Origin of the sequence: Bradyrhizobium sp. HKCCYLS3013 (assembly GCF_051167615.1) — a bacterium.
Taxonomy (GTDB): Bacteria; Pseudomonadota; Alphaproteobacteria; order Rhizobiales; family Xanthobacteraceae; genus Bradyrhizobium.
The window spans coordinates 1-109,810 of record NZ_JBNPTK010000015.1; the positions used below are offsets into that span (position 1 = coordinate 1).

108 protein-coding genes and 2 tRNA genes (1 of these 110 cut by a window edge) are annotated in these 109,810 nt (G+C 65.2%); 62 read left to right on the plus strand and 48 right to left on the minus strand.

Going from position 1 to position 109,810, the window contains the following annotated elements; translation table 11 throughout:
* Window positions 1–621 precede the first annotated feature (621 nt).
* Window positions 622–1,818 carry a hypothetical protein gene (locus ACQR1F_RS24120; RefSeq protein WP_315802575.1) on the plus strand — a complete coding sequence of 399 codons (1,197 nt, stop codon included), beginning with the start codon at window positions 622–624 and terminating at the stop codon, window positions 1,816–1,818.
* Between the two features lie 77 nt (window positions 1,819–1,895).
* Here ACQR1F_RS24120 and ACQR1F_RS24125 read toward each other — a convergent pair whose 3' ends face one another.
* Window positions 1,896–2,414, minus strand: coding sequence for a winged helix-turn-helix transcriptional regulator (locus ACQR1F_RS24125; protein WP_315802576.1), 519 nt, complete (start codon window positions 2,412–2,414; stop codon window positions 1,896–1,898).
* 105 nt (window positions 2,415–2,519) lie between these two features.
* On the opposite strand from ACQR1F_RS24125, the gene ACQR1F_RS24130 reads away from it, so the two are divergent.
* The 5 genes from ACQR1F_RS24130 (at window position 2,520) to ACQR1F_RS24150 (ending at window position 5,280) form a co-directional block, all read left to right on the plus strand.
* On the plus strand, window positions 2,520–3,071 hold the full coding sequence (locus ACQR1F_RS24130) for a dihydrofolate reductase family protein (RefSeq protein ID WP_315802577.1): 552 nt from the start codon (window positions 2,520–2,522) through the stop codon (window positions 3,069–3,071).
* A gap of 180 nt (window positions 3,072–3,251) precedes the next feature.
* Window positions 3,252–3,902, plus strand: a complete 651-nt coding sequence (locus ACQR1F_RS24135; protein WP_315802578.1) for a glutathione S-transferase family protein — start codon at window positions 3,252–3,254, stop codon at window positions 3,900–3,902.
* 110 nt (window positions 3,903–4,012) lie between these two features.
* The gene (locus ACQR1F_RS24140) at window positions 4,013–4,426 is read left to right on the plus strand and encodes a YciI family protein (RefSeq protein WP_315802579.1); all 414 of its coding nucleotides are present in this window, start codon (window positions 4,013–4,015) and stop codon (window positions 4,424–4,426) included.
* Between the two features lie 32 nt (window positions 4,427–4,458).
* A complete protein-coding gene (locus tag ACQR1F_RS24145) occupies window positions 4,459–4,875 on the plus strand; it encodes a YciI family protein (protein ID WP_316236995.1) in 417 nt (138 codons plus the stop codon).
* 33 nt (window positions 4,876–4,908) lie between these two features.
* On the plus strand, window positions 4,909–5,280 hold the full coding sequence (locus tag ACQR1F_RS24150; protein WP_315802581.1) for a hypothetical protein: 372 nt from the start codon (window positions 4,909–4,911) through the stop codon (window positions 5,278–5,280).
* Window positions 5,281–5,323: 43 nt separating this feature from the next.
* On the opposite strand, the gene ACQR1F_RS24155 is transcribed toward ACQR1F_RS24150, so the two are convergent.
* Entirely contained in the window at window positions 5,324–5,725 is a 402-nt protein-coding gene (locus ACQR1F_RS24155; protein ID WP_434913998.1) for a DUF1398 domain-containing protein, read from the minus strand.
* A gap of 29 nt (window positions 5,726–5,754) precedes the next feature.
* Window positions 5,755–6,207 (minus strand): MarR family winged helix-turn-helix transcriptional regulator, encoded by a 453-nt coding sequence (locus ACQR1F_RS24160; RefSeq protein WP_315802583.1) that lies wholly within the window; start codon window positions 6,205–6,207, stop codon window positions 5,755–5,757.
* Between the two features lie 256 nt (window positions 6,208–6,463).
* Between ACQR1F_RS24160 and ACQR1F_RS24165 the strand changes: the two genes are divergently transcribed.
* The 12 genes from ACQR1F_RS24165 to ftsH all read left to right on the plus strand — a co-directional run bounded on the left by ACQR1F_RS24165 (window position 6,464) and on the right by ftsH (window position 20,822).
* Window positions 6,464–7,189 carry a TetR/AcrR family transcriptional regulator gene (locus tag ACQR1F_RS24165; protein WP_315802584.1) on the plus strand — a complete coding sequence of 242 codons (726 nt, stop codon included), beginning with the start codon at window positions 6,464–6,466 and terminating at the stop codon, window positions 7,187–7,189.
* 129 nt (window positions 7,190–7,318) lie between these two features.
* On the plus strand, window positions 7,319–7,807 hold the full coding sequence (locus ACQR1F_RS24170; RefSeq protein WP_315802585.1) for a DUF2852 domain-containing protein: 489 nt from the start codon (window positions 7,319–7,321) through the stop codon (window positions 7,805–7,807).
* A 456-nt stretch (window positions 7,808–8,263) separates the two neighbouring features.
* Complete coding sequence (tolQ, locus tag ACQR1F_RS24175; RefSeq protein ID WP_315717584.1) at window positions 8,264–8,947, plus strand: protein TolQ; 684 nt, start codon at window positions 8,264–8,266, stop codon at window positions 8,945–8,947.
* A gap of 39 nt (window positions 8,948–8,986) precedes the next feature.
* Window positions 8,987–9,466, plus strand: coding sequence for a biopolymer transporter ExbD (locus ACQR1F_RS24180; RefSeq protein WP_315802586.1), 480 nt, complete (start codon window positions 8,987–8,989; stop codon window positions 9,464–9,466).
* Complete coding sequence (locus ACQR1F_RS24185; RefSeq protein WP_434913999.1) at window positions 9,463–10,497, plus strand: cell envelope integrity protein TolA; 1,035 nt, start codon at window positions 9,463–9,465, stop codon at window positions 10,495–10,497. Before ACQR1F_RS24180 ends, ACQR1F_RS24185 begins: the two co-directional genes overlap by 4 nt.
* 68 nt (window positions 10,498–10,565) lie before the next feature.
* The gene (gene tolB / locus ACQR1F_RS24190; protein WP_315802857.1) at window positions 10,566–11,840 is read left to right on the plus strand and encodes a Tol-Pal system beta propeller repeat protein TolB; all 1,275 of its coding nucleotides are present in this window, start codon (window positions 10,566–10,568) and stop codon (window positions 11,838–11,840) included.
* 247 nt (window positions 11,841–12,087) lie between these two features.
* A complete protein-coding gene (locus tag ACQR1F_RS24195) occupies window positions 12,088–14,427 on the plus strand; it encodes a putative bifunctional diguanylate cyclase/phosphodiesterase (RefSeq protein ID WP_315802588.1) in 2,340 nt (779 codons plus the stop codon).
* Between the two features lie 352 nt (window positions 14,428–14,779).
* Window positions 14,780–15,502 (plus strand): N-acyl amino acid synthase FeeM domain-containing protein, encoded by a 723-nt coding sequence (locus ACQR1F_RS24200; protein WP_315802589.1) that lies wholly within the window; start codon window positions 14,780–14,782, stop codon window positions 15,500–15,502.
* 279 nt (window positions 15,503–15,781) lie between these two features.
* Window positions 15,782–16,276 carry a peptidoglycan-associated lipoprotein Pal gene (gene pal, locus ACQR1F_RS24205; protein ID WP_172133860.1) on the plus strand — a complete coding sequence of 165 codons (495 nt, stop codon included), beginning with the start codon at window positions 15,782–15,784 and terminating at the stop codon, window positions 16,274–16,276.
* 202 nt (window positions 16,277–16,478) lie between these two features.
* A complete protein-coding gene (gene ybgF / locus ACQR1F_RS24210; protein WP_316217941.1) occupies window positions 16,479–17,534 on the plus strand; it encodes a tol-pal system protein YbgF in 1,056 nt (351 codons plus the stop codon).
* Between the two features lie 62 nt (window positions 17,535–17,596).
* Window positions 17,597–18,670, plus strand: a complete 1,074-nt coding sequence (gene tilS, locus ACQR1F_RS24215; RefSeq protein ID WP_434889607.1) for a tRNA lysidine(34) synthetase TilS — start codon at window positions 17,597–17,599, stop codon at window positions 18,668–18,670.
* A gap of 235 nt (window positions 18,671–18,905) precedes the next feature.
* Window positions 18,906–20,822 carry an ATP-dependent zinc metalloprotease FtsH gene (ftsH, locus tag ACQR1F_RS24220; protein WP_315802592.1) on the plus strand — a complete coding sequence of 639 codons (1,917 nt, stop codon included), beginning with the start codon at window positions 18,906–18,908 and terminating at the stop codon, window positions 20,820–20,822.
* A gap of 206 nt (window positions 20,823–21,028) precedes the next feature.
* Here the strand turns inward: ftsH and ACQR1F_RS24225 are convergent, their stop codons facing one another.
* Complete coding sequence (locus tag ACQR1F_RS24225; RefSeq protein WP_434907208.1) at window positions 21,029–22,234, minus strand: alpha/beta hydrolase family protein; 1,206 nt, start codon at window positions 22,232–22,234, stop codon at window positions 21,029–21,031.
* Between the two features lie 178 nt (window positions 22,235–22,412).
* On the opposite strand from ACQR1F_RS24225, the gene ACQR1F_RS24230 reads away from it, so the two are divergent.
* The 3 genes from ACQR1F_RS24230 (at window position 22,413) to ACQR1F_RS24240 (ending at window position 26,175) form a co-directional block, all read left to right on the plus strand.
* On the plus strand, window positions 22,413–23,639 hold the full coding sequence (locus tag ACQR1F_RS24230) for a glycosyltransferase family 87 protein (RefSeq protein WP_316217937.1): 1,227 nt from the start codon (window positions 22,413–22,415) through the stop codon (window positions 23,637–23,639).
* A 157-nt stretch (window positions 23,640–23,796) separates the two neighbouring features.
* A complete protein-coding gene (locus ACQR1F_RS24235; protein ID WP_315802595.1) occupies window positions 23,797–24,471 on the plus strand; it encodes a TetR/AcrR family transcriptional regulator in 675 nt (224 codons plus the stop codon).
* 96 nt (window positions 24,472–24,567) lie between these two features.
* The gene (locus ACQR1F_RS24240; RefSeq protein WP_434914000.1) at window positions 24,568–26,175 is read left to right on the plus strand and encodes a glycosyltransferase family 87 protein; all 1,608 of its coding nucleotides are present in this window, start codon (window positions 24,568–24,570) and stop codon (window positions 26,173–26,175) included.
* A gap of 8 nt (window positions 26,176–26,183) precedes the next feature.
* Here ACQR1F_RS24240 and pyk read toward each other — a convergent pair whose 3' ends face one another.
* Complete coding sequence (gene pyk / locus ACQR1F_RS24245) at window positions 26,184–27,620, minus strand: pyruvate kinase (protein WP_315802597.1); 1,437 nt, start codon at window positions 27,618–27,620, stop codon at window positions 26,184–26,186.
* Window positions 27,617–28,213 carry a DUF1036 domain-containing protein gene (locus tag ACQR1F_RS24250; protein WP_434914001.1) on the minus strand — a complete coding sequence of 199 codons (597 nt, stop codon included), beginning with the start codon at window positions 28,211–28,213 and terminating at the stop codon, window positions 27,617–27,619. Before ACQR1F_RS24250 ends, pyk begins: the two co-directional genes overlap by 4 nt.
* Before the next feature lie 200 nt (window positions 28,214–28,413).
* Between ACQR1F_RS24250 and ACQR1F_RS24255 the strand changes: the two genes are divergently transcribed.
* Window positions 28,414–28,710 carry a DUF1244 domain-containing protein gene (locus tag ACQR1F_RS24255; protein ID WP_316179843.1) on the plus strand — a complete coding sequence of 99 codons (297 nt, stop codon included), beginning with the start codon at window positions 28,414–28,416 and terminating at the stop codon, window positions 28,708–28,710.
* A gap of 252 nt (window positions 28,711–28,962) precedes the next feature.
* Window positions 28,963–29,238, plus strand: a complete 276-nt coding sequence (locus ACQR1F_RS24260) for a DUF2312 domain-containing protein (RefSeq protein WP_008961835.1) — start codon at window positions 28,963–28,965, stop codon at window positions 29,236–29,238.
* A 166-nt stretch (window positions 29,239–29,404) separates the two neighbouring features.
* On the opposite strand, the gene ACQR1F_RS24265 is transcribed toward ACQR1F_RS24260, so the two are convergent.
* The 3 genes from ACQR1F_RS24265 to ACQR1F_RS24275 form a co-directional block, all read right to left on the minus strand.
* On the minus strand, window positions 29,405–31,045 hold the full coding sequence (locus tag ACQR1F_RS24265) for a DUF882 domain-containing protein (RefSeq protein ID WP_434914002.1): 1,641 nt from the start codon (window positions 31,043–31,045) through the stop codon (window positions 29,405–29,407).
* A 269-nt stretch (window positions 31,046–31,314) separates the two neighbouring features.
* Complete coding sequence (locus ACQR1F_RS24270) at window positions 31,315–33,387, minus strand: L,D-transpeptidase family protein (RefSeq protein WP_434914035.1); 2,073 nt, start codon at window positions 33,385–33,387, stop codon at window positions 31,315–31,317.
* 386 nt (window positions 33,388–33,773) lie between these two features.
* The gene (locus tag ACQR1F_RS24275; protein WP_434914003.1) at window positions 33,774–35,267 is read right to left on the minus strand and encodes a sigma-54-dependent transcriptional regulator; all 1,494 of its coding nucleotides are present in this window, start codon (window positions 35,265–35,267) and stop codon (window positions 33,774–33,776) included.
* A gap of 120 nt (window positions 35,268–35,387) precedes the next feature.
* On the opposite strand from ACQR1F_RS24275, the gene ACQR1F_RS24280 reads away from it, so the two are divergent.
* From ACQR1F_RS24280 to ACQR1F_RS24335, 12 genes are all read left to right on the plus strand, one after another.
* Window positions 35,388–37,364 (plus strand): M3 family oligoendopeptidase, encoded by a 1,977-nt coding sequence (locus ACQR1F_RS24280; protein WP_434914004.1) that lies wholly within the window; start codon window positions 35,388–35,390, stop codon window positions 37,362–37,364.
* An 84-nt stretch (window positions 37,365–37,448) separates the two neighbouring features.
* Window positions 37,449–37,673, plus strand: a complete 225-nt coding sequence (locus ACQR1F_RS24285) for an AbrB/MazE/SpoVT family DNA-binding domain-containing protein (RefSeq protein ID WP_315802603.1) — start codon at window positions 37,449–37,451, stop codon at window positions 37,671–37,673.
* Window positions 37,670–38,065 carry a type II toxin-antitoxin system death-on-curing family toxin gene (locus ACQR1F_RS24290; protein ID WP_434914005.1) on the plus strand — a complete coding sequence of 132 codons (396 nt, stop codon included), beginning with the start codon at window positions 37,670–37,672 and terminating at the stop codon, window positions 38,063–38,065. Before ACQR1F_RS24285 ends, ACQR1F_RS24290 begins: the two co-directional genes overlap by 4 nt.
* 106 nt (window positions 38,066–38,171) lie before the next feature.
* Window positions 38,172–38,324 (plus strand): aa3-type cytochrome c oxidase subunit IV, encoded by a 153-nt coding sequence (locus tag ACQR1F_RS24295; RefSeq protein ID WP_315736334.1) that lies wholly within the window; start codon window positions 38,172–38,174, stop codon window positions 38,322–38,324.
* A 131-nt stretch (window positions 38,325–38,455) separates the two neighbouring features.
* Window positions 38,456–39,583: a Re/Si-specific NAD(P)(+) transhydrogenase subunit alpha gene (locus tag ACQR1F_RS24300; protein ID WP_315753919.1), complete on the plus strand. Its 1,128-nt coding sequence runs from the start codon at window positions 38,456–38,458 to the stop codon at window positions 39,581–39,583.
* Window positions 39,584–39,594: 11 nt separating this feature from the next.
* The gene (locus ACQR1F_RS24305; protein ID WP_284420324.1) at window positions 39,595–39,912 is read left to right on the plus strand and encodes a proton-translocating transhydrogenase family protein; all 318 of its coding nucleotides are present in this window, start codon (window positions 39,595–39,597) and stop codon (window positions 39,910–39,912) included.
* Window positions 39,913–39,957: 45 nt separating this feature from the next.
* The gene (locus ACQR1F_RS24310; RefSeq protein ID WP_316236982.1) at window positions 39,958–41,355 is read left to right on the plus strand and encodes an NAD(P)(+) transhydrogenase (Re/Si-specific) subunit beta; all 1,398 of its coding nucleotides are present in this window, start codon (window positions 39,958–39,960) and stop codon (window positions 41,353–41,355) included.
* An 18-nt stretch (window positions 41,356–41,373) separates the two neighbouring features.
* Window positions 41,374–42,174: an alpha/beta hydrolase gene (locus ACQR1F_RS24315; RefSeq protein WP_315802605.1), complete on the plus strand. Its 801-nt coding sequence runs from the start codon at window positions 41,374–41,376 to the stop codon at window positions 42,172–42,174.
* A 97-nt stretch (window positions 42,175–42,271) separates the two neighbouring features.
* Window positions 42,272–43,606, plus strand: a complete 1,335-nt coding sequence (locus ACQR1F_RS24320) for a sodium:proton antiporter (protein WP_434914036.1) — start codon at window positions 42,272–42,274, stop codon at window positions 43,604–43,606.
* Between the two features lie 117 nt (window positions 43,607–43,723).
* The gene (locus ACQR1F_RS24325; protein ID WP_434914006.1) at window positions 43,724–44,821 is read left to right on the plus strand and encodes a calcium:proton antiporter; all 1,098 of its coding nucleotides are present in this window, start codon (window positions 43,724–43,726) and stop codon (window positions 44,819–44,821) included.
* Between the two features lie 15 nt (window positions 44,822–44,836).
* Window positions 44,837–45,121, plus strand: a complete 285-nt coding sequence (locus ACQR1F_RS24330) for a cupin domain-containing protein (protein ID WP_315717559.1) — start codon at window positions 44,837–44,839, stop codon at window positions 45,119–45,121.
* Between the two features lie 226 nt (window positions 45,122–45,347).
* Complete coding sequence (locus tag ACQR1F_RS24335) at window positions 45,348–46,256, plus strand: hypothetical protein (protein ID WP_434914007.1); 909 nt, start codon at window positions 45,348–45,350, stop codon at window positions 46,254–46,256.
* A 222-nt stretch (window positions 46,257–46,478) separates the two neighbouring features.
* On the opposite strand, the gene rpsU is transcribed toward ACQR1F_RS24335, so the two are convergent.
* The 3 genes from rpsU to purE all read right to left on the minus strand — a co-directional run bounded on the left by rpsU (window position 46,479) and on the right by purE (window position 48,541).
* On the minus strand, window positions 46,479–46,781 hold the full coding sequence (rpsU, locus tag ACQR1F_RS24340) for a 30S ribosomal protein S21 (RefSeq protein WP_011924350.1): 303 nt from the start codon (window positions 46,779–46,781) through the stop codon (window positions 46,479–46,481).
* Between the two features lie 165 nt (window positions 46,782–46,946).
* A complete protein-coding gene (locus ACQR1F_RS24345; RefSeq protein ID WP_315802608.1) occupies window positions 46,947–48,056 on the minus strand; it encodes a 5-(carboxyamino)imidazole ribonucleotide synthase in 1,110 nt (369 codons plus the stop codon).
* Entirely contained in the window at window positions 48,053–48,541 is a 489-nt protein-coding gene (gene purE / locus ACQR1F_RS24350) for a 5-(carboxyamino)imidazole ribonucleotide mutase (protein ID WP_315802609.1), read from the minus strand. The genes ACQR1F_RS24345 and purE overlap by 4 nt, the downstream gene beginning before the upstream one ends.
* Window positions 48,542–48,688: 147 nt before the next feature.
* Between purE and ACQR1F_RS24355 the strand changes: the two genes are divergently transcribed.
* Entirely contained in the window at window positions 48,689–49,390 is a 702-nt protein-coding gene (locus ACQR1F_RS24355; protein ID WP_434914037.1) for a GGDEF domain-containing protein, read from the plus strand.
* 48 nt (window positions 49,391–49,438) lie between these two features.
* Here ACQR1F_RS24355 and ACQR1F_RS24360 read toward each other — a convergent pair whose 3' ends face one another.
* The 3 genes from ACQR1F_RS24360 to ACQR1F_RS24370 all read right to left on the minus strand — a co-directional run bounded on the left by ACQR1F_RS24360 (window position 49,439) and on the right by ACQR1F_RS24370 (window position 50,357).
* The gene (locus tag ACQR1F_RS24360) at window positions 49,439–49,690 is read right to left on the minus strand and encodes a hypothetical protein (protein WP_315802610.1); all 252 of its coding nucleotides are present in this window, start codon (window positions 49,688–49,690) and stop codon (window positions 49,439–49,441) included.
* Window positions 49,691–49,792: 102 nt separating this feature from the next.
* Window positions 49,793–50,005 (minus strand): hypothetical protein, encoded by a 213-nt coding sequence (locus ACQR1F_RS24365; RefSeq protein WP_434893486.1) that lies wholly within the window; start codon window positions 50,003–50,005, stop codon window positions 49,793–49,795.
* A 145-nt stretch (window positions 50,006–50,150) separates the two neighbouring features.
* A complete protein-coding gene (locus tag ACQR1F_RS24370) occupies window positions 50,151–50,357 on the minus strand; it encodes a YdcH family protein (protein ID WP_009028242.1) in 207 nt (68 codons plus the stop codon).
* Window positions 50,358–50,647: 290 nt separating this feature from the next.
* Here ACQR1F_RS24370 and ACQR1F_RS24375 point away from each other — a divergent pair, with 290 nt between their 5' ends.
* Window positions 50,648–50,833 (plus strand): YdcH family protein, encoded by a 186-nt coding sequence (locus ACQR1F_RS24375; protein ID WP_315802612.1) that lies wholly within the window; start codon window positions 50,648–50,650, stop codon window positions 50,831–50,833.
* Window positions 50,834–51,023: 190 nt separating this feature from the next.
* On the opposite strand, the gene ACQR1F_RS24380 is transcribed toward ACQR1F_RS24375, so the two are convergent.
* The gene (locus ACQR1F_RS24380) at window positions 51,024–52,127 is read right to left on the minus strand and encodes an NAD(P)/FAD-dependent oxidoreductase (RefSeq protein WP_316179769.1); all 1,104 of its coding nucleotides are present in this window, start codon (window positions 52,125–52,127) and stop codon (window positions 51,024–51,026) included.
* 212 nt (window positions 52,128–52,339) lie between these two features.
* Between ACQR1F_RS24380 and ACQR1F_RS24385 the strand changes: the two genes are divergently transcribed.
* The 5 genes from ACQR1F_RS24385 (at window position 52,340) to ACQR1F_RS24405 (ending at window position 59,859) form a co-directional block, all read left to right on the plus strand.
* A complete protein-coding gene (locus ACQR1F_RS24385) occupies window positions 52,340–55,048 on the plus strand; it encodes a sensor domain-containing protein (protein WP_316236979.1) in 2,709 nt (902 codons plus the stop codon).
* A gap of 130 nt (window positions 55,049–55,178) precedes the next feature.
* Complete coding sequence (locus tag ACQR1F_RS24390) at window positions 55,179–56,741, plus strand: glycerol-3-phosphate dehydrogenase (protein WP_434914008.1); 1,563 nt, start codon at window positions 55,179–55,181, stop codon at window positions 56,739–56,741.
* Window positions 56,742–56,791: 50 nt separating this feature from the next.
* Window positions 56,792–57,964, plus strand: coding sequence for an ABC transporter ATP-binding protein (locus ACQR1F_RS24395; RefSeq protein ID WP_434914009.1), 1,173 nt, complete (start codon window positions 56,792–56,794; stop codon window positions 57,962–57,964).
* Window positions 57,961–58,875 (plus strand): ABC transporter permease, encoded by a 915-nt coding sequence (locus tag ACQR1F_RS24400; RefSeq protein WP_434893490.1) that lies wholly within the window; start codon window positions 57,961–57,963, stop codon window positions 58,873–58,875. Before ACQR1F_RS24395 ends, ACQR1F_RS24400 begins: the two co-directional genes overlap by 4 nt.
* Before the next feature lie 171 nt (window positions 58,876–59,046).
* The gene (locus ACQR1F_RS24405; protein WP_315802618.1) at window positions 59,047–59,859 is read left to right on the plus strand and encodes an ABC transporter permease; all 813 of its coding nucleotides are present in this window, start codon (window positions 59,047–59,049) and stop codon (window positions 59,857–59,859) included.
* Window positions 59,860–59,957: 98 nt separating this feature from the next.
* On the opposite strand, the gene ACQR1F_RS24410 is transcribed toward ACQR1F_RS24405, so the two are convergent.
* From ACQR1F_RS24410 to ACQR1F_RS24430, 5 genes are all read right to left on the minus strand, one after another.
* The gene (locus tag ACQR1F_RS24410; RefSeq protein WP_434899442.1) at window positions 59,958–60,950 is read right to left on the minus strand and encodes an alpha/beta hydrolase family protein; all 993 of its coding nucleotides are present in this window, start codon (window positions 60,948–60,950) and stop codon (window positions 59,958–59,960) included.
* Between the two features lie 7 nt (window positions 60,951–60,957).
* Entirely contained in the window at window positions 60,958–61,809 is an 852-nt protein-coding gene (locus tag ACQR1F_RS24415) for a carbohydrate ABC transporter permease (protein ID WP_315802620.1), read from the minus strand.
* Complete coding sequence (locus ACQR1F_RS24420) at window positions 61,806–62,681, minus strand: carbohydrate ABC transporter permease (protein ID WP_316179762.1); 876 nt, start codon at window positions 62,679–62,681, stop codon at window positions 61,806–61,808. Before ACQR1F_RS24420 ends, ACQR1F_RS24415 begins: the two co-directional genes overlap by 4 nt.
* Window positions 62,682–62,794: 113 nt before the next feature.
* Window positions 62,795–64,174, minus strand: a complete 1,380-nt coding sequence (locus ACQR1F_RS24425) for an ABC transporter substrate-binding protein (RefSeq protein ID WP_315802622.1) — start codon at window positions 64,172–64,174, stop codon at window positions 62,795–62,797.
* A 142-nt stretch (window positions 64,175–64,316) separates the two neighbouring features.
* The gene (locus ACQR1F_RS24430) at window positions 64,317–66,266 is read right to left on the minus strand and encodes an AsmA family protein (RefSeq protein ID WP_316179839.1); all 1,950 of its coding nucleotides are present in this window, start codon (window positions 66,264–66,266) and stop codon (window positions 64,317–64,319) included.
* A 310-nt stretch (window positions 66,267–66,576) separates the two neighbouring features.
* On the opposite strand from ACQR1F_RS24430, the gene ACQR1F_RS24435 reads away from it, so the two are divergent.
* The gene (locus tag ACQR1F_RS24435) at window positions 66,577–67,305 is read left to right on the plus strand and encodes a CoA transferase subunit A (protein ID WP_315802623.1); all 729 of its coding nucleotides are present in this window, start codon (window positions 66,577–66,579) and stop codon (window positions 67,303–67,305) included.
* Window positions 67,305–67,955 carry a 3-oxoacid CoA-transferase subunit B gene (locus tag ACQR1F_RS24440; protein ID WP_315717539.1) on the plus strand — a complete coding sequence of 217 codons (651 nt, stop codon included), beginning with the start codon at window positions 67,305–67,307 and terminating at the stop codon, window positions 67,953–67,955. The genes ACQR1F_RS24435 and ACQR1F_RS24440 overlap by 1 nt, the downstream gene beginning before the upstream one ends.
* Window positions 67,956–67,963: 8 nt before the next feature.
* On the opposite strand, the gene ACQR1F_RS24445 is transcribed toward ACQR1F_RS24440, so the two are convergent.
* From ACQR1F_RS24445 to ACQR1F_RS24460, 4 genes are all read right to left on the minus strand, one after another.
* Complete coding sequence (locus tag ACQR1F_RS24445; RefSeq protein WP_316179759.1) at window positions 67,964–69,685, minus strand: hypothetical protein; 1,722 nt, start codon at window positions 69,683–69,685, stop codon at window positions 67,964–67,966.
* A gap of 178 nt (window positions 69,686–69,863) precedes the next feature.
* Complete coding sequence (locus ACQR1F_RS24450; protein WP_316217925.1) at window positions 69,864–70,745, minus strand: formylglycine-generating enzyme family protein; 882 nt, start codon at window positions 70,743–70,745, stop codon at window positions 69,864–69,866.
* A 52-nt stretch (window positions 70,746–70,797) separates the two neighbouring features.
* Window positions 70,798–71,892 carry a copper-containing nitrite reductase gene (gene nirK, locus ACQR1F_RS24455; RefSeq protein WP_434894584.1) on the minus strand — a complete coding sequence of 365 codons (1,095 nt, stop codon included), beginning with the start codon at window positions 71,890–71,892 and terminating at the stop codon, window positions 70,798–70,800.
* A gap of 343 nt (window positions 71,893–72,235) precedes the next feature.
* Window positions 72,236–72,445, minus strand: coding sequence for a hypothetical protein (locus ACQR1F_RS24460; protein ID WP_434873592.1), 210 nt, complete (start codon window positions 72,443–72,445; stop codon window positions 72,236–72,238).
* A 211-nt stretch (window positions 72,446–72,656) separates the two neighbouring features.
* Here ACQR1F_RS24460 and hemN point away from each other — a divergent pair, with 211 nt between their 5' ends.
* Together hemN and ACQR1F_RS24470 are read left to right on the plus strand one after the other, a co-directional pair.
* Window positions 72,657–74,009 (plus strand): oxygen-independent coproporphyrinogen III oxidase, encoded by a 1,353-nt coding sequence (gene hemN / locus ACQR1F_RS24465; RefSeq protein WP_434873591.1) that lies wholly within the window; start codon window positions 72,657–72,659, stop codon window positions 74,007–74,009.
* A gap of 78 nt (window positions 74,010–74,087) precedes the next feature.
* The gene (locus ACQR1F_RS24470; RefSeq protein ID WP_434914010.1) at window positions 74,088–74,291 is read left to right on the plus strand and encodes a DUF1858 domain-containing protein; all 204 of its coding nucleotides are present in this window, start codon (window positions 74,088–74,090) and stop codon (window positions 74,289–74,291) included.
* Here the strand turns inward: ACQR1F_RS24470 and ACQR1F_RS24475 are convergent, their stop codons facing one another.
* Window positions 74,292–75,011, minus strand: coding sequence for a Crp/Fnr family transcriptional regulator (locus tag ACQR1F_RS24475; protein WP_434893493.1), 720 nt, complete (start codon window positions 75,009–75,011; stop codon window positions 74,292–74,294).
* Window positions 75,012–75,176: 165 nt separating this feature from the next.
* Between ACQR1F_RS24475 and ACQR1F_RS24480 the strand changes: the two genes are divergently transcribed.
* Window positions 75,177–76,388, plus strand: coding sequence for an NnrS family protein (locus ACQR1F_RS24480; protein WP_434839593.1), 1,212 nt, complete (start codon window positions 75,177–75,179; stop codon window positions 76,386–76,388).
* Here the strand turns inward: ACQR1F_RS24480 and ACQR1F_RS24485 are convergent.
* On the minus strand, window positions 76,373–79,702 hold the full coding sequence (locus tag ACQR1F_RS24485; protein ID WP_434914011.1) for a PAS domain-containing sensor histidine kinase: 3,330 nt from the start codon (window positions 79,700–79,702) through the stop codon (window positions 76,373–76,375). The genes ACQR1F_RS24480 and ACQR1F_RS24485 overlap by 16 nt on opposite strands.
* 332 nt (window positions 79,703–80,034) lie before the next feature.
* Between ACQR1F_RS24485 and ACQR1F_RS24490 the strand changes: the two genes are divergently transcribed.
* From ACQR1F_RS24490 to ACQR1F_RS24510, 5 genes are all read left to right on the plus strand, one after another.
* Window positions 80,035–80,415 (plus strand): phasin, encoded by a 381-nt coding sequence (locus ACQR1F_RS24490; protein WP_315802632.1) that lies wholly within the window; start codon window positions 80,035–80,037, stop codon window positions 80,413–80,415.
* A 204-nt stretch (window positions 80,416–80,619) separates the two neighbouring features.
* Window positions 80,620–81,054 (plus strand): phasin, encoded by a 435-nt coding sequence (locus ACQR1F_RS24495; protein ID WP_315802633.1) that lies wholly within the window; start codon window positions 80,620–80,622, stop codon window positions 81,052–81,054.
* 261 nt (window positions 81,055–81,315) lie between these two features.
* A tRNA-His gene (locus ACQR1F_RS24500) sits at window positions 81,316–81,392 on the plus strand.
* Between the two features lie 299 nt (window positions 81,393–81,691).
* Window positions 81,692–82,045: a hypothetical protein gene (locus ACQR1F_RS24505; protein ID WP_316179752.1), complete on the plus strand. Its 354-nt coding sequence runs from the start codon at window positions 81,692–81,694 to the stop codon at window positions 82,043–82,045.
* A 274-nt stretch (window positions 82,046–82,319) separates the two neighbouring features.
* Window positions 82,320–82,997 (plus strand): ParA family protein, encoded by a 678-nt coding sequence (locus ACQR1F_RS24510; RefSeq protein ID WP_231327589.1) that lies wholly within the window; start codon window positions 82,320–82,322, stop codon window positions 82,995–82,997.
* A gap of 111 nt (window positions 82,998–83,108) precedes the next feature.
* Here ACQR1F_RS24510 and ACQR1F_RS24515 read toward each other — a convergent pair whose 3' ends face one another.
* The 4 genes from ACQR1F_RS24515 to trxB all read right to left on the minus strand — a co-directional run bounded on the left by ACQR1F_RS24515 (window position 83,109) and on the right by trxB (window position 86,716).
* On the minus strand, window positions 83,109–83,279 hold the full coding sequence (locus ACQR1F_RS24515) for a hypothetical protein (RefSeq protein WP_315802635.1): 171 nt from the start codon (window positions 83,277–83,279) through the stop codon (window positions 83,109–83,111).
* Window positions 83,280–83,448: 169 nt separating this feature from the next.
* Window positions 83,449–84,372, minus strand: coding sequence for a 4-hydroxy-tetrahydrodipicolinate synthase (dapA, locus tag ACQR1F_RS24520; protein ID WP_315802636.1), 924 nt, complete (start codon window positions 84,370–84,372; stop codon window positions 83,449–83,451).
* A gap of 447 nt (window positions 84,373–84,819) precedes the next feature.
* Window positions 84,820–85,743 (minus strand): LysR family transcriptional regulator, encoded by a 924-nt coding sequence (locus ACQR1F_RS24525; RefSeq protein ID WP_315717522.1) that lies wholly within the window; start codon window positions 85,741–85,743, stop codon window positions 84,820–84,822.
* 7 nt (window positions 85,744–85,750) lie between these two features.
* Window positions 85,751–86,716, minus strand: coding sequence for a thioredoxin-disulfide reductase (trxB, locus tag ACQR1F_RS24530; RefSeq protein ID WP_315802637.1), 966 nt, complete (start codon window positions 86,714–86,716; stop codon window positions 85,751–85,753).
* 288 nt (window positions 86,717–87,004) lie between these two features.
* Here trxB and ACQR1F_RS24535 point away from each other — a divergent pair, with 288 nt between their 5' ends.
* Window positions 87,005–87,484, plus strand: coding sequence for an Lrp/AsnC family transcriptional regulator (locus tag ACQR1F_RS24535; RefSeq protein WP_015664493.1), 480 nt, complete (start codon window positions 87,005–87,007; stop codon window positions 87,482–87,484).
* A gap of 126 nt (window positions 87,485–87,610) precedes the next feature.
* Here ACQR1F_RS24535 and ACQR1F_RS24540 read toward each other — a convergent pair whose 3' ends face one another.
* The 5 genes from ACQR1F_RS24540 to ACQR1F_RS24560 all read right to left on the minus strand — a co-directional run bounded on the left by ACQR1F_RS24540 (window position 87,611) and on the right by ACQR1F_RS24560 (window position 93,535).
* Complete coding sequence (locus ACQR1F_RS24540; RefSeq protein ID WP_315802638.1) at window positions 87,611–88,015, minus strand: DoxX family protein; 405 nt, start codon at window positions 88,013–88,015, stop codon at window positions 87,611–87,613.
* A gap of 248 nt (window positions 88,016–88,263) precedes the next feature.
* Window positions 88,264–88,740 (minus strand): transcription elongation factor GreA, encoded by a 477-nt coding sequence (greA, locus tag ACQR1F_RS24545; protein ID WP_315717519.1) that lies wholly within the window; start codon window positions 88,738–88,740, stop codon window positions 88,264–88,266.
* A gap of 207 nt (window positions 88,741–88,947) precedes the next feature.
* Window positions 88,948–92,412 carry a carbamoyl-phosphate synthase large subunit gene (carB, locus tag ACQR1F_RS24550; RefSeq protein ID WP_315802639.1) on the minus strand — a complete coding sequence of 1,155 codons (3,465 nt, stop codon included), beginning with the start codon at window positions 92,410–92,412 and terminating at the stop codon, window positions 88,948–88,950.
* 234 nt (window positions 92,413–92,646) lie between these two features.
* A tRNA-OTHER gene (locus ACQR1F_RS24555) sits at window positions 92,647–92,723 on the minus strand.
* Window positions 92,724–92,830: 107 nt separating this feature from the next.
* The gene (locus ACQR1F_RS24560) at window positions 92,831–93,535 is read right to left on the minus strand and encodes a class I SAM-dependent methyltransferase (protein ID WP_434839597.1); all 705 of its coding nucleotides are present in this window, start codon (window positions 93,533–93,535) and stop codon (window positions 92,831–92,833) included.
* 108 nt (window positions 93,536–93,643) lie between these two features.
* On the opposite strand from ACQR1F_RS24560, the gene ACQR1F_RS24565 reads away from it, so the two are divergent.
* Window positions 93,644–94,171, plus strand: coding sequence for a Dps family protein (locus ACQR1F_RS24565; protein ID WP_315802641.1), 528 nt, complete (start codon window positions 93,644–93,646; stop codon window positions 94,169–94,171).
* 72 nt (window positions 94,172–94,243) lie between these two features.
* On the opposite strand, the gene ACQR1F_RS24570 is transcribed toward ACQR1F_RS24565, so the two are convergent.
* The 4 genes from ACQR1F_RS24570 to ACQR1F_RS24585 form a co-directional block, all read right to left on the minus strand.
* Window positions 94,244–95,038 carry a sulfite exporter TauE/SafE family protein gene (locus tag ACQR1F_RS24570; protein WP_316236732.1) on the minus strand — a complete coding sequence of 265 codons (795 nt, stop codon included), beginning with the start codon at window positions 95,036–95,038 and terminating at the stop codon, window positions 94,244–94,246.
* Between the two features lie 104 nt (window positions 95,039–95,142).
* On the minus strand, window positions 95,143–96,036 hold the full coding sequence (locus tag ACQR1F_RS24575) for an MBL fold metallo-hydrolase (protein ID WP_316236733.1): 894 nt from the start codon (window positions 96,034–96,036) through the stop codon (window positions 95,143–95,145).
* Window positions 96,037–96,047: 11 nt separating this feature from the next.
* Window positions 96,048–96,500, minus strand: coding sequence for a DUF6691 family protein (locus ACQR1F_RS24580; protein ID WP_434839598.1), 453 nt, complete (start codon window positions 96,498–96,500; stop codon window positions 96,048–96,050).
* 6 nt (window positions 96,501–96,506) lie between these two features.
* Complete coding sequence (locus tag ACQR1F_RS24585) at window positions 96,507–96,929, minus strand: YeeE/YedE family protein (protein WP_315802865.1); 423 nt, start codon at window positions 96,927–96,929, stop codon at window positions 96,507–96,509.
* Between the two features lie 91 nt (window positions 96,930–97,020).
* On the opposite strand from ACQR1F_RS24585, the gene ACQR1F_RS24590 reads away from it, so the two are divergent.
* Window positions 97,021–97,347 carry an ArsR/SmtB family transcription factor gene (locus ACQR1F_RS24590; RefSeq protein WP_315802866.1) on the plus strand — a complete coding sequence of 109 codons (327 nt, stop codon included), beginning with the start codon at window positions 97,021–97,023 and terminating at the stop codon, window positions 97,345–97,347.
* On the opposite strand, the gene ACQR1F_RS24595 is transcribed toward ACQR1F_RS24590, so the two are convergent.
* The 3 genes from ACQR1F_RS24595 to carA form a co-directional block, all read right to left on the minus strand.
* A complete protein-coding gene (locus ACQR1F_RS24595; protein ID WP_434839599.1) occupies window positions 97,348–97,890 on the minus strand; it encodes a cupin domain-containing protein in 543 nt (180 codons plus the stop codon). It abuts the gene before it with no gap.
* A 63-nt stretch (window positions 97,891–97,953) separates the two neighbouring features.
* Window positions 97,954–98,445 carry a PaaI family thioesterase gene (locus ACQR1F_RS24600; protein ID WP_434839600.1) on the minus strand — a complete coding sequence of 164 codons (492 nt, stop codon included), beginning with the start codon at window positions 98,443–98,445 and terminating at the stop codon, window positions 97,954–97,956.
* Between the two features lie 147 nt (window positions 98,446–98,592).
* On the minus strand, window positions 98,593–99,789 hold the full coding sequence (carA, locus tag ACQR1F_RS24605) for a glutamine-hydrolyzing carbamoyl-phosphate synthase small subunit (protein ID WP_316179737.1): 1,197 nt from the start codon (window positions 99,787–99,789) through the stop codon (window positions 98,593–98,595).
* Window positions 99,790–99,980: 191 nt separating this feature from the next.
* On the opposite strand from carA, the gene ACQR1F_RS24610 reads away from it, so the two are divergent.
* The 5 genes from ACQR1F_RS24610 to ACQR1F_RS24630 all read left to right on the plus strand — a co-directional run bounded on the left by ACQR1F_RS24610 (window position 99,981) and on the right by ACQR1F_RS24630 (window position 105,130).
* Window positions 99,981–100,436 carry a GatB/YqeY domain-containing protein gene (locus tag ACQR1F_RS24610; protein WP_434914012.1) on the plus strand — a complete coding sequence of 152 codons (456 nt, stop codon included), beginning with the start codon at window positions 99,981–99,983 and terminating at the stop codon, window positions 100,434–100,436.
* A 160-nt stretch (window positions 100,437–100,596) separates the two neighbouring features.
* Window positions 100,597–101,751 (plus strand): IS4 family transposase, encoded by a 1,155-nt coding sequence (locus ACQR1F_RS24615; RefSeq protein ID WP_315800429.1) that lies wholly within the window; start codon window positions 100,597–100,599, stop codon window positions 101,749–101,751.
* A 104-nt stretch (window positions 101,752–101,855) separates the two neighbouring features.
* Entirely contained in the window at window positions 101,856–103,463 is a 1,608-nt protein-coding gene (locus tag ACQR1F_RS24620) for an acyl-CoA synthetase (RefSeq protein ID WP_434914013.1), read from the plus strand.
* A gap of 355 nt (window positions 103,464–103,818) precedes the next feature.
* Window positions 103,819–104,595: a DUF2189 domain-containing protein gene (locus ACQR1F_RS24625; protein ID WP_316179733.1), complete on the plus strand. Its 777-nt coding sequence runs from the start codon at window positions 103,819–103,821 to the stop codon at window positions 104,593–104,595.
* A 112-nt stretch (window positions 104,596–104,707) separates the two neighbouring features.
* Window positions 104,708–105,130 carry a hypothetical protein gene (locus ACQR1F_RS24630; RefSeq protein WP_315802649.1) on the plus strand — a complete coding sequence of 141 codons (423 nt, stop codon included), beginning with the start codon at window positions 104,708–104,710 and terminating at the stop codon, window positions 105,128–105,130.
* Between the two features lie 13 nt (window positions 105,131–105,143).
* Here the strand turns inward: ACQR1F_RS24630 and ACQR1F_RS24635 are convergent, their stop codons facing one another.
* Window positions 105,144–105,683: an SRPBCC family protein gene (locus tag ACQR1F_RS24635; protein WP_315802650.1), complete on the minus strand. Its 540-nt coding sequence runs from the start codon at window positions 105,681–105,683 to the stop codon at window positions 105,144–105,146.
* On the minus strand, window positions 105,676–105,990 hold the full coding sequence (locus ACQR1F_RS24640; RefSeq protein WP_315802651.1) for an ArsR/SmtB family transcription factor: 315 nt from the start codon (window positions 105,988–105,990) through the stop codon (window positions 105,676–105,678). Before ACQR1F_RS24640 ends, ACQR1F_RS24635 begins: the two co-directional genes overlap by 8 nt.
* Window positions 105,991–106,132: 142 nt before the next feature.
* Here ACQR1F_RS24640 and ACQR1F_RS24645 point away from each other — a divergent pair, with 142 nt between their 5' ends.
* Entirely contained in the window at window positions 106,133–106,753 is a 621-nt protein-coding gene (locus tag ACQR1F_RS24645; protein WP_316236741.1) for a LysE family translocator, read from the plus strand.
* 65 nt (window positions 106,754–106,818) lie between these two features.
* Here ACQR1F_RS24645 and ACQR1F_RS24650 read toward each other — a convergent pair whose 3' ends face one another.
* The gene (locus ACQR1F_RS24650) at window positions 106,819–107,655 is read right to left on the minus strand and encodes a PhzF family phenazine biosynthesis protein (RefSeq protein ID WP_434914014.1); all 837 of its coding nucleotides are present in this window, start codon (window positions 107,653–107,655) and stop codon (window positions 106,819–106,821) included.
* 25 nt (window positions 107,656–107,680) lie between these two features.
* Window positions 107,681–107,884 carry a hypothetical protein gene (locus tag ACQR1F_RS24655; RefSeq protein ID WP_315802654.1) on the minus strand — a complete coding sequence of 68 codons (204 nt, stop codon included), beginning with the start codon at window positions 107,882–107,884 and terminating at the stop codon, window positions 107,681–107,683.
* 26 nt (window positions 107,885–107,910) lie between these two features.
* Between ACQR1F_RS24655 and ACQR1F_RS24660 the strand changes: the two genes are divergently transcribed.
* Window positions 107,911–109,320 (plus strand): PLP-dependent aminotransferase family protein, encoded by a 1,410-nt coding sequence (locus ACQR1F_RS24660; protein WP_316179726.1) that lies wholly within the window; start codon window positions 107,911–107,913, stop codon window positions 109,318–109,320.
* A gap of 4 nt (window positions 109,321–109,324) precedes the next feature.
* Here the strand turns inward: ACQR1F_RS24660 and ACQR1F_RS24665 are convergent, their stop codons facing one another.
* Window positions 109,325–109,810: the 3' portion of an N-formylglutamate amidohydrolase gene (locus ACQR1F_RS24665; RefSeq protein ID WP_316179724.1), read on the minus strand. It continues 318 nt past the right edge of the window; 486 of the gene's 804 nt are visible here — the last part of the coding sequence; its start codon lies off the right edge, out of view; its stop codon occupies window positions 109,325–109,327.

The window sequence follows — 109,810 nt, forward strand, 5'->3', positions numbered from 1 at the left end:
GGCGCGCCTTCGCGCCAGCCTTGAGGCCGGCCGATCACCGGTCTACAAAAAAGACAGTTGCTCCCCGGGGACCGGCTGTCTTGCCCCCGTTTCCGCCACAATGCGTTCATGCATCGGACACGGCATCAGCATCGGGATGACAGGACCACACGATTTCGCCGTACGCGCCGCGTTGTTCGTCTGCGTGTCCTCATATGAGCATGATCTTGTCGGAAAGCTGTGGCGCAATGCGTGTCAACGGCCTCCGGTTCCGAATCATGCTCCACGCTGCAACATCGACGCGTCCACCGCATCCTGCTCCCCACGTTCGTGACGATCGCGAAACGTCCCTCTCGATCGGGAACAGGACGTGGCTAAAAGAGCGTGAATTCTGGAAAGGCGAAATAGAACTATCTTTACGGGTAGGACTGGACAAGGGTAATCGACTTGAAAGTCTTCACGAAAAGAGCTCCGTGGCACGGGCGGTGTCGCGGCCGCGCCACAGCCTGCCAAGGCGCATTCCCCCGTGGAATTGGACAGTCCCGCCGTCGGCTGATTTGCCCGTCGTCGGGTCGCTCTCGGACGTGTCCGGGACGAATCTGAACCGGTAGCGTAGAGTTTTAGAGTCTCGGTAGAATCGACATGGGCGATCTATTCATCAGCCGGCGAATCACTCTCGTCAGAACCACGGAGCTGCACGCTTCGTCGCACGGGTCGAATGGTCTGAGGCGCGGGTGCGGCGCATTGCTGTTGTCGTGCATTGTCCTCGGGCTCGCGGCGTCCGGCGCCGCCGGAGCGGATGGCAGCGTTGCTGCGAAACCGGCAGAGACCGAGCAGGCCGCGCACGATGTCGCGCCGCCGCAGCAGCCGCAGACCGCGGAGCCCGAGACGGTGGGGCGGCCGTCGGACGTGCAGACGCCGGCTCCGAAGGTGGTCGTGCCATCGACCGAGCCTGCGAAGCCGGTCGCGGCCGAGCGCAAGGGCGACGCCAAGACCACGAAGAATCTGTCGGTGCCTCAGCGCGCGCTGCCGGCCGACGTCGCGCAGATGATCGGCCGCAAGATCTGGCTCAACGAGGCCGGGGGACGGCGCGACGCGATCACGTCGTGGAATGCGGGTGAAGAATTCGCCTCGCTGGGAATCGGGCATTTCATCTGGTACCCGGCCACCGCGAAGCCGCCGTATGAGGAGGGCTTTCCGGGGCTGATCGCATTTCTGCGCAAGGGCAAGACGCCGTTGCCTGCATGGCTCGACAAGACGCCGACTCCGGCATGCCCCTGGACCAGCCGGGCCGACTTCAAGCGCAATTTCAATTCGCCGCAAATGCGCCAATTGCGGCAGTTCCTGCTCGACACGATTGCGGAGCAGACGCAGTTCCTGGTGGCGCGTGCGCAAGGCGCGATGGACAAGATTCTCGCGAACACGCCCGACAGCGCCGAACGCGAGCACATCGTCGCGCAGTATTCGCGAGTCGTCCGTGCCTCGAACGATCTCTATCCGCTGATCGACTACATCAACTTCAAGGGCGAGGGCACCAACCCATCCGAGACCGCCGTGGACAAGGAGACGGGCCAGCGCCAGGGCTGGGGTCTCAAGCAGGTGCTGCTCAAGATGAACGGAACCACGACCGAGTCCAAGGCCGTGCTCGCCGAATATTCCGACGCGGTGCAGGTCGTGCTGCAGCAGCGGGTGCGCAATCTACCCTCGAACCGCGTGTGGGAGGCGGGCTGGCTGCGTCGCGCCGAGACCTATCGCCGTCCGATCGCGCAGCTCGAGCAGACCCCCGAGCGCGCGCCGCGCAGGTCGTCGCGTTACAGGGCCGACAACACGCGGTTCTGACGGGAGCATCGTTCCGGACGATCGAGGGGCGTGCGATCCGCGCGTCCCATGCGCGTGTCCGGCAAGCGAGCGTCTGATCACGACTTGCCCGAAGCGGCCTTCTTGTCGGCAACCACCTTCTCGTAAGCCGCCCTTAGCCGCTGACCGACGCTTGGCCCGGCCTTCCTGCGCCGTTTCGTGCCGAGATGAATCTCGCGCAGCTCATCCATGAACTCGGCCCACATCTTCGGCCCGCCTTCCATCAGCAGCCTGGCGCGGATGCCGAGCTCCTCTGAAACCGGCAGATATTTGTAACCCCAGCCCGCCATCTGCGCGAGGATCGGCAGCAGCTCGATGCCCTGCTCGGTCAGGGAATAGATGCCCTTCTGCTTGTGGCTCGGATCGTCCTCGCGGCTGATGATGCCGGCGGCGAGCAGCGTCTTCAGCCGGTCGGCGAGAATGTTCGAGGAGATGCCTTCCTCCGAGCCGCCGAGCAGCTCGCGATAATGCCGGCGATTTCCGAACATCATGTCACGGATGATCAAGAGGCTCCATTTGTCGCCCACCACTTCGAGCGAAAGGTTGATCGGGCAGCCGGAACGCTGAAGGTCGGACATCGACGTCTCATTGGGAGGGATCGCATATAAACCGCTTGCAATATTGCACCGGTCTGGGCATTCTCCAACTGCTTGCAAAATGAAAGCAGTCAGGGAGGAGCGTCGATGGCGAGACTGGTGATGTGGAACATGATGACGCTGGACGGCATGGTTGCGGGCCCGAACGGCGACATCTCCTGGCACGAGGATGTGTGGGGCCCGGAGCTAGAGCAGATCTCCGAGACGCAGCTGCAGGAGGCGGGCGGATTGCTGTTCGGCCGGGTGACCTACGATCTGATGGCCGGCTATTGGCCGACGGAGAAGGGCGTGACCGCCGACTTCATGAACAGCATCCCCAAATATGTTGCCTCCCGCACGCTGTCTCGCCTGCCATGGTCGAACGCGCATCTGCTGGGTCCGCAGCTCGCGGCTGAGGTCGACAAGCTCAAGCAGGAGAATGCCAAGGACCTGTTCCTGTTCGGCAGCGCGGACCTCGCCTCGACGCTTGTGGCGTCCGACCTGATCGATGAGTTTCGAATCGCGATCAATCCGCGCGTGCTCGGTGCCGGACGCCCGCTGTTCAAGCCGGGTCAGGCCTTGAAGCTCCGCCTGATCGACAGCCGGGCGCTGTCCAACGGCGTCGTCATCGCGCGCTACGCCCCCGTTCGGGACGTGTGAGCCCTATCTTGCGCCGCGTTCCGTGTCCCGGGCGAGCGCAGGTCTTTCAACTCACGCACCCGCCCGTCCAGCCCCTCACCTCAGCCCCCTCGAACAACGGGGCGCGGGAGCGCGCCGTCCTGCGGCCGCGCGTTCGGGACCAAACAACTTGTTCTCACCCCAACCTATCAGGAGCTTAAGATGTCCCTGACCCTTTACTATCATCCGCTGTCGTCGTTCTGCTGGAAGGTGCTGATCGCGCTGTATGAGAACGACGTTTCGTTCACGCCGAAGCTGATCAATCTCGGTGACGCGGATGAGCGCGCGGCGTTCTTGAAGCTGTGGCCGGTCGGCAAATTTCCTGTGCTGCGCGACGAGCAGCGCACGATTCCGGAATCGAGCATCATCATCGAATATCTCGACCAGCACTATGCGGGCGGGACGCGCTTCATTCCCGATGATCCCGATCTCGCCTTGCGGACACGTCTGCGCGATCGCTTTCTCGACCTTTATCTGCACATGCCGACGCAGACCGTCGTGTTCGACCGGCTGCGGCCGGCCGATGCCCGCGATCCGCTCGGCGTCGCCGACGCGCGAAGCCGGCTGCGCACGTCCTACGCGATGCTCGAGGCCGAGCTGCCGCCGCGTGGCTGGGCGATGGGCGACCCGTTCACCCTGGCGGATTGCGCGGCCCTGCCGGCGCTGTTCTACGCCGACAGAGTCGAGCCGCTGGGTGACGGGCTGCCTGGGGTCACAGCCTATCTCGACCGGCTCAAGGCGCGGCCATCCGTGGCGCGGGTGCTCGCAGAGGCCCAGCCTTATTTCCACATGTTCCCGCAAGAGGCGGGCTGAACCGGGAACCCGGTCAAAATAATCGCGAGGGCGTGTCGGCGGCGCCGGGACCGGATCGTCTTACTGATGCGGGCAGGGCAGTCCTGCCGCACAGCACCAGGAGAGAAGCCATGCGGTTCATGGTGATCGTGAAGGCGACCCGGGACACGGAAGCCGGAATCCTGCCGACCACCGAGGAGTTCGCGGCGATGGGCCGATTCAATGAGGAATTGGTCAAGGCCGGCATGATGGAGGCGGGCGAGGGCCTGCATCCGACCGCGAAGGGCGCGCGGATCGACTTCTCGAACGGGACGCCGAGCGTCGCGCGCGGTCCATTCGACCTCTCCGGCGATCTCGCCGCCGGCTTCTGGATGATCAAGGCCGGCTCGCTCGACCAGGTGATCGCGCACATGACGCGCGCGCCGTTCCCGAGCGGCCAGATCGAGATCCGGCAGGTCTATGCACCGGAGGATTTCGGCGAGACGTTCACATCCGAATTGCGCGAGCGGGTCGAACGGCTGCGTGCGCAGGTCGCCAAGGGCTGAGCCGCGAGCCTGATCAGGAGAGGAGAAGCGCAATGCGATTCATGATGCTGATGATCCCGCTCGGCTATGAGAGCGCGCCGCCCGACGTGCAGCTCGATCCCGAGCGGGTCGCGGCGATGATGCGCTACAACGAGGCGCTGAAGGAGGCGGGCGTGCTGATCACGCTGGAGGGCCTGCATCCGCCGTCGATGGGGGCGCGGGTCTCGTTCGCGGGCGGCAAGCCCGTGGTGACGGACGGCCCGTTCGCGGAGGCCAAGGAGGTGCTCGGCGGCTATTGGATGATCGAGGTCGCGTCGCGCGACGAGGCGATCGCCTGGGCCAGGCAGTGCCCGGCCGCGGACAACGAGATCATCGAGATTCGCCAGGTCCAGGAGATGGCGGACTTTTCCGAGGAGGTGCAGCAGGCCGCGGCCGGCTTCGCCGAGCTGCCGCATGCCGGCCGTGTCTGATCGATCCGTTTCACAGCAGGAGAGGGAAGTGCAATGAGCGACAACAGCAACACCTATCTCGCCGTCTTTCTCGGCAGCAAGACCAGTCCGGCCTCGAAAGCCTGGGAGGCGCTGTCCGAGACGGAGCGCAATGCCAGGGGACAGCAGGGCATGGCGGCCTGGCATGCCTGGGTCGACCAGTACAAGGACGCGATCCTCGCGATGGGCGGGCCGCTCGGCAAGACCAAGCGGGTCGACAAGGGCGGCGTCAACGACATCGCCAACGAAATGGGCGCGTTCACCGTGGTCCGCGCCGCGTCGCATGAGGATGCGGCGAAGATGTTCGTGAACCATCCGCATTTTGCGATCTTCCCGGGCGAGCGGGTCGAGATCATGCCGGTGCTGCCGATCCCGGGCGGCGGATAGTTTCCAGTGGCGAGGACGCGCGGCCTTTGCCGCGCGTACGTTCTCAAGCGGGAAAATGCTCGACATACGTCTCGGCGGTGCGGCCGAAATAGACCACGCGGCGGCCGGCAAACGACACCAGGTAGCCGGCGCAGCCGGCGGCTTTCGCCTTCTCGCAGAAGGCCACGTAGTTGTAGTCGGCGGGATTTGCCTGCGCCCATCGCACCAGATGCGCGATCTCCCGGGCATCGAAGGCGGGCGCGACGCGTCCGGCTGACGGCTGCATCGCGAGCGTCGCATGGTCGCCGTCGGGCAAATAGCAGGTCTGGGTGTTGCAGCGATAGTCGACGGTGTAGCTCTCGAATCCGGCAGCCATCAGCCGGCCGACGATTTCCGGAAAGCTCAGGCTGCCATCGTGGGCAGCATCGAGGCATGTCTTGGCAATGGAAATCCGGTCCGTGTCCATATCGGCGTCCTTCGATGAATCGAGTGCGTTCAGTCCAACGGGATCGTCTTGAGGCCGCGTCGTTCGGCGAGCGCCTTCAGCAGGCGGTTGAGCGTGTGGTGCTCGCTTTTACTGAGCACGCCGAAATAGGCTGCGTCGTTCGCATCGGCCAGCGCGGCAAGCACGGGCACCTTGAACCGTCCCTCGGCCGTCAAAGCGAGGCGGTGCCCGCGCTTGTCTTCCGGGTTCTCCGTTCGCGCGATCAGGCCTTTGCCCAGAAGCCGATCCGCAAGCTTGCTGACGGCCCCCCGGGTCAGGCCCATCCGCTGCGCCAGAACGGAGGGGGGCATCGGGCCTTGGTCGTAGAGCGCCCGCATGAACGACCATTCCGCAACCGTGACCCCCTCGGCCGCGACCTTCCGCGCGAATTCCTGCGACACCGCGTTCGACACCATCCGCATCCAGAAGCCGGTATGGTCAGTCAGGTCCGAGACGGGGGTCATGTGATCGCCATGTGGTTGACAAGGAAACTAAATGGATTTGGTTTCCTAGTCAACTACATTTGGGCAGGCTTGCGCGCTGCCGGGACGCCGGGGGCCGGCCGCAGGACTGCGGACAGCCGCAGGCGCCTGAGCAAGTTCATCGACGCCGCCGACCGGGACGGAAGCGCTCCGTCAATGTCGGCGGTAGTCGGTGACTGTCGGCACGTTCGAAAAGTCTCTGGCGTCTTTTCGTCCGGCTCATGTAAAAGCCCTTCACATGAGCTGGCGCAAGGAGCAGCGCCGCGCCGAGCGCGGCTATCATCACGGTAACCTCAAGGAGGCGCTGCTGCAGGCGGCGCTCGACCTGATCGCGCAGAAGGGGGCTGCCGGCTTCACCTTCGCTGACGCCGCCCGCATGGCCGGCGTCAGCCCGGCCGCGCCGTACCGGCATTTCCGTGACCGCGACGAGTTGCTGTCGAGCATCGCCCAGCGCGGCTTCGAGCAGTTCGAATCCCAGCTCTCGGCGGCGTGGGACGATGGCCGCCCCGATACCGTTACGGCGTTCGAGCGCGTCGGCAAGGCCTATCTCGCTTTCGCCCGCGCGGAGCCAGCGTTCTATTCGGCGATGTTCGAATCGGGTGTGCCGGCCGACTCCACGGCGGGCCTGCTGGCGGCCGGCGAGCGGGCGTTCGGCGTGATCCGCGCCGCGGCCGAGCGGCTGGCGGCGCTGGCGCCGCCTGGCGTGCCGCGGCCACCGGCGATGATGATGGCGCTGCACATCTGGTCGATGGCGCACGGCATCGCCTCGCTGTTCGCCCGTGGCGACGCCGCCCGGCGCAAGCTGCCGATGTCGCCCGAGGAGCTGCTGGAAGCCGAGGTGCTGATCTATCTGCGTGGGCTCGGCTTCCCCACCGATCGCCGGCCTGCCGGGTCCTCCGCCGCCGAGCCGCCGCCGCTGCCGGACGACGACAAGCCGGCCGGGCCCTGGGGCCGCCCGAAATAAGGTTCAAAGACGAGCGAGAAATAATTCGGGCGGCGCGTCAGGCGGTCGCCTTGACAAAATCCCGGGTTGGTCTAGCTATGTAAATGTTATTTACATTCACACGGCATGGCGCCGCGAATGGAGAGGGAGATGGCCTACACCGCAGATGTCAATCGTTGGCGCGGTTCGGAGGAGGAGCAGAGGTACCGGCCCCACATGATGGAGTCGCCCTGGCATCCCGGCTGGATCGCCGTGACCGTGCTCGGCTTCATCATCTGGTGGCCGATCGGACTTGCCCTTCTCTTTTTCACACTCGGGAGCAGAAAGATGGCGTGCTGGAACGGCGGTGATCGCTGGTCGAACAAGATGGAGCGGATGCAGTGGAAGATGGACCGCATGCGCGACAAGATGGAGCGCCGCGGCTTCGGCTTCGGGTTCTCGGCGCCGTCGTCGAGCGGCAACCGCGCCTTCGATGAATACCGCATGGAGACCCTGCGCCGGCTCGAGGAGGAGCAGCAGGAGTTCCGCGACTTCCTCACCCGGTTGCGCCACGCCAAGGACAAGGAAGAGTTCGACGCGTTCATGGCCCAGCACAAGCCGCGTCCGGCGACCCCGCCGAACGACCAGCCCTCGAGCTGATCGCCCCTCACCCTGACGCCGCAGGGCTTTCAGCCCCCGCCCTGACGGCACAAGACGCCCGCCTGCGGTTCCCCGCCGGCGGGCGTTTTGCGTTTCCCGTTACCGTCCGGCTGCGGCGGCTGGCCGCTGCCGACGCCGGCCAAAATGGTCAAGCGGCTGATCACAAAGGCTCTATCTGGCTGGTCCGGCTGGACCTTTGACCTCCGCAATACTCCGCGGTAACCCCGCCTTAACCCCGGACGGGGTTTGGTTAAGGGGCGCTTACGCGCGCCAAGAGCCCTTGTTTTGACACGTTGGCAGAGGAAGCAGGCCGCTTATGGCTTCGGCGGGCCTCTTAAAGCGATCAGTTCAGGGTTTTCTCGCGCAGGCGCTTTCCGCCGCGACGGCATCCGGCATGGAACGGCGGCTGCATGGTCCCGGGCGTCCCGGGATGATTGGTTGAGAGGATACTTGCAGATGTCTGTCGATAGCGGCGGCCTGTCCCTGATCGATCTGTTCGGCAATGCCGGCTGGGTGGTCCGGATCATCATGCTCGGCCTGATCTCCTGCTCGATCTGGGTCTGGGCGATCGCGATCGACAAGATGTTCCTGTTTTCACGCACCCGCCGCTCGATGGACCGGTTCGAGCAAGCCTTCTGGTCCGGGGAATCGATCGAGGAGCTGTACCGGGTGCTGTCGGCGAAGCCGACGCAATCCATGGCGGCGTGCTTCGTGGCGGCGATGCGGGAGTGGAAGCGCTCGTTCGAGGGCCATGCGCGCTCCTTCGCCGGCCTGCAGATGCGCATCGAGAAGGTGATGAACGTCTCGATCGCGCGCGAGGTCGAGCGGCTGGAACGCCGTCTCCTGGTGCTCGCCACGGTCGGCTCCGCCGGCCCGTTCGTCGGCCTGTTCGGCACGGTCTGGGGCATCATGACCAGCTTCCAGGCGATCGCGGCCTCCAAGAACACCTCGCTGGCGGTGGTCGCCCCGGGCATCGCGGAGGCGCTGTTCGCCACCGCCATCGGCCTGATCGCGGCCATCCCGGCGACGATTTTCTACAACAAGTTCTCTTCGGAGGTGAACCGGCAGGCGCAGCGGCTGGAAGGCTTCGCAGATGAATTTTCCGCCATCTTGTCCCGTCAGATCGACGAGCGGGGATGAGGGCAGGTATAGTGGCATCCGGATCGTGAGTACCACAGCATGGGCATGAGCATGGGCAGCGCGTCCGGCGGCAGTGGTCGCCGCGGTCGGCGCAAGGCGGCCGTGATGGCGGAGATCAACGTCACGCCGATGGTCGACGTCATGCTGGTGCTGCTGATCATCTTCATGGTCGCAGCGCCGCTGCTCACCGTCAACATCCAGGTCGACCTGCCCCAGGCGCAAGGCGGCTCGGCCTCGACGGCCGACGCCAAGCCGCCGCTCGAGGTGACCGTGAAGAAGACCGGCGGCGGCTGCGCGTCGAAGGTCGACGTGTATCTCGGCGACTCGCCGATCGCGATCAACGAGCTCGGGCCGAAGATCAAGGCGATGAAGGATGCGGGCGCCGGCGGCGCCGACAACGTCGTCAAGATCCGCGGCGACCGTGACGCCTGCTACTCCGACATGATGAAGGTGCTGGGACTGGCGCGCGACGCCGGCTATCGCGCCAGCATCGTCGTGCTGCCGGATCAGGGCTCATGACGTCGAAAGACCTCATCCGGTTCGTGCGCACGCGCAAGGGGACGGTGCTGTCCGTCGCCCTGCACGTGCTCGTGCTGTGCTGGGGTCTGTTCAGCTTCTCCGCGCGCTCGATGGTGGCGCCGCCGGAGGACCTGGTGCCGGTCGACGTGATCTCGGAGGACAACAGCTCGAAGGCCAAGGCCGGCGCCCTGACCGGCAAGAAGGAAGCCCAGAAGCTGCTGGCCGACAAGATCGGCGAGAAGAAGCCGACCGAGGACATCGTCGGCAAGGTCGATACCAAGCAGGTCACCGAGACCGATGCTGCGCCCGAGCAGCTGCCGAAGCCGGAGAAGCCGGTCGAGAAGAAGCCCGAGCCGCCGAAGCCGGTCGAGAAGCAGCCGGACACGCCGAAGCCCGTCGCCGAGAAGAAGCCGGAGCCGCCGAAGCCCGCGCCGGCCGAGAAGCCGAAGCCGGAAGAGAAGAAGCCGGATCCGTTCAATCCGGACCAGATCGCCAGCATGCTCAACAAGGACAAGGCGAAGCATCCGCCGAAGCCGCAGCAGGCCGCCGCCGCGCCGCCGGAGCCGCCCAAGCACAAGAGCGAGCGCAAGTTCGACGCCGAGAAGATGGCGAGCCTGATCAATCAGAAGGACCCGACGCGCCAGGCCGTGACGGGTTCGGAGCTGAATGCCAACGCCGCGCTCGGCGCTGTTCATGGCACGGCGGAGAGCAATGTCGCGAGCTGGCAGGCCGCCTTCCAGGAGGCGGTCACGCGCTGCTTCACGACGCCTTATAACGGCGTCGATGAAGACAAGATCGAAGTCGATATCGACATCCAACTCCGTCCCGACGGCTCGCTGGCCGCCGTCCCCTCGGTCGCGGGAACGCGAGGGCCGCCGCGGGTGAGCGCGGCGATGGCGGATAGCGCGAAGCGTGCGGTCGAGAACTGCGCGCCCTACGCGTTTCTGCCGAAGAGCCGGTACAATGAGTGGAAGTTGATCCCGACGACATTCAATCTCAAAATGATGAATTCGATGCGAGGCCGAACTTGACGACACCTCCAACGCGCAAGACTGGATTCACCACGCGGCGCCAGGTTCTGCTGGCCGGAGGAGCCGCGATGGCGGCGTGGGGCGCGGGACCCGCCTTCGCTCAGCAGCGTCTGCAGATCAATCCCGGCGAGTTCAAGCCGATCCCGATCGCGATTCCGCCGTTCGTTCCCGGCGGTGCGGGCGATGCCGATGTCGGCAACGGCATCGCGCAGGTGATCACGAACAATCTGAAGCGCAGCGGCTTGTTCGCGCCGGTCGACCCGGCTGCGTTTCCCGAGCGCATCAGCAATTTCGAGGCGCCGCCGCAGTTCGCCAGCTGGAAGCCGCTCAACCTCACCGGGCTCGTGACCGGCCGCGCGACGCGGCAGCCGGACGGGCGCCTGAAGGCCGAGTTTCGGCTGTGGGACCCGAACTCAGGCCAGCAGCTCACCGGGCAGCAATATGTGACGGCGCCGGAGTATTGGCGGCGCATCGCCCATATCATCTCCGATCAGATCTACACGCAGATGACCGGCGAGAAGGGCTATTTCGACAGCCGCGTGGTGTTCGTCGACGAGAGCGGGCCGTCGGAGCGGCGCGTCAAGCGGCTGGCGCTGATGGATCAGGACGGCGCCAACGTCCGCTATCTGACCCGCGGCGCCGACCTCGTGCTGACGCCGCGATTCTCGCCGTCGAGCCAGGAAATCACCTACATGGAGTTCGGGCAGGGCGACCCGCGGGTCTATCTGTTCAACATCGAGACCGGCCAGCGCGAGATCGTCGGCAACTTCCCGGGCATGTCGTTCTCGCCGCGGTTCTCGCCGGACGGCCAGCGCATCATCCTCAGCCTGCAGCAGGGCGGCAACTCCAACCTGTTCGTGATGGACCTGCGCTCGCGCACGACGACGCGTCTCACCGACACGCCGGCGATCGACACCTCGCCGTGCTACTCGCCGGACGGCAGCCAGATCTGCTTCGAGAGCGATCGCGGCGGCAAGCCGCAGATCTATGTGATGGCCTCCAGTGGCGGCGCCGCGCAGCGCATCTCGTTCGGCGAGGGCAGCTACTCGACGCCGGTGTGGTCGCCGCGCGGCGACTACATCGCGTTCACCAAGCAGGGTGGCGGCCAGTTCGCGATCGGCATCATGAAGACGGATGGCTCGGGCGAGCGCATCCTCACCGCCGGCTTCCACAACGAAGGGCCGACCTTCTCGCCCAACGGCCGCGTGCTGATGTTCTTCCGTGACCCCGGCGGCACCGCCGGCCCGTCGCTGTATTCGATCGACGTCTCCGGCCGCTTCGAGCAGAAGGTGCCGACGCCGGGCTTCGCCTCGGATCCGGCCTGGTCGCCGCTGCTGTCGTGACGGCGAGCGAGCCTCTGGGCCCGCTCACGTCTTGGTGGACGCGATTTTTCGAGTCGCGCGATGCGTGTTCCCGTAAAATATGGAACCATTCGTTGCAGCAACCGGGTAGTGTTTGCCTAGTTGGCTGAATTTTCGAGCGAATCCGAGCACTTCGCGAGTGCGGAAACGCTCTGCTAACGATGTTCCCTCAGAAAGACTTCACCTGCGAACGGTAATGTTGCGCACCGAACAGGACGCGTGCGCACGAATGCAGCTTGCCACTCAGAACGGAGAAGACGATCGAAAGTTGTCGCCTGCGATCCAGGCGGCTCTCGTCGACTCCCTCTTCCAGGATCCCGGCCCGATGTTCGCCGGCGCACTCTGCGCCGCCGTCGCCGCCGTCATGACCGCGATCAAGAGCGGCGACGTCAATCTGTGGCCGTGTGCCGCGATGCTGATCATCGCAGGAGCGTTCCGCTCGCTCGACATGCGCTACTATCGGAGCCTGTGCGACGCCGGCCGCCTCACGCAGACGGCGGTCGAGCGCTGGGAGGTTCGCTATCAGATCGGCGCCATGATCTATGCGCTGGTGCTCGGCATTTGGTGCGTGGTCGCCCTGGTCGACAACAGCGACCCGGTGGTGCACCTGATCGCGATCACGGTGACGCTCTGCTACATGTCGGCGGGCGCAGGCCGGACCTACGGGCGGCCCTGGATCTTCCACGTCCAGATCCTGCTCGCCTGCGGACCGCTCGCAGTGGCTCTCGCGATCCACGGCAGCCCTTATTACCTGGGCATGGCGGCGTTCTGCGTCCTGTTCTTCGTATCGCTGAAGCACATCTCGACCAACCTGCAACGGATCTTCGTCCAGGCCTTTGTGGCGCGCGAAAGCGAGGCTGCACTGGCCAAGCAGTTCGATACGGCCCTGAACAACATGCCGCACGGCCTGTGCATGTTCCGCTCCGACGGGCGTCTGGCCGTGATGAACCATCGCTTCGGCCAGATGATGAACCTGCCGGATGACATCCTGCAGCGTGGCGGCAAGGCGGCCGACATCATCAACGCCTGCGTGATCGCAGGCTCGATCTCCGCTTCGAGCGGCCGGCTGATCCTGGCCGAGATCGAGCACACCAAGACCCATAATGTCATCACGAGCGATCCCGACGTCGCGCGCGACCGGTCGCTGTCCTGGACCTTCCAGCCGATGGCCGACGGCGGCGCCGTGGTCCTGCTCGAGGACATCACCGAGCGGCGGCATGCCGAGGCGCGCATCTCGCATCTGGCGCGCTACGACGAGCTCACGACCTTGCCGAACCGCGTCAGCTTCCGCGACGAGATCGAACGGCTGCTCAGGATTCCGCAGCGGCACGGCGAACTGTCCGCGCTGCTGTTCGTCGATCTCGACCGCTTCAAGCAGGTCAACGACACGCTCGGCCACCCCTGCGGCGATCAACTGCTCTGCGCGGTCTCCGAGCGGCTGCGCGACATGCTGCGTCCGGAAGATTTCGTTGCGCGCTTCGGCGGCGACGAGTTCGTGGTGTTCCAGCGCAACATCCGCTCCAACGACGACGCCGCGATGCTGGCGCGCCGGATCGTCGACCAGCTCAGCGAGCGCTACAAGATCGACAATCACCTGGTCGAGATCGGCGCCAGCGTCGGCATCGCGATGACCGCGCCGGGGATCAGCGCCGACACCCTGCTGAAGAATGCCGACATGGCGCTGTACCGCGCCAAGGCGGAGGGACGTGGCACCTTCTGCTTCTTCCGCGACGAGCTCGCCCAGACGGTGGAAGCACGCCGCATCCTCGAGCTCGACCTGCGCAAGGCGCTGGCGAACGAGGAGTTCGAGCTGTTCTACCAGCCGCTGGTCAACCTGAAGTCCGGCAAGATCTCCACCTGCGAGGCGCTGCTGCGCTGGAACCACCCGGTGCGCGGCACGGTCTCGCCGGTCGACATCATTCCCGTCGCCGAGGACATGGGCCTGATCGTCGATCTCGGCCGCTGGATCCTGCGCAAGGCCTGCCTGGAATGCATGAAATGGCCGGATGCGGTCAGCGTCGCCGTCAACTTCTCGCCGCAGCAGTTCCATCAGCGCGATGTGCTCAGTGAGGTCCGCTACGCGCTGGAAGTGTCCGGGCTGCCGCCGCATCGGCTCGAGATCGAGATCACCGAATCCTCGCTGTTGCGCAACACCCAGCTCACCCACGATGTGCTGTCGCAGCTGCACATGCTCGGGGTCCGCATTTCGCTCGACGATTTCGGCACCGGCTATTCCAGCCTCAGCTATCTGCACAACTTCCCGTTGGAGAAGGTCAAGATCGATCGCTCTTTCCTCGAAGGCATCGACAGCGATCGGCCGCTGACTCTGTTGCGCGGTGTCGCAAGATTGTCCGCCGATCTCGGCATGTCGGTGGTGGTGGAGGGCATCGAGACCAACGAGCAGCTCGAACTGGTCAGCGCCGACGGCACGGTCACCGAAGCGCAGGGCTATCTGTTCAGCCGGCCCGTCCCCGCAATCCGCATCCGGCAGCTCCTGAATGCATCGCATGGGCGCCGTTCGAGCGACGGGGCGATCGCGGCCGCCGGCGGGACACGTTCGATCGCTTGATCGCTCGACCTCCGCCTTGATGCGGAGGTGCCGCGAAGATCGACCAGTGGAGGCGAGCCCTGTGCGCTGCATCCCGCCGGTCCGAGCATGGCTCGTATGTGAATGGCGATGTGACAACCCCACGTCGCATCATTCGGAAACATTGCACGTGTATGCCAAGCGAATCCGTTTCGATTTGACACGCAAGTGATCCGAAGCAATCCGTCCAGCACTGCATCCAATCCCGTAAGTCACGGTTAAGTCTCCGGGATTCTACGTGCCGTTAACTTTGTACCGCCGAAAGCTTTGCGTCGGCATTAACCCGCTGTTAAGCTCATACTGCTCGTAGGAGTTGTGTGAAAAGGGGTTGCGGATGAAGTCGGCGGCTAGAGTGAGTGCCGTTGCTGAACAGAAGTCGGATGTGCTGGAGAACGTGGATTATCGACTGGCGCTGACTGCTGAGGACAAGGACGAGATCTATCGGCTGCGCTACCGCGCCTATCTGCGTGAAGGCGCCATCCTGCCGTCGCCCAGCGAACGCGTCAGCGACGAATATGATGATCTTCCCAACAGCTTCATCTTCGGCGTCTACGTCAATGGCGAGCTCTACAGCTCGATCCGCATCAGCGTGCTGAACTCGCAATGGCGCCGATCGCTGTCCTCGGACATGTTCGCCGACCTGCTGCATCCCGAGCTCGATCGCGGCAAGGTCATCATCGACCCGACACGGTTCGTCGCCGACCATGAGAAGGCGCGGCTGTTTCCGGCGCTTCCCTATGTGACCGTCCGGCTCGGCTACGTCGCCTGCGCCCATTTCAACGCGGATATCGGTCTCGCCAACGTGCGCCCGGAACATCGCGCCTTCTACAAGAAAGTGTTCCTGCAGGAACCATGGGGTGAGCCGCGGCTCTACTCCGGCCTCACCAAGCCGGTCGGCCTGGTGGCGGCGCATTATCCGTCGATCCGCGATCGCGTGTTCCAGCGCTTTCCGTTCATGCGATCCAGCGCGTTCGAACGGCGGATGCTGTTCGATCGTCCCGCGCCGGACGCCTTCACTGATTCGTTCAGGATTCAGGCGGTCGCGAAGGCCGGCTGATCATCGGCCGATATCGGGGCCGGTTCGGCCGTCCGGCCGGTTCACACCGTGGCGCTGATGCAAAAATCAGCGAAAAAGCGCCTTGCTGCAGGCGCTGAGCGGCTTGCCTTCACCCTGGCGCCACATTTACAACCCATTAACCATCGCGGTCGCTTTTCGGGTTTCGTTAGCATTTGACGGGGTTCGGCAAGACCCCATCAAGGTTGACGGAACGTTCGCTTAACCATCGCCCTGTAGACCGGATGGCAGTCTAAGAACGTGAGCGTGGAGGCTCCGGGAATGAAATATCAGATGCGTATCCTCCAGGGATTGAAGTTGGCCGCCGTGCTGGCCGTGGCGCTGTCGATGGGCGCCTGCGCCAACAAGAATCTCACCGGGGCCGACGGGGCGATGGCCAGCGCTGCGACTCCAGGCAGCCAGCAGGACTTCGTCGTGAATGTCGGCGATCGCGTCTTCTTCGAGAGCGATCAGACCGATCTCACGCCGCAGGCGATCGCGACCCTGGAGAAGCAGGCTCAGTGGCTGCAGAGCTATCCGCGCTACTCCTTCACGATCGAGGGCCATGCCGACGAGCGCGGCACCCGCGAGTACAACATCGCGCTGGGCGCGCGGCGCGCGCAGTCGGTCCGCAACTTCCTGGCGTCGCGCGGCATCGACCAGGGCCGCATGCGCACCATCTCCTACGGCAAGGAGCGGCCGGTGGCGGTCTGTAACGACATCTCGTGCTGGTCGCAGAACCGCCGTGCGGTGACGGTCCTGAACGCCAGTTCATAAAGCTGAACGAATCCGTTGCTGATGAAGCCGGCGTCGCCCATCGACGCCGGCTTCGTCGTTTCTGGTCGGCGGGTCTCGTCCGGACTTGGTCTTGTCTTCGCTTGAACGTCATTTGTATCTATCGCATTTCTGCTTTACAGCCTCGCTCACAGGCCTGTTTTCAATGTCTCGCCGATCCGGTCGTCAGGGCAGCATGTCATTCATGTTTCTTCCACGGAGCGCCGCCGCGATCCTCGCCGCGCTCGTCATTTTCTCGTGCCAGGCAGTTTCGTCGCGGGCGCTCGCCCAGACCGATGACGATGATCCCGAGATCCGGATTCAGCGGCTCGAAAATCAGCTCCGGCAACTGACCGGTCAGAACGAGGAGCTGCAATATCGCAATCGCCAGCTCGAGGAGCGGCTGCGGCAGCTGCAGAGCGCTGCACCCGGCGGTGCGCCCGCGGCGCAGACCAACGCGGCTGCTCCCGCGCCGGCCAATCCCGCTTACGGCCAGCCCCCTCAGGCGGCCAACGGCCAGCAGCCCTATGGCCAGCAGCCGTACGGCCAGCCGCAACAGGCCTATCCGCAGCAGCAGCCGGTCTACGCGCAGCCGCCCGCCGTCGGTGCGCCGGTGCAAATCGTCCAGGAGCCCGCGGCCCCCGGTCGGGGCCGCCGCGGCGATGCGTTCGACCCGAGCCAGAATCCGACCGCTCCAGGCGCCCCGCAGGCGCTCGGCGGCGGCCAGTTGCCGATCCAGCCGGGTGGCGGCCAGCCCGCTGGCCGTCCCGTCGGCGATCCCGCGGCTCTCGCCAACACCGCGGGCGGGCGCTATCCCCAGGGCGCGCCGCCGGCCGCCGCGCCGGGGGCGGGCGGACTGGAGACCGCGCCGCCGCGGCAGACGCCGCGCGACGAATACGACCTCGGCATCGGCTACATGCAGCGCCGCGACTACGCGCTGGCCGAGCAGACGATGCGCAACTTCACCCAGAAATATCCGAATGATCCGATGGTCGGCGACGCGCAATACTGGCTCGGCGAGAGCTTCTACCAGCGTCAGCAATATCGCGATGCGGCCGAGGTCTTCCTCGCCGTGACGACGAAATACGAGAAGTCGGGCAAGGCGGCGGATGCACTGCTCCGGCTCGGCCAGTCGCTGGCCGCGCTGAAGGAGAAGGAGGCGGCCTGCGCCGCGTTCGGCGAAGTGACGCGCAAATATCCGCGCGCCTCGGCGGGCGTGAAGGCGACCGTCGATCGCGAGCAGAAGCGGGTGAAGTGCTGAGCGCCTGCGGGCGAGGGGAGGCCTCTCGCCTATAACTGGCGGGGCGGATAGGCTGCGGCGCCATGTCGAAGGCCCGTTCCGAAGCCGATCTTGCGATCTCCGCCGCCGAAGCCGAGCGCCTGTTCGCGCCGCTTTCGGCCGCGCCCGCACTGGTGCTCGCCGTATCGGGCGGTCCCGATTCGATGGCTCTGATGTGGCTCGCGGCGCGGTGGCGTGCGGGGCTCGCACAGGGACCGCACCTTGTGGCCGTGACGGTCGACCATGCGCTGCGGCGCGACTCCGCCCGTGAAGCCCGCATGGTGAAGGAGATCGCGCGCCGGCTCGCAATTCCGCACCGGACCCTTCGCTGGACCGACGCGAAGCCGGACACCGGGATTCCCGAAGCGGCGCGATTGGCAAGATACCGCCTGCTGGCGCGCGCGGCGCGGCAGGCGCGTGCCGGACACGTCGTCACCGCCCACACCCGTGACGACCAGGCTGAGACGGTGCTGATGCGGCTGTTGCGCGGCAGCGGCATTGCGGGGCTCGCGGCGATGGCACCGCTCAGCGAGCGTGAAGGGGTGTTGCTGGCGCGGCCCCTGCTGAACGTTGCCAAAGTCCGGCTGGTAGCGACGCTGCGCTCGGCCGGAATCCCGTTCGCAGATGACCCGACCAATCAAGATCCCGCCTTCACCCGGCCGCGGCTGCGCGCCCTGATGCCGGCCCTGGCCGCGGAGGGCGGCGATGCCCGGACGCTGGCGACGCTGGCCGACCGGCTCGGACGGGCCAACGCCGCGATCGAATTGATGGTGGATGGCGCCGAACGCTATCTCGCACTGCGCGCCGCCGGGAGCAGGCCGGTCGGCGGGGGTCACGGCGAGACCTTCGAGGCGCGCGCCTTTGTCGCACTTCCAGCCGAAATCAGGCTGAGGCTGCTGATCCGCGCGATCAATCGCATTGGAACCGAAGGTCCCGTGGAACTCGGCAAGGCAGAGTCGCTGCTGGCGAGGCTGGACCGGACTCTTGCGGGGATCGCAGATGGTGGTACGTCTGCTCCGGGCAGGCTAAAACAGACCCTGGCTGGTGCACTGGTAAGCATGACGAGAGAGACGATCCGCATCACGCCCGCGCCGCCGCGGCGCTCGCGCGGGATTTGAAGCGGTTCACCGCCTTCGCGGACGCTTAACCACCTGCCTTGGCGACGCTTTCCCGCGCCATTTTTTGAGCGGGAATCGGGCTAGGATGCGATAAATAGTCCTTTCTAGTTCCCTTGGCATTGCCGTGAGTGGTACCTAGATTACGAGACGGTCGACCGGGGGATTCCCTCGTGGCTACCCAGGGATGAGTCCGAGGACTAACGGCCGCGATCCGCGCGACCACGAAGGAAAATCGATGAACGCCAATCTGCGCAATTTCGCCCTTTGGGTCATTATTGTCCTGTTGCTGTTGGCGCTGTTCACACTCTTCCAGAACCCGGGGCAACGCGCGTCGTCGACCGACATCAACTTCTCGCAGTTGTTGACCGAGGTCGATCAGGGCAATGTGCGCGACGTCGTGATCCAGGGGCCGGAGATTCACGGCACCTTCAAGAACGGCTCGTCGTTCCAGACCTACGCGCCGAGCGATCCGAACCTCGTGAAGCGGCTGTACGACGCCAAGGTCAACATCCAGGCCAAGCCGCCCGGCGACAACGTGCCGTGGTTCGTGTCGCTGCTGGTCTCCTGGCTGCCCTTCATCGCGCTGATCGGCGTCTGGATCTTCCTCTCCAGGCAGATGCAGGGCGGCGCCGGCAAGGCGATGGGCTTCGGCAAGTCGCGCGCCAAGATGCTGACCGAGGCGCATGGCCGGGTGACGTTCGAGGACGTCGCCGGCGTCGACGAGGCCAAGCAGGACCTGCAGGAGATCGTCGAATTCCTGCGCGATCCCGGCAAATTCCAGCGGCTCGGCGGCCGCATCCCGCGCGGCGTGCTGCTGGTCGGCCCTCCGGGCACCGGCAAGACGCTGATCGCGCGCGCCGTGGCCGGCGAAGCCAACGTGCCGTTCTTCACCATTTCGGGTTCTGACTTCGTCGAGATGTTCGTCGGCGTCGGCGCCAGCCGCGTCCGCGACATGTTCGAGCAGGCGAAGAAGAACGCGCCCTGCATCATCTTCATCGACGAGATCGACGCCGTCGGCCGCCATCGTGGCGCCGGCCTCGGCGGCGGCAATGACGAGCGCGAGCAGACCCTCAACCAGCTGCTGGTCGAGATGGACGGCTTCGAGGCCAATGAGGGCGTGATCCTGATCGCCGCCACCAACCGTCCCGACGTGCTCGATCCGGCGCTGATGCGTCCCGGCCGCTTCGACCGCCAGGTCGTGGTCTCGAACCCCGACATCATCGGCCGCGAGCAGATCCTGAAGGTTCATGTCCGCAAGGTGCCGCTGGCGCCGGACGTCAACCTCAAGACCATCGCCCGCGGCACGCCCGGCTTCTCCGGCGCCGACCTGATGAACCTCGTCAACGAGGCCGCCCTGACCGCCGCCCGCCGCAACAAGCGGATGGTCACGCAGTCCGAGTTCGAGGAAGCCAAGGACAAGGTGCTGATGGGCGCCGAGCGCCGCTCGATGGTCATGACCGAGGAAGAGAAGATGCTGACCGCCTATCACGAGGCGGGCCATGCGATCGTTGGCCTCAACGTCCCGAGCCACGACCCGATCCACAAGGCGACCATCATTCCACGCGGCCGCGCGCTCGGCATGGTGCAGTCGCTGCCCGAGGCCGACCGCCACTCGCACACCCGCGAATGGTGCGTCTCCAAGCTCGCGATGATGTTCGGCGGCCGCGAGGCCGAGGTGCAGAAGTTCGGGCCGGAGAAGGTGACCAACGGCGCCACCGGCGATATCCAGCAGGCCACTAACCTCGCGCGAGCGATGGTGATGGAATGGGGCATGTCCGACAAGCTCGGCCGCGTCCGCTACCAGAGCAATGAGCAGGAGGTGTTCCTGGGCCATTCGGTGGCGCGCTCGACCAACATCTCCGACGATACCGCCCGCCTGATCGACTCGGAAATTCGCGGCCTGATCGAGGCCGGCGAGCAGGAGGCGCGCCGTATCATCACCGAGAAGCGTGACGATTGGGAAGCGATCGCCCAGGCCCTGCTGGAATACGAGACGCTGACCGGCGAGGAGATTCTCGACCTGCTCAAGGGCAAGAAGCCGAACCGCGAATCGGCGATCGAGCCGTCGACGCCGCGCGCGTCGGCCGTACCGCCGGCCGGCAAGCCGCGGCCGCGACCCGATCCCGGCCTGGAGCCGCAGCCCCAGGCGTGAGCTGATAGACGCGACAGGCTTCCGGCGGTCAGCCTGTCTGATCCGGAAGACTAAGAGAAACGAAGGCCCGGCTCGCAGCCGGGCCTTTTGTTTGTTTGGAGATCTGTGCCGGCGGTGGTCCGAACCGCGGGTGATGAGCGTGTTAGCTCTTGCCAAGTCCGTGGTTGACGGGGTGCCGCGGACCGCATCCAGCGGCACCGCGCGCCTTACGGCTTGTCGAACCAGGCCTTCCACTGCGGGACGGCGGTGGCGAACGTGCCGCGATGGCTTGTCGGTCCCGTCGACACCGCCTCGACCTTGCTGTTGCCGGCCCCGATCGCCTGCTGGTAGGTCATCGCCAGCCGGCCCAGACCGGTCGAGATCGCCTCGTCGGTCTCGCCGTAATAGTTGCGCACCGGCGTCTTGATGATCCAGCGATAGGCCTGCGTCTGCGCGACCAGGCGGCCGTAGGCCGACGCCGCGAAATACTCCGCATCGAAATAGTCGGGCTTGAGCAGCTTGTGCAGATCGGTCGGGACGTCGGCGACGTTGAAGGGCTCGCGCTCATAGGCCTTGCGCGCGACATCGTAGTAGCTGTCGCTGATCACCGAGCGCGCCAGCCCCGGCACCGCATAGTAGTTCTCGAACGCGAACGCCGACAGGATGAACAGCGAATTGACCCAAGCGGCGTCGTTCTTGCGCGGGAAGCTGAGGAAGCCGTTGAGCGCCACGGACACGTCGACAGGAGCGCTCGCGGTCGCCGCCGCCGTCACCGGCACGCCGGCGCTTTCGAGCTTCTCGAGAAAGGCCATGGTCACGAAGCCGCCTTGCGACCAGCCGGCGATGTCGAGCCTGGCGCTCGTCAACTTCATCTGTTCGAGCACGGCGCGGCTTGCCCGCAGCATGTCGTAAGTGGCCTGCTGATGGCTGGCCTTCACCATGTAGCCTTCTGGCTCGGTCGAGATGCCCATTCCGAAATAGTCGGCGCCGATCAGCAGATAACCTTGTCCTGCGAACTGCGCGATCATCAGCTGGGTCTCGGGCGACTGCTCCGGAAACGACGGCACCTCCTGCTTCCCGTACACCGTCCCGTGCTGATAGGACACCATTGGCAGGCTGGTCTCGCCGGTCTCGGGCACCGCGAGCAGGCCGCTCGCCGTGATCGGCTTGTTACCGCGCTCGGGGATGACGGACGCATAGGTGACGCGATAGAGCCTGACGGCGTTGCGGGCCGGGGTGTAGGTCACCGAAACGCCCGCGAATTTCGGCGTGTCGACGGCAAGGATGGTGTTCAGCCGGGCGACGTCCCAGCGGGCCAGATATTCATAGCTGACGTCGGAGGAGACGCGGACGGGAGCCTTGTCCTGGGCACGGCTTGCAGCCGGCCAGATGGCGCAGACCAGCACCGCGATGAGAGCGCGATAGACGAACATGGGATCTCCCCGGCCTGCCGCCGTCGGTTGCATTCGGACCCCTGCGATACAGATCGCGAGTAAACAATCGGTGCGGCGCCGGCAGCCGCGCTCCGTCGCCCACGCTTAAGCCTTCTTCAAGCGTCCCCGCCTATGTCTCGATGAGGAGCGCCCATGCAGGCGCGGGGGCGAGGTCCAGATGGCTGACAATCCTGATGCCGCCGCGATCCCATCGCAGCGTCGTGACGTTCCGCTTGGCCTGTTCGCAGTCTGCTTTGCGCTCGCCTGCATCAACGCCTCGTTCTTCCCGGCCGGACTGTGGTCCGGCACCTGGATCTGGGACCAGGCGGGTCTCGGCATTCCCACCGACTTCGTCAACGTGTGGGCGGCCGGCAAGCTCGCGCTGCAGGGACATCCAGCGCTGGCCTGGGACTGGAACGTGCAGCGCCAGGTCGAGCTCGATCTGCTCCGGCAGGATTTCCCGGGCTACTTTGCCTGGCACTATCCGCCGCCGTTCCTGTTCGTCGCGGCGTTCCTGGCGCAGTTTCCCTACACGCTCGCCTTCGTCGGCTGGGTCTATGCCAGCTTCGTTCCCTATGCGCTCGCGATGCGCGCGATCGTCGGCCGCGGCTTCGGCCTGCTGCTGGCAGCCGGCTTTCCGGCCCTGTTCTCCAACGCGCTGGTCGGGCAGAACGGATGCCTCACCGCCGCGCTGGTCGGCGGCACGCTCTATCTGCTGCCGGTGCGGCCGGTGCTGGCGGGGATCTGTCTCGGGCTGCTGACCTACAAGCCGCAATACGGTCTGCTCTTCCCGATCGTACTGATTGCCACCCAGCGCTGGACCGCGTTCATGTCGGCGAGCGTCACCGCCGTCGTGCTGGCACTGCTGTCATGGCTCGCCTTCGGGCTGGAGAGCTGGCAGGCCTTCTTCCATTGGCTGCCGATGTTCTCGCAGGCGTTCCTGACCGAGGGCAAGGCGACCTGGTGGAAGCTGCAGAGCCTGTTCTCGCTGGTCCGCTATTTCGGCGGCTCGGAAGCGCTCGGCTGGACCTTCCAATGGGTCCTGACCGCAACCGTCGCAGTCGTGCTGGTGACGCTGTGGCGCAGCCCGGTACGTTACGCGCTGAAGGCGGCGGCGCTTGCCGTCGGGCTGCTGCTGACGACGCCGTATCTGTTCATGTACGACATGATGGTTCAGGCCGTCGCCGTGGCCTGGCTGGTGCGGATCGGCCTCGCCGAGGGCTTTCGCCGCTACGAGCTGCCCGCGCTCGGCGGCATCGCGGCGCTTCAGATCACGTTCATGCTGTCCGGGATTCCGCTCGGGCTCGCCGCCAACCTGATCATGGCCGGCCTGGTGCTGGCGCGCGCCGGCTCGTGGTGGCGTCGGCAGCCGGCGCCCGCCGACATGGCGCTCGCGAGCGCCTGACTCGCTGATCGGGGCCGGGTAGGGTCATGATTTCCCTTGTCTTCCTTCGTGAACAGGTGTTCAGTTCTTACTGCCTTTTGTGAGGTCGATCCTCCAAAAACACTGAACCAGCGTTCGCCGGGTGCCCTGGACGAGCGCGTCCGGGACGAGAAACGCCATGGTCTATCGGCGAACCCATCAGGTCGTGAAGCGGCTGGCGGCCCGCCGCAGCGCGATTTTGGCTGCCGCCCGTGAGACCGCCGCCGAAGGCGGCATGTCGGCCGTCCAGATCGCCCCGGTGGCGGTCCGGGCCAATGTCGCAGCCGGCACCGTCTATCGCTACTTTCCCTCGAAGGCCGATCTGATCTCGGAGCTGATCGCGGAAGTCTCGCGCGACGAGCTCGCCGCCGTCCGGCGCGCCGCCGATGCCGCGCCCGGTCCATCCTCGGCGCTGGCTGCCGCGGTATCCACGGTCGCAGTGCACGTCCTGTCGCAGCGCAAGCTCGCCTGGGGCATCCTGGCCGAGCCCGTCGACGTCGACGTGACGGCGTCACGGATCGCGAGCCGCCGCGAGATCGTCGGCGAGATCGCCTCGCGGATCGACGCGGCCGTCCGTGCCGGCCACCTTCCGGCGCAGGACACCCAGTTGGCCGCGACCGCGCTGCTCGGCGCGCTGCACGAGGCGCTGGTGGGGCCGCTGGCGACGGAGAATCCCGACGACCCTGCCAAACTCCGCGACACCGTTCAGGCGGTCACCCTGCTGGCGCTGCGCGCGGTCGGCGTCATGGACGCGCGTGCGCGCGGTCTCGTCGTGCAGGCCGTGCTGCCGGTCAGGAGCCTGGTCGGCGCGTAGTCCGCGCTTAAGCAAGGATTCACCCGGCGCGGCGATGGTGAGGCTGGCGTGCCGCGAGAGCACCGCCTTGCCCCACTCCAGGTGCCTCCTCGGACGATGTCGATTGCACGCAACCCTCTGGCGACGCGCCTCGTCATCGCCGGATCGGCCGCCGCCGGCGCCGTCTATGCGTATCTGGCCGGCGAGGACATCAACTGGGACTGGCAGAACTATCACGACTATGCCGGCTTCGCGCTGCTGCATGGCCGCTTCGATGTCGATGTGGCGCCCGGCGGCTTTCAGAGCTTCCTCAATCCGCTGATCTATGTGTTGCCCTATGCCGTCCGCCACGGGCTCGATGCGCCGTGGTGGGGCGTCGCGCTGGGCGCGCTGCACGGCCTCAATCTCGCGCTGGTCTACTGGGTCGCGCGCGTGTTGCTCGGGCGCCTGGCGGACGCGTTCACGCTCAGCGCGGCGATCCTCATCGCGGCCCTCAGTCCGATGGCGCTGTCCGAGGTCGGTACCAGCTTCGCCGACATTCTCACGACCCTTCCGATCCTTGCCGGCATCGCGCTGATCTTCGGGGAGCACGATGAGCGCGGCCGCCGTTTCGTCGCCGCTGGGCTGCTGATCGGCGCGGCCACGGGATTGAAGCTCACCAATGCGACGTTTCTGGTCGGAGCCGGCGTGTCACTGCTGTTGGTGGCGCGGCCTTGGCGCGCGATCGCCGCGTTCGGAGCGGGCAGTGCGGCCGGCGTGATCGTGACTGCGGGGCCGTGGGCGCTGAAGATGACGCGCGACTACGGCAGCCCGCTGTTTCCGTTCTACAACACGATCTTCCGGTCGCCCGAAGCGCCGCTCGCCTCGATCGTCGATACGCGCTTCATGCCGCAGGGCCTGCTCGATGCGCTCGCCTATCCGTTCTACTGGGTGATCGGCAAGCATCCCTCGTCGGAATGGCCGTTTCGCGATCCGCGCTTCGCCGTCGTCATCGTGCTGCTCGTCGCGCTGATCGTCACCGGCCTGTGGCAGCGGCGCGAGGTGCTGCCGCTGCGCGAGCGGCGGCTCCTGATCTTCTTCTGGCTCAGCTACGTCCTGTGGATGCTGGCCTTCTCGATCCAGCGCTATCTGATGCCGCTCGAGCTGTTGTCGGCGCCGCTGATGGTCCTGCTGCTCATCCGCCTGATTGAGTCCTGGCAGGCGGGCTCTGGCTTGGACGTGTCACCGCCGCGGCGGATGACGCAGGCCGTCGCGGTGATGGCCGCGCTCGGCATCGCGCTGGCATCGCAGCCGACCGACTGGATGCGGCGGCCGTGGTCGGATCCCTACCGGCCGCAGCTCGCGGCCAGCCTGCAACGTCCGGCGACGTTCCTGCTGCTGCAGAAGCCGCTCGGCTACGTCACGTCGTTCCTGCCCCAGGGCTCGCGCGTCTATCAGTTGTCGGAGCTCGTCGTGCCGATCGTGCCCGGCGGCGTGCTCGATCGCCGCGTTCGCAACGGCCTGGCCGATCCGTTGCCGGGCGGCGTATGGGCGCTGTATTTCTCCAACAGCCCGGACGACAACCCGCCGCGGCTCGAGGCGCTTGCGGACTACAACCTCGAGATCGATGCGTCGCGCGGCTGCGAGCGTATCCCCGGCGCCGCCGGCATTGCGATCGAGGCTTGTCCGGTGATCGCGCGGGCCAAGGCGCCGTCCACCGCCGGACTGGGGTCGACGACGCGTTAGCGTTCGTCTCAGATATGGGCGTCGCTCGACGGCCCGACATAGGCGATCCGCACCATGTTCGTGGTGCCGGGTGTGCCGAGCGGCACGCCGGCGACGATGATGACGCGCTGCCCGGCGCGGACGAAGCCGTCGCGGAAGGCGATCGAGCCGGCGCGCTCGACCATGTCGTCCTGGTCGCGCGCGTCCTCGGCCACCACGCAGTGCACGCCCCACACGACCGACAAGCGGCGCCCGGTCGCCAGGTTGGGCGTGATCGCGACCACCGGCGGCTTCGGCCGCTCGCGCGCGACGCGGATGGCGGTGGAACCTGACGAGGTCCAGCAGATGATGGTGGGCAGATCGAGATTCTCCGCAATCTGCCGCGCGGCTTCGGCGATGGCGTCGCCCGCGGTCGATTCGGGCTCGGGGCGCTGGGCCGCGATCACGGAGCGATAGACCACGTCGCGCTCGACCTCCTCGCCGATGCGGTTCATGGTCGAGACCGCCTCGACCGGATATTTGCCGGCGGCCGACTCGGCCGACAACATGATGGCGTCGGCGCCTTCATAGACCGCGGTGGCGACGTCGGAGACCTCGGCGCGGGTCGGCACCGGCGACTGGATCATCGATTCCAGCATCTGCGTCGCCACCACCACCGGCTTGCCGGCGCGGCGCGCCAGCCGCGTCATCTGCTTCTGCAGTCCGGGCACACGCTCCAGCGGCAGCTCGACGCCGAGATCGCCGCGCGCCACCATCAAGGCATCGGAGACGTCGACAATGTCGTTGAGCCGGTCGATCGCCTGCGGCTTCTCGATCTTGGACATCACGGCGGCGCGGCCGCGGATGATCTTCTTGGCTTCCAGCACGTCGTCGGCGCGCTGCACGAAGGACAGCGCGATCCAGTCGATGCCGATGTTCAAGGCGGCGTCGAGGTCGGCGCGGTCCTTCGGCGTCATCGCCGACACCGGCAGGTCGGTGTCCGGCAGGCTCACGCCCTTGCGGTCGGACATCCTGCCGCCGATCACGACCCGGGTGACGGCGCGGGTCGGCGAGGTCTCCTCGGCGATCAGCCGCACCTTGCCGTCATCCAGCAGCAGCGCATGTCCGGGCTGCAGGGCGGCCAGGATTTCCGGATGCGGCAGGTGGACCCGCGTCGCATCGCCCGGCGTCTTGTCTGAATCGAGCACGAAGCTCTGGCCATTGTTGAGCTGAACCGGGCCCTCGGCGAAGGTGCCGAGCCTGAGCTTCGGGCCCTGGAGATCGACCAGAATGCCGATCGGGCGGCCGTAGCTCGCCTCGACGCTGCGGATCGTGGCCACCAGCTCCCGCAGCTTGTCGTGCGGGGTGTGGCTCATGTTGATCCGGAAAATGTCCGCCCCGGCCTCGAACAGCTTGCGAATCATCGCGCTGTCCGAGGAGGCGGGACCGAGCGTGGCGAGGATCTTGATGCGTCGCAGCCGCCTCATGGCTTGGGTGCTTGCCCTGGCGGCAGGGCCGGCGCGGCCGCCGGCGGCGTGCCCTGCGGCCCATTCGGCAGACCGGGGACGTTGCCTCCGGGTCCAAGCGTGCCGGGAATTCCAGGCACGCGCTGCTGCGCCGGCTGCTCGTTGGCCTCGGTGAGCTGTACGGTCCAGGCGCGCTGGTCGCCGGTGTCGACTTCGAAGAAGCCGGTGCGGTCGAAGCCGCGGGCCAGGCAATTGTCGGTGCCCTTGATCGTGAATTCCTTGTCACGCGAGCACATGAAGGCCTGTCCCGACCATTCGCCGCCGCGGTCATAGTCCAGCGCATAGATGTAATAATAGCGCGCCACCAGCGTGCCCTTGAGCAGCGTCTCGCAGCTGCGTGACGACACGTTCCACCAGCCTTCGGTGGTCCAGCCTTCGGAGTCCTTGTAGCCGAGGGCGATCCCGACCCGGCTTGAGGTGTTGTTGCAGAGCCGAAAATCGGCGGCCGCAGGGGAGGACCACAGACAGAGCGCGGCCAGCCCAAGCAGCGAAAGCAGTCCGTAACCGGGGCAGAAGGGATTGCGATGCAGGAGAGAGGAGATTTTCGGGATCATTGCGCGACGCTATATCAACCGTTGAACGATGTCGCTGGGCTTGGCTGCGGCTGTCAACGCCATGACGATCTCGTGCGAAGCCGCTGCGATCGAGCGCCTCGCTCCTCCTGACGGTGCTGCGATATGGCCAAATCCGCGACGAAGCCTCATTATATAGCAGACATCCGTCACGGCGCGGAACAGGGAACAAAGAGATGACGATGGACAGCACCACCCGGACCGAGCTCGAAGCCGCCGCCTTTCGCCGGCTCGTCGAGCATCTGCGGACGAGAACCGACGTTCAGAACATCGATCTGATGAATCTGGCAGGCTTCTGCCGCAACTGTCTCTCCAACTGGCTGAAGGACGCCGCCGACGCCCAGGGAGCGCCAATGACCAGGGACGAGAGCCGCGAGGCGGTCTATGGCATGCCCTACGAGGAATGGAAGGCGAAACACCAGCGTGAGGCCAGCGCCGAGCAGCGCGAAGCCTTCAAGAAGTCGCATCCGGGCCACTGATCAGACGCGCAGGAGCCGCGCTGTCCGGCGCGGCAATGTGCGAATCGGGTGCTGCGCGGGATGGCGACGAAACACAAGTGGCGCGAGCTGCTTGCGCAGGCTTGACGCTGCGCAGGCCAACAAGGTGTGGGCGCTCTGTGGATGAGGTCGATGCCGCCTTGACGCAGGGCACGCCAGATTTGAGGGTCGCGGCGAACACGTAGCGCCCTTTGGCGCCTTCCTTGGACACAGAGTTCCACTCAGGAGTATCAGATGGCCACCTCCGCCGCCGCGAAGGACGACGACTCGCCCGCGACCCGCTTTGCCGTAGACCAGCTCAAGTCGATCATCGAGCGGATCGAGCGTCTCGAGGAGGAGAAGAAGGCGATCTCCGAAGACATCAAGGACGTCTACGCCGAGAGCAAGGGCAATGGCTTCGACGTCAAGGCGCTGCGCACGATCATCCGGCTGCGCAAGCAGGACCCGAACGAGCGCCAGGAAGAGGAAAGCATCCTCGAGACCTATATGCAGGCGCTCGGAATGATCTGAGCAGCAGGCCTCGCTCACCTGCAGGAGATCTCCGCTGCCCCTGACGGGGCATTCGCTTTCTCCAGATCAGGCTCGGCGCGCCGGCGGCATGCGTGTGTTGCGGCGATCGACGCCGCACTCCAAACCCGTCGATGCTGAGGAGAACGACTAGCAGGCCGCCGCGGCGTCAGCGCAAGGCTGCCGCGCGCATGGCGAAGGATTTGGTTTCGAGCTTGATGATCGCCGGCCCTGTGAACTGGTCGTAGCTCAGTCCCGGCGTCGGCTCGGCGGCGAAGCTCATCGCCAGCGCGACCTGCGGCTTGACGAAATAGCTGCGCATCACGGTGAGGTCCACGTCGCCCATTTTCGTCACAGACATCGAGGATGAAGCGCTCGGCGTCAGCATGATGGCCCGCATCCAGGTCGAATCGGGACCCTTGGCCGCCGAGATCCGCGTCGCCATCGTGATGGCGCCGTCCTGACCTTGCCCGTTCTTCGCGGCCTCCGGCACCGGCGCGACGCTGCGGGTCGCCGGGCGGGCATTTCGCACCGGGATGACGGTCGAGGAGGCGGCATTGGCGCGATCGAGCGGAGAGGAGGCCGGGGGCGCGAAGGCCATGGCCTGCATCAGGCTCGCGGTCTGCTGCTGATCGATCGACGACAGCGCACGGCGCGCCGTGATCGCGGCAACCTGCTCGGGGGTGGCCTGCTTCGGCGTGCCGGGATTGTCACCCCAGAAGCCGCGCGAATTGATGATGTCGGCGACGCTCTGCGGCGCGCCGTCCCTGGATCTGCTGCCGACGGCGCCCGTCGTTTCGGACTTCGTCTCCGGCTTGGTCGCCACGGGCTGAGCTGCAGATTGCGCATCCGCGGAGGCCAACTGCAGGGCGTTGACGATCTTGCCACGCGCGGTGGCGGCTTTGCTGTCCACCGATCGCTCGGCGGTCCGGCTGTCCTTGTAGGAGTTCTTGTCAGCCGGCTTGGCGGCGAGTGCCGCGGTTTGAACCGGCTTGGCGTCGGCCTTGCTCTCGCTCTCGCCCGACTCCTCGTCATCCTCGCTCGGACGACCGCGGAACAGCCGTGCAAACAGGTTGGGGCTGGACGACGTGTCATCGCCATTGCCGCGCTTCTCGATCTCGGCCTTGGCCAGCTCATAGCCCTTGAGCGGAACGCCGTTGCTCGGCACGTGAACGGTCTTGCCGTCGGGGAACACGCGGGCGAGCTGCTCGGCGGTCATGCGCGGCCAGTGGCGGATGTTGCCGGTGTCGAGATGGACGAAGGGCGAGCCGGAGGTCGGGTAGAAGCCGACGCCGCCGCGCTGCAGGCGCAGGCCGGCAAAGCGGATCTGCTCCAGCGGCACGCCAGGGATGTAGAAGTCCATCGCATGGCCGAGCATGTGCTGGCTGTGGCGGGCCACCCCGGAATGCGCCGAGCGCCGGCGCAGCATCGAGTTGGTGGCGGGCGACCGGTACGACGAGATGATCTGGATCGGCTGCTTGGCGTCGACGTCGCGATAGACTTCCCAGAGGATGTCGAACAGGCGGCGGTCCATGACCGTCTCGTCCTGGGTACGCCAGTCGCGCAGGAAATGGTTGAGCTTCTTCAGCGCGTCTTCGTCGTAGCGGCCTTCGCGCTTGAAGGTGACCGTGAGATCTTCGCCGGAATGGGTATGGTGGAAGGAGAGAGTCTTGGTCTCGTTCAGTGCAGCGGCGTCATGCACCGAGCCGGCGCCCAGCACCAGGAGCAGTGCCGCCAGTCCGTATTGGCATCCAGCCTTCCAGCCCGCTCTCGTGAGCGAAACAGATTGGCGCGCGAAAACAGACAGCAAGATGCAGCCCACCCCGTCGACGAGCGTTTACTCGAATACCCTCTTGCGGCCCGTCCGGCGGAAGAGAGAGGAAACGCTTACCTAAGGCGGGATGGTTAAGGGATACTCACCGACCCGCCCCCCAATTACCCTTAACATATACTCTTGAGTGTGGCGAAAAAGAGCCATCGAATCTTGGTTGATCATTGTGGTTAACCTAAAGCAAAGGCCCCGCCGATCGGCGAGGCCTTTGATCTCAAAATGGAATTTGACCGTGATCGGCGGCCTGATCAGCGGGTGAAGACCCGCCGGGCAGGGCGGCCGACCGGCGCCGGCGGCGTCGGCGCGCCGCCGCCGCCAAACAGCCGCTCGAAGAAGTTCGGGCCGGAGGAGAAGCTGTTGTCGCTGAGGCTGACCGAGTTCGGCAGCGGCCCCTTCGGACGCGCGTAGCTCGGCTGGGCATGGGCGACGACGTTCTCGAGATCCTTGCCGCGGCTGTTCTTCAGGATCGCGATCATGGTGGCGTCGCGGCCATAGATGTCCTTGCGGAATTGCAGCTTGCCGGCATCGTCGACGAAGGCGGTCTGGTAGGTGATGTTGACCGGAATCGGCGTCGGGAATTTCAGGTCGATCTCGCTCCGGCCGTACATGCTGCGGATGCGCTCGGGCGTGTAGCGCTCGCCGGGCATGGTGATGTTGAGCAGGACCGACGCGTACTGATCCGGATACTGTACGCGCATGCAGCCATGGCTGAAGGCGCGCTCGTCACGGGCGAACAGGTTCTTGTCCGGCGTGTCGTGCTGATAGACCAGGAACTTGTTCGGGAAGTTGAAGCGGATGCGGCCGAGCGCGTTGGCCTCGCCCGGCGGCTGCGAGATGTGGATCGAGCCGTCGCGCGCGCGCTCCAGCCGGAGCCCCATGCGGTCGAGCACCGTCGGATCCTGCTGCAGGGCCGGCAGATACTCGTTGTAGATGATCGACGGCGGCACGTTCCAAGTCGGATTGACCGTGATGAACTTCATCGTCTCGCTGAGCAGCGGCGTCGCATGCTGCCCGGGCTTGCCGGTCACCACGCGGGTGCTCCACACCTGCGCGCCGTGCTGCATCACCTTCAGCGTGTAGTCGGGGATGTTGAGGATCACATAGGCGTCGCCGATGCCGGGGGCGCCGAGGTCGCGCGGCAGCCAGCGCCAGCGCTCCATGTTGACGAGGACCGTATCGATCTGCTTGTCGCGCTTGGGCGTGTTCAGCGCCTTCACCGTGCGGTCGTCGAGCACTCCGGTCGGCTTGAGGTCGACGCTCTCCTGGAGCTTGCGGACGGCGGCGGCGACCTTGGCGTCGTAGCGGATGTCGTCGGCATTCTCGGTGAGACCGAGCTTGGCGCGCAGCTTCGGCACGCGCGGGTCGGACATCTGCGCCTCGGCCTCCGGCGCATTCTTGCCGCGGGCAGGCGTGTATTTCAGCGGCTGGCCTTCGTCGATGATCACGGGCGCGCCGTCGGTGACGCCGCGCAGCTCGGCGAGCTTGGCCTTCAAGAGCTTGTAGAGCTTGTGCGGAGGGTTGTAGCTCTCGAGCGCCGCCGAGGCGTCCTTGGCGCCGGTGACGTTGGCCAGCACCTCGTTGGGGTCGACCGGATGCTCGGGATACTGGATGTCCGCCGAGACCTGCGACCAGTGCATGCGGCCGCTCTGCGCCTGGCGCGCGTAGTCCATCATGCTCTCGGTGAGCCTGAGGTCGGCCTCCGCGAGTGCATCCGGTGCGGAGGCTGCGGCTGCGAAGTCCGGCACCGGATAGTCGCCGGGATTGAGGCCGTCGGCTGCTGCATCCTTGAGACGGGCGATGACGCCCTTCGCGGCGGCGGTCAGGCTGCCGCCCTGGGTCCAGACCGGCGCATAGTCGCGGCCGGTGTAGAACTTCTCGACGGCGGCGCGCTCGGCCTTGCGGTCGAAATACTTCGTCGCCTTGGTCGCCATCAGGTCGCGCAGACGGTCGGCAACGGGCTGGTCGGCGGCGGGAACGGTGCTGGCGGCCTTGACCGGCTCCGGGGCTGTCGCGGTGGCAGGAGCCGCTGCGGGCGGCGTGGCGACGGTCTTGGTGGGATCGGCCGCAGGCGCCGCCGCAGAGTCGACCGGCTTGACCGTGGTCTCGGGCGCCTTGACCTGCTCGGGCGACACGGTTGCGGTGGTGTCGGATTTGGTTGTGTCGAGTTTGAAGTCACTGGCGGTCGGCGGCGGCACGTTGGCCGGCTCGGGGAACGGGATCGCCGCATCGATGGCCAGCTCGGCCGCGCTGTTGCGGGGCGGATCGCTCTGGGCGAAAGCAGAGGTCGAGGACACCGCGAGGAAGGTCGCCGCGACAGCCATGAGCACGCGGTCATATCCGCCACGGGTGGTCACACAATCTCGCATCGTCAATCCCTCGGATGATCTGTCCCGGCTGGAACAGGTGTAACAAGGTCGATCCGCCAGCTTCGGCGTGGGTACCGCCGGTGAGGATGGCTCACGTCTGCACGCAATGATTCACGCCCAAACGATACTCAAGCCCCACTTCTGCGGCCAGCGCCACACGGGACAACTCACGACAAACTGACTCTTGGGAAACCCCGGCCAAACCGATCGTGCGTTTGTGCCACGCGTTATTTCCTTTGTCTGTCACCGCAAGGCAACGGTTCAGATGTTCCATTGTTGCCAAGACTTGCGGCCTTTTTCGGACGACAGCCGAGCGCGACCATGGTGAGCATCCGCGCGGCTCAGCCGAGCGGCGGGCTTTCCGTTGCGGGCGTCTCGCCATTGGCTTCGTCGAGTTTGCGGTAGAGCGTCGAGCGTCCGATTTTGAGGCGGCGCGCCACCTCCGACATCTGGCCGCGGTAATGGGCGATGGCGAAGCGGATGATCTCATGCTCCATCTCCTCGAGCGGCCGCACCTCGCCGCTCGCGGTGAGCAGCGGCAGGAACCCATGCGAGGGCAGAGGGGCAATGGGTACTTCACTACCCGGTACCATCGCAGGCAGGGGAGGAACAGGCCGCTCCACGGTGAGGGCCGGCGCAGGCTCGACCGGCGGCGCGTGGGTGGGAATCAGCGGAAAATCGGCCACGCCGAGCTGGTCGCTCTCGCCCATGACGACGGCGCGGTAGACCGCGTTTTCCAACTGGCGGATGTTACCGGGCCAGTCGAGCTTGGTCAGATAGGCGACGGCCTCGCCGCTGATGCCCGAAATGGCGCGGTTCTCCTCGGCCGCAAACCGCGCGAGGAAATGCCGCAACAGATGCGGGATGTCCTCGCGGCGGGTGCGCAGCGGCGGAATGGTCAGCGGCAGCACATGCAGCCGGTAGAACAGATCCTCGCGAAAATGTCCTTCCTTGACGCGGTCGAGCAGCCTGCGATTGGTCGCCGAGATGATGCGCACGTCGACCTTGACCGGCTTGCGGCCGCCCACCGCCTCGACGGCGCCCTCCTGCAGGGCGCGCAGCAGCTTGACCTGGGCGGTGAGCGGCAGCTCCGAGACCTCGTCGAGGAACAGCGTGCCGCCATGGGCTTCGACGAACTTGCCCATGTGACGCTCGGTCGCGCCGGTGAATGCGCCCTTCTCGTGACCGAACAGGATCGATTCCACCAGATTGTCCGGAATCGCGCCGCAATTGACGGCGACGAACGGCTTCGTCTTGCGCTCGCTGGTGCCGTGGATGGCGCGGGCGAACAGCTCCTTGCCGACGCCCGATTCGCCTTCGATCAGCACGGGAATCGACGAGGCCGCGGCCTTCTCCGCGATGCGCAGGATCGGCGCCATCGCCTCGGCGCGGGTGATGATGTCGGCGAAGGTCAGGCGGCCTTCGCGGCTGTGCCGGATGCGCTGCAATTCGCCCTTCAGCGCCGAGGTGTTCAGCGCATTGCGCAGCGACACCTGCAGCCGCTCGATGCCGACCGGCTTGACGACGAAATCCTGTGCGCCGGCGCGCATGGCCGAGACGACGTTGTCGATGCCGCCATGCGCGGTCTGCACGATGACCGGAATCGAGATGCCCGCCTCGCGCATTTTCGAGAGCACCCCCATGCCGTCGAGGCCGGGCATCACGAGGTCGAGCACGATGGCGTCGATGGGGCCGGCATCGGGATTGGTCAGCTTCTCGATGACGGCGTCGCCGGTCTCGACAACGACCGCCTCGTAGCCGCATTTTTGAACCATGTTCTCCACCAGCCGGCGCTGGACCGGATCATCATCGGCAATCAAAATGCTGGCAGCCATGGCTTTCCTTGCACGCTACGACTATCTGTCTCGAATCGGGGCACTCTCGCCGACGCCGATTAACGCAACCTTAAACCTCGCTGATCGGGATAAACGTTCGAACAACAGGTTACCCATCCGATGACCTCGCGCGCCTCCTCCGCTCTTCGCAAGCCGACCAAAGCTGCTCCTCCCTCCAAAGCCGTCAAGGCCAAACTGGCTAACGAGCCGGCCAAGAAGCCTGCTGTCAAAACGTCGAAGCCCGCCGCGAAATCCGTGCGTGGCGCTGCGGCGAAATCGTCTGCCAAGCCGGCGAAGAAGACAGTCGCGGCCAAGACGGGAATCGGGGCGCTGCCCGAATGGAATCTCGGCGATCTTTATAGCGGCATCGACGCGCCGGAGATCGCTCACGATCTCGCGAAGATGAATGCCGAATGCGTCGCGTTTGAGACCGACTACAAGGGCAAGATCGCCGAGCACGTCGCGCGCGAAGACGGCGGCGAATGGCTCGCAGAAGCGGTCCGGCGCTATGAGGCGATCGACGATCTCGCCGGGCGGCTCGGCTCGTTCGCGGGTCTCGCGCACGCCGGCGACAGCGTCGATCCGGCGATTTCCAAATTTTACGGCGACATCTCGGAGCGGCTGACGGCTGCGTCGACTCACCTGCTGTTCTTCGCGCTCGAGCTCAACCGCATCGACGACGCCGTGATCGCGCGCGCGATGGAGACGCCTGCGCTCGGCCACTACCGTCCCTGGATCGAGGATCTGCGCAAGGACAAGCCGTATCAGCTCGAAGACCGTGTCGAGCAGTTGTTCCACGAGAAGTCGCAGACCGGCTATTCCGCCTGGAACCGGCTGTTCGACCAGACCATCGCAGGTCTGCGCTTCCAGGTCGGGGGCAAGGAGCTCGCGATCGAGCCGACCTTGAACTTCCTGCAGGACCGCGACGGCGCCAAGCGCAAGGCCGCCGCCGAGGCGCTCGCCAAGACCTTCAAGGCCAATGAGCGCACCTTCGCGCTGATCACCAACACGCTCGCCAAGGACAAGGACATCTCCGACCGCTGGCGCGGCTTCCAGGATGTCGCGGACTCCCGCCATCTCAACAACCGCGTCGAGCGCGAGGTGGTCGATGCGCTGGTGGCCTCGGTCCGCGCGGCCTACCCGAAGCTGTCGCATCGCTACTACCAGCTCAAGGCGCGCTGGTTCAAAAAGAAGAAGCTCGCGCATTGGGACCGCAACGCGCCGCTGCCGTTCGCCGCCAATGCCACCATCGCGTGGCCGGAGGCGAAGAGCATGGTGCTGACGGCCTATCGCGGCTTCTCGCCGGAGATGGCCGACATCGCCCAGCGCTTCTTCGATCACAGCTGGATCGATGCGCCGGTGCGCCCGGGCAAGGCGCCGGGCGCGTTCTCGCATCCGACCACGCCCTCGGCGCATCCCTATGTGCTGATGAACTACCAGGGCAAGCCGCGCGACGTGATGACGCTCGCGCATGAGCTCGGCCATGGCGTGCACCAGGTGCTGGCGGCCAAGAACGGCGCGCTGATGGCGCCGACGCCGCTGACGCTCGCCGAGACCGCGAGCGTGTTCGGCGAGATGCTGACCTTCAAGCGGCTATTGTCGGAGACCAAGGATGCCAAGCAGCGCCAAGCGCTGCTCGCCGGCAAGGTCGAGGACATGATCAACACGGTGGTGCGGCAGATCGCGTTCTATTCGTTCGAGCGCGCGGTTCATACCGAGCGCAAGAATGGCGAACTGACCGCGGAGCGGCTCGGCCAGATCTGGCTCTCGGTGCAGACCGAGAGCCTCGGCGAGGCGATCGAGATCAAGCCGGGCTACGAGAACTTCTGGATGTATATCCCGCACTTCATCCATTCGCCGTTCTACGTCTACGCCTATGCGTTCGGCGACTGCCTCGTGAACTCGCTCTATGCCGTCTATGAGCACGCCGCCGACGGCTTCGCCGAGCGTTATCTGGCGATGCTGTCCGCCGGCGGAACGAAGCACTATTCGGAGCTGCTCGCCCCATTCGGACTGGACGCCAAGGACCCCAGGTTCTGGGACGGCGGCCTGTCGGTCATCGCCGGCATGATCGACGAGCTGGAGGCGATGGGGTAGGGCTGTTAAACATTTGTTGAACGGCAGAAAGGGGTGCGTTATACGTCTGTATAACACGCCCCTTTCTCGCTACCGGACCTCACCATGAAGATCGAGATCAAGAAGATCGGCAATTCCGATGGCCTGTTGCTGCCGCGCGAGTTGATGCAGCGGCTCGATCTCAAGCGCGGCCAGCAATTGCATATCGTGGAACTGCCCGGGGGCGGATTCCAGGCGCTCCCCTACGATCCGGATTTCGAGCGGACGATGGAGATCGCCGACGACATTATGGATGAGTACCGCGACACCCTCGCCGCGCTCGCCAAATGAGCGACCAGCAAGAGCCGCTTTGGATCACCTACGAGCAGGCGATCGCGATTCACGCCCGTCAGTTGCGCCGCTTCGGCGGCGCGCCAGGACTGCGCGAACAAGGAATGCTGCGGTCGGCGTTGGAGCGTCCGGTCAACAAATGGAGCTATGAGCAGGCGACGCTGCCGGAGCTTGCCGCGGCCTACGCATTCGGGCTCGCCAAGAACCACGCCTTCGTCGACGGCAACAAGCGCATCGCGTTCATGGCGATGATGACGTTTCTGCGCAGACACGAAATCGCGTTCGCGCCCGACCCTGCGCAGGCAACTGCCATGATCCTCGCCCTCGCCGCCGGCGAGGTCAGCGAGGCCAGCCTGACGCGCTGGATCCGTGACAATTGGCCTGGCCAATAGCCCGATCGGAAAAGCCGATAAAATCGCCTTGCATGCCAGCCGTTGCCCTTGCATCGGCTTTGAGGTATGCGACCTTAACAAAGCAATTTTTCTCTGGGGGACCCCGATGGCAAACCATGGCGAGATCGCCTACTCGACGGCTGACGGCAACGACTACGTGGCACATGAGGCCACCTATGAGGGCTTCATCAAGCTGGTGAAGTACGGCACGATCAGCGTCGCTCTCATCGTCATCTTGATGGCTATTTTCCTCGCTTAATGTCGCTATGGGCCCGCCGGCATCTCCGCCGGCGGGCCTTCAGCTGACTGGCCGGGCCGATCCGCCGTCATGCTGAAGCCATGGACGTCCCGCCCTTTTAAGCTCGCGCGCGCATTCGCGCCGGAGGCCTCATGAAGATTGCCGTCGCCAAGGAAATCGACCCGTTGGAGCCGCGGGTCGCCGCCTCTCCCGACACGGTGAAGAAGTTCAAGGCGTTGGGTGCCGAGATCGCGGTCGAGCCCGGCGCCGGCATCAAGTCCGGCCTGCCGGATTCGGAATTCACGGCGGCAGGCGCAACCGTCAGCGCCGACGCGCTGAAGGACGCCGACATCATCATCAAGGTGAAGCGGCCGGAAGCCTCCGAGCTCGCCAACTATCGGCGCGGCGCCTTGGTGTTCGCGATCATGGATCCCTACGGCAACGATGCCGCGCTCAAGGCGATGGCCGATGCCGGCATTGCCTCGTTCGCGATGGAACTGATGCCGCGCATCACCCGCGCCCAGGTGATGGACGTGCTGTCGAGCCAGGCGAACCTCGCCGGCTACCGCGCCGTGATCGAGGGCGCCGAGGCGTTCGGTCGCGCCTTCCCGATGATGATGACCGCGGCCGGCACCGTGCCGGCGACCAAGGTCTTCGTGATGGGCGTCGGCGTCGCCGGCCTGCAGGCCATCGCAACCGCGCGCCGGCTCGGCGCCATGGTCTCCGCCACCGACGTGCGCCCCGCCACCAAGGAGCAGGTGGAGAGCCTCGGCGCCAAATTCCTGGCGGTCGAGGACGAGGAGTTCAAGAACGCGCAGACGGCCGGTGGCTATGCCAAGGAGATGTCCAAGGAGTACCAGGCCAAGCAGGCGGCGCTGACGGCGGAACACATCAAGAAGCAGGACGTCATCATCACCACTGCGCTGATTCCCGGCCGTCCGGCGCCGCGCCTCGTCACCATGGAGATGGTGAAGTCGATGCGCCCTGGCTCGGTCCTGGTCGACCTTGCGGTCGAGCGTGGCGGCAATGTCGAGGGCGTCAAGCTCGGCGAGACCGTCGAGATCGACGGCGTCAAGATCATCGGCTACCCCAATCTCGCCGGCCGGGTCGCAGCGTCCGCCTCCGGTCTCTACGCCCGCAACCTGTTCTCCTTCATCGAGACGATGATCGATAAGAAGGAAAAGACACTGGCGGTGAACTGGGACGACGAGCTGGTCAAGGCCACGGCTTTGACAAAGGATGGCGCCATCGTCCACCCGAACTTCCAGCCGAAGGCCTAAGGAGCAGAGCCATGGAACATGTCGTCCAAGCCGTCGACCCCTTCGTCTTCCGGCTGTCGATCTTCGTGCTGGCGGTGTTCGTCGGCTACTTCGTGGTGTGGTCGGTGACGCCGGCCCTGCACACGCCGCTGATGTCGGTGACCAATGCGATCTCCTCGGTGATCGTTGTCGGCGCGCTGCTGGCGGTCGGCGTTCCCATGCTGTCGAGCGGCAGTGGTCTGGCGCGAGCGTTCGGCTTCATCGCGCTGATCTTCGCCTGCGTGAACATCTTCGGCGGCTTCCTCGTCACCCAGCGCATGCTGGCGATGTACAAGAAGAAGTCCAAGTAACAACGCCGCACGACGCGGGATGACAGGCACAACGGGGCATCTGCAATGAACGCCAATCTGTCGGCACTCCTTTATCTCGTGGCAGGTGTGCTGTTCATCCTGTCTCTTCGCGGGCTGTCGAGCCCGGCCTCCAGCCGGCAAGGCAACTTCTTCGGCATGGCCGGCATGGCGATTGCGGTCGCCACCACGCTGGCTGGGCATCCACCGGCGGATGCGATCGCCTGGATCCTCGTGATCCTCGGCGTTGCGATCGGCGGCGGCATCGGCGCAGTCATTGCGCGCCGGGTGCCGATGACGTCGATGCCCGAGCTCGTCGCCGCCTTCCATTCGCTGGTCGGCATGGCCGCGGTGCTGGTCGCCGCCGGCGCGTTCTTCGCGCCGGAAGCGTTCGACATCGGAACGCCCGGCAACATCCACCCGCAGAGCCTGGTCGAGATGTCGCTCGGCGTCGCCATCGGCGCGCTGACCTTCACCGGCTCGGTCATCGCCTTCCTCAAGCTGTCCGCGCGGATGAGCGGCGCGCCGATCATTCTGCCGGCGCGTCACATCATCAACATCGCGCTCGCCGTGGCGCTGGTCTTCTTCGTGATCCGCCTGGTGATGACGGGCGGCGGCTTCGACTTCCTGATGGTGACGCTGCTGGCGCTGGCGCTCGGCGTGCTCATGATCATCCCGATCGGCGGCGCCGACATGCCGGTCGTGATCTCGATGCTGAACTCCTACTCCGGCTGGGCGGCCGCGGGCATCGGCTTCACGCTCGGTAATTCGGCGCTGATCATCACCGGCGCATTGGTCGGCTCGTCCGGTGCGATCCTGTCCTATATCATGTGCCATGCGATGAACCGGTCCTTCATCTCGGTCATCCTCGGCGGCTTCGGCGGTGAGACCGCAGCGGCGGGCGGTGGCACCGGCGAGCAGAAGCCGGCCAAGCTCGGCTCGGCCGACGATGCCGCCTTCATCATGAAGAACGCCTCGAAGGTGATCATCGTGCCCGGCTACGGCATGGCGGTCGCCCAGGCGCAGCACGCGCTGCGCGAGATGGCCGACACGCTGAAGAAGGAAGGCGTCGAGGTGAAATACGCGATTCATCCGGTCGCTGGCCGCATGCCCGGCCACATGAACGTGCTGCTCGCCGAAGCCAACGTTCCCTATGACGAGGTGTTCGAGCTCGAGGACATCAACTCGGAATTCGCCCAGGCCGACGTCGCCTTCGTGATCGGCGCCAACGACGTCACCAATCCGGCGGCCGAGGAGGACAAGTCCTCGCCGATCTACGGCATGCCGGTGCTGCAGGTCTGGAAGGCCGGCACCGTGATGTTCATCAAGCGCTCGCTGGCGTCGGGCTATGCCGGCATCGACAATCCGCTGTTCTACCGCGACAACACGATGATGCTGCTCGGCGACGCCAAGAAGATGACCGAGAACATCGTCAAGGGCATGTAGCCGGCGGCATCGGGAGCCATGACGTTTCTGAAATGGCTCCTGATCGTCGTGGCGGCGGTCTACGGCATCGTGCTTGCGGCCCTATTCGTCCGCCAGCGTGCAGTGCTGTTCCCCATTCCGCCGGTGGGCCGCACGGCACCGGCTGCAGCCGGGTTTCCTCAGGCTGAGGAGCATGTGCTGACCTCGGTCGATGGCGAGAGGGTCATCGTCTGGCATGTGCCGGCGAAGCCTGGCCACAAGGTCGTTCTGTACTTCCCGGGCAATGGCGATTTTCTCGCGGGCGTGGTGTCGCGCTTCAAGGCGCTCACGGCCGACGGCACCGGTCTCGTTGCGCTGTCCTATCGCGGCTATGCGGGGTCCAGCGGCAGTCCCAGTGAGCACGGGCTGCTGCAAGATGCCGCAGTCGCCTATGCGTTCACGACACAGCGCTACGAGTCGGGACGGATCGTGGCCTGGGGTTTTTCCCTCGGCAGCGGCGTGGCCACCGCGATCGCCGCGGAGCATCCGGTCGCCAAGCTGATCCTCGAAGCGCCCTATACATCCACGGTCGATGTCGCGTCGGAGATGCTGAAGGTGGTTCCGGTCAGTCTGCTGATGCTCGACAGCTTCCATTCCGATCGGCGCATCGCCGATGTGCGTGTGCCGCTCCTGATCATGCATGGCGAAAGGGATCCGGCGATTTCGATCCGCTTCGGGGAACGATTGTTCGCACTTGCGCATGACCCCAAGCGCTTCGTACGGTTTCCCAACGGCGGACATAATGACCTGGATCTTTTCGGTGCGACTGAGACGGCCAAGAGCTTCATCGACGGCTTGTAACGTCCATCGATCGCGGTGGCCGGCTCTCCTCGGGATCGTCCTGCTCTTTGGGAGCCTGCCGGTGCAGGCGCATGCCGCCGGGCTGAACGGCGCGGCGATGACCTGGCCGTTCGCACTGCCATTCGCGGGACTGCTGTTGTCGATCGCGCTCGGGCCGTTGCTGTTTGCCAGGTTCTGGCATCATCACTACGGAAAGATCGCCGCGGCATGGGCCTTGGTGGCGTTGGCGGCGTTGACCTGGAATGCAGGGCTTGGCACGGCGCTCGCTGCCTTCGTCCACGCGCTGCTCGCCGAATATCTCAGCTTTATCGTGCTGCTGTTCGCCCTCTATACGGTCGCCGGCGGCATCCTGGTGACCGGCGACATCAAGGGCACGCCCGCGACCAACACCGCCATCCTGGCGCTCGGCACGATCATCGCGAGCGTCGTCGGCACGACGGGCGCCGCGATGATCCTGGTGCGTCCCCTGATCCGCGCCAATCTGAGCCGGCCGCATAATGTGCACGTGCTGATCTTCTTCATCATTCTGGCCGCCAATGTCGGTGGTGCACTGAGCCCGCTCGGCGATCCGCCACTGTTCGTCGGCTTTCTGCGTGGCGTCGACTTCTTCTGGACGACGCAACAGCTCTGGCTGCAGACCGCGATCGTCGCCGGCCTGTTGCTCGTGATCTTTGCCGCGATCGACGCATGGCGCTTCCGTGCCGAGAAGCCTTCGAGCACGGATGGCACGAGCGAGCCGGTTCGTGTTCGCGGGCTCGTCAACGTCGTCCTGATCGCGGCCATCGTCGTCAACACGCTGGTATCGGCGACCTGGAAGCCGGGCATCTCCTTCGACGTCTTCGGCACGCATGTCGAGCTTCAGAATCTCGTGCGCGATGCCGTCCTCGTGGCGATCGCCGGCCTGTCGCTCTGGCTTACGCCGGACGAGCACCGCGAGGCGAACGGGTTCAACTGGGAGCCGATCCGAGAGGTCGCCAAGCTGTTCGCGGCGATCTTCACCGCGATCGTTCCGGTCATCGCCATGCTGAATGCGGGTCGCAGTGGCTCTTTCGGCTGGCTGTTGGATGCCGTGACGACACCCGCCGGCGCGCCGCGGGAGGTCGCCTATTTCTGGTCCACCGGGCTGATGTCGGCCTTCCTCGACAATGCCCCGACCTATCTCTTGTTCTTCGAATTGGCGGGCGGCGATCCCAAGGTGCTGATGGGCGAGCTCTCGGGAACGCTGGCGGCGATCTCGATGGGCGCAGTCTACATGGGCGCACTGACCTATATCGGAAATGCGCCGAACTTCATGGTCGCAGCGATCGCCAATGAGCGGGGCATCCAGATGCCGAGCTTCTTCGGCTACATGCTGCGGGCAGGTGCCGTCCTCATTCCGCTGTTCGTGCTGCTGACCGTGCTTCCGATTCATCCGCTGCTCAGTCCGCATTGACCTGATCGACGGCACCTTCAGAGACCGTCCTGGTTGAGACCCTGTCACGGCCGGACCGCGTGACGATCGCCTCGCTGTCGCGCATAGTCGGACAGAACGGATCGAAGGACGCGAATCATGAGCGTGAAGGGCGCAACGCCCGCATCATCGGTGATCTTTCCCGGCTTGGCGGTCGCGCTGGTCGCGATCGTCACGGCGACGCATTATGACTTCACGCCTTCGGCCGCTGGTGTGGTCTTCGCCGCGGTGCTGCTGGTGGTCCTGTTCGGCACGGTGTTCGCGGCCGTGCACCATGCCGAGGTGATCGCGCATGAGATCGGCGAGCCGTTCGGCACGCTGCTCCTGACCCTGGCGGTGACGGTGATCGAGGTGGCGCTGATCGCCACCATCATGCTCGGCGACAAGGCTGCGCCGGCGCTCGCCCGCGACACCGTGTTTGCGGTGGTCATGATCGTGTGCAACGGCCTGGCCGGCATCTGCATCTTCATCGGCGGCCTGCGCTATCGCGAGCAGGACGTGCTGGTCTCCGGTGCCAATCTGTATCTCAGCGTACTGTTCACGATGGCAACCATCACGCTGGTGCTGCCGAATTATACCTTGACGTCGCCAGGTCCGGTGTATTCTGCCGTGCAGATCGCCTTCGTCAGCGTCGTGACGATCCTGCTCTACTCGGTGTTCCTGTATACGCAGACCACCCGCCATCGGGATTATTTCGTCGGGAACTCGGTGGGGTTCGCCGATGACGATGTCAGGCTGCCGCGCGCGAAGCTGTTGCTCAGTGTCGGGCTGCTGCTGGTCGCGCTGCTCGCTGTGGTCCTGCTTGCCAAGAAGTTCTCGCTGGTGGTCGACGCCGGCGTTGCCGCAACGGGTGCGCCGCAGGCGGTCGCAGGCGTGCTCGTGGCGCTGTTGATCCTGCTGCCGGAGAGTGTCGCCGCCCTCTCGGCCGCCCGCGCCAACGACCTGCAGAAGAGCATCAATCTCGCCCTTGGCTCCTCGCTCGCCACCATAGGGCTGACCATCCCGGCAGTGGCGGTCGCCGCCCATGTGCTCGACAAGCAGCTCGTCCTCGGGCTGGACCCGCAGGGAATAGTGCTGCTGGTCCTGACCTTCGTCCTGAGCATGCTGACCTTCGGCACCGGACGGACGAACATCCTGTTCGGGCTGGTGCACATGGTGGTGTTCGCGATATTCCTGTTTCTGCTCTTCGTCCCCTGATTCAAGAGATCCAGCATGCTCAGCGCCCAGTCCGACGTCCAGGTCGATACGCCCGAAGTCCGCGTCACGGAGTGGCGGCTATTGCCCGGCAGTGCCACGGGGCGCCATGTTCATGAGATGGATTACGTGATCGTGCCGGTCACCGCGGGCGAGATGACGATCGTGGCGCCGTCCGGCGAGCGCTCGAAGGCGCAGCTCGCGGTCGGCAAATCCTATTTCCGAAAGGCCGGGGTCGAACACGATGTGCTGAACGAGACCGGTTCCGAGATCGTTTTCCTCGAAGTTGAATTGAAGCCGTAACCAATTGTTTACCGGGATGCCGCTGATTGTGGTATCTTGAGCCGGCGATCCGGAAGCTGTGGCAACACCCTCGGATTGCTGCACGGCTCCGGTTCGAAGGGTTTCAGGAAACGACTTTTCGGCGGTCGCGGCTGTACGGAGTGCAGTCCGCGAGCTCCGGAAGGTGTGGGATGGTCCCTTAATTGTGCCTCAAAGTTCCCGCAAATACCGCGCGGGAGTGGTCAGCATGCTGAAATATCTCACAAAGTTCGCCATGGAGATCATCCCGTCGGTGGTTGCCACCATCATCGGGGCCTACATCGTCAATCACTACATCAACACCAAGCCCGACTCGCCGCCATCGACCATGGCGGCGGTGGCCTCGGCTGCTTATGCCAAGCTCACAGGCTCAAAGAGCGACGCTCCGAAATCCACGGGCAACGGGACCGACCCTGCCAAGCTGGACGCGAAGGCCGATCCCAAGTCTGACGCCAAGCCGGCGGAAACGTCGAACGAGGTCTCCAGCATTCCCGCTCCCGGCATCAAGGCCAAGGGCGTGTCGGAGAAGTCGCTGGCCGACAAGGCCGCCGAGAAGGCCGTCGAAGTGAAGCCGACCGAAACGGCGAGCCTCCCGGCCGATCCGCAGGCCTCGCGCCATCCTGCATCGTCGAAGGAAAAGCTGATCGTGCGTGGCACTTCGGCCGAGGCCCCAGCGACCCAGCAGGAAGATCGCCGGGATGCTGCCGATCTTGCCCGCGCCGCGATCGAGCGGTTGCGCGCGAGCGAAGGTGCCGGCAAGGCGGCTGCCGAGAAGCCGTCGACCGATGCAGCCCGCGGGGCTGGCGAGGCGCCGCGCGTCGCAACCGCGTTACCTCAGGTGTCGCCGGTTCGTCCGCTGCCGCCTCCGGTGACGGTCTCCGCGCCTCCGGCCGAGCAGGGTTTCATCATGCCGTCGGCCTCGAGCCCGACCTACACGGGATCATTGCAGCCGGACGGGCGCCCGACGCCGCCCGCGGAGATCCCCGTCCAGCAGTTGCGTCCGCTCGACCTGCGTGCCGACAAGTCCGATCCTTCGATCAAGGACCAGATGTCCAACGTGGCGCAGGACATGATGTCGGCGGCGAAATCGGTGTTCCACTCGGTGCTGCCGAAATAATTGATCGGCATTGCTCTCGAACGAGATCGAGCGGCGGGCCTGCTGGTCCGCCGCTTTTTCTTTGGGGCGTGCCGTGCTCTGCATCGTAGCGACGAGCGGGCACACCGCGGCTGGATCCGGACGCCGGATGGCAGGGAGGCGCGAAATCAAAATGAGGTGCCCAAAACAAAAACGCGAGCCAGAGGCCCGCGCTTCAGACGACGTCGGATCGATCAGGCTGGATCAGCGCGGCGCGCCGGGACGGGCACCTGCACCAGGACCACGACCAGCGCCACGATCACCGCCCGGGCCAGCGCCGAACACCGGCTTCGGCTTCATCGGCAGCAGGCCTTCGCGCTGCAGCTTCTTGCGGGCCAGCTTGCGCGCACGGCGCACGGCTTCGGCCTTCTCACGGGCTTTCTTCTCGGACGGCTTCTCGTAATGGCCGCGAAGCTTCATCTCGCGGAAAATGCCCTCACGCTGCATCTTCTTCTTGAGCGCCTTGAGGGCTTGATCGACATTGTTATCGCGAACGAGAACCTGCACGCGGCATCCTCTTTCTCAGTCTATCGGTTTGAAATCTGGTGAAGTCAGGGCTGGCAAATGGCCGCGCCCTTAACCTTGAGGGCGCCCATGTATCAGAGGACACCGTCGCTGTCCACCCGCTGACGGGCTCTTGACCGCAAGTTTAACGCGCCCGAGCGGTTTATTTCAGCCCTGCCTCGGCGGCAGGGGCGAGACCTGGGTCACATGCCCCATCTTGCGGCCAGGGCGGGCGGCGCCCTTGCCGTAAAGGTGCACGGTGGCGCCGGGAACCGTGAGCCACTGCTCGTAGGTGTCGATCTCGTCCCCGATCAGGTTCGTCATCGTGACGTGGCCGTGGCGCAGCGGCTTGCCGAGCGGCCAGCCTGCGATCGCGCGGATGTGCTGTTCGAACTGGGAAATCGAGGCACCGTCGAGGGTCCAGTGGCCGGAATTGTGCACCCGGGGGGCAATTTCATTGACCAGGACGCCGGGCGCAGGTCCATCGGATACCACGAACATCTCCACGGCGAGCACCCCGACGTAATCGAGGGCGGTGGCGATCCGGCTGGCAATGTCCCGGGCCTCGTCGGCGAGCGGATCGGGGATGCGGGCTGGCGCCCGCGACACCTTCAGGATGTGATCGCGATGCTCGTTCTCGGTGACGTCGAAGCACTCGACCTGGCCATCGGCCGCGCGGGCCGCTACGACCGAGATCTCGCGCTCGAACGGAACGAACGCCTCGAGGATCGCCGATTTGGTGCCGAGCTCGGCCCAGATCCGATCGAGATCGTCACCCTGGCGGATCTTGATCTGGCCCTTGCCGTCATAGCCGAACCGCCGTGTCTTCAGCACGGCCGGCAGGCCGATTCGAAAGGCTGCTTCGCGCAACGTGGCGAGTGAGGACACGTCGGCATAGTTCGCCGTGCGGATACCGAGCGAGGTGACGAAATCCTTCTCGATCAGCCGATCCTGCGTCGTCTCCAGCGCAGAGCGGCTCGGCAGCACCGGGCGCCTTGCCGCCAGCACCATCGCGGCCGCCGACGGGACGTTCTCGAACTCGTAGGTGACGACGTCGACGTCATTGGCGAACAGCTCGAGCGCCTCGACGTCGGCATATTCGGCGCAGGTGGCGTTCAGCACGACGTCGAAGGCGGGCGAGTCCGGGTCCGGCGAGAACACCTGGCAGCGCAGCCCGAGCCGCGCCGCAGCCAGCGCCAGCATGCGGCCGAGCTGGCCGCCGCCGAGAATACCGATGGTGTCGCCGGGCTTGAGCTTCACCCGATTGGAGCCGGTCACGCCGTGCCCTCCGGACGTTCGGCGATCGCATTGGTCTGCGCCTGCCGCCAGGCCGACAGGCGGCCGGCGAGCGCGGAATCCGAGAGAGCGAGCACGCTGGCCGCCAGCAGCGCTGCGTTAATGGCGCCGGATTTGCCGATGGCGAGCGTTCCGACCGGAATTCCGGCCGGCATCTGGACGATGGAATACAGCGAATCGACCCCCGACAGCGCCTTCGACTCGACGGGGACGCCGAACACGGGCAGTTCCGTGAGCGAGGCCGTCATGCCCGGCAGATGGGCGGCGCCGCCGGCACCGGCGATCACGACCTTGTAGCCCGCCGCCTTGGCACCCTTGGCGAAAGCATACAGCCGGTCCGGGGTGCGGTGCGCCGAGACGATCCGGGCGTCGTAGCTCACGCCCAGGGCTTCGAGCGTCTCGGCGGCATGGCGCATGGTATCCCAGTCCGACTGGCTTCCCATGATGATGGCGATCGGGGCGGTCATGACCTCAATTCTTCTCGGGAATCCATCAGCATGGGCCGGAGTATAGGATCGGTCCTGACAGCGGCAAGCCATGGCATGAAGGTCCGAATGGACTATCCTGTCTTGGTCAAGCCCGGCAAGCCCAAACGGTGGCGCGGCAGGTGTCCGATGAAAAAGAAGCGCATGGCGGCCGCGTGGCGAGCCGGGAAGCGAAGAACCCGGTACCGTCATCGGCCTTCGCGGCGCGCGCGGGCTCCTGAACCCGGTTCCGTACCGGCAGGCGCGCGACAGACGATCCGACGCCTTAATGCCGAGTTGGCGACAGCACAGGCCCGGATCGCCGAGCTGACGGCCTCCGCTGAGCGCGACTTCCTGCTCGACATCTTCAATCGTCGCGGCTTCGCCCGCGAGCTCCATCGTTCGATCGCCTTCATCAAGCGCTATGACGCGACCGGTGCCCTGGTCGTGCTCGACGTCGATCGGCTGAAACCGATCAATGATACGTTCGGCCATGCCGCTGGTGACGAGGTCCTGAAGGCGGTTGCGCGTGTCCTCAGCGAGCATGTCCGATCCTCCGACGTGATCGGCCGGCTCGGCGGCGACGAGTTCGGCGTGCTGCTCTGGCATCTCAGCGCGGCGGACGCACATGCCAAGGCGGCGGAACTGGAGCAGGCCATCGACAGCCTGACCTTCGCCTTCGGCGATCAGACCGTGCGTGCCGGCGCGTCGGCCGGGATTGCTCTGCTCGACAAGCGCGTCAACCCGGTGCGTGCGCTGGAGGAAGCCGACCGCGCGATGTACATGCGCAAGGCCCAGCGAAGGTACGAGAGCCCAGCGCACGCAACGGCCCGGTCGGGCGACCAGCGGTGACGCTCCCGGGCCATCCGCGCCGATGACAGAGCTTGTGGTGCACGGCGCTCACAACTCGCCGAGATCGTCGGGCAACTCGCCGAACTTGTGCAGCAGCCGGGCGTCGCTGAATTCCCCCATCAAGGGATCGCCGCTGCGGCTGAAGGCAATGGCGCCGATGTTATCCGGCAGGCGCGACATCGCTTCGGCACGACGCAGCGCTGCGGACGAACTCTGGCATTCCTCGGCCGCGCCTGCGACCAGCATCCCTGCCTCGTCCCGTCTGAACGGCATGGCGACGTAATAGGTGATATCAGGCATTGCACGCACCTCCCGGCCTTCGTCGAAGCTGCGAGCGAGCGCAGCGGCAATCGTCCGGAGAGTCTCGACGGCCCGAGGACTCAGGTAAGACTCATACAGGGCTCAGGCCGCATCGCTCTCCGGACCGTCCGAAGCGGTGTTGGGCACGCAGCCGCAGGAGATCGCGGCCCGCAGCTCCTGCAGCTCCAGCTCGAGATACTCGTTCGCCATGATCAGCGCCTTGATCGTGGAGCGCAGATTGCCGTCGCACATCGCGATGGCCTGGTCACAGGCCTGTTCGTAGAGGCGATCCTGTGGGGAGAAGGAGGCGGGCATCACAACCATCCTTGTTGTCGTCTGGGGAACGAGGGATGTCCTGATTGTTCTCTTTTTGTTCTATTTGTCAAGGCGCCTGGGCAAATCCTGCACCGCTGATGCATATTGCCTGTGTGCATACGGTCAGGCGTGCTGACGCTTCGCCTCAGGCGATAATGTCGGGCGTGATCTGGTCTTCGATGAAGGCGATCCGATCGCGTAGCAGAAGCTTCCGCTTCTTCAGTCGTTGCAGCCGCAACAAATCGGGGGCGGGCGATTGATGCAAAGCGTCGATCGCCGCGTCGAGATCGCGGTGCTCCTGCTGCAGGCGCGCGAGTTCGGCCTGCAGTTCGCGCTCGTCTTGGTCAGCCATGATCTATGATAGCAAAAAAGCGGAAGGAAGTGGAAAGCCTTGCGAAGGCGGGCGCAAATATTGCGCCTGCGAAGCTGATAAGCAAGCCGCGCCCCTCAAGATCCGTGCAGCTGTCCCGTGAATTTCAGGTTGGCACCGGCGTTAGATTCGTCCGGATCTGCTCACGGTTCGTTACACACGGCGCTCAAATTTGCATGTGCGGTCTTTTGGCCCCATCGACAGGTCAAGCGACTTGTGTACACTCATTAGCCCTGGTCGAATCTCAGGTTCACCTACCGAGGAGGTTTCGAATGGCCATTCAGGCGCATCTCGTTGAACTGGAGCGTAAGCATAAAGTTCTTGAAAGCGAATTGCATGAAGCTCTCCTGCATCCATCGACGGACGACCTGCGAATTGCCGAACTGAAGCGACGCAAACTGATGGTGAAGGACGAGATCGAGCGCTTGAGACAGGTAACCAGCGAAACACTTCACTGACATGTGACCATCACCCGCCGTACCATCCGATCGTAAGACCGTGCGCCTGGGATGGTGACTGTCCATCCCAGACGCAACTTCAATCAAATTAGTTGCGATAGACTTAGTTGCGATAGACGATGACGCGAACGCATCTGCCTGCGTTGTCTCCCGCTATCGCCACACGCCGTTCATCCCGATATCGGGGTCTTCAGCTCAAGGCGAGATCGCGGACGTGAGCCGCAATAGCCAGCGATGACGTCAATCCAGGCGATTCAATTCCGAACAGATTGATGAGTCCGGGCACCCCGTGATCGCGGGGGCCCTGAATGACGAAATCCTGCGACGCCACGGCCGGCGGTACGATCTTCGGCCTGATGCCCGAATAGCTCGGCATCAGCGCCCCATCCGGCAGCGACGGCCAGTACTTGCGGATCGCCGGGTAGAAGCGCTCGGCGCGCGCCGGATCGACCGTATAGTCGATCCGGTCGATCCACTCGACGTCGGGGCCGAATCTGGCTTGGCCTGCCATGTCGAGCGTGAGGTGCACGCCGAGGCCGCCTGGTTCCGGCACCGGGTAGATGAGCCGGCTGAACGGTGCCCGGGCGCTGCAGCTGAAATAGTTGCCCTTGGCGAGATAGGTCATCGGCACCAGCGGCGACGGCATGCCGTCGATCAGCCGCGCCAGCTCGGGCGCGTCGAGGCCGGCGGCGTTCACCAGCAGCCGGCAGCTCAGCGTCATCGGTTGCGCGCCGCCCGCATCGACCTCGATCGATCCCCCCGTCGCCTTGGCCCGCAGCAACGGCGTGTGGAAGGCGAAGGCACCGCCGGCGTCCTCGATCTCGCCGCGCAGCGACAGCATGAAGGCATGGCTGTCGAGGATGCCGGTGGATGGCGACAGCAGCGCGGCCTGGCAGGCCAGGGCCGGCTCCAGCGCCAGGGCTTCGGACCCGGGCAGCAGCCGCATCCCTTCGACACCATTGGCTTCGGCGTGCGCGCGGATGCCCTGCAGCTTCTCGGTCTCGGCTGGATTGGTTGCAACGATCAGTTTCCCGCAATTGCGGTAGGGCACGCCATGCTCGTCGCAATAGCGGTAAAGCATGCGCTTGCCGGCCACGCAGAAGCGGGCCATCAGGCTCCCGGCCTTGTAATAGATGCCGGCGTGGATCACTTCGCTGTTGCGAGACGACGTGACGGTTCCGATGCCCTCGGCCGCCTCGAGAACGATGACCTCGCGTCCGGCCCGCGCCAATTGACGGGCGACGGCAAGTCCGACGACGCCGGCGCCAACGACCACGCAATCCACTTTATCCATGCATAGTCCTGAGACGATTGGGGGAAGTCATGTCTCGCTGCAATCCCTGGTGGGTGGAACTTCAGTCCGGAGTGCGCCTGCCCTTAGCAAACCATTCATCATAGGGCGGCCATTGACCAAATTTGCTTCGTCTTTTTCGAAGTTTGCGGAACCCGTTTACCCGATCCCAATAGGTGAAGCCAGATACTGTCGCCGAATACCGCGGGTGATTGATGGCTGGCAAGAATTGGCAGGCGAGCGACCGAAACGCGTTTTCTGCGCGTGTCGTTGCGGCCTCGGTGGCCGCCATGGCAGCTTGGGCGGCTGCGCCGACGCGCGCCTGGGCCGCTTCCTCCGATTTCTCGCCCTCCGGCTACCTGGGCACCATCGAGCCGGACGTGCTCTGGAAGGTGTTGATCGCCGGCGTTGTCGTCTGCGCCTTCCTCGCGTCGGTCGTGATCTGGATCCATTCGGCCTTGCGGCGCGCCAAGCGGGCACAACTTCGGCGTAACGTTTTCATCAGCTCCGCGCTCAACAATTTGAGCCAGGGGCTGATGCTGACGGACGCCGCCAACCGCGTCGTCTTCTACAACCACCGCTTTCTCGAGATCTACGGCATGAGCCGGGCCGACATTCCGCCCGGCTGCACCGGCCGGGATCTGGTCGAGTTGCGGCGGCAGCGTGGCCTGCTCAATCTGACGGTCGAGGACTATGCGCGCCAGGCGCGGCAGCCGGACGGGTGCCTGACCGAGCTGCCCGGCGGACGTGTGGTGCGCGCCCAGATGTTCCGTCTTCCGACCGGCGGATCGATCGGCATCCATGAAGACTGTACGGTGCAGCACCGGCTGGAGCGCGAGCTCGCCTCGACCAAGCAGTTCCTGGAATCGGTGGTCGATCAGGTTCCCGTCTGCGTCGCCGCCAAGAACATCGAGGACGGCCGCTACATCTTCGCCAACCGGGCGTTCGAGCAGTTCGCGCAGGTGCCGCGGGATCAGATCATCGGACGGCGTCCGAGCGACCTGTTCGGCGAGGAGACCGCGGCCGACATCGCGGCTGCCGACCGCGAAGCGATGCTGGCGCCCGGCACCACCTATTGCAGCGAACTCGTGGTTCAACGCGGTGACGAGAAGCGCATCCTGGACGCCCACCGGGTCGTTGCACGCAACGACAAGAACGAACCGCAATTCCTCATCGCGCTGTTCGACGATGCCACGGAGCGGCGATCGCTGAGCCGCGAGCTGGAGAACAGCAAGAAGTTCCTGGAACTGGTCGTCGACAACATTCCGGTTTCGCTCATCGTCGAGAGCGTCAGCGACGGCCGCTATCTGCTCGCCAACCGCAGCGCCGAGATCATCCTCAACCGCAAGCGCGAGGACGCCACCGGCCTGACCACCGCCGACATCTTCAATCCGCGCGAGGCCAGACTGATCACGGCGCGCGACGAAGCCGCCATCAAGAAGCGCGGCCTTCTGACCGAGGAACATCCGATCTCGACCAAGGACGGCCTGCGGCTGTTCCTGACGCGGCGGGCAACCGTGCTGGGCGAGACCGGCCAGCCGCAATATCTGATCAAGACCTATGAGGACGTCACCGATCGGCGCCAGACCGAATCGCGGATGGCGCACATGGCCTATCACGACGGCCTGACCGATCTGCCGAACCGCGCCGCGTTCCTGCAGGCCCTGAGCCAGATGATCGAGGCCTGCGCGGATACGGACGAGGAGTTTGCGGTCCTGAACGTCGATCTCAAGGGCCTGAAGGACGTCAACGACGTCTTCGGCCACGCCATCGGCGACAAGCTGTTGATCGAGGTCGCCCGTCGCGTCCATGCCGTTGCCCGGGGCGGCGTCGTTGCCCGTCTCTCGGGCGACGAGTTCGGGCTGATCATCGACGGCAAGCAACCGGAAACGGGCAGGGCCCTGGCCGAGCAATTGGCGGCGGCGATCGCGGTGGACTTCCAGATCGAGGGCAAGTCGATCCGCACCGCGCTGACGACGGGCATCTCGGTGTTCCCGCACAATGGTTCGGATCCGGCGTCGCTGCTCGCCAATGCGGGTGCCGCTCTGTTCCGCGCCAAGGCCAAATCGCGCGGCAGCATCACCTTCTACGAGCCTGAAATGGATCAGCAGATTCGCGACCGCCGCGTTCTGCATCAGGAACTGTCTGTCGCGATCAAGCATGGCGAACTGTCGCTGTACTTCCAGCCGCAGGCCGTCTCCGGCCGCACGGTCGACGCCAGCGAGATCATCGGCTTCGAAGCGCTGGCGCGCTGGCAGCATCCGGTCCGGGGGTTCGTGCCGCCGAGCGACTTCATTCCGCTCGCGGAAGAGAGCGGCCTCATCGTCGAGATGGGCGAGTGGATTCTGCGCGAGGCCTGCCGCGAGGCGGCGTCGTGGCCGAAGCCGCTGCAGGTCGCGGTCAACCTGTCTCCGGCGCAGTTCGTCCATGGCGACCTCGTTGCGCTGGTCCACTCGATCCTGATCGAGACGGGGCTCGCGCCCGGCAGGCTCGAGCTGGAGATCACCGAGGGTGTGCTGATCGAGGATTTCGATCGCGGTGTCGCGCTGCTGCGCCGGCTGAAGGCGCTCGGCGTTCGCGTCTCGATGGACGATTTCGGCAGCGGCTACTCGTCGCTGAGCTACCTTCAGGCGTTCCCGTTCGACAAGATCAAGATCGACCGCGCCTTCGTCATGAATATCGGCCGCAACCCGCAATCGGCGGCGATCATTCGTGCGGTCATCGGTCTGGGTCACGGCATGAACATGTCGATCGTGGCGGAAGGCGTCGAGACGCCGGAGCAGCTCGGCTTCCTCGCCGAGCAGGGCTGCGACTCGGTTCAGGGCTATCTGCTCGGCAAGCCCCTGCCGATCGACAAATATGACGGCATTGTCGGTCGCGCTCACGACGACGACGACGTCGCGTCCGTTCGCAAGACCGGCTGACCTGGCAGTCCGGTCAGAGGCTGTTGCGCAACAGCGCGAATTTATCCGCACTCGTAACAGTTGGGTCGCTACGAGAATCATTTCCGCCGGTCTACGATCGTTCGTCCTGGCACGCTCGAAGACCTTGCGTATGGCGGACTACGATCTGGCGATCATCGGCGGAGGTCTGAACGGCGTCAGCCTGGCGCGTGATGCGGCTGGCCGCGGTTTGCGCGTGATCCTGGTCGAGCAGGGCGATCTCGGCGGCGGCGCCTCGTCGGCCACGTCGCGGCTGGTGCACGGGGACCTCGCGGCGCTGGAGCGCCGCGGCTTTCTGCGCGTGCGTCGCGCGCTTGCCGAGCGCGACGTCTGGCTCACGGTCGCGCCGCATCTTGTGCGGCCGATCCGTTTTGCGATTCCGGCTCACGCCGATGAGCGGCCGCCATGGCAGTTGCGCGCAGGGCTCTGGCTCTACGATCGCCTCGCTGCGCGCAACCGGCTGCCGGCCGCGTCGGCGCTCGATGTCACGCATCATCCGGTCGGCGATGCCTTGAAGCGTCCGATCGGGACGGCATTCGACTATTCCGATTGCGTGGTCGACGATTCCCGCCTGGTGGCCCTGACCGCGATGGATGCCGCCGAGCGCGGCGCAGAGATCCGCACCGGCGCCCGCTGCGTGCGGGCCGACCGCGACCAAATATGGCGCCTCGCCATCATCGACCGCGGCCATCGCCGCATCGTCACCTCGCGCGCGCTCGCCAATGCTACCGGCGCGTGGAGCGTCTCGACGGCGGAAACCGTGCTGCGTCAGCCGCCGCCGCGGGTCACCGCGCGGCAGGTCAGCCAGATCATCGTGCCGCGGTTGTTCGACGTCGAAGCGGTCTACGTGTTCCAGAATTCGGATGGACGGCTGATCTTTGCCCAGCCCTACGAGCAGGATTTCACCCTGATCGGCACGGTCTCCCACGGCTTCAAGGGCGACCCAGCCGTGGTGGCGGTGCCGGCGGCAGACGTGGCCTATCTCTGCAAGGCGGCGAACCGCTATTTCCGCTCGGACATTCAGCCTGCGGACGTGGTCCGGAGCGTGGCTGGCGCCAACATGATGGTGCTGCGCGCCGCCGACAGCGGACGGTTGGAAACGGTCGTGTGCCTCGATGCTGGACGCGCCAGGGAGCCGGCCAAGGCGCCGCTGCTGACCATGTGCGGCGGCGACGTCACGACGGTCCGGCACCGGGCCGAGCAGGCGGTCTCCCGCCTCGCGCGCTTCTATCCAATGTCGCCACGCTGGACTGCGAGCGCGCCGCTTCCTGGGGGCGACTTCGCCTGGGACCGGTTCGAGGATCTCGTCGATGACGCACGGGACCGCTGGCGCTTTCTCGGCGAAGCCGAGGCCCGGCGGCTGGTCGGCGCCTATGGCACCCGGCTGGCGGAGATGCTGGGCGAGGCGAGATGCCGGGCCGATCTCGGACAGGCGTTCGGGCCGCAGCTGACCGAGGCGGAGGTCCGCTACCTCATGACGCGCGAATGCGCACGCTTTGCCGACGACGTGCTGTGGCGGCGAACCAAGCTGGGCCTGACGCTTCCCGCTGCCGACCGCGACGCGCTCGCTGCGTTCATGGCCGCTGCGACCTGTGGCCGGAGCACGCCGCAGGCGGCTGACGCGAGCGGGGATAGTCCGGCCCGTGCGGTTGAGCTGCAATCCGCGGGCGGCTAGCTTGCCGACTGGCCCGGCGTTGTGGCCGGGCAGGGTGACTAGATCAGGACATGGCTGACGAGACCGCAAATCCAGCACCCGCCGAGGAGCCGGCAGCATCGCCACCGCCGGATCCGCGCCCCGATCCTCAGCCGCCGCTCCTGCGCATCGAGAACGTCGTCAAGACCTTCGGCAGCTTCCGCGCCGTCGATGGCGTCTCGCTCGACATCCGCGCCGGCGAGTTCTTCGCGCTGCTCGGCCCCAGCGGCTGCGGCAAGACGACCTTGCTGCGCATGCTGGCCGGCTTCGAGACGCCGGATGAAGGACGCATCCTGCTGTCGGGCGAGGACATCGCGCAGGTGCTGCCGCATCAGCGGCCCGTCAACATGATGTTCCAGAACTACGCGCTGTTCCCGCATCTGAACGTGCGCGACAACATCGCCTTCGGCCTGAAGCGTGCCGGCATGCTGCGCGCCGAGATCGCCACCCGTGTCGCCGAGATGGTGGCGCTGGTCCGGCTCGAAGGCCTGGAGAAGCGCAAGCCCGATCAACTGTCCGGGGGCCAGAAGCAGCGCGTCGCCTTGGCGCGCTCGCTGGCGCGCCGGCCGCAGGTGCTGCTGCTGGATGAGCCGATGGCGGCGCTCGACAAGAAGCTCCGCGAGAGCACGCAGTTCGAGCTGATGGAGCTGCAGCGCAAGCTCGGCATGACCTTCATCATCGTCACCCACGATCAGGAAGAGGCGATGACAGTGGCGAGCCGCATCGGGGTGATGAACGCGGGACGGCTCGAACAGGTCGCTGCACCGCGCCGGCTGTATGAAGAGCCCGTGTCGCGGTGGGTCGCGGAGTTCGTCGGCGACATCAACCTGTTCGAGGGCGAGGTGATCGCGCGGGAGCCGCACCGGCTGCGGATCACGACTGCCTCGGCCGGCGAGCTCGCTGCGGCACAGCCCGTCACTCCCGTCAGCGAGAGCAGGGTTGCGGTCGCGATCCGTCCCGAGAAGATCCGTCTCGCGCTTCGCCGGCCGGCCGGCGATGCCGCCGCGATCAACTGTGTCGAGGGGACCATTTCCGATGCGAGCTATCTCGGCGGCAAGACCGCGTACAAGATCCAGCTCGACGGCGGCGCTGTCCTGCACGCCTCTCAGGCCAACACGGCCCGGCTCGACGTCGACGGCTATGGGCTGAACCAGCGCGTCGTGGCCTGGTTCACGCCCGATGATTGTGTGGTGCTGGAGCGATGAGCGCGCGCCGCATCTTCTCGCGTCCGGCCCGCTTCGCGGCGATCGCGCCCTACGTCTGGATGGTGCTGTTCTTCCTGGTGCCGTTCGCCTTCGTCGCCAAGATCAGCCTGTCGCAGACTGCGATCGCGCAGCCGCCCTATACGCCGGTGTTCTCGCTGGCTGATGGTTTGTCGTCGCTCCGGGATGCATTTGCGGCGCTGTCGCTCGACAATTTCCGTCTGCTGCTGTCGGACGACCTGTATCTCGCGTCCTATCTGCGCAGCGTCGTCGTCGCGGCGACGTCGACGGCCATCCTGCTGCTGATCGGCTATCCCATCGCCTATGGCATGGCGCGGCTGCCGAGGCGTTGGCAGGGCATCGCGATGATGCTTGTGATCGTGCCGTTCTGGACCTCGTTCCTGATCCGCATCTATGCCTGGGTCAACATCCTCCAGCATGATGGGCTGTTGAACCAGGTGCTGCTCGCGCTGCATCTGGTCTCGGCGCCGGTGGTGTGGTTGTCGACCGACAGCGCCATGTATGTCGGTATCGTCTATTCCTATCTGCCGTTCATGATCCTGCCGCTGTTTGCGACGCTGACGAAGCTGGAGCCGGCGCTGGAGGAGGCCGCCGCCGATCTCGGCGCCTCGCCGCGCGAGACCTTCTGGCTGGTGACGTTTCCACTGTCGCTGCCGGGAGTCGGCGCCGGCGCGCTGCTGTGCTTCATCCCGATCGTCGGCGAGTTTGTCATTCCCGACCTTCTCGCCGGTTCGAAATCGTTGATGATCGGCCAGACGCTCTGGCTCGAGTTCTTTACCAACAAGGATTGGCCGGTGGCCTCCAGCATCGCCGTGGTGCTGCTCGCCGTCCTGTTGCTCCCGCTCCTGCTCTACGACCGGCTGCAACGCCGGCAGCTGGAGGAGAGCCGGTGATGGCTGGAGTGCAGCGAGGCACGCTCTCTCGCTCCCCTCCCCCTTGCGGGCAGGGGTTGGGGGTAGGGGGCCGCATCGGCAGTCTTTGCTGGGGACCGCCCTCCCTGACCCTCGCCCACAAGGGGGGAGGGAACGGAGAAAGCTTCGCCCGGATCGACGGAGGAGGCGCTCATGCCTAAAGCCTCCCGCCTTTCTCGCTTCAATGTCGCCTCGCTGACGCTCGGGCTGGCGTTCCTGTATCTGCCCATTCTGATCCTGGTGATCTACTCGTTCAACGCCTCGCGGCTGGTGACGGTGTGGGGCGGCTGGTCGCTGCGCTGGTATCACGAGTTCTTCAACGACCGTGCCATGATCGATGCGGCCTGGATGAGCCTGCGTGTCGGCGCCACCGCGGCGACGGCGGCGACGGTGCTGGGGACGCTGGCCGCGGTGGCGCTGTCGCGCGGCCAGGGCTTTCGCGGCCGCATGCTGTTCTCCGGCATGCTGTATGCGCCGCTGGTGATGCCCGAGGTGATCACCGGCCTGTCGCTGCTGCTGCTGTTCGTGGCGCTGGAGGCCGAGCGCGGCTTCTGGACGGTGACGATCGCCCACACGACCCTCACGATGTGCTTCGTCGCTGTCGTCGTGCAGTCGCGTCTGGTGTCGCTCGACCGCAGCCTGGAGGAGGCCGCGATGGATCTCGGCTGCGATCCGCTGCGCGCGTTCGTGATGGTCACCTTGCCGCTGATCGCCCCTGCGGTGATCGCTGGCTGGATGCTCGCCTTCACGCTGTCGCTCGACGATCTCGTGATCGCGAGCTTCACCACCGGACCGGGCTCGGCGACGTTGCCGATCCGAATCTACTCGGAGGTGCGGCTCGGGGTAAAGCCGGAGATCAACGCGATCTGCACGCTGGTGATCGGAGTCATCGCCGTGGTGATCGTGATCGCATCACTCGCCTCGAAATTGTCGAGCGACCGCGGCGAGAGCGCGGCCCCGCTCTAACTTCTCGTCATTGCGAGCGAAGCGAAGCAATCCAGGGCCGAGCAAGGACTCTGGATTGCTTCGCTTCGCTCGCAACGACGGAGGATGTTGTCGCAGCGTCACTCAACAGCGAACAGCTCTAACGCAGCAGCGATGACCGAGCGATGAACCGCGCCGCGATCGACCGAAGGCGGATCGACGCAGCTGGCCGGATCGGAGCTGCGGCCGAGGTCGGTGCTCTCGGGCAAGAAGACATAATGGCCGGCGTCGGCGGCGACCATGTCGAACGTGCTGCGCGGCAACCGCTCCTGCAGCCAGCGTGCGGCCGGCAGCAGCGCGTCCACACCTCCGACCATGATGCGGGTCGACACGCGGATCGCGGTGACGCTCTCCTCCGAGAAGCCCTGCACCGATCGGCCCGGCGCCAGCAGCAGCGCCGCCTTGATGCGGGGATCGCGATAGGAGGCCGACATCCGCGCCCAGGAGTCGCGGAAGATCTGGCTCTTCTCCATCAGCCGCGGCAGATGATCGACGAGATCGGGAAACTCGCGCGGTCCGCGGCCGAGATTGGCGCCGGGCTCGAACGGCGAGCGGAGCATGATGGCGCCGAGCAGGGCGGTCGCCGTGACGCCACCGAGCGAATAGCCGACGGCGTAGTTGCGGGCGAGGTTGATGCGGCCTTCGAAATCGGGATGAGCGACGATGTGGTCGATCAGCAAGGACACGTCGCGCGGGCGTTCCCATGAGCAGAGGAAGCCCTCTGCGCGGTAGGGCTCGGCGTTGCTGTTGCCATGATGATTGACGGCGACCGCGACAAAGCCGCGGGCCGCCAGCTCGCGCGCCAGCCATTCGAACTGCAGGCCGTTGCAGCCGGTGCCGTGCGAGTACACGACGAGAGGACAGGCGTCCGCGCTTGCAGCGAGCGGCGAATTCAAGGCCGCTGGTCCCGCATTGAACCAGCCCTGCGGCCACGGTGCGAGCGGGAGCGCCGTCTCCTCGGCGTCGTCGGCGACCGGGTACCAGGCGAACCAGTCGATCGGTCGCGGCCCGTCGCCATCCCAGTTCGCCCGCGATGCGTCGGCGAACCGTCCCTGACGAAATCCGACCCTCATCGCTCCGTCACGACTTCACGGCGCCCGCGGTCAGCCCGCCCACCATATAGCGCTTGAAGGCATAGTAGACCGCGGCGGGCGGCAACGCGTAGATGAAGCCGGTGGTCATCAGCAGCTCCCACGGCGAATCGTCGGCGGCCAGGAAGTTGCCGAGCGCCACGGGCAGCGTGATATCCTTGTCGTTCGACAGCAGCAGGAATGCGTAGAGGTACTCGTTCCAGGCCAGCAGCACGGCGTAGGTGCCGATCGCGACCAGCGAGGGCATCATCAACGGCACATAGACGAGGCGGAAGATCTGCAGCGGGCTGGCGCCATCCATCACGGCGGCCTCATCCAGCTCGACCGGCAGCTTGTCGGAGGCCTGTTTCAGCACCCAGATCGCATAGGGCGAGGCGATCGTCACCATCGCCAGGATCAGCGACCAGTCGTTGTTGAGGAGGCCGTATTTGCCCATGGTGCGATACATCGGCACCGCGAGGAACGCGGCCGGGATGAAATAGGTGAACAGCGCAAGGTTCATCACCACGCGGCTGCCGGGCACGCGCAGGCGCGAAATGGCGTAAGCCGCGCAGGTCGCGATCACCAGGGTCAGCGCGCCGACGGCGGCGGCAATGAGGACGGAGTTGCCGAACTGGATCCAGAAGTCGCGCAGGAAATAATGCTGCTGGTGGAACACGATCGAGAAGTTGTGCAGCGTCGGATGATCCGGCCACAGCTTACCCGAGAACGCGTCCTCCTTCGGCGAGATCGCGAACAGGAACATGTGGTAGATCGGAATCATCGTCCAGATGAAGACGGGAATGCCGATCAGCAGCAGCCGGGCCTCGGTGCCAACCTCGCGCAGGGTGGGGAGCTTCATCGCGACAACCGCTTCATCATGAAATAGACCAGGGGGAGCACTAGCGGCATCGCGCAGACGATCGAGGCCATGGCAAGGCTGAGCTGATCGAGCCGGAGATAGCGGATGCCGAGTGTCGACAACACGTGGGTGAGATCGGCGGGACCGCCGCCGGTCAGGAGATAGACGCTGTTGAAGTCGCCGAGCGTCCAGATCATCGAGAGCAGCGTGCAGGTGATGTAGAGCGTCTGCATCGACGGCCAAGTGATGAAGCGGAACTTCTGCCACCAGGTGGCGCCATCGACCTCGGCCGCCTCGAACAGGTCCTGCGAGATCGCGAGCCGACCCGTCATCAGGATCAGCGTCCAGAACGGCAGCGACTTCCAGATGTGCATGCCGATCGCCATCGACAGCGCAACGGTCGGATCGTTCAGCCAGTTCGGGCCGTCATCGCCGGTGAACTTGAAGATCAGCTGGTTCACCACGCCCCATTCGGGATTGAGCATGAAGCGCACCGACAGGATGGTCGGGATCGAAGGCACCGCCCAGGGCAGGATGAAGATGACCGACAGCCATTTGATCCAGCCGCGCTGCTGAATGAAGAAGCCGGACAGGAACAGCGCGACCACCATCTTCAGATTGATGCCGACCAGAAGGAAGATCAGCGTGTTGACGGCGGCGCGCGCGAAGATGGGATCGTTATACAGCGCGACATAGCTGGCCGGCTCCCGGGCGAGCCACAGGCCGTAGCCGACGGGATAGACGACGAAGGCGAGGAAGACGAGCAGATAGGGGGTAAGCATGACGATGCCCCACACCTGTGACGGTGTCAGCAGCACCGGGCGCGGTGCCTCCGCGATCGCGGAATCGGAAGCTGAGAGCGTGATCGCCATGGTCGTTTTTCCCGGGTCGTCTCTTCCCGCCTATAAGCCATCCCGGCCGCATGCGCTGCGGCCGGGATTTGGTGTCTTGTCAGGATCTCGCCAGTGCCTCGCGAGGCGAGAGACTAGCCGGCGACCTCCTTGAGCCGCGCGATCAGCTCGTCGACGGCCTTCTCGACCGGCACCTTCTCGCTGACAACGCGGTTCATCGCCTTCGCCCAGACGTTCTCATTGTTGAGGATCGTGAACTTGTAGTTCTTGGTGAAGTCGAACGGCGTGGTGCCGCCGGTGAACTGGGTGTACACGGCCTTGCGATGGCGGTCGGCCTGCCAGAACGGGCTCTTCTGGCCGGCGGTCGTCACCGGGAACCAGCGGCCCAGCGCGCCCTCGACGTAGGGACCGAGGTTCTCCTCCTGCATCAGGAACTTGATGAACTCCTTGGCCTGCGCCTTGTGCGGCGCATTGGCGAAGATCAGGCCGGTCTTGACGTCGGAGCGGTACTTGATCGGCGTGCCGTCGGGCTTGTTGGGGAAGGACGCGGTGATGATGTCCTCCTCATAGGCCTTCTTGCCGGCCGCGCGCTGCTCGGGTGTCAGCGCCGGGTTGGTGGAGTCCTCGAACCACTTGGCCGCGATCGAGATCGTGAAATTGTGGGTCATCACGATCGTCTTGTTGTGGAAGGCGACGTTGTTGTCCGGATCCTTCCACGTCGTGGACGAGGGCGGCGTGCAGCCCTTGATGTAGGTGTCGGTATAATCCTTCATCGCCTTGACGAGGCCGTCGCGCACCTTGGGGTCGTCGACCAAGAGCTTGCCATCGTCATCGACCAGCTTGACGTTGTAGGCGTCCATGAAGGTGTAGAACGACTGGAACGAGTCGGTGGATTCCACGCCCATCGGCTGGCCGACGCCGTAGATGCGCTGGCCGGTCGCCTTGCGGATCGCCGGCTGCACCTTGTCGCACCAGAACGTCCAATAGTCTTCCCACTTGGTCGGGATGTCGCTCTGCTTGAAGCCGGCCTTGCCCAGCATGTCGCCCCAGATCTGGACGTGCATGCTCTGCTGCTTCAGCGGGAAGCCGTAATAGGCCTTCTTCTTGGCGACGTTGTTGTAGAGGTAGGCGGTCTCGAGCGTGTTCGGAGCGAACGCCGACTTCATCGGCTCCAGGATGTCGGTGAGATCCTCGAGCTTGCCTTCGTAGGCCCACTTACCCTGCGCCTGAACGTCGTAGGTGTCCGCATAGGCTACGTCGGGCACGGTGCCGGAATCGAGCGCGGCGACCGTCTTCGGAATCATGTCCTGGATTGCGTATTGCGACAGCTCGACCTTGATGCCGGTCTTGGCCTCGAACTTCTTGACGACGTTGAGCAGCGCATCGTCCTCGGACTTGTAGAAGCCCTTGCTCCACCAGATCGTGATGGTGTCCTGAGCGATAGCTGGTGCTGCAGCGCAAAAAAGCCCGGCGGCTACTGCGATTGAAAGCGCACCCATTCCCCTGGATTTCACATGTCTCTCCCTGATCCGCCGATCTTGCTCGATCGGTTGTGGCGGGACACTAGCCCAGGGACCCGACGTGATCCAGAAGTAATATATCAGACATAGGTCGTGGCGGCGGCCGCGTCTCGGCACGCGAAGCAAGCCGAGTTGGTCAGTTCTGCTTGGTGGGAGTGCCGCCCGTCGGCGCGTCAGCCTGCGGCGCATTGTCCGGCTGGGCCGGGCGCAATCCGCCGCCAGTGAATCGTTCCAGCACCGAGCGCACCGCATCCCTCGTCTTGCGGTCCTTGACTGCATCGAGCAGAGGGGCGGCGGCCGGGGCGCGGCGGATCAGGCTTTCCGGATCGGGAAAGATCAGTGGATCTTCCCAGGGGCCCTGGACGACGAAAGGCAGTTCGAAGCCGTTGCTGCCATTGCCTGACGACAGCAGGCTCGCGACGCCCTTGAAATCGTATTCCCGTGTCGGCACCGAGGCCGTACCGGTCATCGTGATGCGCGCGGTCGGGCTCTCGACGCGGATGTCCTCCGCGGTCGCGATGCCCTCGGAGAATTTGACCGCGATCGTCAGCGAATCGTAAGGCGTCGAACCGGAACGGAAATTGCCGCCCCGCGACAGCGGGCTGCGCTCGAGGCGCTTCAGGAGCTGCTCGACGTTGAAGCCGGAGATCGCGCCATCGCGGCCCTGCAAATTGGCGCTGCCGTCGAGCGACTGGGCGAGCCCGAACGGGCTCGAGCCCGAAGCCGTCAGCGAGACGTTGAGATTGCCGCGTCCCGACAGCGACGACACGCCGAACATCTCGTTGGCGCAGGCCTGCAGATCGACATCGTTGAATTGCAGCTCAGCCTTCACGTCGGCCACGGTGTCGGCCCGGGCGATTCCGAACGAGCCGCGCACGATGCCGCCATACATCTGAGCCTCGCCGACCGAGAGGGCGAGCACGCCGTTGCGCAGGTTGGCGCCGAAGGCCGTGCGTCCGATTTTCGAGGAGCCGACCGTGACTTTTGCGGCCGATAGCCGCATGTCGAGGTCGGTGGTGGACAAGGCCTTGAGGTCGAACAGTTGCCGGTTCCAGTCGCGCGCACCATTGGCCAGCAGCCGGACTGTCGAGATGTAGGGGGTGAAGTCGAGCGCGTCGGCCGCCAGCGTCGCCTGCAGCGTCTGCCGGCCGTTATTGGCGTAGGTCATCACGCCTTCGGCGGTGTTGCCGTCGAGCTCGACGTTGACATTGGTGAGGGCGACCGAGGCGCCGACCACGTTGGCGCGGGCACGCAAGGCGAAGCGCCCGAAGCCGCCGCCGCCGAGCGGCGTCTGCCCCGTCCAGCGCAGCGCATCGCGGAGCGACGGGCTGTCCACGGTCAACGTGCCTTCCATCAGCGCGCTGGTGCGGTTCGCGACCGTGCCATCGAAGGCGACCTTCAGTGGCGGGCTGGCGAGACGCATCTTCAAGCCCGACCGGTCCCCCGACAGCGCAGCCAGGAAGTCGCTGACGCTGATGGAGCCCTCGATGCGCTGGCCGCGCCAATCGAACTGCCCGGTCGCCGCGAACGAGCGCGAGATCGACGGCCAGGCGAGCGACAGATCAATATCGTCGAGCCGCTCGGAAGCATGGTGGTCGGTGTCCTCGTAGACCAGGATGCCGTCCTGGATGCGGATCTCGGAGAACGACATCTGGCTGTCGGGCCCCGGACGCATCGTGCGCGCGATGGTCTCGATGAAGGGAGTCCAGTTGCTGTTGCCGTCGGCCTCGCGGGTGACGTTGATCTGCGGCCGCAGCATCATGACATCGGCGATTTCGAACCGCTGCAACAGCAGCGGCAGCAATTGCAGATTGGCGGTCAGCACGTCGACGCGCAGGGCCGGATCCTCGGTGCCGCTGCCCTTCAGGCCGACATCGTGGAACGAGACGTAGCTGCCCGGAAACAAGGAGACGTCGATATGTCCGTTGACGACGAGCTCGAGCCCGGTCACGGCGCGGATCTGGTGCTCCACCGCCTGCCGCAGTGCCTCGCGATTGACCAGCCAGGAGCTCGCCAGCAGGGCCACGAACGCGATGCCCAGCAGCACCGCGATCGGTGTGCCGAGGCGCCTCATTCCTTGGGCCATGGTCACGGACATGTCCTGGGATCGTCGGATCGCTGGTTGCGCGGGATGGGCAGGGTGCGCCGAAAACCCCTGCCAACATCAACAACTTGATGCGCTTTCTTGACGCTTTCAAGGCCACGCCGCCGGTGTGGCCGGATTGCGGCGGATCCCTGATATTCCTGACTCCGGATCGCCCCGGAGGCGCAGGCTGGCGCCACAGCTAAAGCAGGATGTGCGCGTTGGGAAGGCATCATTGACGCATTGCGAAGATTTCGCCTAATAATCCGGTCGATATCCGCGCGGTCGCCGCTCTGCATCAGGTCATTTCCGTATGAACAAGGTCTATCCGGACGCCAAATCCGCCCTTGCTGGCCTCCTCAAGGACGGCATGACCATCATGTCGGGTGGGTTCGGTCTTTGTGGCATCGCAGAAACCCTGTCCGACGCCATTCGCGAGTCCGGGGTGAAGGACCTCACCGTCATCTCCAACAATGCCGGGGTGGACGGCATCGGCCTCAGCCGGCTGCTGGAGACACGGCAGATCAAGAAGATGATCTCGTCCTATGTCGGCGAGAATAAGCTGTTTGCCCAGCAATATCTGGCCGGCGAGCTGGAGCTCGAATTCTGCCCGCAGGGCACCCTGGCCGAGCGCATCCGCGCCGGTGGCGCCGGCATCCCGGCCTTCTTCACCAAGACCGGCGTCGGCACGCTGGTCGCGGAGGGCAAGGAGGTGCGGGAGTTCGACGGCGAGAAATATCTGATGGAGCGCGGCCTGTTCGCCGATCTGGCGATCGTGCACGCCTGGAAGGGCGACACCGCCGGCAACCTCGTCTACCGCAAGACCGCGCGCAACTTCAATCCGATGATGGCCACTGCGGCCAGGGTGACAGTCGCGGAGGTCGAGCATCTGCTGCCGGCCGGCCAGATAGATCCCGACCACATTCATACGCCCGGCATCTTCGTCAAGCGCATTATCCAGGTCGGAACCGAACTGAAGCGCATCGAGCAACGCACCGTGCGCAAACGTGAAGCCGCCGCTGCAGCCGGGGAGGAAGTCTGATGGCCTGGACGCGAGAGCAGATGGCGGCGCGCGCCGCCAAGGAGCTGCGGGACGGCTACTACGTCAATCTCGGCATCGGCATTCCGACGCTGGTCTCCAACTTCATTCCGCCGGGCGTCGACGTCGCGCTGCAGAGCGAGAACGGCATGCTCGGCATGGGTCCGTTCCCCTATGAGGGCGAGGAGGATCCCGACCTCATCAATGCCGGCAAGCAGACCGTCACCGAGCTGCCGATCACCAGCTATTTCTCGTCAGCTGAATCCTTCGCCATGGTCCGCGGCGGACACATCGACCTGTCGATCCTCGGCGCCATGCAGGTCGCCCAGAACGGAGATCTCGCCAACTGGATGATCCCCGGCAAGATGGTGAAGGGCATGGGCGGCGCGATGGATCTCGTCGCCGGCGTCAAGCGCGTGGTCGTGGTCATGGAGCACAGCGCCAAGGACGGCCCGAAGCTGCTCAAGCAGTGCACCTTGCCGCTGACCGGCGAGCGCGTGGTCGACATGGTGGTGACCGATCTGGCGGTGTTCACGATCGACAAGCACGGCAATGACGGCATGGCCCTGATCGAGCTCGCCGATGGCGTGACGCTCGACGAGGTCAAGGCCAAGACCGAAGCCGAGTTCCGGGTCGCGCTCAAGAATGCCTGAGGGCGCGACTACCAGCGCCGACACAGCATCTCCGCGACCTTGACGGCGAGCCGGCACGCAGCATGCCGTGGCGGGCTCGCAGCAGCGGGCGGCGCGGTCTCCGCCAGCCCCTGGATGATGAGGCACGGCACACTGCGGCTGAGGCAGATCAGCCCCATCGCATAGGCCACGTTGTCCGTCGCAAGCGCACCTGGAAACGCTGCTGATATCTCGGCATCCGTGCCGTCGCCATCGCACGTCACTGTCATTCCTTCGAAGAACACGCCGATGTCATCCAGCATGCCATCCGTGGCCTCGTGCGCGAGGCGGCAAAGCTCGGGGTCGGCCGGAATGATCATTCCGCTGTCATCGACCGAGGGCGGCTCGGCAATGCTGAGCGCGTCGCGCAGCTTGATCTGAATCCGGAATGGCGCGACCGAGGTGGCAATGACGAGGTCACCGGGGCCGGCCCCGACGAATCGCGGGCCGCGGGAGACGTGCGGGAGATTCGGTCCCAGTGCCTCGGCCCGTCCCGGCATGATCAGCCACTGCGCCCCATGCTCTTCGATCGCCACTGCGGCCGCGCTCGCCACCTCGGCCATCGATCGCCCGAGGCATACGACCGCATGGAAGCAGGAATGCCTGATGATGGCGCGCGCCGCGTTGCGCTGTTCAATCAGTGTGCCCGGGCCCATGGCCTGGACCAGGGCTTCGATATCCTCCGGCGTTTCGACCACGAAACCGATCGTGTTGGCTTTGGCATGGAGAAATCGCAGCGCGTCGAGCATCGCGTTGATGCTGGCCTTCTCCCGACCATCGAGCTGCTGCCACAGCGCTTCGAGCACATCCAGGGAGGCCTCGATGCCGGCGCCGATCACGCCCTGGCCGAGCGGGCGGCCGGGTGTCTCGCAACGGTAGAGCTCCTCCAAGGCCTGCTGGACGGTTCTGCGGTCTTTGACGGCGTAGGCTCCTTGCAGGATGCGCGCGAGAACCTGGGCGCGCTTGCCAAGTTCGAGCGGAACGGCAAGCCAGGCAAAGTCAGCCAGCTCGGCGGCCTGCTCGCTGGCGGCACGCTGAAATTCGCCGACGACCTGACCGTAGTGCCAGCTCAATTGCCACGGGGTCACCTGCCTCCCGCGATACCTGCCGCGCTCGATGCGTTCGAGCGATTGTGCCTGCAACTCGTTGCGCAGGTCGGGATCCATTCCCGATGCGCGGGAATCCAGCAGCCGATAGGCGCGTGTTGCGATCGCCGGTCCGAACCATTCGTGCTCGGGGTCGCCGACCGAGAGACCGCTGGGCATGCGGATGTGGACCGTCCTGCGAAACTGGTCGAGCTCGCGTTTTGCCACCTGGGCCGCGGTCACCGAAACCTGCTGTACCTCGAACAAGCCGTCGACGACACTGGCCCAGTCCCAGAAGTCGTCGCCATAGAACGGAATGCGATATTGGCGGCTCGCGACGATCCGTGCGCAAACCTGTTCGATGGCGGGAGCCACACGATCCAGAATATCCTTGCGCGCCAGCGCGCCGTCCGTGAGACATTGGTGCACGAGACGCGCCGCGCCCGCATTCACCACATGCCAGTCCTTGGCGGCGAACTTAGGCGATGTCCGCAGATATTCGAGCGCGTCGATGAGGCAGCGTCCAGCCAGTGCGCGAGGCGAATCGTCGTCGAACCAGCTGGTGTTGCCAATTCCGTAACCATGCAGGTCGGACGTGAAGAAGACCGGCGGATGTCGAGAATTCACACTCGCCTCCTGGTCCGCTCATCGCGTCTCTCAACGGAAATTGTCTAACGTTTGTAGCTTACATCTCGCAACCGAAAGTTGATTTTGTATGACTGTCATTTGTGCCAGTGTCAGGGCACCGCCGATCCGGCACCGGCGTCGGCTGCTGTCGAGCGTGCTTGAGGCTGAGCATGCCGCGTCATGCGCGAATGGCGCCGAGGAGCCGGCTGAGGCGCTGCGTCAGGCTGCGGCTCCATGAAGGCTGTTCGCGGACCAGGCGGAAGCCGAGATTGGCAGGTGGCGTGCCGGAGGCGCACCCGCCGGCGCGCGCGTCGCGGATGAAGTCGGTCACGTAGGCTCGATGCGCGCCTTCGGCCAGCCGCACGCCGCAATTGCTAACGGTCTTGGTGACGCGACCTGCACTATCCTGCATCTTGCGTGTGAAGCAGGTCGAGGTCCATTCCCAGACATTGCCCGCCAAGTCAGCAACGCCGTGCTCATTGATGCCGAAGCCGCCGAAGCCGCGCGTCTCGGAGTCCTCTTGCAGGGCGGCTTCCCGTTCGTAGCGGGCAATCCAGCGCCGCGAGGGATCGGCGTCGTCGATCGAGACGCCATCGTCCTTGAAGCGGCTGCCCGCCGCATAGGCCCACTCGGTATCGGTCGGCAGACGATAGCTGTGGCCGGTCCGGCGTGAGAGCCATTCAGCGTAGGCCACCGCGTCATGCCAACTCACCTGCACGGCCGGGCGATCGATGGCGATGGGAACGTTGCGATCGAGCGCGCGGCACGCATGCGCTTGGACGCAGGCGTGGTAGTCTGCGGCACTGACCTGGTTCGTCATGATCGTCAGCGGATGATCAAAGCGGACCGTCGTGATGGGAGCTTCGGCCTGCCGCCCGCTGCGGAGATGGTCACCGGAGTCGCGGTAGCTGATCGTACCGGGTGCGATCTCGGTGAGGGCAGGGCCGTCGAGGCCGGCAGCGCGGTTTGGCAGATCTGCAAGGATCGGTGCCATTGCGGTCGGGCCAGCCAATCCGACGACGCAGGCGATGGTGAGCTTGATCTTGAAAGCGAGCAGCATGGCAGCACACTCAGGAGAGTGGGGGCCGGATACGCCGGCCCCCCTGGGCCGATCAGTTCGTCGTGCCGGTCGGAATGTCCGCCGGGGCTTTGACCTGCGTCATCAGGTCGTCATTCCACTTGCCTTCGACCTTGAAATGGGCGGTCGCGCCGAGATTGGCCGCCTCGATCAGGTTGTGGGTGACGTAGGCGTAGATGCCGGGCTGCAGGAATTTGTAGAGCGCGGCGCCCGCCGAGCCGCCGCGGATGAACCAGGTCTCGAGCCCGGTCTCCGGCGCGTTCGAAAATTTTCCGGTCTCCCAGACATAGTCGCCGTGGCCGCCGATCAGATGCGGACGACTATCGCGATTCGCCTGCGAGTGCACGATCAGAACGTTCTCGCCGACATTGGCCGTGAGCGCATTCTTTCCGGTGAGCGCGCCGGCCTTGCCGTTGAACACCACATGGGTCGGCGTGAGCTTGCGCATGACCTCCTCGGTGTCGCTATAGGCTTCGCCGGGCGAGTCGTAGGACTTGAAGTTTCCCTTGTCGTCGCGCGGGACGTAGAGGTCCTGCTCGCCGATGTAGTAGATGCGATCATAGCGCAGCGCGTGTCCGCGGCCGTCATTGAGACCGTCGCGCGGCAGCACCATCACGGCGCCGTTCATGCCGGAGACGACATGCCAGGGGATCATCGGTCCGCCCGGGGCGCAGTGGTAGACGAACACGCCGGTCCGCGTCGCCTTCCAGCGTAGCACGACCTGCTCGCCCGGATTGACCAGGGTCAGCGCGCCGCCGCCCAGCGCTCCGGTCGCGGAGTGGAAGTCGATATTATGCGGCATGCTGTTGGTCGCGGGATTGACCAGGGTCACCTCGACATAGTCGCCCTCATGGACCACCATCAGCGGGCCTGGCATCGAGCCGTTGAACGTCATGGCCTGGAAGGTGGTGCCCTTCTCGTCGATCACCATCTTCTTCTCCTGGACCACGAGCTTGAACTCCATGATCTTGGGTCCCTGCTTGGTCGCCTGCTCGTGCGCATGCACGAACGGCGGAGCCACCAGATCGACCTTCTGGCGCGGCAGCTTGAGGTCCTCGGCAACAGCGGGAGCCGCAAGCATCATCGCGGCGATGGCTGCACTGAACATGGCGGTGCGGCGGGTCAACATGGATCGCTCCTTCATTGGATCTGTTGTAGTGCCGCAATCAGCATGCTCCCGTTGGAACTCGGCTTGTTTGTGCTGCAACAAGCAACTTCGCAATTGCGGAATCAGACGGCGGATTTCGAGCGAGATTGGCGCGACTGTACCCGCGCAGAGCGCTAATGAGTTGCATCGGCGCGCAGTTTCTTGGGAGGCCGGACAGGGTGCGGAGCAAAGCGGGCAGGCTGTCTCGCGCGACTACGCGATAAGACGCGATCTATCCGTTTGTCCACACGGCACGAGAATCGCCGGCGCCATGATGCGCTGCTTCAGAGCAGGACTCTGGACCGACGATGTGCTTCCGAACTCATCAGCTCAGCCAGCGCACCGCCAACAACACGACGAAGGCGACTGCCGCCGCGATACAAAACACCGTGGTCATGAACATGGCGATGTTGCCAAGCAGGCCCGTTGGCCCCGACTCGTCGCGGAACGATTCAAAGCCGTCGGACTGGGGGATATGGCCGCGGATGCCGGCGAGGAAAGCAAATGAACGGAGCAGCAGTTGCAGGGCTTCCATTGCGGTTTCCTCGAATCGTCGGTGAATCAATAATGACGTGAAATGAGCCGGCCACTTTGAGGAAGCGCAAAGTCCGCGGTGATCACCGGCGTTCTACTGTTCCAACGGGGTATCTGCCGGCCGCGCCTTGAGAAAGCTCAAGGCCGTCCCTCTTGCCTTGTGTCAAGAAGCTCCCAACCCCAGGTCGATACGCTCAGGTGACAGGCAGGACATGAGACCAGATCTTGCAGCATGCTACGGACAGGAGCGCCTCCCGCGCTACACCAGCTATCCTACGGCGCCTCATTTCTCCGCCGCGGTCGGCCCGTCCACCTACGCAGAATGGTTGCGCGCGATACCAGCGAGCGCGACGGCATCGTTGTACCTGCATGTGCCGTTCTGTCGCTCGATGTGCTGGTATTGCGGCTGCAACACCATGGTCGCCAAGCGCGACGAGCCCATTGCGGTCTACGAATCGGCGCTGCGTTGCGAGGTCGACATGGTGGCGCGCCAGATCGGCCGGCGGCTGCAGGTCGGGCACATTCATTTCGGCGGCGGCACGCCCACCATCATGGCGCCGGAGTCCTTTGTCGATCTCGTCGGATCGCTGCGCCATTCCTTTTTCGTGCTGCCGTCGGCGGAGATCGCCATCGAGATAGATCCGCGCACGCTGACGCCGGAGATGATCGCGGCGCTGGGGGTGAGCGGGGTCAATCGCGCCAGCCTGGGCGTGCAGAGCTTCGATCCGCGGGTGCAGCAGGCCATCAACCGGGTGCAGAGCTTCCAGCAGACCGCGGCGGCGACGAACGGATTGCGTCAGGCCGGCGTTGCCGGCATCAACTTCGACCTGATCTACGGACTGCCGCATCAGAGCGTTGAGTCGTGTCTCGACACCGTCCGGCGCGCCATCGACCTGCGCCCCGACCGGCTCTCCGTATTCGGCTACGCTCATGTGCCATCGTTCAAGACGCACCAGCGCAAGATTCAGGACTCGGCGTTGCCGGACAGCCTGGAACGCTACGATCAGGCCTGCGCGATCGCTGACGCGCTGAAGGACGCAGGCTACGTGCAGATCGGGCTCGATCATTTCGCCTTGCCCACGGATCCCATGACCATCGCGTTCCGCGAAGGCCGCCTGCATCGCAATTTCCAGGGCTATACGACCGATGCAAATGATCTGCTGCTCGGCTTCGGGGCCTCGGCGATCGGGCAGCTGCCGCAAGGTTATGTCCAGAACGCGCCGCAGGTCCGGGCCTATGAGCAGAAGATCGCCTCCGGCAGCCTCGCGACCGTGAAAGGCTATGGACTGACCGATGACGACCGCCTGCGGGCCGACATCATCGAGCGCATCATGTGCGACTACGGCGTGGACCTCGATGTCATCTGCACCCGCCATGGCACGGACACCGACGACATGCTGAGATCGGCGCCGCGGCTGCAATCGTTGATCTCCGACGGTGTGGTCGAGCTCAACGGCGGTGCGCTCGCGGTGACCGAGCATTCCCGGTTCCTGGTGCGCAGCGTCGCCGCGGCGTTCGATGCGCATCTCGACGCGTCGAAGCAGCTGCACAGCCGGGCGGTCTGACCGTCGAGGTGCCGCGGTGCTTGTGCCGCGACAAAGACCGCCAACGGCATGCCCGCTACCATTCGCGCTGGAGCTGGAATGGAGGCGCGCATGCCAATCTCCTTCGATGAACTGGTCGACGATGTCATGCGGCGAAGCCCGGAGACGATCGGCGTCTTTCTTGCTTTCCAGATGCGTTGCGTCGGTTGCCCGATCGCCTGCTTTCACAACGTCGCGGATGCCTGCCACGAGCATGGCGTCGATCCCGACGCGTTCCTCGCGGCCCTGTGTGCCTGCACGTGATCAGGTGCGGGATGCGGCCGCGTCGCCGGCGCCCTGCTGCGCCAGCAGCACGATCTTGTGCGGCTCGCGCAGGACGATCTTCTGACGGCCGCTTTCGACCAGGCCGAGCTGCTCCCAGCCGGAGAGGATGCGGCTCACCGTGTGCAGCGTCGTCCCGGTCATCTGCGCAATGTCCTGCCGGCTGATCGGGAAATCGATCTGCACGCCATGATCGAGCTTGCGGCCGGCCTGGTTGGCGAGCCGAAGCAGCGCATGCGCGATGCGCTGCTCCACCTGCTGCGTCGACATTTCGATCACGCGCGCATGGGTTTCCTGCAGCCGCTGGCCGACCGTCTGCAGCGTGTTCGCCGCCAGCGACGGAAACCTCGCGACCAGTCTCGGCCATGCGGCGGACGGCCAGGCCAGCACGATGCTGTCGTCGACGGCGGTCGCAGTCGCCGGATAGTGCTGCAGGCCGATGGCCGGGGCGACGCCGAACGTATCCCCGGGCACGACGTAGCGCACCACGATCTGGTCGCCGGTCGGCGTCGTCTTGCTGGCGCGGACATGGCCGTGCAGCAGCAGGAAGAACGAGATCGCATCGGCGCCCTGCTCGAACACCGCGCCGTTGCGTGGAACGCGAATCGAACGGGCTTCGCGCAGCACATCCGTCAGATCCTCCGCGGACAGCCCCGCAAACAGCGGCAGATGCGCGACCAGCGAGCGGTCGATGGAAGCCATGATATTCTCCGGGCCGACGGCGGATTTTGCCCGCTCAATAGCACGTTTTTGCGATCCGTCGGAAGTTTGTGCTGGCGCAAGCCATATCGGACGACGCGCAACTACATGTTAAGCACACAGCGCCATATCGGCGCGGTTCCCGTCGCCCATCGAGCGAGCATGCACATGGCCATTCCACGCAACTATCAGGGCTGGACCGTCCTCGCCAACGGGTTCAGGCCGTTCTTTCTGCTCGGCGCGCTCCAGGCTGCGCTGGCGATCCTGATCTGGCTCCCGGCCTTTTACGGCGAGCTGAAGCTGAGCTCGGGCTTTGCCCCCCGAGACTGGCACGTGCACGAGATGCTCTACGGCTACCTGCCGGCCATCGTCACCGGCTTCCTGTTCACGGCGATCCCGAACTGGACCGGACGGCTGCCGATCCGGGGCGTGCCGCTGCTCACCCTCGTGCTGGTCTGGATGGCCGGACGACTGGCGGTGACGATGTCTGCGCTCGGTCCGTGGTGGGCCGCGATGCTGATCGATGCGAGCTTCCTGGTGCTCGTCGTGCTGGCCGCCGCCCGCGAGATCGTCGCCGGGCGGAATTGGCGGAATCTGCCGGTGGTCGCGATCGTCACGGTGCTGTGCGCCGGCAACATCGCGTTCCATGTCGAGGCTCATCTGCGCGGTTCGGCCGACTACGCGATCCGCATCGGCGTTGCCGTGATCGTGCTGCTGCTCGCACTGATCGGCGGCCGCATCACGCCGAGCTTCACCCGCAACTGGCTGGTCAAGCACAATCCCGGCCGGCTGCCGGTGCCGTTCGGCCGCTTCGACCTTGCCGTCGTCCTGTTCAGCGCGCTGAGCCTGCTCGGCTGGATCCTGGCTCCCGAAAGTGCGGCAACGGCGCTCGCGCTCGCTGCGGCCGGCGCGCTGCACGGGGCGAGGCTCGCGCGCTGGGCCGGTGATCGCACCTTGCGCGAGCGTTTGCTGGTGATCCTGCATGTCGGCTATTTGTTCGTGCCGCTCGGCTTCCTGCTCACGGCCGCCGCCAGCCTCGGATGGATTCTGCCGAGCGCGGGGCTGCACGCCTGGATGGTCGGGGCCGCCGGCATCACGACGCTCGCCGTCATGACGCGGGCCACGCTCGGCCACACCGGCGAGGCGCTGACGGCCGCGCCCGCGACCCAGGCGATCTATCTGGCGATCATCGTCGCAGCGGTCACGCGGGTCTGCGCCGTGTTGGCGCCGACGCATGCCGAGGCGCTGCTGCACGTCGCGGCGTTGGCCTGGATCATTGCCTTCGCCGGCTTCGTGGTGGCGTTCGGTCCGCTCCTGCTCGGCCTCAAGCGTCGTTCACTGGCGGTGCGACGGGCGGGATCGGCTCAGCCGGTGCTCTGATTGCGCGCCACGGCGCGCGAGAACACCACCTCGATCAGCGTGCCGGATTTCGGCGCCGCCTTGATGTGAAACTGCGCCCGGTTGGCCTCGACCAACGCCTTGGTGAGCGACAGGCTGAGACCGGCGCCGTCGGAGCCTTGCTCGGCCGCCGAGGGCGCACGGAACGGTTCGAGCGCGGCGGCCACCTCCTGATCGTTCAGGCCATGACCGGTGTCGCGCACGCGCAGCGCGACCTCGCCGAAATCGGTCAGCGCGGTCGAGACGATGACCTGGCCGCCGGGATTGGCCAGCGAGATCGAGGCCGAGATCAGGTTCATCGCGATCTGGCGCAGCGCCCTGACGTCGGCGATCACCGGCGGCAGCAGTTGCGACAGCGAGGTGCGGATGATGATGCGGGCGCGGTTGGCCTGCGGCTGCATCGCTGCGACGCAGCCCTCCACCAGCTCGTTCAAATTTTGGCTGGTGAAAGCGAGCTCGAGCTTCCCGGTCTCGATGCGCGACAGCTCCAGGAGATCGTCGATCAGGGACACCACGCGCTCGCCCGAGGCGCGGATATCCTTCATGTATTCGGCGTAGCGGGTGTTGCCGATCGTGCCGAAACGTTCGCCGATCATGACCTCGGCAAAGCCGATGATCGCGTTCAGCGGCGCGCGCACCTCGTGGCTGATCCGGGCGAGCATGTCGGCCTTGGCGTTGGCGGCCCGATCGGCGACGCGACGGGCCTGCAGCAATTCGCTTTCGCCGCGGCGGAGCTGCGACAGATCGCGAAACACGGCGAAGAAATTCGGACCGTCGGTCCTGGTCCGGCCAATTGCCATCGACAACGGAATGACGCCGCCCTGAGCGATCTTCCCGAGCACCTCGTGGCCCTTGTCGAGCCCGCTCGACGCGCCGGACTGCTGCGCGCTGTCGAGATAGTCGAGCACGAGGCGTGCGCTCTCCGGTGCGAACAGCTCGATCAGGTTGCGGCGGACCAGCGCCGCGCCATCGTAACCGAACAGCGCCTCGGCGCTGCGGTTGCAGGCGTGGATGTTGCCGCCGGCGTCGAACATCAGGATGCCCTCGGCGGTGACGTCGAGGATCGCCGCCAGATCTTCGGCTTCGGCGTGGCCCGCAGCCGGAGGCGGGGCGACGACCAGCGCGGCGGGGGCCGGGGCCGGCATCGGTGCCACGTCGGTCGTCGGAATCGCAGCCGCAGGGCCGGGCAACGGAGCGAAGATCAGGGCATGCGCGCTATCGCCGTCCCAGGTGATCGTGAACAGGCGGGCTTCCGCCTTCACCTCCTCGCTGGAGGAGCCGTCGGCGGCCGAGATCGTGACGGGAGTGCCGGCCTCGGACTTGTTGGGTGCAGATGACACGCCCGGCTCGACATAGAGCGCATCGAGCCCGCCGGCCTGCTCCAAGGCCGCAAGGTCGGCGTAGCCCATCTGCTTGAAGAAGGCCGGGTTACCGTAGAGCAGGCGGTCGAGCCGGTAGATCAGCATGCCCGTGGGCAGCAGGTCGAGCAGGATGCGGTCGCGCTGGCTGTCGCCCTGGGCCGGCGGCTCCTCGGGTGTGAGCCATTCGGTGTGCAGCTCCGCGCCTTGATCGGGCGCCGTCTCCGTCGCCGACGGAGCCTGCTGCGGCGGCGGGACGAGCGGATCGCTCATTCGCGATCCCGGCTCGGGCACCACGCCCTGGACGTCCGCGGGCGCGTTGCGGATCTCACCTTCGAGGCGGGCCGACAGCTGGCGCGCGAGCTCATGAAACGCACTGTTCTCCACCGGCGTGAGCACAGGATGCTTGGACTCGCCCGGAGCGCGGAACGGGACCACGTTCCCGGTCGTTTCGAGCCCGATGCCCTCGATGTGGTGTACGTCCGGCGCAATGGAAGCCTCACGCGATGACGCAGTGACGTTGTCCTGCTGCGGCGGCACATCTGCGGCCCGCACATGGTCGGATTGGGCAAGCTCGGTTTCGTCGGCGTCCGGAACATCGGTCGCGGCTGCATCGGTCGATGCGGGGCGACGCAGTGCGGCCAGCCGGTCCAGGGCGTCGAGGTCGCGACAGACACCGAAGCCGCGATAGCCGGCATGGGTCCTGTCCTCCGCCAGGACGGGCAGTCCCGACAATTCGACCGCAAGCCGCTCGCCCTCGGCGGGCCAGCTGACGACGAGCCCGCTCCAGGTCTCTTTCGTTTCGATCGCGGCACCGACCCGCCCGTCGGGATCGAGGCCTAGCGATGCAGCGAGCTCATGCCAGGGACGGCCGAGCTCGGCGGCGCCGTGCCGCCCGATCAGGTGGGTGAATTCATCGGAGCCGATCGAGAACCGTCCCTCGGCATCCATCTGCCAGGAAAATCGGAGCGGATGGCGACGGCCGACTGAAGGCTCCGCCGCGCCGGATTCGGCAGGATGCGCGTGATCTTCCGTTTGCGGCGCCGGCGCCTTGAACAGATCAGCTTCGGCCGGATCGTCGATCAGCAGGAACTCGGCCGGCGCGTCGTTCGACAGCGCGGGGGATTCGTCGTCGGTTTGGCGTTCAGTCATTGCATCCATCGGAAGAGGAGGCGAAGTCACGACCGCGGGCCCAGCGGCAACATCCACGGGGGCTGATGATGCCGGGGCGGCATCTGCGGTTGGCTCGGGTATTGGCGCCGAGCCCGGCGCCTCGATCTCGTCGGCAGGGGCCGGCATCGGGACGGCCACCAGCCCGACCTGATTGCCGCTGCCGATGCGGTAGAGCGCTGCGCGCTCCGTGCCGAACGTCACCTCGGCCATGCCATCGGCCAGCGCCGCCCTGCGTATCTCGACGAAATCCGGCTCGGTCAGGTCGCGCATGCCGAACAGGCGCCGTCCGGCTGAACTAATGCCGGCGAACTGGCCGTCCTGGGTGAATGCGATCAGCGCATGCTCGCTCGTCTCCGCCAGCCGCTTCAGGCGATCCGCCAGTGGGAAGCTACGTCCACCCCCGTCAGTGCTGGTGATCAGCACCGCGCGCGTGCCATCGGGCAGGTCGATCCTGGCGCAGCCGCAGGTCGCGAGCGTGCCGAGCGGCGCGCCGAAACCACGTAGACGTTCCAGCCGCAAAGCGCCGGTCTCGGGCAGCCGCCGTCCCAATTGAGCGACCTGGCGGCGATGCGCGTCGGCGGGGCCGAACGTTTTCGCGATCAGCGCCGCTGCGCTTGTCGCACCGAGGGCGCGCGCACCGGCCGCATTGGCCCACAGCACACGGCCGCCATCGGCCGACCATAGCCAGGCCGGCAGACTGCCGGCGGCGTGGACGGCCAGCCGGGGGTCGCTGAGGGCCTGCAATTCGAGATCGGCGTGGGTCATGGGCGACGACGGCGAACGGCTCTTGTGATGTTGATCGGCCGTGGATGACCGGCGGCCGGAACTGGAAGCGTTAAGAATTCGTTACTATCGCGCGTTTTGAGGGCCGAGGTCCACGGCGGGGCCGCACTCCTGTCCTGCTAAAGCTTGGATAACCTTAATGTGTTCCTCGTGAGCCCCCCGGGCTCGGAATCGCGGCGAAACCGGCATGGACCGTTGCAATCTCGGCTCTCGATAGCACGATGATACCCTGGACTGGTTCGGGGCCGCTCGGCAGCGGGAAAGCTGCTGAGAGACGAGGGCGCAGCCAATCGGGACTTCAGAAGGAGGAAAGCATGACCGACGATGGACGACGATTCGAGATTCCGAAAGACGTGCGGGCAATGGCGGAGGCGGGCTTCGACCAGGCACGTCAGACGTTTGAGAAGTTTCTGGCCGGAGCGGAGGCGACGGCCGGCTCGCTCGAACAGCGCGGTGCGACAGTGCGGGCCGGAGCCAAGGACATCGGCTCCAAGGTCTTGTCCTACGCGGAAAAGAACGTCCAGTCGTCGCTCGACTACGCCCAATCGCTGGTCCACGCCAAGGACCTGCCCGAGGTGCTGCGGCTGCACAGCGAATTCGTTCAGGGCCAGATGCGATCGCTCGCCGAACAGGCAAGCGAAGTCGGCCAGGCCATCGGCAAGGCCGCGATCGACGCAACCAAGCCCAAGGCCTGATCAGACATGCCTCGATCCCCCTTTTTCTGGAAGCGGGCGCGGCAACAGTTCCTGATAGTGGAATTTCCGTTGCGTTGCACAAAAGCGCCACGATATAGCTCTACGCGAGGTTGTTACCTCCCAGGGGCGGTTCCTCTGCGTGATCCGAAGTGACTTCCCGATTGCCGGGCCGGTCCAGTCTCAATGTTTCGAAGGATGCATGCCATGACCAATGCCACCGATCCTTTCTCCGCGTCGATCATTCCGTTCGAGGTTCCCGAACAGGTACGCGCGCTCGCCGAAAAAGGCGTGTCGCAGGCCCGCGAGAACTACGCCAAGTTCAAGGACGCTGCGGAAACCCACAATTCGGCCATCGAGGCCTTCTTCGCCAACGCCAGCAAGGGCGCCGGCGTCTACTCGTCGAAGGTCATGGAATTCACGAAGGCCAATACCACCGCGTCGCTCGACTTCGCCCAGGAGCTGTTCGGTGTGAAGTCGCCGTCGGAGGCGATGGAGCTGTGGACCGGTTTCGCGCGCAAGCAGTTCGAGACCTTCACCGCCCAGGCCAAGGAGCTCGGCGAGCTCGGCCAGAAGGTTGCGGCCGAGACGGTCGAGCCGATCAAGGAAAGCGCCACCAAGCTGTTCAAGACGGCGGCCTGAGGCAGCCTCAAGTCTCGCCAGGTGCGCGATGCGGCCGCGCGCCGGCATGGACGGCGGTAGATCCAGAACCCGGGCGCGTTGCGGCCGGGTTCGATGCTTTCTGGGCTCCCCGCTTGAACGGGGGCTCACTCGGGCCGAAACGGCGTCAAAAAACGCAGTCATGGCAGGGGACTTTATCCGTTCTCGGCCTTGCCAAATTCGCCCGTTGCACCTAGTTTCCGGCCCGTTCGGACGCCCCTCGCGGGCAGTCCCATGGCGGATGCAGTTGTAGCTCAGTTGGTTAGAGCGCCTGTCTGTGGAACAGGAGGTCGGTGGTTCGAGCCCACCCAACTGTACCATGGCCGGGACCATCGCTGGGCCGTTCGCAAGCTCACCTCTATCCGTGCTCCGCGTCCCATTGATCGTGCGCCGTGATTGGTCGCCCGTCGCGACCTCTCGCGCATGGCTGTGGCCGGGGCGTGGCCGCAGAGCTTTGCCCGCGGAAGCCTGAGCCCGGTCTCCGTATTTCGACGGATATATCGCCGGGCGTGCGCTCGCTTGCGGTTTGCCGCGCCGGATCGGTAGCACGGCGTGGCACTGTTGCTTGCGAATCCGGTCTCCTTCAATCACACTTTGCGGCAACGAGGGGGAGGGGACGATGAGAGGGATTGATCTCGATCCACGCATCTCTGCCGTACTGATCGTAATGGCCGCGCTGTTAGTCCCCGTAACCGCACGGGCCTATACCGCCGAGCAGGAGCAGGCATGCACAGGCGATGCGTTCCGGCTTTGTAGTTCCGACATTCCCGACGTCGATCGTGTCACCGCCTGCATGATTCGCCGCAAGGCCGAGCTGTCGCCGTCATGCCGCGCCCAATTCGGGCCGCCAGAGCGCCAGGCAGCGTCATCTGGCCGCGCGGAACGGCCGATGAGCATTCGTCCTGTCACCAGGAAGCCGGTCACTGCGCGCGCTGGCAAATCGAAGAAGTCGACGCGACCAGACGCGACCTGAGCGATGCCGATTGCCGCCTTTGGCGGCACTCGGCATGACCGCAGTCTTCGGACGCACACCTCGATGCGCAGCCTCAACATGTAAATGCGATGGGGCATGACCGGATGTTGTCGAACATCGCCGCCTGATCTGCTGTTTTGCCTGCTTTGGTGTGACTCAAAAACCAATGCGTTTCGGCAATCAGGAGTTACGTCTTATCAATCGCTAAATTTATCTTCCGCGAATCAGTCCGCTGATTCATTTTCGCTGCCGGGGTCAATCTGGAGGCCAAGGTATGAACGTTATTGTTTTCGCATCGCGTAAGGGCGGTTCAGGCAAGAGCACCCTGGCCGCCCATCTCGCTGCGCAGATCAAGTCGAGCAAGTCTTGTCTGCTCATCGATGCCGACCCTCAGGGGTCGCTCACGCTTTGGCACAAGCTGCGCGGCACCAACGAGCCGCCGATCAAGACGGCCGTGAACTCGGTGAGCGCGATCGTGTCCGCCGCCCGCCGCGACGGCGTCGAGTGGGTGCTGATCGATACGCCGCCGACCATCTCGGCCGTCGTCGAGGATGCGATCAAGAATGCGACCATGGTGATCATCCCGGCCCGCCCCGGCGTGTTCGACGTCAACGCGGTGCAGGAGACGATCCAGACCTGCCGCGCCGCGCGCAAGCCCTACGCGGTCGTTCTCAATGGCGCGCCAGCGCGCCGCGACGATGCCGAAAGTCCGATCGTCACCATCGCCCGCGAGGCGCTGGCGAAGTTCAAGGCCCCGGTGTGGGGCGGCCAGATCACCAACCGCGCCGATCTGCTGATGGCGCTGGGCCAGGGTGAAGGCGTGCGCGAATATTATGCGGAGGGCCGTGCTGCGGCCGAGATCGCACGCCTCTGGGCTGCGATCGAGCGTTCGGTGCGGGCTATTCGCGGTACTGTGTCGGCCAACGGCGCCATGCACAAGCAGGCGGCCTGATCGCGGCATCAGATGGGGCATCGACGCGCGGTCCTCCGCGCGTTTTTTGCGTCGGGTCACAAGCTCTCGCGTGAGTGCCGAATTCGCGCCGCGCGAGAGGGCGCGGCGAGGTCAGGCAACCATCAGGAAATAGAAGGCGATTGCCGGCGTCAGGGTCAGGATCACGGACCAGATCCCGACCGCCCAGAGAATGTCTTCGACGCTGAAACCCTGATGCTCAGGGTATGGATGATCCTGCAAAGCCACGACGTCCTCGCGCTCTTTGACGTTTTCAACATCCATAGCGGAACATCTTTAAACACGAGGTTGCGGACTGCGCCGCTTTTGATCGCGTTTGTTAGCTCGGATTAACCACGGAGATTCTGCTCCGGCTCCGCAGCGGTGGCGCGGCTCTGCCTGGCCTTTCCGATCGGGAAGGCCAGGCAGAGCCGGCGAATAGGTCGGGGCGTGCTCAGGCAACGCGGTTCTGCGTGGTCGTCGGCTGGCGCCGCTCGATCTGCTGATCCAGCCGTGCGGCCAGCTCAGCGCCAACCTCCACCATTGGCAGCCGTACTTCGGGGCTCGCAATGACGCCGGTGCGCGCCAGCCAGTACTTGGCCGGTGCGGGGCTCGGCTCGGTGAACAGCAGTCGCGTGAGATGCTCGACCAGCGCCCAGCACGCTGCTGCCGCGTCGTGACGGCCGGCCTTCACGTGCTGCAGGATTGCGGCAAACGTCTCGGTCTCCAGATGTGCCGAGAGCAGGATGGCGCCGTCGGCACCGGCCTGCAGCGCATCGAAGCTCTGGGCGTCTTCGCCCGTCAGGATATGAAACCCTGCGCGCCGACGCGTGATCAGGTCGCGCGTCTGCGTGCGGTTGGCGCAGCAATCCTTGAGGCCAGCGATAGCGGGATGCTCGGCGAGCTGCAGCAATGTCTCGTTGTCGAGGCCAACCGCCGAGCGATAGGGAATGTTGTAGAGCACGATCGGATGGGCGGTGCGGTCGGCCAACGCGGTGAAATGCGCCAGCAGGCCGCGCTGCGACGGACGCACGTAAGGCGGACTCGAGATCAGATAGAAGTCGATCGGCCATGACGCGGTTCGGTCGAGCGCTTCGATCACCTCGGCCGTCGCCACGCCGCCGACACCGAGACAGATCGGCAGCGGCCGGCCGATGGTGTCGAGCTCGTCCCGGACCACGCTGATCAGACGGGCGCGCTCGTCCCATGACAGCGCCAGTCCTTCGCCTGACGTGGCACCGAGCACCAGTCCATCGATCGGCTTGGCGGCGTAGTGCCGAACCAGATTGCGTAAGGATGGTTCGTCGAGCGCGCCATCGCGGAACGGCGTGATCAGGGGCAGCCAGAGGCCCTGCAGTCGGGTCGTAACGTTGGTCATGGTCCATCTCCTTGGGTGGCAGGAGCCGGCGACGGGACATGCAAAAAAAGCCCCGTCCTCGCGGCGGGGCTGGTGATGCGGCGGTGAATTCGAGAGATTCTAGCGCGCGCGTCCACATGTCCCCGGGAGGGGAGCTTTTTTCGACAACAACTTGGCGTGCGAAGACGTGGACATGCGATCTAGATGCGCGGTGCAGGCGATGCTGTCAACGCCGCATCGGGCACGACACGGAAACATTCGGCAAAAAAATAGCCGGGCCCAAATGAGCCCGGCTGGAGGTATTGGCCAAAGAGGCCGACACAATCACCTTCCAAGAGGGATTTCTGAGCGCTCGCGCCACTGGAGGAGGGGGACAATGCGCAACGCCAACGCTCAGCACATGCTCACTATGGGCTCTCACATGGCGTCGCAGCAACCATGCAAGCCGCATGTCAGACATGCACAATGTCACGCCGGCCAGCGCTGCGCTTTGCTCACGACGAAGTCACGGAACACTTGAACGCGTGCGACCGTCTTCAATTCCTCGGGATAGACGAAGTAGGTGTCGAGCTGGATCGAATCCGACTCTCCGAACAATTGCACGAGACGGCTGTTTTCCTCGACGAGGTAGTCCGGCAGCGCGGCGATGCCGAGCCCTTGCTGGCAGGCGCGGACCAGGCCGAGAATGTTGTTGACCCTGAAATAGGCCTCGCGCGGACCGGATCCGTTGCGGCCGGCATCGACCAGCCAGCTGCGGTTCTGCAGATGCGGGGCGACCTGGCCGTCGGCCAGCATGATAATGCGATGATCATCGAGCTCGTCGAGGGTGCGCGGCGTACCGAAGCGCTTGACGTATTCCGGCGAGCAATAGGCGTGGAAGCTGATCGCGAACAGCTTGCGCTGGATCAGATCGGGTTGGGTCGGCTTGCGGGTACGGATCGCCACGTCGGCCTCGCGCATCGACAGATCGAGCTCCTCGTCGGTGACGATCAGCGAGATCCGGATCTCCGGATAGAGCGCGGTGAATTCCCCGAGCCGCGGGATCAGCCAGTTGATGCCGACGCCCGGGGTTGTCGTGATCTTCAGATCGCCGCTCGGCCGCTCGCGGCTGTCGGTCAGCTTGGCGCGCGCCGCCTGCAATTGCATGAAGACGTCATGCGCGGTCCGGAACAGCAGGTCGCCCTGCTCGGTAAGGATCAGCCCGCGGGCGTGACGGTGGAACAGCGAGACTGCGAGCTCCTGCTCGAGCGCACTGACTTGGCGCGACACCGCCGATTGCGACAGCCCGAGCTGCTCCCCGGCATGCGTGAAGCTGCCTGCTTCCGCCGCTGCGTGAAACACCTTCAGCTTGTCCCAATCCATATCCGTAAATCCATCCCGTGATCGTGGCATCGTCAGTTCATTCCGCCGCGGCGCGTTCGCTCGCGGCGTGGGCGAGGAAGCGTTCGGCTTCGAGGGCAGCCATGCAGCCCATGCCGGCGGCGGTGATCGCCTGCCGATAGGTTTCATCGGCGACGTCGCCGGCGGCAAACACGCCGGGAACGGAGGTCGCGGTCGAGCCCGGCACCACCTCGACGTAACCGGACGGTTTCAATTTGAGCTGACCGGCGACCAGCTCCGTGGCCGGCGCATGGCCGATCGCGACGAACACGCCGTCGGCGGGCAGCTCGGTAAGCGCGCCGGTCTTGACGTTCTTCAGCCTGACATGCGTGACCTTGGATGGCGAGCTCGCGCCGCAGATCTCATCCAGGGCGCTGTCCCAGACGACCTTGATCTTCGGATGCTTGAACAGCCGCTCCTGCAGGATGCGCTCGGCGCGGAAATGGTCGCGCCGGTGCACGACGGTGACGGCCGACGCGAAATTGGTCAGGAACAGCGCTTCCTCGACCGCGGTGTTGCCGCCGCCGACGACGATGACCTCCTTGCCGCGATAGAAGAAGCCGTCGCAGGTCGCGCAGGCCGAGACGCCGAAGCCCTTGAACGTCTCCTCCGACGGCAGCCCGAGCCAGCGCGCCTGGGCGCCGGTCGCCAGAATGACGGTCTCGGCGAGGTAGACGTCACCGGAGTCGCAGGTCAGGCGGAACGGACGCTGACCCAGCTCGAGCTTGGTCACGAGGTCGGTCTTGATCTGGGCGCCGACATGCGTCGCCTGCTTCTCCATCTGCTCCATCAGCCAGGGACCCTGGATGACGTCGGCAAAGCCCGGATAGTTCTCGACGTCCGTGGTGATGGTAAGCTGCCCGCCGGGCTGGATGCCCTGGATCAGCACCGGCTCCAGCATAGCTCGTGCCGCGTAGATCGCCGCCGTATAGCCGGCAGGGCCGGAACCGATGATGACGACTTTGGCATGGATCGGAGCTTGCATGTGACCGAAGACTCGCTGGAAGAGGGAGAATTGACGACGCAGCGAGCGGAATGCGCAAAAGAAACGCCCCGAAGCCCCATCGAAAATGTCAAATCCAAGTCTAAGCCATCTGGCAAGCTATGCAAGAATTGCAACGCATCTCGGCGAATTTTCCCTTCACGACCCGGTCAACGGGGGAAATCTAAAGTAATAAAATTGCGCAAATTGACCAGCCTGCGCTAAGAGAGTTGCCCATCGTCCCCCGGCGCCCCTGCGCCTCCTCCTATCCCGCCAGAGCCCACAATCCCCGTGTCCAAGAATCTTGATGAGATCGATCTCAAAATCCTGAGCGAAATCCAGGCCGATGGCAGGATCACCAATGTCGAGCTCGCCAAGCGGGTCGGCATCTCGCCGCCGCCTTGCCTGCGCCGGGTCAGGACCCTGGAGGAGGAAGGCTACATCACCGGCTACCGGGGCCTGCTCGACCCGCGCAAGCTCGGCTTCGATGTGACCGTGTTCGCCTCGGTCCACCTATCCAGCCAGGCGGACGCCGACCTGAAGGCGTTCGAAGAGTTCGTGCGGTCCGAGCCGCTGGTGCGGGAATGCTGGATGCTGTCCGGTGAGGTGGACTTCATCCTGAAATGCGTGGCACCGGACATGGCGACGTTCCAGGAGTTCGTGACACATCTGACGGCGGCGCCCCATGTGCGCAACGTCAGGACCTCGCTGGTGCTGCATAACTCCAAATACGAGGCGGCCGTGCCGCTCGAGGTCAAGGGACGGAGCTAGGCCTCGAGGGTCATTCCGGGGCAGCCCCGCAGGGGCTGAACCCGGAATCTCGAGATGGCGTCGATAAGCTCTGGATTTCGGGTTCGATGCTGTCGCATCGCCCCGGAATGACAGTGGAGCGAGTGATCAGCTCTTCTTCCGCAGCAGCGCGTCCAGGCTGATCGGGCCGCCGCCGGCCGTCGCCAGATACAGGCAGGAGAAGCAGAACGCGATCGCCGCGGTGCCGTTGTTCAGGAGCGGCAGCCATACCGGCTCACCTGTCTTGAACATGTGGCCCATGAAGTAGGCGAAGGCCATCTCGCCAGCCAGGATGAATGCGACGGGCCGCGTGAGCAGACCGACCATCAGCAACGCGCCGAGCACCAGCTCGATCATGCCGGCCGTGTAGATCAGCGGCGGAATGTTGGCGAAGTACGGGATGACAGGAAACTTGAAGATCTTGGCCACGCCGTATTGAAACAACAGCAGGCCGGTGATGAAGCGAAACAGGCTGAGTGCAGCCGGTTGCCATTTCGAGAGCATCTGCTCCATGTGTGATCGTCCCCCAACAGAAAACCATGATGCGACGATGGCCGGTTCGGTCGTTGCCGCCCCGGCTCGTCGGCCGCAGATTTAGCTGATTACCGCAACTGCGTCACCGGCATGCGTCGTGACAGGCGATGAATTGGGCGTGTACTGCCGAAGTGGCGGCCTTCCGCTGCCCTGCAACCACCGGAAACGACGAAGGGCCGCGCCTTGGCGCAGCCCTTCGATTCGCTCCGGCGGGACGTTGCCCTGTCTCAGCGCCACTCGACCTTGGCGATCTCGTAGGACTTGGCGCCGCCGGGCGCCATGACCTCGACGGTGGTGCCCATCTTCTTGCCGATCAGTGCGCGCGCCAGCGGCGAGGTGATCGAGATCTTGCCCTTCTTGGCGTCCGCCTCGACCTCGCCGACGATCTGCCAGACCGTCTTCTTCTCGGTGTCCTCGTCGATCAGGGTCACCGTCGCGCCGAACTTGATCGTGTCGCCGGAGAGCTTGGTCACATCGATGATGTCGGCGCGCGCGAGCTTGTCCTCGAGCTCGGCGATGCGGCCCTCGTTGTGAGACTGCTCTTCCTTTGCGGCGTGATATTCCGCGTTCTCGGACAGGTCGCCATGCGAACGCGCTTCCGCGATATGTTCGATGATGCGCGGACGGTCCACCGATTGGCGCTGCTTGAGCTCGTTCTCCAACGCGGCGTAGCCCATCGAAGTCATGGGAACCTTTTCCACCATCTCTTCTCGTCCTTCAGTCGTGCGGGCGGGGGCGCGCACGATCAGCATCTTCAGAATAGGCCTTTGCGGCTCAAAGCAAAGCCTGAAGGCCCGGCAAGACCGTCCCGTCAAAGGCCGGTACAACATCGAACGGGGCGGCGAGTTCCTGAAAGCTTCTATTGCCGATTGTTGCCAACCGCTTAGCGGGCGTTCGCCCGCGCGCTGCGATTAGTTTTCGGAAAAGTAACTCTGCAGGGTGCGGACCTCAAGGTCTCCCCCGAGATAGGCACGGATGCCTTGCGCGGCCGCCACGGCACCCGAAAGAGTGGTGTAATACGGCACTTTATGCAAGAGGGCAGCGCGCCGCAGCGAGCGGCTGTCAGCCAGCGCCTGCGGGCCTTCGGTGGTGTTGAAGACCAGCTGGATGTCGCCATTGGTGATGGCGTCCACGATGTGCGGCCGTCCCTCCAGCACCTTGTTGATCTTCTCGGTCGGCACGCCCTGGTCGGTCAGGAAACGCTGGGTGCCGGACGTCGCCACCACCTTGAAGCCGAGTTCGTGGAGCATCCGCACCACCTCCGTGATGCGCGCCTTGTCGCTTTCACGCACCGACACGAACACCGTGCCTTTGCGCGGCACGCGTGTGCCGCCCCCAAGCTGGCTCTTGGCGAACGCCACGGCGAACGAGCGGTCGATGCCCATCACCTCGCCGGTGGAGCGCATCTCCGGGCCGAGCACGGTGTCGACGCCGGGGAAGCGGGCGAACGGGAAGACCGATTCCTTGACCCCGACATGCTTGAGCGCGCGCTTTGTCAGCCCGAAATCGGCGAGCTTCTCGCCCGCCATGATCCGGGCCGCGATCTTGGCGACCGGCGTGCCAACCACCTTGGCGACGAAGGGCACCGTGCGCGAGGCGCGCGGGTTGACCTCGAGCACGTAGATCGTGCCGTCCTTGATCGCATATTGCACGTTCATCAGGCCGACGACGTCGAGCCCGAGCGCCAGCTCGCGGGTCTGCCGCTCCAGCTCGGCGATGGTCGCCTCGTCGAGCGAATGCGGCGGCAGCGAGCAGGCGGAGTCGCCGGAATGGATACCGGCCTCCTCGATGTGCTCCATGATGCCGACGATGAAGGTATCCTTGCCGTCGGACAGGCAGTCCACATCGATCTCGGTGGCGTCGGACAGGTAGCGGTCGAACAGCAGCGGGTTCTTGCCCAGCACCGTGTTGATCTGGCCGGTCTTGTCGTTGGGATAGCGCGCCTTGACGTCGGCCGGCACCAGCTCCGGCAGGGTGCCGAGCAGGTAGTCGCTGAGCTGGTTGTCCTCGCGGATGATCTGCATCGCGCGGCCGCCGAGCACATAGGACGGACGCACCACCAGCGGCAGGCCGAGATCGGCCGCCACCAGGCGCGCCTGCTCGACCGAGTAGGCGATGCCGTTCTTCGGCTGCTTCAGATGCAGCTTGTCGAGGATGCGCTTGAAGCGGTCGCGGTCCTCGGCCAGGTCGATGGCCTCAGGCGAGGTGCCGAGGATCGGTACCTCGGCGGCTTCGAGCGCGCGCGCGAGCTTCAGCGGCGTCTGGCCGCCGAACTGCACGATGACGCCATGCACGGTGCCGTTCTTGCGCTCGGTGGCGATGATCTCGAGCACGTCCTCGGCCGTCAGCGGCTCGAAATACAGCCGGTCGGCGGTGTCGTAGTCGGTCGAGACCGTCTCCGGATTGCAGTTGACCATGATGGTCTCGTAGCCGGCATCGGCCAGCGCGAAACAGGCATGGCAGCAGCAATAGTCGAACTCGATGCCCTGGCCGATCCGGTTCGGGCCGCCGCCGAGAATGATGACCTTCTTCTTGTCCGACGGCGCGCTCTCGTCGCCGAGTCGGCCTGCAAACGGCGTCTCATAGCTCGAATACATGTAGGCGGTCGGCGAAGCGAACTCCGCCGCGCAAGTGTCGATTCGCTTGAACGCTGGACGGACGCCGAGCGCCTGCCGCTTGGCGGCGACCTCGGCTTCGGTGGTGTTGGCGAGCACCGCGAGCCGCGCGTCGGAGAAGCCCATCGCCTTCAGCGTGCGCATGCCGCTCGCGTTCGGCGGCAGGCCGTGGCGGCGGACCTTGTCCTCCATCTCGACGATTCCACGCATCTGCGCCAGGAACCAGGGATCGATCTTGCAGGAGTTGAAGATGTCCTCGTCCGACCAGCCGAGGCGCATCGCCTGGGCGACCTGGAGCAGGCGGTTCGGGGTCGGCGTGCCCAGGGCGGCGCGGATCGCATTCTTGTCGTCGCCGCGGCCGAGCCCCTCGATGTCGATCTCGTCGAGGCCGGTGAGACCGGTCTCGAGACCGCGCAGCGCCTTTTGCAGGCTCTCCTGGAAGGTGCGGCCGATCGCCATGACTTCGCCGACCGATTTCATCGAGGTGGTCAGCGTGGTCGACGCGCCCGGGAATTTCTCGAAGGCGAACCGCGGAATCTTGGTGACGACGTAGTCGATGGTCGGCTCGAACGACGCCGGGGTCGCGCCGCCGGTGATGTCGTTGGCGATCTCGTCCAGCGTGTAGCCGACCGCGAGCTTGGCCGCGACCTTGGCGATCGGGAAGCCGGTGGCCTTCGAGGCCAAGGCCGAGGAGCGCGACACGCGCGGGTTCATCTCGATCACGACCATGCGGCCGTCGGCCGGGTTGACGCCGAACTGCACATTGGAGCCGCCAGTCTCGACGCCGATCTCCCGCAGCACCGCCAGCGAGGCGTCGCGCATGATCTGATATTCCTTGTCGGTCAAGGTCAGCGCCGGCGCCACCGTGATCGAGTCGCCGGTGTGCACGCCCATCGGATCGAGGTTCTCGATCGAGCAGACGATGATGCAGTTGTCCTTCTTGTCGCGGACGACCTCCATCTCGTACTCCTTCCACCCGAGCACCGATTCCTCGATCAGCACTTCGTTGGTGGGGGAGGCGTCGAGACCGCGCTCGATGATGTCGAGATATTCTTCCTTGTTGTAGGCGATGCCGCCGCCGGTGCCGCCCATGGTGAAGGAGGGACGGATGATCGCGGGCAGGCCGATCTCGGACAGCGCCATCAGCGCCTGTCCCAGCGCATGCTCCTGATAGCGCTTGCGGCGCTCGTTCTCGCCGAGCGTCCATTGCCGGTCGAGCTCGTCGCGCGCGGCGCCCGACAGCGTCTCGCGCTCGGCCAGATATTTGTCGCGATATTGTTTCTTCAGCGCCGACGCATTGGCGAGCCGCGACTTCGGCGTCTGCAGCCCGATCTTCTCCATCGCGTTGCGGAAGAGCTGGCGGTCCTCGGCCTTGTCGATCGCGTCAGCCGTGGCGCCGATCATCTCGACGTCGAACTTCTCCAGCGTCCCCTGCCGGCGCAGCGACAGCGCGCAGTTCAGCGCGGTCTGCCCGCCCATGGTCGGCAGCAGCGCGAAACCGCCGGGGATGATGTGGCGTTCCTTCTCGATGATCTTGGCGACGATCTCCGGCGTGATCGGCTCGATATAGGTCGCATCGGCCAATTCCGGATCGGTCATGATCGTGGCCGGATTGGAATTGACGAGGACGACGCGATAGCCCTCCTCCTTCAGCGCCTTCACCGCCTGCGTACCGGAATAGTCGAATTCGCAGGCCTGGCCGATCACGATCGGACCGGCGCCAATGATCAGGATGGTCGAGATGTCGGTTCGTTTCGGCATTCAAGCTCACGGGCAAGAAACGGCAGAGAATTGGGCACAAAAAAAGGGCGCGCGTGCTGCGCGTCCCCGAAGGCCAAGGGCCAAGGCGCGACCAGTGCTCGCGCGCGAGCGGTCTTTAGACCAGTTTCCTCTGAGCGAAAAGGGTTTTGGCCCGAAATCAACGGTCAAATTGGCCGGAGCTGGCGGAAGGGCGGCGGATGGCTCGCAGAGCCGAAGCCGCGCAGCGGCGAAGGCTGGAGGCCCGGCCTGGACTTGAACCAGGTTCAAGAGCGTTGCACCGCTCTTCGCGTCGTAGCTTCCGCCACCGGGCCGGGAATGATCTTACCTCTCACGGCCGCGTGAGCCAGCCCGTGTTTCAGTTAACCCTAATCCGGTTGCTCGATGTTGGGCCAGCGCGCGGGCTGGTCGGCTCGGCCGGTCACGCGGTTCCCGTCACCGGCTGCGCCACGAAGGTCATGCGCCAGGGATTGTGGCCGATATTCTTCGGCGCTCGGACAGCGCTGAGGCCGGCCTTCTTCAGCCGCGCCAGGATCTCGGTCTCGCTGTAGCGCTGCAGGCCGACCTTCGTCCGCAGCTGCCGGTAATCGGACAGGGCAGTGGCGACCAGCCCGACCATGGCATCCTTGAGGAAGCCGTCCCGTGCGGCGAACATCAGCAGCGCGAGCACGTCGCGGCCCATGCCAACGTCCGGGCGCAGGACGTCGCCGAGGACGAACTTTCCGGACGGCTTCAGCAGCCGCCTGATCACGGCCAGGGCTGCGTCGAATTCCGCCTCGCTCATGTACTGTGCCACGGAGTTCATGACGACGAGGTCGATCGAGCCTTCCTGCATGTTGCGCAGCTCGTCCAGCGAGCGCACGCGGATCTTGGTGTTGGGGGCGAAACGCGCGATCAGCCGGCCGCGCACGCCCGGCGCCGGCTCGGCCAGGATCAGCGTCATGCAGGCGTCGGCGACCTTGGCGGCCGATAAGGCTTCTCCGCAGGAATAGTCGAGAACGACCGCGTCGGGCGAGGGGATATAGCCGACGATGTCGCGCGCAATCGCCTGGAAGTGCAGGTCGCGATGCAGCTTGCTCGCATAGATCGTGTGCGTGGAATCGTAATAGTCGATCCAGTCGTCCATGGCGGGTTCCGGCAAACACAGTTCCTTGATGGGAACTTGGGGGGTCAGCGAGCGTTAACGGGTCCGATCACCCGTGTCCATCGCTGCTTCTAACAGGAAGGCTGACCCGTGAGTAAAGCAAAGACCGACAAGACCGCCCCCGAGCTCGATACCCCGACCGATCTGTCGCCGGACGCCGTGAACAAGATTTCGACGGCGTTGAACACGCTGCTTGCCGATGCGTTCGCGCTTTACCTTAAGACCAAGAATTTCCACTGGCACGTCAGCGGCCGGCACTTCCATGACTATCACCTGATGCTCGACGAGCAGTCGGACGCGATCTTCGCCACAACGGACCAGCTCGCCGAGCGAGTTCGCAAGCTCGGCGGTACCACGGTCAAGTCGATCGGCCAGATCAGCAAGCTGCAGACCATCAAGGACAACAACGAGGAGTATGTGCCGCCGCGCGAGATGTTGCGGGAGTTGATGGAGGACAACAAGCACATGGCGGCCGCGATGCGCAAGGCGCACGAGCTGTGCGACGACAATGACGATCCGGCCACCGCGGGATTGCTGGAGACCTTCATCGACGAGACAGAGCGCCGCACCTGGTTCTTGTTCGAAGCCAGCCGCCAGGAAGGCAGCAACGCGGCATAAGCGGGCCCGCGTCGAGTTGAGGTCCGGGCGCGCTGCGAGCACGCGGTGCGCCCGTCCAGTCTCTATGCCGGGCTATGCGGAGTGGCCGAGTGCCGACCAGCTCCGATAGATCATGTAAGCCGCCACCACGAACACCACAGTGGCAAACACCTTGTTCAGGGTGCCGCGCGTGCCTGACAGTCGAGCCGCCAGCTTCGCACCGACCAGGCCACCGGCGATGCCGGCGACGAGAAAGGTCGCCGCCAGCGTCCAGTCGACCAGTCCCGACAGCGCGTAGTTAGCCGCGGTCGTCAGTCCGAACGCCGTGACGGACACGAGCGAGGAGCCGATCGCGTAAAGGATCGGCATGCCCGTTGCAAACATCAGAGCCGGAACGATCAGGAAGCCGCCGCCGATGCCGAAGAAGCCGGACAGCGTTCCGGTGCCGAAGCCGAATGCCACTAGCGCCAACAGATTGTCGCGCGAAAGCTTGACGTCCAGCTGGCTGTTCGTGCCACGCTTGCGCAGCATCAAGAGTCCGATCACGATCATGACGAGGGCGAACAGCAGCAGCAGCTTCTGACCGTCGACCATCTTGCCGAGCGTCGAGCCGGCGAAGGCGCCGACCACGCCCGTTGCCGCGAACACCAGCGCACAAGGCCATTTGACGTTGCCGGAGCGGGCATGATTGGCGAGATTGGCCGCCGCGTTGATCGCCACGGCGACCGCGCTCGTGCCGATCGCGACGTGGGGATTGCCGACGCCTACCAGATACACCATGAGCGGCACGGCCAGCACCGATCCGCCCCCGCCGATCAGGCCGAGCGTGAATCCGACGAAAGAGCCGGACAGCGAGCCGAGCGCAAGCTCGGCAGCGGACAAGGTCATCCTGCGATGCTCCAGAGTGGCGTGCCGCGCCGGTGCCCGGCCGCTGCCAAATGGGAAAGCCGAGCCGCGACGTCTGCCGCGTGCTCGGTGGGGCGAGGGGTGTCTTAGAGTGCGTTGAGCGGCACTTTCAGGAAGCGCCGGCCGTCCTGATCGGGCGTCGGCAGCCGTCCCGCCTTCATGTTCACCTGCAGGGAGGGGATGATCAGTCTGGGCATGTCCAAGGTGCGGTCGCGCGCCTCGCGGGCGGCAACGAACTGATCCTCGGTGATGCCGTCGCGGACGTGGATGTTGTTCGCGCGCTGCTCGGCCACCGTCGTTTCCCAGCGGATGTCGCGGCCGTTTGGACCGTAGTCGTGGCACATGAACAGCCGCGTCGCGTCAGGCAGGTCCAGCACGCGGCGGATCGAGCGATACAGCGTGCGCGCATCGCCGCCAGGAAAGTCGGCCCGTGCCGAGCCGCCATCCGGCATGAACAGCGTGTCGCCGACGAAGGCGGCGTCTCCGATCACATGGGTCATGCAGGCCGGCGTGTGACCCGGCGTATGCATGGCGAAGGCGGTCATTGCGCCGATCCGGTAGCTGTCTCCATCATGGAACAGGCGGTCGAACTGGCTGCCGTCGCGCTGAAACTCGGTGCCTTCGTTGAAGATCTTGCCGAAGGTCTCCTGCACCATCCTGATGTTGGCGCCGATGCCGATCCTGCCGCCCAGCCGGGACTGGATGTAGGGCGCAGCCGACAGATGGTCGGCATGGACATGGGTCTCGATCAGCCAGTCCAGTTGCCAGCCGCGATCCTCGATCAGGCGGATGATCTTGTCAGCCGACTGCGGCGCGATGCGCCCCGAGGCATAGTCGATGTCCATGACTGAATCGATCACGGCGCAGGCCCGCGAGCCAGGGTCCTTGACCACGTAGCTGACGGTGTTGGTGGCGGGGTCGAAGAACGGTGTGACCTCGGGTTTCACCGACAGGTCGACCGGATGTGGCATGCCGGGCATTCAATCCTTCCTCATTCTGAAGTGACCGCGGCGAGCGAGGGCCGGCGGCGCGAGAGCATGCGGGCTGCGGCCATTCCGATCATCATGGCCGTGACGAACAGGACGACGGCAGGCGAGCCGTAGCCGAGCGCCACGAAGGCCGGGCCCGGGCAGATGCCGGCGAGGCCCCAGCCGATGCCGAAGATCGCAGGGCCGGTTGCGATCCGCCAATCCAGCATCTGCGAGGATGGCAGGTGAAATTGGTCACCGAAGACGGGACGCCGGCGCCGGAAAACCAATCGGAAGCCGGCGAAGGTGACCCCGACCGCTCCAGCCATCACCAGGATCAGGCTCGGATCCCAGCCGCCGGAGCGGATCGCGGCGAAATCGAGGAAGTCGAGCACCTTCTCCGGATTGGACATGCCCGAGAGCAGCAGCCCGAGGCCGAAGACGAGGCCGACGATGAACTGGATGAAGATGATCATGGCGCCTCACAGCACGTGGCGAACGAGGAAGGTGGTCGCGACCGCGGTGGCCATGAACACCAGCGTGGCGACGATCGAGCGAGGCGACAGGCTGGCGATGCCGCAGACGCCATGACCCGAGGTGCAGCCGTTGCCCCAGACCGCCCCGAAGCCGACCAGCAGCCCGGCTGCAACCATATCGATCGGACCGACCTCCAGCTTCAGCGGCGGCAGGCTCCCGCTGACGATGCGGACTGCAAGGGCGGCCGCGACCAGGCCGCCTATGAAGGCGAGCCGGCCAGCGAGGGCGCTGTCCCAGGGCGGCAACAGCCGCGCGGCAATGCCGCTGACGCCGGCGATGCGGCCGGTCAGGCCCATCAGCATGACGGCTGCAGCGCCGATGAGGGCGCCGCCTGCGAGCGCCGTGACCGCTGTATACTCCGTGATCATATCGTCCTTGATTCCCTCGTCAGGGGGGGCATGTTGCAATCAGCTATCATGTGCATTATTGCATATATACGAAAATGAAGAAGTAACAATGATGACAACACAGGCCAGGCGCAAAACCCGTGAGGCCATGGTGGCGGCGCTCGACGTCAAGGCGGAGGAGGCGGCGGGCCTGCTCGCTGCCATGGCGAATTCGAAGCGCCTCATGGTGCTCTGCAACCTCATCGACGGCGAGCGCGCGGTCGGCGATCTCGCCGAGCAGGTCGGGTTGCGACAGGCGGCGCTGTCGCAGCATCTCGCCAAGATGCGCGCGCTGGATCTCGTCGCCACCCGGCGCGATGGCCAGACGATCTACTATCGGCTGGCGAGCCGCGAGGTCCGCGAGATCCTGCAGACACTGTATCGGCTGTATTGCGCCTGATCAGCGCGCCTGGTGCCACAGGCGCGTCAGTGGGCCGCCCGCACCGAGAACGGGATCGGTCGCGGGCAGCGGTACCGCCGGGATCGTCTTCAGGGCGCGCGCGTGGTTCTCCGGCGTCGGCCGCGTGACCTGCATCTTTGGTCCGGGCGGATAGGCGCCGACGATGCAGAAATCGCTGCTGGCGGAGATGCATTGATGTCCGGTGCCCGCCGGCAGGATGGCGACGTCGCCTGGCCGAAGCTCCAGTTCCCGACCGCGGTCGCCGCCGAAGCGGACCCGCGCCGTTCCGCTGGCGACGCCCAGCGCCTCATGCACGGTCGCATGATAGTGCAGATAGTCGTAGACTCCGTTGCGCCACATGTCGCCCCAGCCATTGGCGGCGAACATGCGCTCGATGTCGGCCGCCGGATCGGTGCTATCCAGATCGATGACGGCCTCGTAGACCAGGAACGGCAGCGGATTGTTGGGCACCAGGCCGTCGTCCGTGAATACGATGCCGAGCGGTTCGCTTGTCTTGACGCGTGGCGAGGGGGCGGCAGGCATGGCGACCTCGGAAAAAGATGAACCTCACCCCCATCAACCGGCCTGCGTGGCCGCCGTTCCAGTTCACGCCTTGGGCAGTTCGAACACCAGGCAAGTCGTAGTGGCGTGCGCCAGCAGGCGCCCTTGCGAATCGGCGATGCGTGCCTCGGCCGTCGCGGCGCGGCGTCCGAACGACAGCGTCCTGCCCTCCGTTCTCACGATGCCGGTGGCCTCGGTCATGGCCTTGATGAAAGAGACCTTGAATTCAAGCGTGGTGTAACCGCTGCCCTGCGGGCACATCGTGTGGACGGCGAGCCCCATCGCGGAATCCAGCAGGATCGCGGCGTAGCCGCCGTGCACCGAGCCGATCGGATTGTAGTGCCGCAAGGCCGGAACGCTGTGCATGACGACCTGGCCGGGCTCGGCGCTGCAGTCAAACGGCGCGACGGTCTGCATGATCGGCGGCTGCGGCAAAGTCCCGGCAAAGATGCCGCGCACGAAATCGAGCCCGGGCATCGACGCCAGCACCGCCAGCGGCACCACGCCGAAGTCACCGCGCAAATCCGTCTCGCTCATGTTGTCGACCTCCAAGGTATGACATCTATCATATAAATGCTGTGCGAAAAGATCGAGGGCAATACCGACGCAGGCGATCACATGATTGCGGACAGAAAAATGCCCGGGACCAGCCCGGGCATTTCGAATTGTCTGGAGTCACCGGCCTCAGGCTGCGCTGCGCTTCTTCTCGCGCATCAGCTCGGCAAAGCGTTGAAACAGATAGTGCGAGTCGCGCGGGCCGGGCGAAGCTTCCGGGTGATACTGCACCGAGAACACCGGCTTGCCCTCGAGCTGGATGCCGCAATTCGAGCCGTCGAACAGCGAGATGTGGGTCTGCGTCGCGCCCGATGGCAGCGTATCCTGGTCGACAGCGAAGCCATGGTTCATCGAGGTGATCTCGACCTTGCCGGTGGTCTCGTCCTTGACCGGATGATTGGCGCCGTGATGGCCCTGATGCATCTTCTTGGTCTTGGCGCCGACCGCAAGTCCGAGCATTTGATGGCCGAGGCAGATGCCGAAGGTTGGCGTGCCCGACGAAATCACCTGCTGAATGACCGGCACGGCATATTTGCCGGTCGCCGCGGGATCGCCCGGTCCGTTCGACAGGAACACGCCGTCCGGCTTCATCGCCAGGATGTCCTCGGCCGGCGTCGTCGCCGGCACCACCGTCACCTTGCAGCCGACGCCGGCGAGCAGGCGCAGGATGTTGCGCTTGATGCCGTAGTCGATCGCGACGACGTTGAACTCCGGCTTGGTCTGCTGGCCGAAGCCCTCGTTCCACACCCAGGGGGTCTCGTCCCAGGTGAAGCGCTGGGCGGAAGTCACCATCGGCACGAGGTCCATGCCCTCCAGGCCCGGCCACTCCCGCGCTTCCTTCTTCAGGGCGTCGAGGTCGAAATGGCCGTCCCTGGCATGCGCGATCACGGCGTTCGGCATGCCCTTGGAGCGGATCAGCGCGGTCAGCGCCCTTGTGTCGATGCCGGACAGCCCGATGATCCCGCGCGCGCGCAGCCACTGGTCGAGATGGCGCGTGGCGCGGTAGTTCGATGGGTCGGTGATCGCCGTGCGCAGGATCACCCCGCGCGCGCCCGGCGTCGCCGCCATGTTCACCGTCTCGATATCCTCGTCGTTGGTGCCGACATTGCCGATATGCGGGAAGGTGAAGGTGATGAGCTGGCCGGCATAGGACGGATCGGTCAGGATCTCCTCGTAGCCGGTCATTGCGGTGTTGAAGCAGACCTCGCCCACCGCGTGGCCCTCGGCGCCGAGGCCGTAGCCTTCCAGCACCGTTCCATCGGCGAGCACGAGGAGCGCGGTCGGTTTATGGTCCGGCCAGGCGGCGTCAGTATCGATGTGTGTCATGAGGCCTCTACATAGTGCCCCTGGCGCGCGGCGTCAAAGCGGGAAGCGAGCGATTCACACGCGATTTCGGTCAATTTGCACGGAGAATGGCCTGGTTTACGAGTGAACGGCCGGAACGTATGCGGAACCGAGTTGTCTCGCCGGGACGAACCGCCTAGACCAGCCGCAACGGAATTCGAGAGGGCAAGATCATGCTGCGCGACGACATCAACAATGCGGTCAAGGAGGCGATGAAGGCCAAGGACGAGCGCAAGCTGTCCACCCTGCGCATGGTCAACTCGACCTTGAAGAACGCCGACATCGCCGCGCGCGGCGAAGGCAAGCCGCCCTTGACCGACGCCGACGTGCTCGCGGTGCTGCAGAAGATGATCAAGCAGCGTCAGGAATCGGTCGAGCTGTATGAGAAGGGCGGCCGCGCCGAACTCGCCGCCGGCGAGCGCGAGGAGATCGCGGTCATCTCGGCCTATCTGCCGAAGCAGATGAGCGACGACGAGGTGAAGACCGCCATCTCCGCTGCGGTCGCCGAGACTGGCGCCGCCGGCATGAAGGACATGGGCAAGGTGATCGCCGTGCTGAAGGCCAAGTACACGGGCCAGATGGACTTTGCGAAGGCCAGTGCGCTGGTGAAGGCGGCGTTGACAGGCTGAGCCGACTGCGCGCAATCAAGCAAGATTGCCTCCACACCGTCATGCCCGGGCTTGTCCCACGGCTGTCCGGTTCAGACAGACTGGACATGGTGCATGGCGTGGATTCTTCTGCGGTCTTGAGCATCGCCAAATGTTCGAGACACACCAGGAAGGTCCCGCCATGCCGCATCAGAATACAGTATTCCGAGACATTCTGAAGTTGGTCCCCTGGCATCGCTTCGAGGCGCTTGTGGACGAGCATGGCACGGACGCGCGGATTCGACGGCTTTCCACCAAAGACCAATTTGTGGCGCTGCTGTACGGTCAGCTTTCGGGGGCTTCCAGTCTGCGTGAGATTGTCACCGGGCTGTCGAGCCACACCGCGCGGCTTTATCACCTGGGTGGGGGCCCTGTCCGCCGCTCGACTTTCGCGGACGCCAATATGAATCGGCCTGCGGAGATGTTTGCCGCCCTGTTGGCCATCATGATGAAGCAGGCCCATCGCCGGTTACGCCGCAAGCTTGCCGAGACGACGTATTTGATTGATTCGACCAGCGTACGGCTGACAGAAGCCAGCGCTGGCTGGGCACGGTTCTCTACCGGTGTCTGCGGTGCCAAGGTGCATGTGATCTATGATGCCGACGCCGACCGGCCGATTTATGCGGCAATCAGCGGAGCCAACGTCAACGACAATACTGCAGCGCATCAGATGCCCATCGAGCCGGGAGCAACCTACGTCTTCGATCTCGGCTATTATGAATATGCTTGGTGGGCTCAACTGGACGCCGCCGGTTGTCGAATCGTGACCCGGTTCAAATCCAATACGCCGCTGCGGGTCGTGGAGGAGTTGCCTGTCATCGCGGATGGCAACATCCTCTCCGACCGCATCGGCTTCCTTCCACAACGCCAAGCCTACAGCCGCCGCAATCCAATGCAGACTGCGGTGCGCGAAGTGCGCGTCACCTTGGAAACGGGAAAGATCCTGCGCATCCTGTCGAACGACCTCGATGCCAGCGCTCAAGAGATCGCCGACCTCTATCGTCGCCGCTGGGCCATCGAGTTGTTCTTTCGTTGGGTCAAGCAGACCCTCAAGATCACCAGGTTCCTCGGGACTTCTGAGAACGCCGTTCGTATCCAGATCGCCGTTGCCCTGATCGCCTTCCTCTTGCTTCGCCTCGCGCAAGACCTTCAGAAGGCAATCCAAAGCCCCTTGGTCTTTGCCAGATTGGTCCGCACCAACCTCATGCATCGCCGCCCCATCGATCAATTGCTCACGGGGCCACCCCAACTTGCCAAAAACCCACAACAGTTGAGCCTCGCAATATGCGGAAGCTGAACCGGACAGCCGTGGGCTTGTCCCGGGCATCCACGTCCTTAAGACTGTCACGAGCAGAAAGACGTGGATGGCCGGGACAAGCCCGGCCATGACGGAGAAAAACAGTGCTCAAGGAAACATCCGACTACGACCAGCTTTATCGCGACTTCCGCTGGCAAATCCCGGCGCAGTTCAACATCGCGGTCGCGACCTGCGATCGCCACGCCGACGGCTCCAGGCGACTGGCGCTGATCGTCGTCGAGGAGGACGGCGCCGCACGACGCGTGTCGTTCGATGAGCTGCGGGAGCACTCCTGCCGCTTCGCCAACGTATTGAAGGCCGATGGTCTCGCGCAGGGCGACCGCGTCGCGGTGTTCCTGTCGCAGTCGCTGGAGCTGCCGATCGTCCATTTGGCGGCGTTTCGCGCCGGTCTCGTCTCGGTGCCGCTGTTCACGCTGTTCGGCGAGGACGCGCTGCAATTCCGGCTGCAGAACTCCGGCGCCAAGGTCGTCGTCACCGACACCACGGGCTTTGCGAAGCTTGCGCGCATTCGCGACCATCTGCCGGAGCTCAAGACGATCTATGTCACTGACGGCGACGGCCTCGGCGCCCGGCCATTCTGGCCGGCGCTGGAGCGCGCCTCGGATCAATTCCCGACCGTCGCCACGTCAAGCGACGACCCTGCCATCATCATTTACACCTCGGGCACGACCGGTAACCCGAAGGGCGCGCTGCACGCCCATCGCGTGCTGCTCGGACATCTGCCCAATGTCGAGATGGTGCACGGCTTCCTGCCGAAGCCCGGCGACGTCATGTGGACGCCGGCGGATTGGGCCTGGATCGGCGGCCTGTTCGACGCGCTGTTTCCCGCCTGGTATCACGCGGTGCCGGTGGTGGGGTATCGCGCGAAGAAGTTCGTGCCGCAGGCGGCGATGCAATTGATGGCCGACTACGCCGTCCGCAACGTATTCCTGCCGCCGACGGCGCTGAAGCTGATGCGGCAGGCCAACGTCAAGCACGAGGGGGTCCGGCTGCGCAGCATTCTCACCGGCGGCGAGTCGCTCGGCGCCGAGCTGCTCGACTGGGTGCGCGCGACTTTCGGCATCGATGCGCACGAGATCTACGGCCAGACCGAGTGCAATCTCGTGGTCGGCAACAATGCAAAGCTGTTTCCGATCCGGCCGGGCTCGATGGGCAAGGCGACGCCCGGCTTCCAGGTTCTGATCGTCAACGACAAGGGCGAGGAGCTGCCGCGCGGCGAGAGGGGCATCATCGGCGTGCGCCAGCCCAACCCCTGCACCATGATCGAATATTGGCGCAATCCGGAGGCGACGCGGAAGAAGTTCGCGGGCGACGTGCTGCTGACCGGCGATCTCGGCACCCAGGATGACGACGGCTATTTCTGGTATGCGAGCCGCGAGGACGACGTCATCACGTCGGCCGGGTATCGCATCGGCCCGGCGGAAATCGAGGACACGCTGCTCAAGCATCCGGCGGTCGCGCTGGCGGCCGTCGTGGGCATTCCCGACCCGGTGCGCACCGAGGCCATCAAGGCGTGGATCGTGCTGCGGCCCGGCTTCGTTGCAAATGACACGCTATCGCGAGAGATCCAGGACTTCGTCAAGGTGAAGCTCGCCGCGCATGAATACCCCCGCCACGTTGAATTCACCGACACCCTGCCGATGACGGCGACCGGCAAGGTGCTGCGGCGGGAGTTGAGGGCGCGGGGGTAGGGGCGGCGGTCCGACCGCCTTTTCGTCGGTAGTCGCTGAGATGTAAAGCAAGGTGGCGCGGCACGCTCGGTGCACCTCGCCCCGCTTGCGGGGAAGGTCGGATTGCATCGTCAGATGCAATCCGGGTGAGGGGGGACAGGTCTCGCCACGGACACTTCCCGTGCGTTTGCCCCTTACCCCAACCCTCACCCCGTAAGAACGGGAGAGGGAGCATACCGTCCGTGCTGTGAGAGCTTCATCGTCGGACGAGATGTGAAGGTCACGCCCTTATCCTCTGCCTACAAGTTGAAATTGAAATCCCCGCCCTCCCGCTGTTAGCATCGGTGCAAAGAACAACAGTCTGGAGGGTACGCCGATGACCGCATCCGTCTCGGGACGATCCGATCCCGTGGTGCGCCGCATCACCACGGCCGATATTGCCGAGGCCTTGACGCAAGGCCTCCGCGATTTTCAGGCTCAGCCCATGTTCGGCCTTGCTTTCGGGCTGATCTACGTGCTCGGCGGCATCAGCATCGTGCTGTGCGTCACCGCCTTCGGCATGGTCTACTTGGCCTATCCGCTGGCCGCGGGGTTTGCGCTGATCGGCCCGTTCGTCGCGATCGGTCTCTATGAGGTCAGCCGCCGCCGCGAACTCGGCCAGCCGATGTCCTATGGCGGGATCTGGCGCACGATCACTTCGCGCGGCGAGATCGGCTGGATGGCGTTCGTGACGCTATTTTTCTTCATCATCTGGATGTACCAGGTGCGCCTCCTGATCGCGCTGCTGCTCGGGCTCAATGCCTCTTTCTCCAGCATCAGGGAGTTCATGACCGTGGTGCTGACGACCAACGAGGGTCTGCTCTTCCTCGCGATCGGCAATCTCGACGGCGCCGCCCTGTCGCTGGTGCTGTTCTCGCTCACGGTCGTGTCGTTTCCGCTGCTGCTGGAGCGCGACGTCGATTTCGTGACGGCGATGATCACCAGCGTGCGCGCGGTTGTGACCAGTCCCGGCCCGATGATCGGCTGGGCCGCCGTCATCACCGTGCTGCTGATCATCTCGGCATTGCCGTACTTCCTGGGACTGCTGGTCACCGTGCCGGTGCTGGGCCATGCGACCTGGCATCTGTACCGCCGGATCGTAGCTCCGGCGTAAGGCAAGGGCGAGCCGCGACGAAGGTTCGATGGAGCATGGACGCCCTCGAACGGGCTCGTTTCGAAACGCGGCTCGCCGGTGGTCCTTCCGGCGCCAATATCGGAGGAGAATGATGCCGGACAACATCGCGTTGTTTGCCACGATCGTCTTGTTGCTGCCAATGTTCTATCTGCTGCTGGCCGCGCCGGCCTTTCTGCTGGTGCGGCTCGACATCGTGCCGGTCACCCGGCTCCTGCGCGGCATGTTCGACTCCTACTTCGTGGCGCTTTCGATCGCTGGTGGCATCGGCGCGCTGGTCGTTCTGGCCGACGGTCGCCCCGTTCTGGGGCTGGGCATTGGCCTGATCGCGGCGTTCGCGCTGCTCTCGCGCCGCTGGTTTCTGCGGCAGATGGACGCGCGCATCCGCGACAGGGATTCCGGCGATGCGACGGCCGTGCGTCGGCTGCGCCGGTTACATTGGGGTGGCATGCTGAGCAATGCGGTCCAGGTCGGCGTTGTTCTCGCCAGCATCCCACAGATCGCTGCGGTATCGTAGCAGGCCTTGTCGTTCAAGGCACTGCAATCCCCATCGCCTTCAGGGCCGCCAGCATGCGCGTCGGCGGCGTCATCTTCACCGCGAGCGGCTTGCCGGTCTCGAGCACGCTCTTGAGGCTCGACAGGATGGCCGGCCAGCCCTGGCGCCCGCCGGACAGGATGTCGTCGGAGAGCGGCCGCTCATGCGCTTCGGTCATCGTGAGACGGACGGCGTCGCCAGCCGGTTCGATCTCGTAGGTCACGAGCGTGCGGCCCAGTGCGTCGACGAGGCCCGGCCAGTTGACATCCCACGTGACCGTCAGCCGGTACGGCGGCTCGCAGACGATCACCTGGCCGCTGATGTGCTCGGAGCCGTCGGGCGCGCGCACGATGAAGGCGCCGCCCGCCTTCAGCTCGGCTTCAATCGCGAAGCCGAAGAAATATTGCCGGCTGAACTCGGCCGAGGTCAGCGCCTGCCACACCTTCTCCGGCGTCGCCGCGATGTAGATCGTGTACACCGTCTCCGGCTTGAAGTGCGCAAGATCGACGGCGTGGGTCTCCTTCGGCTCAGTCATCCCGTTCCTCCAATCGCTTCTTCAATTCACCGAGCGCGACGAGCTTGGCGCGCTCGAATTTCCTGATCCAGCGGTCGCCGATCTGGTGGATCGGCAGCGGATTGAGGAAGTGCAGCTTCTCGCGGCCGTGCCGGAGCGTCGTGACCAGATTGGCCGCTTCCAGAATCGCCAGGTGCTTGGTCACCGCCTGCCGCGTCATGGCGAGGCCGTCGCAGAGCTCGGTCAAGGTCTGGCCGTTCCGCGCATGAAGCCTGTCGAGCAGCGCCCGCCGCGACGCATCCGCCAGCGCCTTGAAGACGTCGTCCATATGATGAAGAATAGGCAACCAAAAGGTTGCGTGTCAAGCGGAGCGCTGCAAGTTGTTCGACTTGGAATACGTCGAGATGTTGCAGCTTCCCTCTGCCGACATGCCGTGCATTAGTGACATCTCATCCACATCGAGGCGCCTCATGTCCCTGCAAGTCTATCTCGCCTTCGTTGCCGCCTGCATCGGGCTTGCGCTGCTGCCCGGTCCCGTCGTGACGCTGCTGATCGCCAACGGTCTGCGTCACGGAACCCGTGCCGCGTTGATCAATATCGCCGGCGTGCAGACCGGGCTTGCGATCGCGATCGGCATCGTCGCTGTCGGCCTGACGTCGCTGATGGCGACCATGGGCTATTGGTTCGAATGGGTGCGGCTGATCGGCGCGGCCTATCTGGTGTGGCTCGGCATTCAGCTCATCCGCTCGCCGATCGAGGGGATCTCGGCGGGCGAGGAGCCGCCTCCGCCGCCGCGCGGCGGCTTCTTCCTGCAGGGCTTGCTGGTGCTGCTGTCGAACCCGAAGGTGATGGTGTTCTTCGGGGCGTTCCTGCCGCAGTTCATGGACATGGGCCGGGATCACGTGCCGCAGGTCGGATTGCTCGGCGTCACCTTCATGGTGATCGCGGGTCTCACCGACGCGATCTATGCGCTGCTCGCAGGCCGTGCGCGAAAACTGTTCTCGGCCAGGCGGACCCGGCTGGTGTCGCGCATCTCCGGCGGCTTCATGATCGGGGGCGGGGTCTGGCTGGCGCTGACGCGGGCGCGGTGAGCCCGCATTGAGTTTAGCGCCTGCTCTCACCCCGGAGAGCCCTGGGGGAGGAGGGGCCGCCGGCGTTACAGGCTGATCGTCCCCTTCACCACCGGCGCGACGTCGCCGCCGATCCAGATCGTGTCGCCGTCCTGCGCGACATGGACGCGGCCGGCGCGGCCGAGCACGGTGCCCTGGGACGCAACATATTGCTTCGGAGCAATTCCGGCTCCGATCAGCCATTGCGCCAGGCTTGCATTGAGGCTGCCCGTCACCGGGTCCTCGCCGCCGCCCCACATGAAGCCGCGGACCTCGTAGTCGGCATCCGTGCCATCCTGCGCTCGATCCCATGGTGCGACCACGCCGATCGGCTGTTGCGGCAGCGCCACCGGATTGAAGCGGATGTCGAGCAGCGCGCGGCGCGAGTCGAGGAGCACGCCGATCCAGCCCGGGCCGTTGTCGACCCACTGCACGGCGCGCATCGCGCTCGATTGGATGCCGAGCGCTGCTGCGATCCTGCTGGTCAGTTCGGCATCGACTTGGCCGGAGCGCCTGAGCGGCGGGGCTGCGAAGGCGAGCCGCTCTCCGTCGCGCCTGATGCGCACGAGGCCCGCGCCGCATTCCTGCACCACGTGTTCGCCCTTCGGCCGGCCGCCGAGCGCGAGCCATACGTGGCACGAGCCGAGCGTCGGATGGCCTGCAAAAGGCAGCTCGCGCTGCGGGGTGAAGATGCGCACGCGATAATCAGCGCCCGGATCCTGGGCACGCGACAGGAAGGTGGTCTCGGACAGGTTGGTCCAGTTGGCGATCGCCCGCATCGCCGCATCGTCGAGGCCGTCGGCCTCGGCGATCACGGCAAGCGGGTTGCCCTTGAAGGCCACCTTGGAGAACACGTCGACTTGATGGAACGGAAGCGTCGGCATTTCGGTGTCTTCCTCGACGTCGTTGTCAGTCGCGCCAGAACGGCTTGTTGGCCTCTTCCTGGACGATTGCCGGATCAAGGCCGCAGTCGCGCATCTGGTCGCGATCCAGCATTGCCAGTTCGGACCGCCAGAACAGGCGCTGCAGCCAGAGTTGCGGCACCCCGAGCAAATTGCTCTTTCCGTGGGCAACTTGCGGAGTTGCCCAACGCTGCGCCAGGGAATATGCCATGAGTCACCTATTGCTCTTCAATTGCGTTGTTCGAAGAGCAATCGCGCCATACATATCTCGGTGCAATCGAAACATTGCTCTCGGTACAATATAGCATGAATGCTTCGTATACGGCCCTGGTCGACGACATCGCCGAGGACATCGCCAACGGCAGGCTGAAGGCCGGTGACCGGCTGCCGCCGCAGCGCCAGTTCGCCTATGAGCGGGGAATTGCCGCATCCACGGCAGCCCGCGTCTATGCCGAATTATTGCGCAGGGGCCTGGTCGTGGGCGAGGTCGGGCGCGGCACCTTCGTCGCGGGTGAGGCGGTGCCGGTGCCACCCTCGCTGCGGCTGGAGCCGTTCGACGGCCGCATCGATCTCGAATTCAATTTTCCGACCCTGCCGGATCAGGCGGCCCTGATCGCGAAGTCGCTGGCCGCGTGGCAGCGGCCGGAGAAGCTGGCGCCGGTGCTGGCGCCGATCACGCAGCGTCGGCTGGCCGAGGCCGGGCGCACCGCCGCGGCCTTCTTCGCCAGCGAGCGCTGGCGCCCGCGTGCGGAAAATTTCGTCTTCGCCGGCAGCGGGCGGCAGTCGCTGGCTGCGGCGATCTCGGCGCTGGTGCCGGTCGGCGGCCGGCTCGGCGTCGAGGCCGTGACCTATCCGATGATCAAGGGCATCGCGGCGCGGCTCGGCGTGACCCTGGTGCCGCTCGCGATGGACGGCGAGGGCATCCGTCCGGAGGCGCTGACCAAGGCGCATCGCAGCAGCGCGCTCAACGCGATCTACATCCAGCCGGTGATGCAGAATCCGCTCGGCCTGACGATGAGCGAGGCGAGGCGCGAGGAGATCGTGCGTCTGGTGCGCAAGCACGAGCTGATGATCATCGAGGATCTGGTCTACGGCTTCCTCAGCGATCAGGTCTCGCTGGCGACGCAGGCCGAGGAGCGCGTCGTCGTGGTCGACAGCCTTGCCAAGCGGCTGGCGCCGGGCATCGCCGTTGGCTTCCTGTACGTCCCCTCGACCATGCGCGAAAAATTCGCCGCCACGGTGCGCACCGGGGCCTGGTCGGTGACGTCGCTGGCGCTGGCCGCCGGCATGGGGCTGCTCGCCGACGGCACGGCGGCCGAGATCACCAGGCGCAAGCGCGCCGATGCGCTGGTGCGCCAGGCGATCGTCGCCGAGTGCCTCGCCGGCCATCACATCGAGGCCGATCCGCGCTCCTACCATGTCTGGCTGCACCTGCCGGAGGGCTGGCGCGCCGAAGCCTTGACGGCCGCAGCAGCCCGTGCCGGCATCGCGATCACCCCGGCGAGCGCCTTTGCAGTGGCGCACGGTCATTCACCGAACGCGGTAAGGCTCGCGCTCGGCCTGCCAAGCCACGAGGATCTGCGCACAGCTCTGTGGCGGCTTGCCGGATTGCTGTCGCATCACGACGCCTCCGACATGACGGAGTAGCAGGCTACGCGAGGCCCTTGCTGCGCAGCTCGACCTCGATCTCGCCGAGAATGCGGATCAGCCGCTCGGCCCAGCGCTGCTGGCCCTCGGGCTCGGCGATTTCGTTCTGACGAATCTCGATGCCGGAATTGATCAGCCCGCGCGCCTCGCCATGCACGGGGATGGTGTAGTCGGTGCCGTCGCCGACCGCATAGGGCTGATTGTCGCCCACCACGAGATCGGGCTCGGCCCGCAGCGCCTTCAACAGCAGCGGCGGCAGCACACGGTCGTGCTGATACAGCGTGCCGATGTGCCAGGGCCGCCCGATGCCGGCATAGACGGGCGTGAAGCTGTGCAGCGAGACGAGAATGGTCGGCCGCCCCGCGGCCTTGCGCGCATCGAGCACCGCGGTGATGCGGTCGTGATAGGGATCGAAGATGGCGCGCCGCCGCAGCTCGGCGTCCTCATGCGTCAGGCCCTCATTGCCGGGGATCGTGGTGCGCTCGCTGAT

What these genes read in the sequence shown, in the direction of transcription:
- ACQR1F_RS24120 (WP_315802575.1), top strand. Translation starts at nt 622, where the DNA reads ATGGGCGATCTATTCATCAGCCGGCGAATCACTCTCGTCAGAACCACG.
- ACQR1F_RS24125 (WP_315802576.1), bottom strand. Translation starts at nt 2,414, where the DNA reads ATGTCCGACCTTCAGCGTTCCGGCTGCCCGATCAACCTTTCGCTCGAA.
- ACQR1F_RS24130 (WP_315802577.1), top strand. Translation starts at nt 2,520, where the DNA reads ATGGCGAGACTGGTGATGTGGAACATGATGACGCTGGACGGCATGGTT.
- ACQR1F_RS24135 (WP_315802578.1), top strand. Translation starts at nt 3,252, where the DNA reads ATGTCCCTGACCCTTTACTATCATCCGCTGTCGTCGTTCTGCTGGAAG.
- ACQR1F_RS24140 (WP_315802579.1), top strand. Translation starts at nt 4,013, where the DNA reads ATGCGGTTCATGGTGATCGTGAAGGCGACCCGGGACACGGAAGCCGGA.
- ACQR1F_RS24145 (WP_316236995.1), top strand. Translation starts at nt 4,459, where the DNA reads ATGCGATTCATGATGCTGATGATCCCGCTCGGCTATGAGAGCGCGCCG.
- ACQR1F_RS24150 (WP_315802581.1), top strand. Translation starts at nt 4,909, where the DNA reads ATGAGCGACAACAGCAACACCTATCTCGCCGTCTTTCTCGGCAGCAAG.
- ACQR1F_RS24155 (WP_434913998.1), bottom strand. Translation starts at nt 5,725, where the DNA reads ATGGACACGGACCGGATTTCCATTGCCAAGACATGCCTCGATGCTGCC.
- ACQR1F_RS24160 (WP_315802583.1), bottom strand. Translation starts at nt 6,207, where the DNA reads ATGACCCCCGTCTCGGACCTGACTGACCATACCGGCTTCTGGATGCGG.
- ACQR1F_RS24165 (WP_315802584.1), top strand. Translation starts at nt 6,464, where the DNA reads ATGAGCTGGCGCAAGGAGCAGCGCCGCGCCGAGCGCGGCTATCATCAC.
- ACQR1F_RS24170 (WP_315802585.1), top strand. Translation starts at nt 7,319, where the DNA reads ATGGCCTACACCGCAGATGTCAATCGTTGGCGCGGTTCGGAGGAGGAG.
- tolQ (WP_315717584.1), top strand. Translation starts at nt 8,264, where the DNA reads ATGTCTGTCGATAGCGGCGGCCTGTCCCTGATCGATCTGTTCGGCAAT.
- ACQR1F_RS24180 (WP_315802586.1), top strand. Translation starts at nt 8,987, where the DNA reads ATGGGCATGAGCATGGGCAGCGCGTCCGGCGGCAGTGGTCGCCGCGGT.
- ACQR1F_RS24185 (WP_434913999.1), top strand. Translation starts at nt 9,463, where the DNA reads ATGACGTCGAAAGACCTCATCCGGTTCGTGCGCACGCGCAAGGGGACG.
- tolB (WP_315802857.1), top strand. Translation starts at nt 10,566, where the DNA reads ATGGCGGCGTGGGGCGCGGGACCCGCCTTCGCTCAGCAGCGTCTGCAG.
- ACQR1F_RS24195 (WP_315802588.1), top strand. Translation starts at nt 12,088, where the DNA reads ATGCAGCTTGCCACTCAGAACGGAGAAGACGATCGAAAGTTGTCGCCT.
- ACQR1F_RS24200 (WP_315802589.1), top strand. Translation starts at nt 14,780, where the DNA reads ATGAAGTCGGCGGCTAGAGTGAGTGCCGTTGCTGAACAGAAGTCGGAT.
- pal (WP_172133860.1), top strand. Translation starts at nt 15,782, where the DNA reads ATGAAATATCAGATGCGTATCCTCCAGGGATTGAAGTTGGCCGCCGTG.
- ybgF (WP_316217941.1), top strand. Translation starts at nt 16,479, where the DNA reads ATGTTTCTTCCACGGAGCGCCGCCGCGATCCTCGCCGCGCTCGTCATT.
- tilS (WP_434889607.1), top strand. Translation starts at nt 17,597, where the DNA reads ATGTCGAAGGCCCGTTCCGAAGCCGATCTTGCGATCTCCGCCGCCGAA.
- ftsH (WP_315802592.1), top strand. Translation starts at nt 18,906, where the DNA reads ATGAACGCCAATCTGCGCAATTTCGCCCTTTGGGTCATTATTGTCCTG.
- ACQR1F_RS24225 (WP_434907208.1), bottom strand. Translation starts at nt 22,234, where the DNA reads ATGTTCGTCTATCGCGCTCTCATCGCGGTGCTGGTCTGCGCCATCTGG.
- ACQR1F_RS24230 (WP_316217937.1), top strand. Translation starts at nt 22,413, where the DNA reads ATGGCTGACAATCCTGATGCCGCCGCGATCCCATCGCAGCGTCGTGAC.
- ACQR1F_RS24235 (WP_315802595.1), top strand. Translation starts at nt 23,797, where the DNA reads ATGGTCTATCGGCGAACCCATCAGGTCGTGAAGCGGCTGGCGGCCCGC.
- ACQR1F_RS24240 (WP_434914000.1), top strand. Translation starts at nt 24,568, where the DNA reads ATGTCGATTGCACGCAACCCTCTGGCGACGCGCCTCGTCATCGCCGGA.
- pyk (WP_315802597.1), bottom strand. Translation starts at nt 27,620, where the DNA reads ATGAGGCGGCTGCGACGCATCAAGATCCTCGCCACGCTCGGTCCCGCC.
- ACQR1F_RS24250 (WP_434914001.1), bottom strand. Translation starts at nt 28,213, where the DNA reads ATGATCCCGAAAATCTCCTCTCTCCTGCATCGCAATCCCTTCTGCCCC.
- ACQR1F_RS24255 (WP_316179843.1), top strand. Translation starts at nt 28,414, where the DNA reads ATGGACAGCACCACCCGGACCGAGCTCGAAGCCGCCGCCTTTCGCCGG.
- ACQR1F_RS24260 (WP_008961835.1), top strand. Translation starts at nt 28,963, where the DNA reads ATGGCCACCTCCGCCGCCGCGAAGGACGACGACTCGCCCGCGACCCGC.
- ACQR1F_RS24270 (WP_434914035.1), bottom strand. Translation starts at nt 33,387, where the DNA reads ATGGCTGTCGCGGCGACCTTCCTCGCGGTGTCCTCGACCTCTGCTTTC.
- ACQR1F_RS24275 (WP_434914003.1), bottom strand. Translation starts at nt 35,267, where the DNA reads ATGGCTGCCAGCATTTTGATTGCCGATGATGATCCGGTCCAGCGCCGG.
- ACQR1F_RS24280 (WP_434914004.1), top strand. Translation starts at nt 35,388, where the DNA reads ATGACCTCGCGCGCCTCCTCCGCTCTTCGCAAGCCGACCAAAGCTGCT.
- ACQR1F_RS24285 (WP_315802603.1), top strand. Translation starts at nt 37,449, where the DNA reads ATGAAGATCGAGATCAAGAAGATCGGCAATTCCGATGGCCTGTTGCTG.
- ACQR1F_RS24290 (WP_434914005.1), top strand. Translation starts at nt 37,670, where the DNA reads ATGAGCGACCAGCAAGAGCCGCTTTGGATCACCTACGAGCAGGCGATC.
- ACQR1F_RS24295 (WP_315736334.1), top strand. Translation starts at nt 38,172, where the DNA reads ATGGCAAACCATGGCGAGATCGCCTACTCGACGGCTGACGGCAACGAC.
- ACQR1F_RS24300 (WP_315753919.1), top strand. Translation starts at nt 38,456, where the DNA reads ATGAAGATTGCCGTCGCCAAGGAAATCGACCCGTTGGAGCCGCGGGTC.
- ACQR1F_RS24305 (WP_284420324.1), top strand. Translation starts at nt 39,595, where the DNA reads ATGGAACATGTCGTCCAAGCCGTCGACCCCTTCGTCTTCCGGCTGTCG.
- ACQR1F_RS24310 (WP_316236982.1), top strand. Translation starts at nt 39,958, where the DNA reads ATGAACGCCAATCTGTCGGCACTCCTTTATCTCGTGGCAGGTGTGCTG.
- ACQR1F_RS24315 (WP_315802605.1), top strand. Translation starts at nt 41,374, where the DNA reads ATGACGTTTCTGAAATGGCTCCTGATCGTCGTGGCGGCGGTCTACGGC.
- ACQR1F_RS24320 (WP_434914036.1), top strand. Translation starts at nt 42,272, where the DNA reads ATGACCTGGCCGTTCGCACTGCCATTCGCGGGACTGCTGTTGTCGATC.
- ACQR1F_RS24325 (WP_434914006.1), top strand. Translation starts at nt 43,724, where the DNA reads ATGAGCGTGAAGGGCGCAACGCCCGCATCATCGGTGATCTTTCCCGGC.
- ACQR1F_RS24330 (WP_315717559.1), top strand. Translation starts at nt 44,837, where the DNA reads ATGCTCAGCGCCCAGTCCGACGTCCAGGTCGATACGCCCGAAGTCCGC.
- ACQR1F_RS24335 (WP_434914007.1), top strand. Translation starts at nt 45,348, where the DNA reads ATGCTGAAATATCTCACAAAGTTCGCCATGGAGATCATCCCGTCGGTG.
- purE (WP_315802609.1), bottom strand. Translation starts at nt 48,541, where the DNA reads ATGACCGCCCCGATCGCCATCATCATGGGAAGCCAGTCGGACTGGGAT.
- ACQR1F_RS24355 (WP_434914037.1), top strand. Translation starts at nt 48,689, where the DNA reads ATGAAAAAGAAGCGCATGGCGGCCGCGTGGCGAGCCGGGAAGCGAAGA.
- ACQR1F_RS24360 (WP_315802610.1), bottom strand. Translation starts at nt 49,690, where the DNA reads ATGCCTGATATCACCTATTACGTCGCCATGCCGTTCAGACGGGACGAG.
- ACQR1F_RS24365 (WP_434893486.1), bottom strand. Translation starts at nt 50,005, where the DNA reads ATGCCCGCCTCCTTCTCCCCACAGGATCGCCTCTACGAACAGGCCTGT.
- ACQR1F_RS24370 (WP_009028242.1), bottom strand. Translation starts at nt 50,357, where the DNA reads ATGGCTGACCAAGACGAGCGCGAACTGCAGGCCGAACTCGCGCGCCTG.
- ACQR1F_RS24375 (WP_315802612.1), top strand. Translation starts at nt 50,648, where the DNA reads ATGGCCATTCAGGCGCATCTCGTTGAACTGGAGCGTAAGCATAAAGTT.
- ACQR1F_RS24380 (WP_316179769.1), bottom strand. Translation starts at nt 52,127, where the DNA reads ATGGATAAAGTGGATTGCGTGGTCGTTGGCGCCGGCGTCGTCGGACTT.
- ACQR1F_RS24385 (WP_316236979.1), top strand. Translation starts at nt 52,340, where the DNA reads ATGGCTGGCAAGAATTGGCAGGCGAGCGACCGAAACGCGTTTTCTGCG.
- ACQR1F_RS24390 (WP_434914008.1), top strand. Translation starts at nt 55,179, where the DNA reads ATGGCGGACTACGATCTGGCGATCATCGGCGGAGGTCTGAACGGCGTC.
- ACQR1F_RS24395 (WP_434914009.1), top strand. Translation starts at nt 56,792, where the DNA reads ATGGCTGACGAGACCGCAAATCCAGCACCCGCCGAGGAGCCGGCAGCA.
- ACQR1F_RS24400 (WP_434893490.1), top strand. Translation starts at nt 57,961, where the DNA reads ATGAGCGCGCGCCGCATCTTCTCGCGTCCGGCCCGCTTCGCGGCGATC.
- ACQR1F_RS24405 (WP_315802618.1), top strand. Translation starts at nt 59,047, where the DNA reads ATGCCTAAAGCCTCCCGCCTTTCTCGCTTCAATGTCGCCTCGCTGACG.
- ACQR1F_RS24410 (WP_434899442.1), bottom strand. Translation starts at nt 60,950, where the DNA reads ATGAGGGTCGGATTTCGTCAGGGACGGTTCGCCGACGCATCGCGGGCG.
- ACQR1F_RS24415 (WP_315802620.1), bottom strand. Translation starts at nt 61,809, where the DNA reads ATGAAGCTCCCCACCCTGCGCGAGGTTGGCACCGAGGCCCGGCTGCTG.
- ACQR1F_RS24420 (WP_316179762.1), bottom strand. Translation starts at nt 62,681, where the DNA reads ATGGCGATCACGCTCTCAGCTTCCGATTCCGCGATCGCGGAGGCACCG.
- ACQR1F_RS24430 (WP_316179839.1), bottom strand. Translation starts at nt 66,266, where the DNA reads ATGGCCCAAGGAATGAGGCGCCTCGGCACACCGATCGCGGTGCTGCTG.
- ACQR1F_RS24435 (WP_315802623.1), top strand. Translation starts at nt 66,577, where the DNA reads ATGAACAAGGTCTATCCGGACGCCAAATCCGCCCTTGCTGGCCTCCTC.
- ACQR1F_RS24440 (WP_315717539.1), top strand. Translation starts at nt 67,305, where the DNA reads ATGGCCTGGACGCGAGAGCAGATGGCGGCGCGCGCCGCCAAGGAGCTG.
- ACQR1F_RS24450 (WP_316217925.1), bottom strand. Translation starts at nt 70,745, where the DNA reads ATGCTGCTCGCTTTCAAGATCAAGCTCACCATCGCCTGCGTCGTCGGA.
- nirK (WP_434894584.1), bottom strand. Translation starts at nt 71,892, where the DNA reads ATGTTGACCCGCCGCACCGCCATGTTCAGTGCAGCCATCGCCGCGATG.
- ACQR1F_RS24460 (WP_434873592.1), bottom strand. Translation starts at nt 72,445, where the DNA reads ATGGAAGCCCTGCAACTGCTGCTCCGTTCATTTGCTTTCCTCGCCGGC.
- hemN (WP_434873591.1), top strand. Translation starts at nt 72,657, where the DNA reads ATGAGACCAGATCTTGCAGCATGCTACGGACAGGAGCGCCTCCCGCGC.
- ACQR1F_RS24470 (WP_434914010.1), top strand. Translation starts at nt 74,088, where the DNA reads ATGGAGGCGCGCATGCCAATCTCCTTCGATGAACTGGTCGACGATGTC.
- ACQR1F_RS24475 (WP_434893493.1), bottom strand. Translation starts at nt 75,011, where the DNA reads ATGGCTTCCATCGACCGCTCGCTGGTCGCGCATCTGCCGCTGTTTGCG.
- ACQR1F_RS24480 (WP_434839593.1), top strand. Translation starts at nt 75,177, where the DNA reads ATGGCCATTCCACGCAACTATCAGGGCTGGACCGTCCTCGCCAACGGG.
- ACQR1F_RS24485 (WP_434914011.1), bottom strand. Translation starts at nt 79,702, where the DNA reads ATGACCCACGCCGATCTCGAATTGCAGGCCCTCAGCGACCCCCGGCTG.
- ACQR1F_RS24490 (WP_315802632.1), top strand. Translation starts at nt 80,035, where the DNA reads ATGACCGACGATGGACGACGATTCGAGATTCCGAAAGACGTGCGGGCA.
- ACQR1F_RS24495 (WP_315802633.1), top strand. Translation starts at nt 80,620, where the DNA reads ATGACCAATGCCACCGATCCTTTCTCCGCGTCGATCATTCCGTTCGAG.
- ACQR1F_RS24505 (WP_316179752.1), top strand. Translation starts at nt 81,692, where the DNA reads ATGAGAGGGATTGATCTCGATCCACGCATCTCTGCCGTACTGATCGTA.
- ACQR1F_RS24510 (WP_231327589.1), top strand. Translation starts at nt 82,320, where the DNA reads ATGAACGTTATTGTTTTCGCATCGCGTAAGGGCGGTTCAGGCAAGAGC.
- ACQR1F_RS24515 (WP_315802635.1), bottom strand. Translation starts at nt 83,279, where the DNA reads ATGGATGTTGAAAACGTCAAAGAGCGCGAGGACGTCGTGGCTTTGCAG.
- dapA (WP_315802636.1), bottom strand. Translation starts at nt 84,372, where the DNA reads ATGACCAACGTTACGACCCGACTGCAGGGCCTCTGGCTGCCCCTGATC.
- ACQR1F_RS24525 (WP_315717522.1), bottom strand. Translation starts at nt 85,743, where the DNA reads ATGCCACGATCACGGGATGGATTTACGGATATGGATTGGGACAAGCTG.
- trxB (WP_315802637.1), bottom strand. Translation starts at nt 86,716, where the DNA reads ATGCAAGCTCCGATCCATGCCAAAGTCGTCATCATCGGTTCCGGCCCT.
- ACQR1F_RS24540 (WP_315802638.1), bottom strand. Translation starts at nt 88,015, where the DNA reads ATGGAGCAGATGCTCTCGAAATGGCAACCGGCTGCACTCAGCCTGTTT.
- greA (WP_315717519.1), bottom strand. Translation starts at nt 88,740, where the DNA reads ATGGTGGAAAAGGTTCCCATGACTTCGATGGGCTACGCCGCGTTGGAG.
- carB (WP_315802639.1), bottom strand. Translation starts at nt 92,412, where the DNA reads ATGCCGAAACGAACCGACATCTCGACCATCCTGATCATTGGCGCCGGT.
- ACQR1F_RS24560 (WP_434839597.1), bottom strand. Translation starts at nt 93,535, where the DNA reads ATGGACGACTGGATCGACTATTACGATTCCACGCACACGATCTATGCG.
- ACQR1F_RS24570 (WP_316236732.1), bottom strand. Translation starts at nt 95,038, where the DNA reads ATGACCTTGTCCGCTGCCGAGCTTGCGCTCGGCTCGCTGTCCGGCTCT.
- ACQR1F_RS24575 (WP_316236733.1), bottom strand. Translation starts at nt 96,036, where the DNA reads ATGCCCGGCATGCCACATCCGGTCGACCTGTCGGTGAAACCCGAGGTC.
- ACQR1F_RS24580 (WP_434839598.1), bottom strand. Translation starts at nt 96,500, where the DNA reads ATGATCATCTTCATCCAGTTCATCGTCGGCCTCGTCTTCGGCCTCGGG.
- ACQR1F_RS24585 (WP_315802865.1), bottom strand. Translation starts at nt 96,929, where the DNA reads ATGATCACGGAGTATACAGCGGTCACGGCGCTCGCAGGCGGCGCCCTC.
- ACQR1F_RS24590 (WP_315802866.1), top strand. Translation starts at nt 97,021, where the DNA reads ATGACAACACAGGCCAGGCGCAAAACCCGTGAGGCCATGGTGGCGGCG.
- ACQR1F_RS24595 (WP_434839599.1), bottom strand. Translation starts at nt 97,890, where the DNA reads ATGCCTGCCGCCCCCTCGCCACGCGTCAAGACAAGCGAACCGCTCGGC.
- ACQR1F_RS24600 (WP_434839600.1), bottom strand. Translation starts at nt 98,445, where the DNA reads ATGAGCGAGACGGATTTGCGCGGTGACTTCGGCGTGGTGCCGCTGGCG.
- carA (WP_316179737.1), bottom strand. Translation starts at nt 99,789, where the DNA reads ATGACACACATCGATACTGACGCCGCCTGGCCGGACCATAAACCGACC.
- ACQR1F_RS24610 (WP_434914012.1), top strand. Translation starts at nt 99,981, where the DNA reads ATGCTGCGCGACGACATCAACAATGCGGTCAAGGAGGCGATGAAGGCC.
- ACQR1F_RS24615 (WP_315800429.1), top strand. Translation starts at nt 100,597, where the DNA reads ATGCCGCATCAGAATACAGTATTCCGAGACATTCTGAAGTTGGTCCCC.
- ACQR1F_RS24625 (WP_316179733.1), top strand. Translation starts at nt 103,819, where the DNA reads ATGACCGCATCCGTCTCGGGACGATCCGATCCCGTGGTGCGCCGCATC.
- ACQR1F_RS24630 (WP_315802649.1), top strand. Translation starts at nt 104,708, where the DNA reads ATGCCGGACAACATCGCGTTGTTTGCCACGATCGTCTTGTTGCTGCCA.
- ACQR1F_RS24635 (WP_315802650.1), bottom strand. Translation starts at nt 105,683, where the DNA reads ATGACTGAGCCGAAGGAGACCCACGCCGTCGATCTTGCGCACTTCAAG.
- ACQR1F_RS24640 (WP_315802651.1), bottom strand. Translation starts at nt 105,990, where the DNA reads ATGGACGACGTCTTCAAGGCGCTGGCGGATGCGTCGCGGCGGGCGCTG.
- ACQR1F_RS24645 (WP_316236741.1), top strand. Translation starts at nt 106,133, where the DNA reads ATGTCCCTGCAAGTCTATCTCGCCTTCGTTGCCGCCTGCATCGGGCTT.
- ACQR1F_RS24650 (WP_434914014.1), bottom strand. Translation starts at nt 107,655, where the DNA reads ATGCCGACGCTTCCGTTCCATCAAGTCGACGTGTTCTCCAAGGTGGCC.
- ACQR1F_RS24655 (WP_315802654.1), bottom strand. Translation starts at nt 107,884, where the DNA reads ATGGCATATTCCCTGGCGCAGCGTTGGGCAACTCCGCAAGTTGCCCAC.